Below are 114560 nucleotides of genomic sequence, written 5' to 3' on the forward strand. Positions count from 1 at the left end.
CGGTCCGGCGCCCCGGTAAATCCGCTCCTACAAAAATTCTTTCAGAAACTCACAGAAGCCGACACCCGCGCAGTCCTCGGCGCGCCCTGGAACAGATAGCCATCGCCCAGGTACTCCCCGGCATCCCGCCAGTAGCGCTTGTCGAAGACGTTATCGACCATCAGCCGCAGCGTCGTGTCGTAGCCAGCAATCCTGGTGCTGTAACGGCTGCCCACATCGAACACCGCGTAGCTGCCGACCTCCACCGTCCCTGCTTGATTGGCGTACTTGCTGGCGCTGTAGCGTGCCCCGCCAAGCAGCGCCAGGCCGGGGATCGGCAGGCTGTAATCGGCCTGCACCGCCGCGCGGAAGTTCGGCACGTTGAGCGCCTGATGATCTTCATAATCGGCGGTGCCGCTGTGCTTCACCCGGGCACGGATGGCAGCGGCGCTGGCGTTGATCTGCAGACGTTCGGTCAACCAGCCGCTGGCGCCCAGCTCCAGGCCGATGTTCTTCTGCTGGCCTTGCTGCACGTAGGTGAAGTTACCGGCGCCGTCCGGCCGGGAATACTGGTAGGCCTGGCGCAGCTGGAACAACGCTGCGCTCAGGCTCAGGCGCTGCCAGTCGCGCTTGATGCCGACTTCCAGTTGGTGCGACAGCGTCGGGGCGAGGATTTCGGCGTTGTTGCTGGCGAACCACGGCGCGGTACCACCGGAGGAGATGCCCTTGCTGTAGCTGGTGTACAGGGAGATGTCCGCACGCGGCTTGTAGATCAGGGCAGCGTTGGGCAGCAGTTGATAGTCGCGGGTATGACGACCAGGGTTGCCATCCTCGTCGAAGGTCTTTTCGTCCAGGCGCACCAGGCGTGCGCCCAGCACCGTCTGCCACTGCTCGTTGAAACTGATCCGGTCACTGGCAAACAGCCCGTACTGACGGCTGTCCAGGCGGCGGGTGCTGGAGCCGACGGTTTTGTCGGAGGGTGGCAATGCCGGCGTTTGCTGGTAAATGTTGCCGCTGCCGATCCATTCGTTGAAATAGGGGCGCTGGTCCAGCGTGCGGCGCTGAGCACTGGTGCCGAGCGTCAGCTCGTGACCCACACCCAGGGCATCGAAGTGGCCGTTGAGCGCCGCTTGGGCTTCGTCGGTACGACGGGTGTCGTCGGGGCTGCGATAGTCATAGATGTCATAGTCGCCTGCACTGCTGAAATAGGCCCCCTCGCTCGAGCCCCAGGCAAACGAGCTGTAATCGTCGATCACCACCTTGCTGCGCGAAGCACTGACAGTGCCGGTCCAGTTATCGCTGAAGCGGTATTCGAAGCGCCCGCCCAGGTTCAGGGAGTCGATGGTGACCGGATTGGCCCATTGCTGATAGGCCAGGCGGTCGTGCGGGTCGATGTCGTGGGGCAGGCGGGTGCCGCCCAGCAGTTGATAACCCGGCACCGAACGCTGTTCGCGCTGCTGGTATTCAGCATCCAGTTGCAACAGTGCATCGGGGTTGATCTGCCAGTCGAACGCCAGAGCGGCGAAATCGCGCTTGCCGTCGGCGTGGTCAACGTAGGAGCGGATGTCTTCATGGGCGAGGTTGGCGCGCACGCCGAACTGGCGCTCACTGCCGAACCAGCCGCCAAGGTCGGTGGCGATGTAGCGTTCACCCTGCTCGTTGCTCGACACCGTCACCGAGCGCACATCCTCCGGGCGTTTGGTGACGTAATTGATCAGCCCGCCGGGTTCGGCAACGCCGCTCTGCAACCCGGACAGACCCTTGAGCAACTCGACCTGCTGTTTGTTCTCCAGCGCCACATTCTGCTCGCCGGCAATGGTCTGGCCGTTGATCTTGTAGCTGCTGGCGGCGTTGAGCTCGAAACCGCGCACGTTGAAGTTTTCGTAGTAGCCGATCGGCGCATAGCTTTCGCCCACCGAGGCATCGCTTTGCAATACTTCGCTGAGCTTGCGCACCTGTCGATCGGCCAGCAGTTGCTCGCTGAACACCGCCACCGACGCCGGCGTATCGAGCAGTGGTGCCGGGGCAAAACCGGCTACCGACGCCTCCTGTACCTGATAGCCCTCGCTATAGGCTTCGGACACCTTTACCGGTGCCAGAATGATGCTGTCCTCGGCCAGGCTGTGGCAGGCGGGCAGGGCCAGGCTCAAGCCGAGCAGGCTCAACGGCAGGCGAGGGCGGGGCAGGGTCATGCAAAAAGCTCCTTGGGGCATGCAGCAGACGCGCCGTCAGGGTTCGGTCGCGGTCCGGAGGGGCGTAAGTCCAGTGAATTGCAGAGGGCCTGCCGGCATTGCGCCGGGCAGACGGGCGCGCATCTTAGCAGGGGCGACCGGATCCCGGTGCCCCTGTTTCATGCAGGGTGGCAAACGATAGAACGAACGAGCCGAGCGTCGATTCAGCGATTGGCGGCCGGTTGTGTATGGCGGCGCCAATGGCCGTTGAGCTTCGACCAGGTCTTTTTGTCGGTGATCGCCATCAGCTTGCGGCCATCCTTGAAGGTGGCCAGGAAAGTGATTTCTTCCTCCTTGCCACCCAGCCACAGGCCGGCAATCAGGCCGACCGGTCCTGCCACCAGGGCCCCGGCCATGCCCCATCCCAAGGCGCTGCCCAGGCTGCGGTTGGACTCCTGATTGGCAACGATCAGTTCGCTGATGCGGGTAAGGGCGATTTTTTCCCCGGGAGAAGGGCTGCGGCAGGTCTTGAGTGTGAGCGATCCATTGCGGTACTCGCCTTCACCTTGCAAGAAATCGCCGGACTGAACCGTGAGTCTTGTCATCGTGGCATCCAAATAGAAGGGGCTGTTGAGCAATCCCTACTCAAGACCCGGGACCGCGACAAGTCAATTGGCAGGCGACGGAGGGTCGCCTGGCGCGTGCTCACAGTTATGTAATTTTTTTGCGGATCAGATTGGAATAGATATAACGGGTTGTCGCGTTCTTATAATAAAAGTTCGATTTTGCAACTAAAACTGTTAGGTCAGTTTTCGTTTAATGCCCCGAATTTTGTCGTTGGCGATATATCGCAATTTGCGCAAACTGCTGCGACCCCGTTAAACCGGGCTTCTTCGCGGGATAATCGTTAGTTAAATAACGATATAGAAAAAATGACGTCAAAAAAGCTGGACAGTTCATTTGCGAGTGTGTCAGTTTTTCTCCGCCTCATAAAAGGCGAGTGATAGGACGATCTCGCCGCGGGAGCGTCCTGTCGGACAACAACTGCTTTTTTGTAAACAAGGAAGTGTCTGTATGTCGAAAGTCAAAGAAAGCGCTATTGTTTCTGCCGGCTCCGTATTGCAACCCCATGGTGTAAGTACGGCGTTCGGGCTGATCAATAGCTTCGGCCATCAGTATGATCGCGGCGGCAGTGCGACAGTCAATGGCAAACCTTCGTTCTCGGTCGATCAGGCCGCTACCCAGTTGCTGCGCGATGGCGCCGCCTGGAAAGACCTGAACAAGGACGGCACCATCAACCTGACCTATACCTTCCTGACCAAGGCCCCGTCCGATTTCTACGGTCAGGGCCTGGGCGCGTTCAGCGCCTTCTCGGCGCAGCAGAAGGCACAGGCCAAGCTGTCCATGCAGTCCTGGGCAGATGTGGCGAAAGTGACCTTCAAGGAATCGGCCTCAGGTGGCGACGGTCACATGACCTTCGGCAACTACAGCGATGGCAGTACCGGTGGCGCGGCGTTTGCCTACCTGCCGTTCTACGGTCCCGGTTCGAACATGGGCGAGTCCTGGTATCTGATCAACAACCAGTACCAGGCCAACATCAATCCGGAAAACGGCAACTACGGGCGTCAGACCCTGACCCATGAAATCGGCCACGTGCTGGGCCTGTCTCACCCGGGCGACTACAACGCCGGGGAAGGCTACCCGACCTACGCCGATGCCTCCTATGGCCAGGATACCCGTGGCTACAGCGTCATGAGCTACTGGAGCGAGAGCAACACCAGCCAGAACTTCACCAAGGGCGGTGTACAGGTTTACGCTTCGGCACCGCTGATGGACGATATCGCCGCCATCCAGAAGCTCTACGGCGCCAACACCGCCACCCGTTCCACTGATACCGTGTATGGCTTTAACGCCACCGCCGATCGCGATTTCTACTCGGCCACTTCGGCTTCGTCGAAAGTCGTTTTTGCCGTGTGGGACGGTGGCGGCAACGACACCCTGGACTTCTCCGGTTTTACCCAGAACCAGAAGATCAACCTCAATGAAGCATCGTTCTCCGACGTCGGCGGCATGATCGGCAATATTTCCATTGCCAAGGGTGTCACCGTGGAGAATGCCATCGGCGGTTCGGGCAACGACCTGCTGATCGGCAATGCGCTGGCCAACGCGCTCAAGGGCGGTGCCGGCAACGACATCATCTACGGCGCCGGTGGTGGCGACCAGCTCTGGGGTGGTGCCGGTTCCGACACCTTTGTCTTCGCTGCCAGCAGCGATTCGGCCCCGGGCGCGTCCGACCGGATCATGGATTTTGTCAGTGGTCAGGACAAGATCGACCTGTCGGCAATCTCCGCCTTCGCGGTCAACAAGTTGCCGCTGCAGTTCGTCGATGCCTTCAGCGGGCATGCTGGCGAAGCGGTGCTGAGCTTCGACCAGGCCAGCAATCTGGGCAGCCTGTCCATCGACTTCACCGGTAACAGCCTGTCTGATTTCCTGGTGACCACCGTCGGTCAGGCTGTCGCCACGGATATCGTGGTCTGATTGCCAACCCTTGGGGAGCAGCGCTTCGGCGCTGCTCTTTGGCCCTGAGCAAGGTAGGTGGATGATGCTACGCAAACCCATGGTCGCGCTTGGCGCGGTATCAATGATGTTGATCACAGAGGTCGGTATGGCAAGCAGCCTGTTACTGCCCAATCCCGCGCAATTGGCCGGTGACTGGGAGCTTTATGCTGAACATGAAAAAGCTGCGGCTTGCCAGCTGCAGCTGCGTGCGCCGGAAACCCTCCTGGAGGGCGATCTTCAATGCCTGCAGCAACTGATCGGCCAGCCCGCCAGCGGCTGGTTGGTGACCCCGGATACTCTTGCGCTGATGGGCGCTGATGGCAGCGCGCTGGTGCACTTCAATCGATACAAGCCCGGCCTGTACAAATGGACAACGCCGGCAGGGAAAACTCTTTTTCTGGAGCGTAAGAGTAAAGAATAAGAAGGTGTAAGTAAGTGCCGATTTTTCAGGGATAGAAAGGCGGACAATGAACAGGTCGAATACTAAGGCCAGTGCCCCGTTGTGGATGGCGCTGGCTCGCTACAAGTCAATATTGATCAGTGTTGGTTGTTTTACCGCACTGATCAATATCCTCATGCTGGTACCCTCGATTTATATGTTGCAAGTCTATGATCGGGTGCTGTCATCGCAAAACGAAACGACCTTGTGGATGCTGACGCTGATGGTCGTCGGCTTCTTCATATTTATCGGTGTGCTGGAAGCCATTCGAAGTTTCATTGTTATCCGCGTCGGCAATCAGTTGGAGCAAGGGTTCAACCTGAAAGTGTATCGCGCGGCCTTTGCACGTAACTTGCGTCAAGCGGATGGCCAGGCGGCGCAATCCCTCAATGACCTGACCCAGGTGAGGCAATTTGTCACCGGCCCGGCGCTGTTCGCCTTTTTCGATGCGCCCTGGTTTCCGATCTATCTGGCGGTGATTTTTCTCTTCAACGTCTGGCTCGGGGTCATGGCCTGTGCGGGAGCGCTGTTGCTGATCGCCCTGGCCGTGCTCAACGAGCGCCTGACCCACAAACCGCTGGTTCAGGCCAGTGGCTTTCAACAGCAATCCACTCACCTGGCCGACAGTCACCTGCATAACGCCCAGAGCATCCAGGCCATGGGCATGCTGAGTACCTTGCGCAATCGCTGGTTCGCCTTGCACCGGCGTTTCCTCGAGCTGCAAAACCAGGCCAGCGACACCTCGGCAGTGATCACCGCGATCAGCAAGTCGTTGCGCCTGTGCCTGCAATCGCTGGTACTCGGCCTGGGTGCCTTGCTGGTGATCGAGGGGCAGATGACCCCGGGGATGATGATCGCCGGCTCCATCCTCATGGGCCGGGTGCTGAGCCCCATCGACCAGTTGATTGCGGTGTGGAAGCAGTGGAGCGGGGCGCAAATGGCTTATCAACGTCTTGATGGTCTGCTGCGGGAGTTTCCCGAGCCGCCGGTGCCGATGGCGCTGCCAGTGCCGACCGGGCGCCTGAGTTTCGAGCAGGTCAGCGCCGGTCCGCCGGGCAAGCGGGTCGCGACCTTGCAGCAGATCAGTTTCAACCTGGCGGCCGGTGAGGTGCTGGGAGTGCTGGGCACCTCCGGTTCCGGCAAGTCGACCCTGGCCAAGGTGCTGGTCGGCATCTGGCCGACGCTGGCCGGTACTGTGCGTTTGGATGACGCTGACCTACACCGCTGGGATCGCGAGGCGCTTGGCCCGCACATTGGCTACCTGCCACAGAACATCGAATTGCTGCGCGGCAGCATTGCCGAGAACATCGCCCGTTTCACCGAGCTGGAAGGCCACAAGGTGGTCGAGGCCGCGCGCCAGGCCGGTGTGCACGAACTGATCCTGCGTTTGCCACAAGGCTACGACACCCGGCTCGGTGAGGAGGGCGGCGACCTGTCGGGCGGCCAGAAGCAACGTATCGCCCTGGCGCGCGCGCTTTACGGTGGTCCAAGCCTGATTGTCCTCGATGAGCCGAATTCCAACCTCGACAGCAGTGGAGAAGCCGCCCTGGCCGCAGCCATTGCGCAAATGAAAGCCCAAGGCCGCACCGTGGTACTGGTGACTCATCGCAGCGCCGCCCTGGCCCAGGCCGACAAGTTGCTGGTGCTCAGTGAGGGGCGTCTGCAGGCCTTCGGCCCGGCCCAGGAAGTGATGCAGGTACTGAACCGCGCGCAGGAGCAGGCCCAGCGCCAGGCCCCCGCGGCCAATGCGGCAATCGGCGCAGGAGGTGGTGTATGAGTCAGATCAGTGGCGAGACGCTCGGCACAAGTCGTGACGCACGCTTCTACGTTCGACTGGGCTGGCTGCTGACGCTGGTCGGCTTCGGCGGCTTTGTTGCCTGGGCCACGCTGGCGCCGCTGGACCAGGGCATTGCCGTACAAGGTACGGTGGTGGTTTCGGGCAAACGCAAGGCGGTGCAATCGCTGACCGGTGGGGTGGTCAGCCGTATCCTGGTCAGAGAAGGGCAGAGCGTCAGGCAGGGACAGCCGTTATTCCGCCTCGACCAGACCCGGGTCCAGGCCGATGTGCAGTCACTGCAGGCTCAGTACCGGTTGGCCTGGGCCAGCCTGGCGCGCTGGCAGAGTGAGCGCGATAACCGCAAGGACATCGAGTTTCCCGCGCAGTTGAGTGCCGATTCCGATCCGCAATTGAGCCTGGTGCTGGAAAGCCAGCGGCAACTGTTCAGCAGCCGCCGCGAGGCTCAGGCGCGGGAGCAGGCCGGGCTGACCGCCAGCATCGACGGGGCCGTGGCCCAACTTGCCGGCATGCGCAGGGCCAGGGGCGACCTGCAGGCCCAGGCCGATTCCCTGCGTGAGCAATTGGCCAACCTCAAACCCTTGGCCAGCGAGGGCTACATCCCGCGCAACCGCCTGCTGGACTACCAGCGCCAGTTGTCGCAGGTGCAGCGCGACCTGGCGCAGAACAGTGGCGATAGCGCGCGGCTGGAGCAGGACATTGTCGAATCGCGCCTGAACCTGCAGCAACGCCGTGAGGAATACCAGAAAGAAGTGCGCAGCCAGCTGGCCGAAGCCCAGCTCAAGAGCGTCACCCTGGAGCAGCAACTGACCTCTGCCGGCTTTGACCTGCAGCACAGTGAAATCCTCGCCCCGGCCGACGGTATTGCCGTCAACCTCGCGGTGCACACCGAAGGCGCGGTGGTGCGTGCCGGCGACACGCTGCTGGAAGTGGTGCCCCAGGGCACAGCGCTGGAAGTGGAGGGCCGGCTGCCGGTCAACCTTGTGGATAAAGTCGCGGTGCAGTTGCCTGTGGATATCCTTTTCACCGCCTTCAACCAGAGCAGTACGCCGCGGGTGGCCGGTGAAGTTGCGTTGATATCCGCCGACCAGTTGCTCGACGACAAGACCGGCCAGCCGTACTACGTGTTGCGCAGTACGGTCAGCGAGCAGGCCCTGGCGCGCCTTGACGGCCTGGTGATCAGGCCAGGCATGCCGGCGGAACTGTTCGTGCGCACGGGTGAGCGCTCGCTGCTCAACTACCTGTTCAAACCCCTGCTCGACCGGGCAGGCACCGCCTTGACCGAACAATAGGAAGCCCGCGAATGAAAAGCTTGATGACCGGGCTGATGGCGGCGTTCGCCCTGACAACTGCGGGCGCTGTACAGGCCACTGCTGCACAGGCGATCGGACCGTTTCAGGTCTATGAGCTGGCCCTGCGCAAGGATCCAGTGTTCCTCGGTGCGCTTAAAGCTCGCGATGCGGGGCAGGAGTACCGCGCCATCGGTCGCGCCGGGCTGTTGCCCAACCTGTCGTACAACTACAACAAAGGCCGCAACGATTCGAAGGCCAGTTATCTGGGCGACTCGCGGCGTGAAACTGAGGACCGTCATTACGACAGCTATGGCTCCAGCTTCATCCTGCAGCAGCCACTGCTCGACTACGAAGCCTACGCCAGTTACCGCAAGGGCGTGGCCCAGGCACTGTTTGCCGACGAGGCGTTCCGCGACAAGAGCCAGGAGTTGCTGGTGCGGGTGATGACCAGTTATACACAGGCGCTGTTCGCCGAAGACCAGATCGGCATCAGTGTCGCCAGCAAGCAGGCCTACCAGCAACAGTTCCGGCAGAACCAGCAACTGTTCCAGCAAGGGGAGGGGACTCGCACCGATATCCTGGAAGCCCAGGCCCGTTATGAACTTGCCGATGCCGAGGAAATCCAGGCGCGCAACGATCAGGATGCGGCCCTGCGCGAACTGGGTGCGCTGATCGGTGAGCCGTCGGCGCGGATCGATGAGTTGGCACCGCTCAATGACGGTTTCGCGTTGCTGACTTTGCAGCCGGGAAGCTACGAAGCCTGGCATGAACTGGCCCTGGCCAACAATCCGCAGCTGGCTTCCCAGCGTCAGGCCCTGGAAGTGGCTCAGTACGAAGTCGAACGCAATCGTGCGGGGCATTTCCCCAAAGTAACGGCCTACGCCACCTCGCGGCGCATGGAGTCGGACAGTGGTAACACCTATAACCAGCGTTACACCACCAACACCATCGGCCTGGAAGTCAGCCTGCCATTGTTCGCCGGTGGTGGCGTGTCGGCGTCGACCCGCCAGGCCAGTCGCAACCTGGAGCGGGCCGAGTATGAACTCGATGGCAATACCCGCAGTACCTTGATCGAGCTGCGGCGGCAGTACAATGCCTGCCAGTCAGGCGTCAGCCGTCTGCGTGCCTATGAACGGGCGCTGACGTCAGCCCGGGCCCTGGTGGTATCGACCCGTCAGAGCGTGCTGGGTGGGGAGCGGGTCAATCTGGATGTGCTCAATGCCGAGCAACAGCTTGCGACCACCCGCCGTGATCTGGCCCAGGCCCGCTACGACTATCTGCTGGCCTGGATCAAACTGCATTACTACGCCGGCACCTTGCGCGAAGAGCACCTGGCCAGGGTCGATGAAGCGTTCGTGCGACGCTAGGCCGTGCGCGCCCGCAGGCTGCGCTGACGTTCGGCCAGGGCCCAGACCAGCAAGGCCAGGCTGCCGATCGTCAGGCCGGCGAAAACGATGCCGTGCCAGCCGTAGGTCTGGAACAGCTGGGTGCCGAGCAGCGAGCCCAGCGCGCCACCGATGAAGTAGCAGGTGATGTAGCCAGCGTTGAGGCGGTTGCGTGCTTCCGGGCGCAAGGCAATCACCGCATTCTGGTTGCTCACATGTACCAGTTGCACGGCCAGATCCAGCAGCAGCACGCCGATCAACAGCGCCACCAGCGAGGTTTGCGCGAAGCCCAAGGGTACCCAGGACAGCAGCAGGGCCAGCAAGCCGACCGTGGTACCTAGCGGGCCCTTGCCGCGGTCGGCCAGGCGGCCGGCCCAGTTGGCCGACAGTGCGCCAGCGGCGCCAGCCAGGCCGAACAGGCCGATCACGGCATCTGAATAGTGGTAGGGCTCGGCCGCCAGGAGAAACGCCAGCGGGGTCCAGAACAGCGCGAACAGGCTGAAGGCCAGCAAGCCGAGCAATGAGCGCAGGCGCAATACCGGTTCATCGACAAACAGGCGAAACACCGAGCCGATCAAGGCCGGATAGCTGAGCCCGGCGTGCTGGTGGCGTTCCGGCAGGGCGCGCGCCAGGGCAATGGCGCAGACCGCCATCAGCCCCGCAGCGAGCAGGTAGATGCTGCGCCAGCCACCCAGTTCGGCCATGAAACCGGCAGCGGTGCGGGCCAGCAGGATACCCAGCAGCAGCCCGCTCATCAGTGTCCCGACCACCCGCCCGCGCTGGCCCGGATCGCTCAGGCCCGCGGCCATCGGCACCAGCACCTGGGCCACCACCGAGAACAGTCCGGTCAGCGTGGTACCCAGCAACAGCCAGACCAGGCTCGGCGAAAAGGCACTTATCAACAGACCCAGGGTGCTGATGCCGATCATGCTGACGATCAGCCGGCGCTGTTCGAACAGGTCACCCAGCGGCGCCAGCAGCAACAGCCCTGCGCCATAACTCAGCTGCGCGGCAATGACGATGGCCCCGGCGCTGGCGGTGCTCAGGCCGAAATGCTCGGCGATGCTGTGCAGCAGCGGTTGCGCGTAGTAGTTGCTGGCGACGGCAAGGCCGGTGGCGGTGGCCATCAGCAGGATCAGGCCGCGGCTCAATGGGGTAGCAGAGGTGGTCATGGACCGTCTCGATCAGTGGCAGTAAAGGTGTGACAGTATCGGAAATGCGCGGGTATGACGCCAATGTATCGTTTTCATCTCGTCCATCATGAAAACAGATCGTTGCATACACCTGAAACAGCCTCCCCCGGCTGCCTGGGCTACGGTCGACAGGATCGAGCGCAGCCTGGCGGACCGGGGCAGGGCCCGAAGGCATCAGGCGGCGAAGCCACCATCGATGGTCAGGCTGGCACCGGTGATGTAGGCCGCCTCTGGGCTGGCCAGGTAGGCAACGAAACCGGCGATTTCCTCGACTTCGCCGTAACGACCGACAGCCATGTAACCCATCAGGCTTTCGGCGAACTCGCCATGGGCCGGGTTCATATCAGTGTCCACCGGGCCTGGCTGGACGTTGTTGATGGTGATGCCAAGGGGCCCGAGGTCCCGGGCCAGGCCACGGGTCAGGCCGACCAGGGCCGACTTGCTCATGGCATAGGGGCCGCCACCGGCAAACGGCATGCGTTCGGCATTGGTGCTGCCGATATTGATGATGCGCCCGCCTTGACCCATATGCCGGGCTGCAGCCTGAGTGGCAACGAAGACGCTGCGCACGTTGACGGCCAGGGTGCGGTCGAAGTCGTCGAGGTCGAATTCCAGCAGCGGCGCGACAGCCAGCACTCCGGCGTTGTTGACCAGGATGTCCAGCCGGCCGAACGCCGCCACGGTGTTTTCCACCGCGGACTGCACGGCACTGGCATCAGCGCTGTCAGCCTGGATGGCCAGGGCCTTGCCACCGCTGGCGACGATGCTTTCCTGCAGGGCTTGGGCCTGGGCCGTGGCGCTGACGTAGGTGAAGGCGACACTGGCACCTTCAGCGGCCAGGCGTTTGACGATGGCTGCGCCGATACCGCGCGATCCGCCCTGGACCAGAGCTACTTTGCCGTTGAGGCGAGTTTGAGTCGACATGCTGTGCTCCCGAAAGAACAAGGCCGGATGCCTTGGATGGGGCTCAGTATCGGCGCTGGATTACCCACTGAGTAGCCGGTAATCGCTATAGTCTGTGTAAACCAGAAGTATGGAATCGCGCCTGTGGAAACCTTCAGCAGCATCGAGTGCTTCGTGCGTAGCGCAGAAGTCGGCAGTTTCGCCGAGGCGGCCCGGCGCCTGAGCCTGACGCCTGCGGCGGTGGGCAAGAACGTTGCCCGGCTGGAGGCGCGTCTGGGGGTGCGCTTGTTTCAGCGCAGCACCCGGCGATTGACGCTGACCGAAGCGGGTCAGCGTTTTCTCGGCGAAGTGGCCAGCAGCTTCCAGACCATCCAGCATGCCGTGGCCAACCTCGCCAGCGCCGAAGGGCAGCCGGCCGGCACCTTGAAGGTGAGCATGGGCACCGTTTTCGGGCGCTTGTACATCGTGCCGTTGCTGGCCGAGTTCCTGCAGCGCTATCCGGCCATCAGTCCGGACTGGCATTTTGATAATCGTCAGGTCGACCTGATTGGTCAGGGGTTCGATGCGGCGATCGGCGGTGGTTTTGATCTGCCCCAGGGCGTTGTCGCTCGCAAACTGACCCCGGCGCACCGGATTCTGGTGGCAGCCCCGGCGTTTCTTGAACGTCACCCACTGATCCAGCAGCCGGCCGATCTGCAGACGCTGGACGGTATTTTGATTCGTTCACCGCAAACCGGACGGGTGCGCAACTGGCCGTTGACCAATCGCCAGCAAGAACAGACACCGCTGAACATTCGCCTGCGCATGACCATGAGCGACTCGGAAGCCGCCTGTGCGGTGGCGCAGCAGGGGCTGGGGGTGGCGCTGGTGAGCATGCCGTTTGCCGTGCCTTACCTGCAGGCGGGAAGTCTGCTGCGGGTGTTGCCGGACTGGTATGTGGATGATGGCAACATTTCTTTGTACTACGCCGAGCACAAACTGTTGCCGGGCAAGACGCGGGCGTTTGTCGATTTCATCATCGAGCAGTTTGCCGCTCAGGGCTTGGCGCAGCGGTTCAGTGCGGTGCTTTGATTTGATTGGAAGTATCGCGGGGCAAGCCCGCTCCCACAGGGGAAACCAAAGCCGGTGGGAGCGGGCTTGCCCCGCGATGCTTTCAGCTGACTTCAATCACCACAAAGCTCTGGTGCTTGGCACCCAGGTCCAGGCTGACTTCATCATCTTCCCCTTTACCCAGCAAACGCTGGCCCAACGGTGAGCGCGGGGTAATCACCGTCACCAGCTGTTCCCCCTGGCCAATCTTCAATCCCGCGCCTTCAGGCCCGAGAAACAGGCGCTGGCAGCTGCCGTTCTCTGCTTCCAGGGTCACCAGGTTGCTGATTTGAATGCCGCGGGCCGGGTCGTAATCGCGAAGTAGCAGTTGCTGGAACGCCGCCCGTGCCTGGCGGATTTCTTCCATGCGCCGGGCTTGCCCGGTTGCCAGATAGGAGGCCTCCAGCCCCAGCGTGTCGTACTTGTTTTCGGCGATGTTCTCTTCGGCGGTAGCCGCTTCATAAGCGGTTTGCGCTGCGCGCTGGGCCACGTCGAGGTCGAAGCTCAAGGTATCGATGATGCGTTGCAGCAGGTCGGCTTTGTTCATGGCGTCAGTTACAGAATTCCAGGACGAGGGCGCGGCTCTTCTCGGTCGGCGCGGTGCGGTTCTGTTGCAACCAGAACTGACACTTGGGGTTGGACAGATTTCGCACGCTGCCTTCGGCCTGCTCCTCGGCCTGCTGCAGTTCCTGTTTGTGCAGGATCTGTTTGTACTGCTCGAACATCTGACTCTGTTGTTCCGCTGCGGCGCCAGGGCCTGGCGTAGCGGCTGACGGAATCACCACCTGGCTCACGGGCTGCACTGTTTCGGGTAACAGGCGCCAAGCCAGCCACAGGCTCAAGGCAATGGCAACGGCACCCAGCCACAAGCCCAGGGCGATGCACAGGGTCAATTGCACAGGCTTGAAGGTGATGCTCGGTTCGTCAGGGCGGGGCATGATGGCCTCCTGGCCAGGTCAGGGACGTTCATTGTCGCACGGTGCAACGGGTTTTTTTCGCGACACGCTTTTGTCTGCGATGATTTACCCGGACAATCGGCGCTTTTTCCAAGGGGCCAGCGATGAAAGCGGACTGGGACATCTTCTGTTGCGTCGTCGATAACTACGGCGATATCGGCGTGACCTGGCGTCTGGCCCGGCAACTGGTCGCCGAGCAGGGGCTGGCGGTGCGCCTGTGGGTGGATGACCTCAGCGCCTTCGCCCGCATCTGCCCCGAGGCTGACGCCCAGGCCCCGCGCCAATGGCAGCAGGGCGTGGAAGTCTGTCATTGGCTGGCAGACTGGCAGCCAACGCCAGTCGCCGACGTGGTCATCGGCGCGTTTGCCTGTCAGTTGCCAGCGGCTTATGTGCAGGCAATGCTCGATTGCCCGCGTCCGCCATTGTGGCTGAACCTGGAATACCTCAGCGCCGAAGGCTGGGTCGAAGGTTGCCATGGTTTGCCTTCACCGCAACCCAATGGCCTGCGCAAAGTGTTTTTCTTTCCGGGCTTTACCGCTAAAACCGGTGGTCTGCTGCGCGAGGGCACACTGCTGGCGCGGCGCGCGGCGTTCGAACAAGACCCGGCTGCCCGTCAGGCATTTCTTCAACGCCTGGGCGTGACTCCGGCCAGCGGCGCCCGCCTGATCTCACTGTTCGCCTACGAGAACGCGAGCCTGGCCAGCTGGCTGGATGCGCTGGCCGCCGACAGCCGTGACAACCATCTGCTGGTGCCCGAGGGGCGGATTCTGGGGAATGTGCAGGCCTGGCTGGGCGACGGCGACTCGCAGGCCGGCAAGCTGGCCAGGCGTGGCGCGCTGACCGTGCAGATCCTGCCTTTTGTTAGCCAGGATGACTACGATCAGCTGCTGTGGAGTTGCGACTTCAATGCCGTGCGCGGTGAAGACTCGTTCGTTCGCGCGCAATGGGCAGGGCGCCCGTTGCTCTGGCATATCTATGTCCAGGAGGAGTACGCCCACTGGGAAAAACTTGAAGCGTTCCTCGACCACTACGTCGAGGGATTGTCGCCGTCGGCCAAGGCGGCGCTGGTCGATTTGTGGCGTGCCTGGAACATGGATCGCGACATGGCGCAGGCCTGGCAACAGGTGCTCGAACACTGGAGCGAACTCGATCGGCACGCCCGCCGCTGGAGCGCCGTGCAGGCCGCTCAGCCGGACCTTGCCACGGCGCTGGTGAAGTTTTACCTAAATTGGCTATGATATGCGGCCTCGATTTTTGTAAATCCATCCAAATTCGGATATCTCGCAATGAAAACTGGTAAAGAACTGAAACCCGGTACCGTACTGCGGATCGACAACGACCCGTGGCTGGTTCAGAAAGCTGAATTCACCAAGTCGGGCCGTAACAGCGCGATCATGAAGACCAAGCTGAAGAACCTGCTGACCGGCTACAAGACCGAAACCGTTTACTCGGCTGACGACAAGCTGGACGACGTGATCCTGGATCGCAAAGAAGCGACCCTGTCGTTCATCAACGGTGACACCTACACCTTCATGGACACCAGCGACTACACCATGTACGAGCTGAACGCCGAAGACATCGAGGCCGTTCTGCCGTTCATCGAAGAAGGCATGGAAGACGTCTGCGAAGCTGTGTTCTTCGAAGAGCGCCTGGTTTCGGTTGAGCTGCCAACCACCATCGTGCGTCAGGTTGACTACACCGAAGGCTCCGCGCGCGGCGACACTTCGGGCAAGGTCATGAAGCCTGCCAAACTGAAGAACGGCACCGAGCTGAGCGTTGCTGACTTCATCGAGATCGGTGACTGGATCGAGATCGATACCCGCGAAGGTGGCTCCTACAAGGGCCGCGCCAAGGTTTAAACCTGGCGTTTGCGCGTATACGAAAAACCCGGCCTTGGCCGGGTTTTTTTATGCCTGGGATTTACCCTCAGACGCTGACGTGCAGGCGCACATCAACGTTGCCGCGGGTAGCGTTGGAGTAAGGGCAGACCTGGTGGGCTGCGTCTACCAGCGCTTGCGCCTCGGCTTGTTGCAGGCCCGGCAGGTCGATATTCAGGTCGATATCCAGACCAAAACCACCAGGGATCTGGCCGATGCCGACTTTGGCGGTGATCGAGCTGTCGGCAGGCAGCGCTTTTTTCTGCTGGCCGGCAACGAACTTCAGGGCGCCGATGAAGCAGGCCGAGTAGCCGGCGGCGAACATTTGCTCAGGGTTGGTGCCGTCACCACCCGCGCCACCCAGTTCCTTGGGAGTGCTCAGCTTGACTTCGAGTTTGCCATCGCTGGAACGCGAGCTGCCGTCGCGACCGCCGGTGGATTTGGCTTCGGCAATGTACAGAGGAGTGACCTTTTGCATCTTGAGCCTCGCTTGTGAATTGCGCCGCGGCGCTGAGTGGGTACGGGAATTAACTTATCGCGCAATTATTTTGCGCGCAAGATAAATTTCGACCTGTCTACAAACGGTCATTCACAGCATAGCCGTCAGAGGTTTTTTTGCAGGTTGGCGCGCAATTCCAGGAGGTCGGCCTGCAGCTGTTGCAGGCGCTCAAGGTTTTCGCCGCTGGCGGCCAGGATGCACTGAGGGATATCTTTGGCCCGCAGTTGCAGGGCGCGGCCCTGTTCGCTCAAGTGCACCAGGACCACCCGTTCGTCTTCTCGGCTGCGGGTGCGCTTGAGCAGGCCTTCAGCTTCCAGGCGCTTGAGCAACGGGGTGAGAGAACCCGGATCGGTCAGCAGATGCTGACTGATTTCACCGACGGTCAGGCCATCCTGTTCCCACAGCACCAACATCGCCAGGTACTGTGGATAAGTCAGCCCGAGCTGCTGCAGCAGCGGTTTGTAGACTTTGGTCATCAGCAGCGAAGTTGAATACAGGGCGAAGCACACCTGGTTATCCAGGAGCAGTTCGTCGCAAGGAGCAGGCGCTTTCGAGTTGGCGTTCATGCTCATCCTTTATTGGTTAAGTCGTATGAATTTAGCACGCTGTTGATTAGCGCGCTGATTACCAGCGTAGCTCGCTTTGCAGGGCCAGATCCCAGGGCGGCACGGGGCTGAAGCGGCTCTTGAGGAATTCGAGCAGCAAACGGCTGCGAGAGTTCGTTTCATGTTCCAGGCGCAAGGCATAAATGCCGCTGGATTCGGCAGCCGGCAGACCGTTTTCGCAGAACAGCGGCAACAGTTCACCGCGCAGCAGGTATTCGCTGATCAGCCAGGTCGGCAAGTGGGCGATGCCCAGGCCCGCCAGTGCACCGAACAACAGGGTCTCGGCATTGTTGGCGCTCATGCGCATGCGTGTAGGACGATACAGGCGCAATTGGCCGTCGACGGCAAAGCGCCAGGCGAACGGCGGGGCCAGGCCGTCCCAGTCCAGGCCGTCGTGCTCGGGCAGTTCCACGGGGCTGGCGGGAACCCCGCGAGCCGCCAGGTAAGCCGGGCTGGCGCAGGCAATACGCACCATGTAGGCCAAGGGCGTGGCCACCAGACGGGTATCGGCCAAGGGACCTGCGCGCAGCACCAGATCGACTTCGCCCAGATGCGAGCCGTGCAGGTCGACAAAGCTGTCGATCAGGCGCAGTTGCACATCGAGCCCGGGGTAGGCCACCAGAAAGTCGGCGATGGCCGGAGCCAGATGGCGGCGGCCGAACGCTGCCGGCGCGTCGATGCGGATCAGGCCCTCCGGGGCATTGCTCAACGACACCGCCTCGGCGCGCGCCAGGCGCAGTTCTTCGACAATGCGCCGGGCCCGTTCGGCAAAGGCGTTGCCTGCCGGTGTCGGGCGCACGGCGTGGGTGCTGCGCACGAACAGACGGCTGCCGACAGCACTTTCCAGGGTATCGATGCGCCGAGCGACGGCGGATGGGGTCAGTGGGTGGCGTCGGGCGGTGGCGGAAAAGCTACCGGTCTCCAGCACATCCAGAAACAGACTGAGTTGTTCGGTGAGGGTGTCCGGGTTCATTTTGCAGGGCCTGCTTTTGCGTAATCAGCAAAGCCATTGTGCGTTGCTATGCGTTTCCCCGCTAGCATCGGCTCGGTAGCATGCAGCGATTGGAATTCTTGAGAGACGGCAATGATCGAGTGGGCAATGTACATAGCGCTGGGCGCTGCACTGGGGACGGTCGGTGGGCTGTTCGGCATTGGCGGCGGGCTGATCGCGATTCCGGCGCTCGGTGTGCTGTTCGGTCTTGACCAGCAACTGGCGCAGGGCACCGCTCTGGTGATGGTGGTACCCAACGTATTGCTGGCACTGTGGCGCTATCACCAACGCAACCGCATCGAGCTGCAGCATGCTGTGCCGCTGGCGGCCGCCAGTTTTGTCTTTGCCTGGCTTGGTTCGATCTGGGCCGTGGGAATCGATGCGCAGTCCATGCGTTTTGGCTTTGTCGTGTTTCTGGTGGCGTTGGCGGCCTGGAACCTGGCGCGCATGTTCATGCGTAAGGCCGAGCCAAGCAGTGAGCTACGTCATCCCTGGCCATGGCTCGGAGTGCTGGGCGGCGGTGCTGGTGTGCTTGGCGGTTTGTTTGGGGTTGGCGGCGCGGTGGTGGCCACGCCAGTGCTGACCAGTGTCTTCGGCACCACCCAGGTGGTTGCCCAAGGGCTGTCGCTGGCCTTGGCTGCACCTAGTACCGCAGTGACATTGCTGACCTACGGCATTCACCAGCATGTGCAGTGGAGCATGGGCATTCCGCTGGCAGTGGGTGGCCTGCTAAGTATCAGTTGGGGCGTGAAACTGGCTCACGCCTTGCCGGAAAAAGTCCTGCGCTCGCTGTTCTGTGGCTTTCTCGTAGTCTGTGCGGTAATGCTCGCCTTCAAGATCTGAAGCCTTCGCTGATGTAGTCGGCCATGCAGTCAGTCATTTGTGACTGGCTGCTGTTATTGCGTAGCAGCATGATGCTGGCGGTCGGTAATTCGGGCAGGCCTTCGGCTGCGCCGATCACCCTCAGATCGCTGGTGATCAGGCTCTGCAACTGGGCGGTGACCGCCAGACCGGCACTGACCACCGCCATGATCGCCGGGGTGCTGGCACTGGTGTAGGCGATCCGGTATTCCTTGTCGATCGCATCCAGGGCATTGCAAGCCCAGGTCCGGCAACAGCAATCGGTGTTGAACACGGCCAGCGGCAGTGGATTGTGTTCGTGTGGGCAGAACCCCTGGGCCTGCACCCAGACGGCGCGCTCGCGGCGCAGCAACTGGCCGACTTCATGGCCGGGCTCGCAGGTGATGATGGTCATGTCCAGATCCTGGCGTTGCATCAGCTGACGCGAACTTTCGCAGTGCACTTCGACCTGAATCAGCGGGTAGGCCTGGGCAAAGCTGGAGAGAATGCCGGGCAGAAAGCGCATGGCGTAGTCATCCGGGGTGCCGATCCGCACCATGCCGACCATGTGCGGCATGCGCAGGGTGTTGAACACCTCGCCATGCAATTTGAGAATGCGCTTGGCGTAGCCGAGCAAAACCTGGCCTTCGGCGGTCAGGCGCACCTGACGGCCGTCACGCTCGAACAGCTGGCGCTGGATGATGTCCTCTTCCAGGCGTTTCATCTGCATGCTCACCGCCGACTGGGTACGGTTGACCACTTCACCGGCACGGGTGAAACCGCCGTACTCGGCGATGGCGACGAAGGTGCGCAAGACGTCTGAGTCGATACTCTGGTACTGGGACATGGCATCAATCCCCTAGATGTATGACATAAGAAACATTCGTTGGATTGATCTTAGGCCCGCGCTGACACTGTCGTCATCCCACACGGAGGGCAAGACGATGAAAGGTCAGAAATCGCTGGACCTGATGTATCCCCAGCCGCACCACGGCGGGTTCTCCCATCTGCTCCACAACGCTATCGGGCAATTGGCGCGCTGGCGGCAACTGCATCATCAGCGCATGGAACTGGCGCGCTTGAGTGATGCGGCGCTGCACGACATCGGTATGAGTCGTGTCGATGTCTTGCAGGAAGTGGAGCGGCCATTCTGGGATGACCCACTGAAAAAATGAGTCGCGCCATGACGGTGTCGCTACTACCTTAAGTGGGCTTGTTCTGCAGGAGCCGGGCATGCCCACCACTCAATCCTTTTCCATGCTGCAGGCGCGCCGCCTGGTACTGTCAGCCCAGGGGTTCGCCGCGCGGGCGCCTCGCTCGCCAGTGACTGCCGCCCATCTGCAACGGGTGTTCGAGCGCCTTGGCGTGGTGCAGATCGATTCGGTCAATGCCCTGGTGCGCTCGCACTACCTGCCGTTGTTTTCCCGCCTGGGCAGTTATCCACAAGCGCTGCTCGACCAGATCGCCTGGGGCCGCAGCCGTCAGCGCAAACTTTTCGAATACTGGGGGCATGAGGCCTCGTTGCTGCCGCTGGAGCTCTATCCCTTGTTGCGTTGGCGCATGGACCGTGCGCGGCAGGGGCAGGGGATCTATCAACAACTGGCGCGGTTTGGCCGCGAACAGCAGCCGACCATTGCCCGCGTACTTGCCGCCGTCACCGCCCAGGGCGCTCTGGGCGCGGGCAGCCTGTCGACTCGCGAAGTGCGCGCCGGCCCCTGGTGGGACTGGAGCGCGGAAAAACATGCGCTGGAATGGCTGTTTGCTGCAGGTTTGGTAACAGTGGCCGGGCGACGTGGCTTCGAGCGTTTGTACGATTTGTCTGAACGGGTTTTGCCGGCTGCAGTGTTGCAACAGCCGTTGCTCGACGAAGCCCAGGCGCAGCGCGGGCTTGTGTTGCAGGCAGCTTCTGCCTTGGGCGTGGCCACCGAGAAGGACCTGCGCGATTACTGGCGGTTGAGTCCGGCCGACAGCCGTGCGCGGCTGGCCGAGTTGCTCGAAGAGGGGCAGTTGCAAGCCTGTACGGTGCAAGGCTGCTCGCAACCGGCCTATTGCCTGGGCAGTGTGCGGCTGCCGCGCAAGGTCGCCGCCAGTGCGTTGCTGTCGCCCTTTGATTCGCTGGTCTGGGAGCGCGAGCGTACGGAGCGCTTGTTTGATTTCCGCTATCGCCTAGAGATTTACACCCCGGCGCACAAACGCGTCTACGGCTATTACGTACTGCCGTTCCTGTACAACGAGCGGATTGCCGCGCGGGTCGATCTGCGTGCCGAGCGGGCCAGTGATCGTCTCGCGGTGCATGCCGTGCATGAACAGGCCCTGGGCCTGGATGAGGCCGGGATGCAGGCCTTGGCCGACAGTCTGTGGCGCATGGCCGGCTGGCTCGGCTTGAGTCAGGTGCAGCTCAACTGTCCACGGGCCAGCGCTGCGCGATTGCGCCCGGCGCTGGCCCGCAGCGTTGTCAGCGGCGGACTTGCTTGAGGGTTTCGGCGATCAGGAAGGCCAGCTCCAGCGACTGGTCGGCGTTCATCCGCGGGTCACAGTGGGTGTGGTAGCGGTCGGACAGGGCGTCTTCGGTGATCGGCCGGGCGCCGCCGATGCATTCGGTGACATTCTGTCCGGTCATTTCGATGTGAATACCGCCGGCATGGCTGCCTTCGGCCTGGTGCACCTGGAAGAACTGTTTGACCTCGCTGAGGATCTGCGCGAAGTCGCGGGTCTTGTAGCCGCTGCTGGCCTTGATGGTGTTGCCGTGCATCGGGTCGGAACTCCACAGCACCTTGCGGCCTTCGCGTTCGACGCTACGGATCAGCGCGGGCAGGTGCTCGCCGACCTTGTTGGCGCCCATGCGCACGATCAGGTTGAGGCGGCCGGGATCGTTATCCGGGTTGAGCACATCGATCAGGCGGATCAGTTCTTCGGTGTTCATACTCGGGCCGACCTTGACCCCGATCGGGTTGTTCACCCCGCGCAGGAATTCCACATGCGCACCGTCGAGCTGACGGGTGCGGTCGCCGATCCAGAGCATATGGGCCGAACAGTCGTAGTAGTCGTTGGTCAGGCTGTCGCGGCGCACGAAGGCTTCTTCGTAGTTCAGCAGCAACGCTTCGTGCGCGGTGAAGAAGCTGGTTTCACGCAATTGCGGTGAGCTGTCCATGCCACAGGCACGCATGAAGGCCAGGGTTTCGTCGATGCGGTCGGCCAGCTGGCTGTACTTTTCCGCCAGCGCCGAGTTGGCGATGAAGTCCAGGTTCCACTTGTGCACCTGGTGCAGGTCGGCAAAACCACCCTGGGCGAAGGCGCGCAGCAGGTTGAGGCTGGCGGTGGACTGGTGATAGGCCTGGAGCAGGCGCTCGGGGTCGGGTACCCGGCTCTTTTCGTCGAAGCCGATGCCGTTGACGATGTCGCCGCGGTAAGCCGGCAGGGTTACTCCGTCGATGGTTTCGTCACCCGCCGAGCGCGGCTTGGCAAACTGCCCGGCCATGCGCCCGACCTTGACCACCGGACAGCCGGCGGCAAAGGTCATGACGATCGCCATCTGCAGCAGTACCTTGAAGGTGTCGCGAATCTTCGCCGCGGAAAACTCGGCGAAACTTTCCGCGCAGTCGCCACCTTGCAGGAGAAATGCCCGGCCCTGGGTGACTTCGGCGAACTGCCGGCGCAGCTCGCGGGCTTCGCCGGCAAAGACTAGCGGCGGGTAGCTGGCCAGGGTCTGTTCGACCTTGAGCAGGTGCGCCGCATCGGGGTAGGTCGGTTGTTGCTGGATCGGCAAGGCGCGCCAGCTGTCAGGACTCCAGGGTTGGTTCATCACGGGCTCGGTCAGGTCGGAAATGGGCTGTCTGCCATGTTAACAGTTGCCGCACGCCTTGTTGCACTGGCGCCATTGACGGACAATGGCGGTTTTTGCTTGGGGCAGCGGCGTAAGCCGGGAGACAGCATGACAGTGGAACGGGTAGAGCGGGTGCTGGCCCAGGTGCAGGACCAATACGGCACCATCAGCGTGCTGGAAGTCGAAGACTATCGCTTTCTCGAGTTCGGCGAGGCGATCGAGCAGAGCTGTGTGTTCACTGCCGATCCGAGCTGGCTGGAGTATGACTATACCCGCGCCATGCTGGTGGCTGCACTGTGCCACGCGGAGCCCGAGAGTGCCTTGTTCCTCGGTCTGGGGGCCGGAACCCTGACCCAGGCCTGCCTGAAGTTCCTGCCGCTGGAAGACGTCGAAGCCATCGAGCTGCGCCCGGATGTGCCGCGTCTGGCCATCGAATACCTGGGGCTGGATGACGATCCGCGTCTGTATATCCGCATCGGCGATGCGATGGAGTTGCTCGACAGCGCCGAACCCGCCGACCTGATCTTCGTCGATCTGTACACCGATCACGGTCCGGGTGTTGCCCACCTGGCCTGGCGTTTTCTCGAAGACTGCCAGAAGCGCCTCAACCCCGGTGGCTGGCTGGTGATCAACCAGTGGGCCGGCGATGACGGCAAGCCGTTGGGCGCGGCGTTGTTGCGCGGCCTGTACCATCGCCACTACTGGGAACTGCCGGTCAAGGAGGGCAATGTGATCATCATGGTGCCGGCCGACCTTGACCAGGAACTGGATATGGACGGGCTCAATGCCCGGGCAGAGGCGCTGGCGCCGCGTTTGGGTTACTCTTTGCAGCCGTTGATCGGAGCCATTCGCCCGGCCACCTGAGCCGCGCGCTAGAGCGGGCGCAAGAAAAACGATTCAGCCGCCTGCAACTTGCCTGTACCAGACCCGTCGTCACGTGGCCTGGCGCAGGCGTGTTGGAATAAAAAAATCTCCCGTGATTGGCTAAATCAGGTATAGTACGCGCCGGTCTTTTACCGGACCTCGTTTAGGTAGTGCAATTCCCCGAAGCCAGCTTCGGCTGCGCGTCCGCCCCGCGGACTCTCCTTGACGTTCCTATTTTTCTTCAATCGTTTTCGCAAATCCCCGCCGACAAAGCTGCCAGGGTGACCTTCGGGTCTTACAAGGCATGCGCAGCTTTGGAGCATGGGTCTTTGCGGATGCACTTAGAGGCAGACCCATGACCCAGGAAACCGGCGGCTTCGCCGCTCTCGATCTTCATCCGAGCATTGTTGCTGCAGTATTGGCTACCGGCTACGAAGAGCCATCCGCCATTCAGCAGCAATCGATCCCGATTATTCTCGCCGGTCACGACATGATCGGTCAGGCGCAGACAGGTACCGGTAAAACCGCTGCCTTCGCACTGCCTATCCTGAACCGCATCGACCCGAGCAAGCGCGAGCCGCAAGCCCTGATCCTGGCGCCAACCCGTGAGTTGGCGCTGCAAGTAGCTACCGCTTTTGAAACCTACGCCAAGCAGATGCCGGGCGTTACCGTGGTGGCCGTATATGGTGGTGCCCCAATGGGCCCACAATTGAAAGCAATCCGCAACGGCGCGCAAATCGTCGTCGCTACCCCTGGCCGTCTGTGCGACCACCTGCGCCGCGACGAGAAAGTCCTGGCAACCGTCAACCACCTGGTGCTCGACGAAGCCGACGAAATGCTCAAGCTGGGCTTCATGGACGACCTCGAAGTGATCTTCAAGGCCATGCCGGAAAGCCGTCAGACCGTGCTGTTCTCGGCGACCCTGCCAGCTTCGATCCGCGCCATTGCCGAACGTCACCTGCGTGACCCGAAGCACGTCAAGATCCAGAGCAAGACCCAGACTGTAACCGCGATCGAACAAGCTCACCTGATGGTCCACGCCGACCAGAAGGTTTCCGCTGTCCTGCGTTTGCTGGAAGTGGAAGAGTTCGACGCACTGATCGCTTTCGTGCGTACCAAGCAAGCTACCCTGGACCTGGCCAGCGCCCTGGAAGCCAAAGGCTACAAAGCCGCTGCGCTGAACGGTGACATTGCCCAGAACCAGCGTGAGCGCGTCATCGACTCGCTCAAGGATGGCCGTCTGGACATCGTCGTCGCTACCGACGTCGCTGCCCGTGGTCTGGACGTGCCGCGCATCACTCACGTGTTCAACGTTGACATGCCGTACGACCCGGAGTCCTACGTTCACCGTATCGGCCGTACCGGCCGTGCCGGTCGCGAAGGTCGTGCGCTGCTGCTGGTTACCCCGCGTGAGCGTCGCATGCTGCAGGTGATCGAGCGTGTTACCGGTCAGAAGGTTGCCGAAGTTCGTCTGCCTAACGCCCAGGCCGTTCTCGATGCGCGCATCAAGAAGCTGACCAACAGCCTGGCGCCGCTGGTTGCTGATGCCGAATCGACCCACGGCGATCTGCTCGATCGTCTGACCGCCGACATCGGTTGCAGCCCGCGTGCCCTGGCCGCAGCCCTGCTGCGCAAGGCTACCAACGCTCAGGCGCTGACTCTGGAAGCTGTCGAGAAAGAGCAGCCGCTGGTTCCGACCTACACCCCGCGTGAGCGCACTGGCGAGCGTCCAGAGCGTGGCGAGCGTGAGCGTCGTGCGCCAATGCCGCTGGGCGAAGGTCGTGCCCGCTGCCGTACCGCGCTGGGTGCGCGTGACGGTATCGCTGCCAAGAACCTGCTCGGCGCCATCCTTAACGAAGGCGGCCTGGCCCGCGAAGCAATCGGCCGCATCCAGGTGCGCGACAGCTTCAGCCTGGTCGAGCTGCCGGAAGAAGGTCTGGAGCGTCTGCTGGCCAAGCTCAAGGACACCCGCGTTGCCGGTAAGCAGCTGAAGCTGCGCCGCTACCGCGAAGACTGATCCGCGAGCAATAAAAAAAATCCCCGACTGAGTCGGGGATTTTTTTTGTCCGTAGGAGCGGATTCATCCGCGATGGCCTGCACAGCAGGCCTATTTAGGGCCGCGCTGCGCCCCTTCGCGGATAAATCCGCTCCTACAGGCCTAGTCGAACCGGTAGATGTCCATGCCCAAGGCCCCCAGGGTGAAGCCCTGATGGACGATCCCGAACCGCTCACCGGCACCGCGGGCAAAATACAACGGCAACAGATGCTCATCGCTCGGATGGCTGCGCACGGCAAACGGCGCCTGGTGCCGGTAATCATGCAGGGCCGGCGTATCATCTGCCTGCAGTTTCTCGATCATCCAGTTACGAAACGCCAAAGCCCAGGGTTCGATGCTTTCCGGGCCGGCGCGCCAGTCCAGTTCGCCGAGGTTGTGGGTGATGCTTCCCGAGCCGATCAACAGGATGTTTTGTTCACGCAAGCTGGCAAGCGCAGCGCCTACCAATTCCTGTAGTTTCGGGCCGAGCTGGGTCGGCAGGGAAACCTGTACCACCGGAATATCCGCTTTGGGGTACATCAGCGACAGTGGCACCCAGGTGCCGTGGTCAAAGGGCCGCTGTGAGTCGAGGCGGGCCGGCATACCGGCGGCGCAAAGCAATTCACTCACGTGCTGAGCCAGGGCGGGATCGCCCGGAGCGGGGTACTGCACGGCATACAGCGCAGCGGGGAAGCCGCCGAAGTCATGCCAGGTGTCTGGCTGAGGGCTACTGGATACCAGCAGTTCACGGCTTTCCCAGTGCGCTGATACCACCACAATGGCTTTCGGTCGCTCCAGCTCTGCGGCCAGGCGCTTCAATGCCGGGCCACTGGCGCCCGGTTCCAGGGCGAGCATGGGAGAGCCGTGAGAAATAAACAGGCTGGGCAGCATAAGGGCGTTCCTGACGTTTAAGATGGGCCCATCTTCAGGCAGAACATTGATCTAAATCTAATATAAGTTTTCGCAGTATTTGATCGAAATTATCGAGGTGAGCCATGCAGGCAGAGTTTTGGCATTCACGCTGGAATAGCAATCAGATCGGCTTTCATCAGTCCCGGGTCAACGCCTACCTCCAGCAGCACTGGCCGGCGCTGGGTGTGCCGGCGGGCACGCGGGTGCTTGTGCCGTTGTGCGGCAAGAGCCTGGACATGCTCTGGTTGGCAGGGCAGGGGCTGCAGGTGCTGGGTGTCGAGTTGTCGGAGCGGGCTGTGGAGGACTTCTTCACTGAACATCAGTTGCAGCCGCAAGTGACACAGGACGGTGTATTCAAGGTTTTCCGCTGCGAGGATGTCGAGATCCGCTGTGGTGATTTCTTCGCCTTGATGGCTGCGGATGTCAGCGGTTGCAGCGCATTGTATGACCGCGCTGCAGTCATCGCTTTGCCTGAGGAGATGCGCAAGCGCTATGTCGCGCATCTGCAGACGATATTGCCTGCTTCGGCCAAAGGCTTGTTGATCACCCTGGATTACGATCAATCGCAAATCGACGGGCCGCCGTTTGCCGTTACTGATGAGGAAGTGCAAGCACTATTCGCCGCCTGGCACCCGCTTGAGCTGGCAGCGCACGATGTGCTGGAGGACAGTCCGAAGTTTCAGCAGGCCGGTGCCAGTCATCTGCTGGAGCGGGTCTATCGGCTGTCGCGCTGAAATGAAAAGGGCGACCCTGAGGTCGCCCTTTTTTCTTGCATCGTCCCTTAGCCGCGACGGCGCAGGGCTTCGATACGATCTTCCAGCGGTGGGTGGCTCATCAGCAGGCCAGCCAGGCCCTGCTTGAGGCCGCCGTTGATGCCGAAGGCGTTCAGGGTGTCAGGCATGTGCACTGGCACGCCTTGTTCCGAACGCAGGCGCTGCAGGGCGCCGATCATCGCACTGGTACCGGCCAGGCGGGCACCGGCTTCGTCGGCGCGGTACTCGCGTTTACGCGAGAACCACATGACGATCATGCTGGCCAGGATGCCCAGCACCAGTTCGGCAACGATGGTCGCGATGTAGTAGGCGATGCCCTGGCCTTCTTCGTTCTTGAAAATCACCTTGTCGACAAAGTTGCCGATGATACGGGCGAAGAACATCACGAAGGTGTTGACCACACCCTGGACCAGGGCGAGGGTAACCATGTCGCCGTTGGCGACGTGGCCGATCTCGTGGGCCAGTACTGCACGTACTTCATCAGGCGAGAAACGCTCCAGCAGGCCCTGGCTTACCGCAACCAGTGCATCGTTGCGGTTCCAGCCGGTGGCGAAGGCGTTGGCCTCGTAGGCCGGGAAGATGCCCACTTCCGGCATCTTGATGCCGGCTTCGCGGGACAGCTCTTCAACGGTCTGCAGCAGCCACTGCTCGTGGCGGGTGCGCGGCTGGCTGATGATCTGCGTGCCGGTGCTCATTTTCGCCATCCACTTGGAGATGAACAGCGAAATCAGCGAACCGGCAAAGCCGAACACGGCGCAGAAAACCAGCAGCTGGTCGAGCTTGAGGTCAACCCCGTTTGCCGCCATGAACCCATTGAAGCCGAACAGGCTCAGGGTAATGCTGGCAATCAGCACAACCGCAAGGTTGGTGGCTACAAACAGTAAGATGCGCATCATGGTTGTTACGTTCTCCTGACGGATAAAAATGTCACGTATGCGGGGGTATATAAGGTGCAGGCTCCAGCGATTCAACCGGGCGACTATTTCAAACTGTGTACTTCTCTGTATTACAGCCGAATTCCATCATCCCGCACGCCAGAGCGCCAAGGCTTACAGAGAGGGAAATTATTCTGTAGGGCCTGCGCCGGGAGTGGCGCAGGTCTTGGCAAACGCCTGTAGGTTACTGCTGATAGGTCTTCAGGAAGTTTCCGATACGGCCGATGGCCTGTTCCAGGTCGTCGACCCGTGGCAGGGTCACCACGCGGAAGTGATCCGGCCACGGCCAGTTGAAGGCGGTGCCCTGAACGATCAGCAGTTTTTCCGAGAGCAGCAGGTCGAGCACGAACTTCTCATCGTTGAGGATCGGGCAGACCTTCGGGTCGATCCGCGGGAAGGCGTAAAGCGCGCCCATGGGTTTGACGCAGCTGACACCGGGAATGTCGTTGAGCAGCTCCCAGGTACGGTTGCGCTGTTCAAGCAGGCGCCCGGGTGGCAGGACCAGGTCATTGATGCTCTGGTAGCCGCCCAGGGCGGTCTGGATGGCATGCTGGCTCGGTACGTTGGCGCACAGGCGCATGTTGGCCAGCATGTCGATGCCTTCGATGTAACTCTGGGCATGGTGCTTGGGCCCGGAAATGATCAGCCAGCCGGAGCGGAAACCCGCCACCCGGTAGGACTTGGACAAACCGTTGAAGGTCAGGCAGAGCAGGTCCGGGGCCAGCGATGCGGTGCTGATGTGCACGGCTTCGTCGTAGAGGATCTTGTCGTAGATCTCGTCGGAGAACACCACCAGGTTGTGCTGGCGCGCCAGCTCCAGCATGCCCAGCAGCAATTCGCGCGAGTACACCGCACCGGTCGGGTTGTTCGGGTTGATGATCACCAGCGCTTTGGTGTTGGGGGTGATCTTGGCCTTGATGTCGTCAAGGTCAGGGAACCAGTCGGCCTGCTCGTCGCACAGGTAGTGCACCGGGTTGCCGCCGGCCAGGCTCACTGCGGCGGTCCACAGCGGGTAGTCCGGGGCCGGAATCAGCACTTCGTCGCCGTTGTTGAGCAGTGCCTGCATCGACATCACGATCAGCTCGGAGACGCCGTTGCCCAAATAGATGTCTTCGATGCCGACACCTTCGATCTGCTTCTGCTGGCAGTACTGCATGACCGCTTTACGCGCGCTGAACAGGCCTTTGGAGTCACTGTAGCCCTGGGCGGTCGGCAGGTTGCGGATCACGTCCTGGAGGATTTCGTCCGGCGCCTCGAAACCAAAGGGCGCCGGGTTGCCGATGTTCAGCTTGAGGATGCGATGGCCTTCCTCTTCCAGACGTTTGGCGTGCTTGAGCACCGGGCCGCGAATGTCATAGCAGACATTGGCGAGCTTGTTCGATTTGCTGACCTGCATGATGTGATCCCGATTAGAAAAGATCGCCGCGCACTGCGCTGTGAAATCGTTTGAAAAGCGTGTAACGCGGGTGCCAGACTGATGCCTGATGAGGCGCAATAATATACGTGCCGACCGCGTTGTGGAAAAGACGCAGCGCGGGGTTTTTAGTCTGCCGAGGCCTGCACATGGAAAAGATAGAGAAAACCCTGGAAGAATGGCGCGCCATGCTCGACCCCGAACAGTACAACGTCTGCCGCCTGAAGGGTACCGAGCGGCCGTTCAGCGGCAAGTACAACAGTACCAGGACCGACGGTGTCTATCACTGTATCTGCTGCAATGCGCCGTTGTTCGATTCGAAGGCCAAGTTCGACTCCGGCTGCGGCTGGCCGAGCTTCTACGAGCCGATCGAAGACAGCGCGATGGTCGAGATTCGCGACACCTCCCACGGCATGATCCGCACCGAAGTCACCTGCGCCCACTGCGATGCCCATCTGGGGCATGTGTTCCCTGACGGTCCGCCGCCGACCGGACTACGCTATTGCATCAACTCGGTCTGCCTGGACCTGGTTCCACGCTAACAGAGGAGAAAAGGTCATGGCCGACGCGCTGCTGAACATTCCCTGCGTCACCCTGGGCGGTGAGCAGAAGGTCCTGGGTGATTTCCAGGGCAAGGTGCTGTTGGTGGTCAATACCGCCAGTCAGTGCGGTTTTACCCCGCAATACAAGGGCCTTGAGCAGCTTTGGCAGCGTTACCGCGAGCGCGGCCTGGTGGTGGTGGGCTTTCCGTGCAACCAGTTCGGCAAGCAGGAGCCGGGTGATGCACGGGAAATCGCCCAGTTCTGTGAAACCAACTTCGGCGTCAGCTTTCCGCTGTTTCGCAAGATCGACGTCAATGGCGACGGCGCCCATCCCTTGTTCGTCGAACTGAAAAAGCGCGCCCCCGGCCTGCTCGGTTCGCAAAAGATCAAATGGAATTTCACCAAATTCCTCGTCGACCCGGCCAGCGGCAAGGTCACCCGCTATGCGCCGAGCACCAAGCCCGAAGCGCTGGCCGCTTCGATCGAGAAGCTGCTCAGGTAGTCGTCAGCGGCACCCAGTGATCGATCAGGCCCAATAGTTCCTCGCGACGGAAGGGCTTGGCCAGGTAGTCGTTCATGCCCGCCGCCCGGCAGCGTTCGCGCTCTTCGGGCATGGCGTTGGCGGTCAGGGCGACGATGGGCAGGTTCGGCCAGTGTCCGCTCTGACGGATTCTGCGGCTGGCCTCGTAGCCGTCCATGACCGGCATGTTGCAATCCATCAGTACCAGATCGAAGGGCGTGCGTTCGAGCTGATCCAGCGCTTCTGCGCCATGCGCGGCGATGCTGACGTCGCAACCGAGCTTGGCCAGCATGCCCTTGGCCACCAACTGGTTCACCGGGTTGTCCTCGACCAGCAGGATATGTGCACGGCGCTGGCTGTGAAGGGCGCCCTGATGTGCGTTGGAATTGATGCTGTCGGAACCGTGCAGCGTGCGCCGCAGGGTCTGGTACAGGGCGTTGCGCGCCAGTGGCCGGGCCTGCTGCTGCAAGGGCGCCAGATGCACGGCCTGTTCACCCGGAAGAAAGTTGCCGTAGGCGGTCACCAGCAGGATCGGCGCCTGTATCTGCGGCCGAAGCGCAAACAGGTTGTCCAGGTCGTCGGTAATCAGCAGGTCTGGGTGGGCGTCACGCAGCTCGTCAGGGTGGTCGTAGCGCCGGTAATCCAGGCCCCAGCCAGGTAGCAGGGTGTGCAAGAGCTCAGCCAGGCCGCTGCCGGCATTGCTCAGCGCGGCGACGCTGCCGTGCAGGCGTTCTGCGGGGACGGCCGGGGAGTGACAGGGCAGGGGCAGCTCGGCGCTGAACTGGCTGCCGAAGCCGGCTTGCGAACTGATACTCAGGTGCCCGTGCATGGCCTCGCAGAGATTGTTGGTCAACGCCAGGCCCAGGCCGGTACCGCCGTATTGGCGGGTAATGCCGGCGCCGGCCTGGATGAACGGCTGGAAGATCCGCACCTGGGCCTCATGGGGGATGCCGATGCCGGTGTCGCAGACATCCAGGCGCACGCCACCGCTGTAGGCACGCAGGCGCACATCGACGCGGCCGAAGCGGGTGAACTTGAGGGCGTTGGACAGCAGGTTGCTGACAATCTGGCGTACGCGAGTAGGGTCGCCAAGGACCATGGCGGGAAACTGCGGGTCGATCAGGCAGGTCAGTTCGACACTCGGCGCGGCGTTCTGTGACAGCAGGTTGGCGGTGTCTTCGACCAAGGCGCCAAGGTCGAACGGGATACGTTCCAGCTCCAGTTGACCGGCGTCGAACTTGGACAGGTCGAGGATATCGTTGAGCAACTCCACCAGCACCTTGCCGGAGTCGTGGGCAATCGACAGCTGCTGGCGCTGCTCGGCATTGAGCGGGCTGTCCAGAGACAGGGCGATCATCCCCAGCAAGCCATTGAGTGGGGTACGGATTTCATGGCTCATGTTGGCCAGAAAGGCTGCCCGTGCCTGGGCCATGTCCAGGGCGCGTCTGCGTGCATCTTCCAGCTCCTGGTTGGATTGGCTCAGGCGCGTGTTGCTGGCCTTGAGCTCAAGGGTGCGAGCCGAGACGACGTCTTCGAGTTCGTTGAGGTATTCGGTCAGGCGGTTTTCGGCATTGCGCCGTTGCTGGATTTCGGTGGCCATGCTGACGAACTGCTGGTTGGCGACTTTCACCAGAACGCCGATCTCATCGTGCTCATGACCGGGCGGGAACGACAGCTTCGACTGCTCCGGTTGGCGCGAGTCGCGATTGGCCAGGGCGCTGATCACCCGCACCAGCGGCTTGGTCAGCATGAAATAGAACAGCGCCAGAAGGATGCCGGTAAGGATCAGGCTGCGCATGAAACCGTTGAGCAGGGTGACTTCGGCACGCTTGAGAAAGCGGCTGCCGAAGGCGAAGGTGTCGACCTCCAGGTACAGGGTGCCGAGGTACTCGTCGGGCATGTGGCCGAGAAACAGCGGGTCCTTGAATTGGCGGCTTTCACCGAACAGGAAGTCGCTGATCAAGCGATAACTGCTTTCTTCCCGGGGTCGCTGCACGTCCGCCAGCACCGTATCGTTGTTGTCGATCAACCATGCGCGGGTGATTGCCGGTGATTGCAGCAAGCCGCCGGTGAGCTCTTGCGCCAGTTCCGAGTCGATGTTGTAAGCGATCCGGGCGGCGGGGTTGTGACTGATTTGCAGCAGTGCCTGCATCTCGCGGTTGATGGAGGCGTCTTCACTGGCATAATCGATACCGATCTGGATGAGACTGAGCAATGTACCCAGGATGAAGCCGACCAGGACCGTCAGCCGGGCTTGCTTGTAGGACAGGCGATTGGTGAACTTGATATCCATGAGTCCCGGGCCAGTTTCACATTCCGTGCGCTGCGCAAGCATAGCCGATCAGCCCCGGCTGCTGGCACGCCCTGTCACACATTCAGCAGTGCCGTTGTCCTTGAATCTATCTTGAGGAACCATTGTGGACTCTCGTTTAAATGCTTTTCTGGAGCGTGCCGAAAGCGTGCTCGCCCGCCTTGAACCATTATTGCCCGCACCACGCTCGCAGATCGACTGGAACCATTGCCTGGCCGCGCGCTGGCAGCGTGATGGCCGCAGCGGCTATCTGCTGCCGCTGCAAGTCAGCCTCGACATGCGTCTGTCGGACCTGATCGGGGTTGACCTGCAGCGCGAGCAACTGGGGCGCAACACGCGCCAGTTCCTCGATGGCATGCCCGCCAACCACGCGCTGCTGTGGGGCTCGCGCGGCACTGGCAAGTCTTCACTGGTGCGCGCGCTGCTGGCCGAGTATGCCAAGGCCGGGCTGCGCCTGATTGAAATCGAGCGCGATCACCTCGCCGACCTGCCACGGGTGGTGGAGCAACTGAGCAAATTGCCCCAGCGCTTCGTGCTGTTTTGCGACGACCTCTCGTTCGAAGCCGGGGAGGGTGACTACCGGGTGCTCAAGAGTGTGCTCGATGGCTCGCTGGAGCAGGCGCCGGACAACGTGCTGTTGTACGCCACCTCGAACCGCCGGCACCTGGTGCCGGAAAAGCAGAGCGACAATGAAAACTGGAAAATGGTCGACGGCGAACTGCACCCCAACGAGGCGGTCGAGGACAAGATCGCCTTGTCCGATCGTTTCGGCCTGTGGCTGTCGTTTTATCCCTTCACCCAGGATCACTTCCTCAATGTGGTCGAGCACTGGATCGGCCAGCTGGCCAGCGCCGCCGGGCTGACCTGGCAGCGCGATGAGACGCTGGACATACTCGCCGTGCGCTGGGCCACTGGCCGCGGCAACCGTAACGGCCGTTGTGCCTATCAGTTCGCCCGGTACTGGGTCGGACTGCAACTGTTGGAGCAAAAACATGATTGACCTGAACGCCTCCGGTGTCGGCCTTGAGGGCTACGGCTTGCTGGCTGCACAGCTGGAAGCGCTGTTTGCCGATGAGCGCGACTTCATTGCCAATGCCGCGCAATTCTCGGCGTTTCTTTACAGCCAGGTTGAAGACCTGAACTGGGCGGGTTTTTACCTGAACCGTAATGAAGAACTGGTGTTGGGCCCGTTCCAGGGCCAGGTCGCCTGTGTGCGGATTCCGTTCGGTCGTGGTGTGTGTGGTGCTGCAGCGGCCAGTCGCGAAACCCAGCGGGTTGAAGACGTGCATGCGTTCCCGGGGCATATCGCTTGCGATAGCGCCTCGAACAGCGAGCTGGTGATTCCGCTGGTCAAGGAAGGGCGGCTGATAGGTGTGCTGGATCTGGACAGTCCGAAGCTGGCGCGCTTCAGTGCGGCGGATCAGGAGGGGTTGGAGCGTCTGGCGGCGATCTTTCTGCGCTTGACCGACTGCTGAGGTGACAGTCACTGCTTGATTATTGTGGGAACAACTGTCTGTCACCTGCTCATTTGTGGGAGCCGGCCTTGCCGGCGATGGGGCGCGTAGCGGCCCTGGCCCGGCTGCGCCGGGCATCGCCAGCAAGGCTGGCTCCCACAGGTTTGGGGCAGATCAGTCGTAAATAACTTTCTTCTTCCAGTCTTCTGTCGTATCGGTCTTCAGGCCTTCCGTCAGCTCGTTCACTTCGTCCTCGGCAGGTTCGAGCTGGCTCAGCACCTGGGCATTGGCCCGGGCCAGCAGCTTTTCCATGTACTCAAGCTGCTCGCGGTACACCGCAGGGTCCGGCTGCTTGCGCAGGTACTGGACGCCGCGCTCGAAGGCCAGGCGTGCATGCCCTGGCTGATTCTGCTGCAGCGCCTGCTGGCCGAGGTTGTTGAAAAATTCGATGTGCAGCAAGACCAGGATGTGGCGGATTTCCTTGACCCAGTACTTGGCCTCGTTGGTCGGCAGGAAGCCTTCTTGGGCTGCGCGGGTGATCTGGTTGTGCATGCCTTCAAGCAGAAAACGTACATCCTTGGCCCGGGCTTCGGTCTGGATCGGCGCGGGCGGGTTATTCACCGGCAGCGCTTCGCCCTGGGCAATCAGGCCTTCAAGTTCGGCAATGCGCGCGCGGATTGTGCGGCTGTGCTTGTCCAGGGCCAGCTGGCGCTGGTTGAGGTTGAGTTCGAGGCGGGTCAACAGCAGCTTCAAGGCCGGGGTCATCAATTGACCCGGGAAGGTTTCGGTGATCTCGCCACAACGGCGCAAGCGTTCAGCCAGCTCGATCTTCAGCCGGGCGCGCTCGAGCTTGTTGTTCTCGACCACATTGTTGAGGTAGCCGATCACGATCAATAACGCGATCCCCGCCACGATAAGCAGGGTGATCATAAGTGGTGTCACCGTTAACGCCTCATACAGGATGATTTACCAATTGAGTGTAGTGGCTAAGCTTTTGGCCGGATAGAGCTGTTTGGCGTTTGTCAGGGACTCCCTGATGGCATTTTGCTTTTTAGATTGCCTCGCAAAGCACCGGGAAGTCATTGATTTAAATAAATTTATACAGAGGGGTTGACGACTTTCCAAAGCATCCCTAGAATGCGCGCCACTTGCAGCGTAAAGCACACAGCGAAACGCGGCAGGGAGTGAAGTTGTAGCGTGTCCCCTTCGTCTAGTGGCCTAGGACACCGCCCTTTCACGGCGGTAACAGGGGTTCGAGTCCCCTAGGGGACGCCATTTTTGCGGGAATAGCTCAGTTGGTAGAGCACGACCTTGCCAAGGTCGGGGTCGCGAGTTCGAGTCTCGTTTCCCGCTCCAGATTCAATCGGCGCAAGCCGGTCAAGAAAGAGGCCCAAGGGCCTCTTTTTTTGTGCCTGAAATTCCTCTCCCCCTCCATTGCACGTACTTGCGTAGCCTATTTCCTGGTTCGACGCACCTGTCATTTCTATCAGTTTTCAAGTGGTCCAAATGCGGATTCAATGATCACCAGCGGCTGCTAAGCCTTGCTCATGATTCTGCATCGCGAAGGGATCACTGATGAATCAGTCAGCAACACTGCACCTTGCTTTGCGCACCGGTGATTACTTTCCAGTGCCAATTGTTCCGGCGGTCGTCAAGGATGGATCGGGGAACGACAACCCTGAGGGGGTGGTCGCGCGCACTGCACTCGATCTGCCGCTGGAGGTAGTAGTACCTGCATGGGACTTCTCGGATCGCCCAGGGGTTTCCGATCGGCTGGAGCTTGGGTGGAGCCCGGATGGTGCGTCATTTACCCCGGTTGATCATCAGGAACTTCAGCCGCCAATAGCGCCGGGGGATAAAACCTTGCATGTCCCAGCAGACTTGTTGCTGCAGGGTATTTATTCGCTTTCATACCGTGTTACCCGCCTGGGAAACATCACCGATTCCTTGATCAAGCGCATCACCATCGACCGCTTGCCACCCAACGAGAACCAAAGACCTTCGGCCGCGCAATTTCCAGACGACTTGATGGGGGTTATCACCGATGAGTATCTTTCTGAACGTCACGAGGTAATTGCCAGGGTTCCTAGCTATCTCGGCATGCGGGCATTGGATCGAGCGGTGTTCTATTGGTCCGAATTTGATCCGTTGCCCGATGACACACCTGCGCTGGGAATGCGGGAGTTCACTCAGGAGGACATCGACGCCAGGTATCTGCCGTTGAATATAACGGAGCTGGCTGTGCGTGGCAGTGGCGCGGGCAGGCGGTTTCTCTCCTATCGCTTGTATGACCTGGCCGGGAATGAGAGCCCACTTTCCTACGTATCGCCTATTCAGGTCGATCTGGTTCCTGCGCCAGCCAACTTGCCTCCACCACGGATTCCGCTATCTACGCGTGGGTTCATCGACCGCCAGCATGCGCGTGAGGGGGCTGAAGGCCAAGGTGGCGTGACGGTAGAGATCGACCGCTATGACAACGCGCAGACAACCCACTTCATCAGTCTGGAATGGGCTGGACGCGAGCTCCAGGAGATCTCGGTCGACCCGGACAATTTTCCTTTGGTCGCCTATGTACCGTGGCGGGATCTGGTTGCCAGCGGCCTGGGGCCTGATGTGGCGCAGGTTACCTATCGGATTCGCACTGGCGGCTCGTACTCGCGGCCGTCTCCCCCCGTTGTTGTGCGGTTCGACTTCACCCTCGCCGGTCAGGACCACGCCAATGCTCCGGCACTACTGAACACCACGCTGGCCAATGTTGAAGTGCGTGGGGCTGTTTCAGACCTGCCCAACCAGCTCACTGCTCAGGATGAGGGGCGCGATGCACGGGTGCTGGTGGCATTGTTCGAGGATCCGCAGCCAGGCGAATACCTGGAAGTCTTTTGGGGGGTGGTGCCCGAACCCGCTGCGCGCTATGACGTACAGCCCGGCGACGCAGCAGGCAAACCTCTGGAGTTGTTCGTGCCGTGGCGCATCGTCGAACAGGACAAGAACAATGTCGCGTTACCGGTCTCCTATATCACCAATAACGGGATCAACCAGCAACAGGCGTCGGACACCGCCGTTTCGGTGGTTATTGTTCCGATCAAGGACCTGCTAGCGCCTAAGTTTCCACATGCCGATAGAGAAGGCTATTTAAATTGTTGCGCGACGCCACGTTTATGGGATGGGGTCACCCTGCGTGTGGCCGGCAATTCGAGATTCGCGCAAGGCGATACGGTTGAGGTGGTGTGGCAAGGCTATGAAGGCCTGGGGGCCATATGGCCCATCCCGAGCACGCAACTGGTGATTTCCAAGGTATTGAGTGCGAGCGAAGCGGCTGATGGTTTCGAGGTGGTGGTCCTGCCTTACAGCACGCACATCGAGCCCATGATCGATAACGATTCCGCCGTCGCCAGTTACACCTTGACCAAGACCGATGGTGGTTTCGGTCGGTCACCGCGCGAGCTGGTTTATATCACCCGAACACTGCCCAGCAGCCAGGTCTGTGGGCCCGACAATGATCTGTGTAATCAAACCTGAAGTTGTGTAGTTAGCAAGTCCACGTAATTAAAGCCGGTAACAACACGACGTCACTTGCGATTTCGTGGCGTCTTTCTTCGGCCCGTAAAAGGCCGTTTTACTCCAGCGTAGAGGTTCAAGATATGGGTATCAAAGAGGAAATAACCGCCACGCAGGCCCGTGTGGCCGCTCGTGCATCAAAAATGGGTATATTGGCAAATCTGGCCGATCCGGTATTCAATGCGGCCAATCCTTTACTACCTGATACTGCTGATGATGAACCCAATCAGGTTCACCGGGATCATCAGGGAAAAGACCTGAAACTCGATATTCCAGTGTTTGAACAGGGGGAGGATAGAAGGAGAGGGCGCATTACTTTGTATTGGGACGGTAGTCCTATAGGCGAGGCCTTTTCGTTCACTACGCCCATTCCACCCCAGCAATTCCCTGTTTCTGTGACACTTCCTGCTGTCGCGACACGGGGGGAGGGCAGCTTTAAGCTTCATTACGTAGTCAATATTTCGGGGAACCTCAGTCAGTCACTTCCAATGCCTGTCAACATTGATCGGACGCCCCCTAATCGAAACAGGCCAGGTGTGGAGGTGACATTGCCTGCGGACGTCGAGCGGGACGGGATTACCCGCAAGTACCTCGACGCCAATGGCGGTAAAGTACTGGTGACAGTGGCGGGTGACTATGATGGCGCCCGAATCGGTGACGTTGTCGAGGTGTGGTACGGCATCTCCATTCCGTTGGCAGCCAAGGTCGGTGAGGTCACGCGAGAATTGCTGTCTATCCCTATTACCTTTGAGCTTCTCGAATCGATGCTTGGAGAGGAGGGCGAGAAATCGATCTTTTATATACTGAGGGATCGGAAAGGAAACATTGGAGTACATTCGCAATACAAGCGAGTCAATGTTGAGCTTACTTCCCCGCCCGCCGGGCTGCGTCCGCCTACGGTGCCGCTGGCGGCTGACGGACTGATTGATTATGCAGATGTGCTGGCGGGCGTGAGGGTTCTTATCGACCCCTATACCAACTACTTTTCCAGAGATACGGTGGTCGTCACCTTCGATGGCACTGATCACGCACCGCAGCAGGTGTCAGAGAATGGCGCCAGTGTTCTTTTGCCCTATGCGCTGGTGTTTGGGGGAAATCTTGGTAGAAAAAAATCAACCGTCACGTACCGCATCGTTCGAGGCTCCACCCCCTACCCCGGACCGTCTGGCGTGGAATTTGACGTCGACTTGCGCACGCCAGGCCCGGACCCGATAGACCCTCCTGGGGTGGTGCATCCGGGGATTCATGCGCCGGTGGTCAAAGGGGCCTCATCCCCGGAAAACCAGTTGCGCGCCGCGGACCGGAACCAGCCCGTCAACGCTACAGCGCTCATCTTCAGTGGTCGTCGTATGAAAGGCCAGTATGTTGAGCTTTACTGGAATGGCATAGCGGTGCCAGGTGCCCGTTACGATGTTCTGGGTAGCGAGCGGGATGACTTTCGGATGCCCTTTGTCATTCCCTGGGAGGTTTTCGATGCAGCCGGAAACGGTGATATTCCCTGCCACTGCGTCGTCAGGCATGACCTCAATGATAACGAACTGAGTTCCGCGGCGACAATTGTCAACGTCCAGGGCGTGCCCATTGTCGTCCCGAAACCTGCGTTCCAGAATCTTGACCTGTCATTCCCGCCTGATGAGATTCTCAACTGTCCGGCTTTGCAGGTCAAAGACGGGGCTCTGGTGGCCGAAATCCAGGTGCCAGGCGGTGATGCGCGCCTGGCAAATAATTTGCTGACATTCGTTTATCAAGGCTGGTCAGATGAAGCCGGTACAGTGCCCATTGAAGGTACAAGCGACTCTTTTGAATACACGCCTGACAAGAATCAGGCCGAGAATGGCTTCACGGTCTACCTTCCTTATGAAACGGCCTTGAAAGCAACCCGCCAGGCCTTCGGAAGCATTCATTACAAAGTGAAGGTTGACGGAGTAGACGTTGACTCTCCTCGGCACCTGGTCATTGTGGAGCTGTTTCGTGCTGGTGGCTTCTTCTGTGAAATACCGTCTACGCCGCCGGCCCGTCGGTAGGTGTTAAAGAAAGGGAAGCGCTCTAGCGCTTCCCTTTTTATCAGCTGTGGCTGTTCGTGGATGAGTGTCTCGATCTGAATTGACATGAAGTGGTAGGGTCACTTTCAGGGCGGGTCAGTTAAAAGCTGTAGCGCAACCCCAGGTTTGCTCCATACGGCTGCTCGATATGCTCGCCATTGGCGTACTCCAGGTCGAGATGCACCTGCAGTCCGTTCTTCAGCCCCAAAGCCAGACCGGTTCCGAGCTCACCCCGAGAGCCGGACAGGTCATTGTTGAAGCGGTTGTTGTTGACCTTGACTGCATTGCCCTTGGCGAATTCATGGGCCCATGCACCGCGCAGGTAAGGTTGAAGCTTGCCACCGTTTGACAACTCGAAGGTCCGGCCTGCGGTCATGCCGGCCTTACCGAGCAGCGAATGGGTGCGCTCGCCATCGGCCTCCAGGCCGTTGTCGAGGCTGAAGTCCTTGGCCTGGATGACCACGGCCGACCACTGGGTGAAGGGTTCGATGAAGTAGCCGTCGGACAACGGGATATGGCGCCCGAACTCGGCGGACACACCCGTCCCGACGTTGTCATATTCGCCTTTGCTGTGGCTGCCATCATTGATAGCCACCTTGGCGCGGTTCTGGAAGCGGTTGAGCTTGGCCAGGCCGTCGAAGTAGTAGCCCGATTCAGCATCGAGCCAGGTGGTGTAGGCGCCGATGTAGTAGCTGTCGATGCTACCGGAGGTGCCTTCATTGAGATCCAGATCCGACTTGCTGTAGCCCACCAGGCCGCCGGCCAGCCACTGCCCGTCACCCCAGGGCAGGCGCCCGTCCGCACCGATCGACAAGCCATGCTGGTTCTGCTGGTAACCGGTGCCGCTGGCATCGGCGACGTTGTATTTGTTGCCGTAGCTGCGCATCCACAGGCCCGGCTGCCCGCCGTTGAAGCGCAGTTCGCCCATGCGGCTGCGCAGTGAGGTCGACTCGCCATACCAGATCGTAGCTGCGGTGTTGAACAAGGCCATTACCGTACGAGTGGCTGGGCTGACAGTGCGCGTTTGCGGGTCGAGGTACCAGTCGCTGCCGCCAGTGCCATTGAGCGCCGAAGACAGCTCGTATGACCAGGCACCCACCGCTACGGCCTTGCCATTGTACAGGCTGAAACTGGCATCGCCGGCCGCGGTGCGGACCACGCTCAATTGCTCTGGGGAGGCTGGGTCTACGCCGGAGTCGGTGATCAGCAACTGGTGATTGCCGGTGGCGGTCTGAGTGACATTCAACACATCGTGCTGATTGGTGCTGAAGTCGACATTCATCGCAAACACGCCGGTACCGCTCAGATTGGCGACATTCAGGGTGTAGAAATTGTTACCCGAGCCCATGTCAACCCGCCCGCCGTTCATCACCAGGCTGCCGAGCCGGGTATCTTCGCTCATGCTGTAACTTGACTGGTTGCCGATGCTCAGCTGTTCGACGTTCACCAGTCGGCCGCTGAAGGAGGACTGATTGTCAAGGGATAGCGAGCCTGTACCTCCGGCCTCTACTTCGAAGTCGCCGTTCCACCGTGCCTGATCCAGCGCGAGATTGGCGCTGCTGTCGGCGCTGACCTGCACATCGCCTTTGAGCTCAGTGCGGTTCAGGGATACCGTGGCGGTCGAGGCTTCGTGTACCAGCAGTGCAACGCCGTCCTGGCCGATGAGCGTGGCATTGTTGCGCACATCTATTGTGGCGCTGGCGCCATCTTCGATCAGCAGTGCAGGGCCTGTACGGCTTGTAACCTCGGTATTGTCCAGGGCCAGCTTGGGGGCGCTTAGGTTTTCCGGATCGCTTGCGAGCAGTATGCCACTGGTATCCCCGCTGATCCGGCTGTCGGTGGCGATGAGTTCCCCGCCAAGGATATTGATACCGCTACTGCCCGTGTCGCGACCCGTGACAGAGGTGTTGTTGAGCTGCAGGCTGCTCCCCCCCGTAATCTGTGCGCCGACTTCGCCACCAACGATTCGGCTGTTGGCGACCGTTACCTGCGAGCCTGAGGTGGAGCCGATTTGACGATTCACCGACAAGCCCCAGAAATCGGCGGTGATATCCGCGTCATTCACGGTGGCAGTGCTGTTGCTCACAGTCAGTCCGTCGAATCCGCCACCGGCTATGGTCCCGCCATTGATGACCAGGTGGGAGCCGGAGTTGATGTTCATGCTCTGGGTAGTCGCACCATTGACAGTCAGGGTACTGCCGTTGCGTACGGTGTAACCATCCGGGGGCGTCGAAGCATCGATGACCAGGCTTGCGCCGTTGTCGACAACGGCGGCGTTGACTTGCGGGGTGACGAGTAACAAAGGTAGGAAGAAAGGAGCGACGGACTTTATTGGGAAGGGGGGACTTGTATGGTCATTAATTGACATGGTGGCGATCCTGATGGCTGCAATTGGAGACGGGGTGGTATGGAACTATTGAATCGAATCTCGTCAGAAGGGTCTGTAGGAAAAATCGGCAACTAGCGTGCTCGAAACCCATCCACGAAGTGCTCTCCTTATGCAGGGGTTCGAGCATGCCCTATTAATAAGTGTCGAAGTTTCCCATCGCTTTGCCTACCTGTCAGTTTTGTCAGTAGACAAGAGTTTGCATATATGAATTGCGTTCTAGTGCTACTGAGGTTTTTCGAACACCTGATAAAAATGCTAGTTGGAAACATTGCTTGTCAGGTATTCAATGCTTGTCACTTATCCGCTGAACCAAGAGGGTGGCCAGCATGTCTTCAGAGGAATCGTTACCAGAAGAAGTTTCGACACAAGAAGTGCCGCCGGAAGAGGGCGAACAAGCAGGCGCAGTACAAGGATTGTTTTCCTCATCAGGTATCCTGCAACTGGTTGAGCTGGAGATTCCCGGCAAAACCGGGCCGGTGCCCAGTGGCGAATGGGGTATCAACTTTGCGGCGGCCATCGACAACTACCCTCTTCTGGGCTTGCAGCTGTTCGTTCCGGCCTGGCCGAGAATGGGGCAGGGTGACAGCCTCGCGGCGTTGCTGGGGGGCACTGAGGTCACCCGCAAACCGATTGCTGCCGATGAGGTCGACACGCGCCAGACTCTGTTCATTGCGCCCAATCGATTGCGCAGTGGCCCCAACACCATCAGCTACAGGGTCACCCGGGTGGGGCAGGTGCCCGAGGACTCTGCAGATACCAATGTACTGGTCAAGCTTGAGCGTCCTGGCGGCCAGGATACGGATCCAGGCCCGGGGCATTCCGAACTGACGCAGAGTTTGCCGCAGGACATCATCAACGACGGTGTGGACAAGGCCGCTGCCGCCAAAGGTGTGCCCGTCACCATCAAGCCGTACCCGTTTATGGCCGAGCACGACGAGATCTGGCTGTCCTGGGGGGGCGTGTTCGTCATTCACACCGTGACCCAGGCCGAGGTCGGCAAAGATATTGTCATCATTGTGGACGAGGCGACTATCCTGGAAGCCGGGGACTCGGAGCGGGTCATAAAGCAGAAGAGCAGAACCGGGCAGGACGTCAATAACGGCGGCCTGGCAATCGCTTTCAAAGTCTACGATCTGGTTGCCAACCAGTCCGAGGACTGGAGTCCGGAAACTCGCGTGGTGGTGGATACCGGCGGCTCACGGCTGGCTGCCGGGATCGTCAAGGAAGCGCGAAACAACATTCTGGATCTGAATACGTTGGGCAGTGCGCCAGCGACGCTGCAGATTATTGCCTTGCCTGACAATTTTGCCGAAGGCGATGAAATTATCCCCAGCCTCATGGGCACCAGCGCCGATGGCAAGCCGATTGATTTCAGCTATGCCCCGCGGCCCGTTGACAACGTTCCCAGTGTCATTGAAATACCTGTGCCTAACGCCGATGTCCGGCGCCTGGCCAAGTCCCAGGCGGGCTTTCGCTACCAGTTGAAAAAGGCGGACGGCACGCTGCTGCAAGCCAGGGGACGGTTCGTCAGTATCGTCGGTGAGCCTGCGCAATTGGTCGCGCCAGTGGCCAAGGATGCCGTAGGTGGCGGCCTGGATCCGCAATTGCCGACGACCACCATCGAAGTGGCCTGGGATGAGACCATGGCCGCAGGCTACGCGGTAACGCTTATATGGTGGGGCACAAAGCCCGACCTGTCGCCGTACTTCCCAGACATCGAGACTTACTACATCTCCCGCAATGACGAAGTCCTCAAGCAGCCAATTGTGTTTCACGTCGACGGCGAGCACCTCAGGAACATCGAGGGCGGGACCGTGGTGCTTTCCTATGAGCTGTTTGATGACCAAGGCGTTGGGCGCAAATCGTTTGCCACACCGTCATACAACGTGGGCCAGCGCAGGGACAAAGGTTACGCTCAATGCCTGGTTGAGGATGGAGCCTGGGGATGTGGCCTATCTGGAGTGGACCGACAACCGGGGCAATACCTATAAACCGGAGGGAAGAACCATCAGTGGCAGTATGGTCGGCAAGCCTGTGGTGTTCACCGTGCCTTATGCCGAACTCGAGAAGAACGAGAACAATACGGTCACGGTGATCTGTCGAGTCGAACCGTTTGAAGGCACCGAACTGCGGACACGGGCGCTGTCTTTCGCGGTAACCGAAAGTGCGGCACCGGCTCTGCCTGCTCCGACGGTTGCCGAAGCGAACGCTGAAGGCGTGATCGATCCCAATACGGTAACGGCGGGGGCCACGGTGGTGATTGGCAGCGAGGCTGGATTGCTGCCGGGCGACAAGGTCCGGGTTGTGCTTTCCGGGAAAGCAGGCGACGACCAGACCCACACGGTGATGACGGCTGGCGTGCAGCGTTTCAAGGTGGGTTACGCGGTTATCCTGGCCAACAAAAACAGCAGCATCGAACTGCAGTACCACGTGCAGCGTGGTGGCAGCGGGCCGGCGGAGCCTTCGCCACCCGCTGAGTATGATGTGCGGGTGATCATCGGTGGCGGGCGATTGAGAATTCTCGGCGCCCGATTCAACCGCAGCACCTATCGTTCTTCGGGATCGCCGCGCTATCTGCAGGCCTTTCACGCAGTCAGCGGTCAGCCGCTGGTGGCGGAGTGGAAATACTCCACTGACCCGCAATGGGCGGTTGCCAGCCGTTGGCCGGATGTTCAGCCGCATTTGCCGCTGCAGGTACGCACCAACGATGATCAGGTGACGCTCAACCCGGCCAATATCATCGGCAGTGGCGCCGATACCACACTGACCGGCACCGCAGCGTTTATCGCCCACCGTGATGACGGACGGGTGCGTGGCTGGGGCAATGCCGCCTTCGGTGCCAGCATTGATCCGACGATCCGCACCCTCAATGACATCGTCGAGGTCAGTTGCACCACCAGTGCCTATGCGATACGTCGGGTCGGCGGGATTGTCACGGTCTGGGGCAATGCTGCCAATGGCGGCAACATGGGCGCCGTCTCGCCAAACAGCTTCACCACGGTGGTGGCCAATGGTGTCGCATTTGCCGGCATCAAGACCAGCGGGCAGGTGGTAGCGTGGGGCGTTGCCGCATCCGGTGGTACGGTGCCTGCTCCCATCAGCGCCTACACCGACATCGTCAAGGTCGTGGGGGCGAGTACCGCGTTCGCAGCCTTGCGGGCTACCGGTCATGTGGTGGCTTGGGGCGCTGCGACCCTGGGCGGCAAAGTCCCGGGGCCAATCGCAGCACTGGCTGATATTGATGATATCAAGGGCAACTTCAAGGCCTTTGCCGCCCGGCGCCGCAACGGAACTGTCGTGGCCTGGGGCGATCCCGCATACGGCGGTAATGCCACTCCTGTCGCCGATTACACCGATATCGTTGAAATCTGCAGCGCCAATGCGGGTGCCTTTGTGGTCAAGCGGGCGAGCGGCCATATCGTGGCGTGGGGCAGCCCAACCCATGGTGGAACCCTGCCAGTGGGTATTGCAGGTCTGACCGACATCATCGATGTGGCGTCCAACTGGCATGTGTTCGCTGCGGTACGCGCCAATGGTTCCGTGGTGGCCTGGGGCGGCACGGCAGCGGAAGGAGGCGTGGTCCCGGATGCCATCGCCGACCTGACCAATGTGGTCCAGGTGACAGGTTCTTCCAAAGCGTTCGCCGTATTGTGCCGCGATGGCACGGTAAAAGCCTGGGGCGACAAGACCGTCGGCGGCGACATTACCCCGGTGCTTGCTGATCTGGTCGATGTCCAGGCCGTTTATAGCAATACCCATGGTTTTGTCGCCCTCCGGCGTGATGGCCGGGTGGTGACTTGGGGGCATGCGCTGGGCGGGGGTGACAGCTCGGCGGTCCGTGGTCAGCTGGATGGGTTCGTTACCTACCGTGCTTCTTCGGCGACCCGTGGGCGGGCGCTTTCCGCTCAGCGCACGATCAGCGCGGCAGGCGTTGTCGGTTGACGCGGCGGTCTTCATGGCCCTGTGCATCAAGGGATGCACCGGACACCTCAAACGCTTCGAGGGTAAACAGGCATGACACAGTCCGATTACCAACAGCCCTACATTGAGGGGTACAGCGGCGATCAGCTCGATCCGGGGACGCTCCCTGCCGAGGGGGTCAAGCTGGTTGCGCCGCCGGCCAATCTTTCGCCCAGGGATTATCTGTACTTCTGCATGGATGAAGACCTTCTGGACTGGACCCGCGTTCCGGTTAGCGGGGCTGGCGCCGGGGTGAAGATATCCGTCGCCAAGGAGGTTTTTACCGCTCGACAAGGCAAGGAGGTCACACTGTACTTCCAGGTTTCGACTTCACCGGATGGGGCACGCACTGACTCGGCGAAATGGCACCTGATCCTGGGTAACGCATTCGAAGGAGACGTGCTACTGGATTTGAGCTCCCACGATTACGTCGTTAGCGCCGACAAACCGCCCAAGCGGATCCCTGACTTCGCCCGGCTCATGCGTGAAGCCAGCGGCGGCGTTGCGCCGTACCGCTACGCCAGCAGCGCACCGAAGGTCGCGACTGTCGATGACAGCGGCCAGGTTACCGGCCTCGCCAATGGCGTTTGCGAGATCACGGCTACCGACAGGCAGGAAAAGGTCGTGCGCTACAAGCTGACGGTCAAGGGAATTCGCCGGGTGCATTTTGTTAGCCCCGGATCGGACTGGGCAGGTATCAAGAAGGCTTGTGAAGCGGCCGGGCTGGTACCTGTTTCGTTGAACCGGATCAATCGCCTGTGGAACCTCTACAAGTCCAGCTCCGATGAGCCCAAGCCCCACTGTGTCGGCGAGTACCTGGGGTATATGGGGTACGACTTCTGGACAGCGGACGATCTTGGTGCCGGTACGGCCCGGACTTACGACCTCAATGGCTCCAATGAGAGCAGCAATGCGGGTGCGGTGGATAAGAGTGAATACCGGCAAGTAATGGGGATGGACCCCGGCTGAGGCGCCAGTTTCGCTAGCGGTCATGCTCGTTCACGCGGCACCACCATCAATGCCTTGTATTCCCTAAGGCGCGGTGACCAGCTCAGGATATCGCGAGTTCTGGAACTCTACATCGGTACACCGATTCCGGTGGCCATCAGCACCGTTGTCGACAGCTGGGGCCAGGTTGCCGACGGCGGCATCAGCGTCGACACCGCTGTTACAGTTATCGGCACCGCACGGGCGGCAATGGGCGTCGAGCTTTTTGACGGTGCGACCCTCCTCGGGCGAGCCGGGGCGAACGAGCAAGGCAGGTGGCGATTCCCGCTGATGGGTTTGATGCCGCGGCGCTACGACCTCAAGGCCAAAGCCCTGTATGGCAGTGGTACGGAATCGCAGGTCTGGAGCTTTACCGTGGTCACCCAGGTGATCCCGAGCATCACTCGCGTGGAAGACTCGCGGGGTGATGTCGCCGATGGCGGTTCAACGGTAGATACAGCGGTCACCCTTTCGGGCAGGGCCAGTGCCGGGCTGGAGGTCGAGATTTTCGAGGGCACGCAGTCCTGGGGAGTGGTACCTGTGGATGGCGGGGGTAACTGGCGTCTGCCAAGAACCGGGCTGGCGGTCAGAGGCTATAGCCTGAGGGCCAAGGCCAGGTACGGGGACGAGTGGGTGTCCGAGGTGCGGAGCTTCCAGGTGGTGGCCGAGGTACGCCCGAGCATCACCAGCGTGACAGACTCCAGGGGCGAACTGGCCGAGGGGCAGACGACGGTCGATACCCGGATCATCGTGTCGGGCAAGGCCAGCATCGACCAGTCTCTAGAGGTGCTCGATGGGCTGGTTGTGCTGGATACCGTGCGTACCGATGCCCAGGGCAACTGGACGCTGACCCTCAGCGACCTGGCGGTCAAAGCCTACGTGATCAAGGCCAGGGCGCTGTATGGCAGTGGCGCGGAATCGGCCGCGCGCAGCTTTCGCGTGGTCGACTATGTGTTCCCGACCCTCGACAGCGTCACGGATTCGAGAGGCGAGGTCGCCGATGGCGGCGCCACGGTCGATACCTCGCTCACCTTGGGCGGCAAGGCCAGTGCGAACGAGCAGGTGGAGATATTCGAAGGGGCGGTATCCAGGGGCGTTGTCCGGGTCAGTGCCAGCGGTGACTGGACCCTGCGGCTGAACGGCTTGGTGGCCAGGACCTATAGCGTCAAGGCCAGGGCGCTGTATGGCAATGGTGAGGAGTCGGCGCTGCGGACGTTCACGGTTTATGTCGATATCAAGCCGAGTATCACCAGTGTCAGAGATTTGTGGGGTGAGGTGGCTGAGGCGGGGGCTACGGTGGACACCTCGGTGACCCTTGCCGGTAAGGCTAGCATCAGCCAGCAGGTGGAGCTGTTCGACGGTACGACGTCGCTGGGCCGGGTAACGGCGAACGCCAGTGGCGATTGGACTCACCGGCTGCAGGGGCTCGCGGTTCGAACCTACGGACTCAAGGCCAAGGCGCTGTATGGCAGTGGCCAGGAGTCGGATATCCGTTCGTTCAGGGTAGTGGCAGAGGTGGCACCGACCATTGTGAGTGTGAGGGACTCCAACGGGGTGGTGAACGAAGGCGGTTTCACCTTCGATTCTCGCGTCACTTTGTCGGGCAAGGCGAGCATTGACCAACGGATTGAAGTCTTCGATGGGGGAACGTCGGTCGGCACGACAGCGGCAAACGGTTCGGGCGACTGGACCCTGGTCATGACCGGTCTGACGGTCAGGCACTACAGCGTCAAGGCCAAGGCGCTGTATGGCAGTGGTCGGGAATCGGCGCCGCGGACCTTCGAAGTTCGCCAGGGTGCTACACCAGTTATCACCCGAGTCGTTGACAGCAACGGCGCTGCGATCGGCAACGGAGATCGTACCTATTCGACGGCGGTGACGTTGCATGGTACTGCGCAAGGAAGTTTGCAGGTGCAGATCCTGGACAACGGGGTGGCGAGACAAACGTTAACGGTTCCTGGCAACGGTAATTGGCAGGCAGCGCTCTCCAGTTTGTCAATCGGGCAGCATGCTTTCACGATCAAGGGGCTCTACGGCAGTCAACCGGTGTCTGCGCCTTGGCGGGTGATTGTCGAAGCGCGGCCGCCGTTGGTAATCGACACCAGCCCCATGCTCCTCAATGGCGTGATATATGTGCGGGCCGATAACGGCCAGGGCCCCAGCCGCCGCCCGGTCAATACCTCCCGGCAACGACTGGCGTCGGGTGGCACGCCGCCGCTTCGCTACAGTTCGAGCAACGCCAATGTGGCCAGTGTGGATGGCAGCGGGACGGTGATGTCGCGAGGTAATGGTTCGGCAACCATTACCGTGAGTGACAGTGCAGGGCAGTCCAGGAGTTACAGCGTGACCGTGCAGAATGTCCGCAGGATGAACTTGATGGGCGCGTCACAATACATTGTCGGCTGGGATCAGCGTCTGTTTTTGTCGGAGTTGCGGGAAATCTATAACCAGTATGGGGGCGGTGGGCTGGCCCAGATCGGTTGGCCTGGCGGCAGGTACTGGTCGAGGGATCAGCGATTGATTTTCAATCCGTTCCCCAGATCGCAGGCCGCCTTCAAGGATATGAATGGCGGCGGGGAGGGTTGGGAAGCGCAAATCGGGCCGCTCTACTACGGCATTCGCTTGAGTTGAGAGGGCGCGAGGAAAAAGCCCTTGCCGAGCCTGATAAGGGCCGGCAAGGGCCCCGGGCAGTTGCTTTTGCTACTGCGGAAGTCATTGATTTAAATAAATTTATACAAAGGAGTTGACGAGCTTTCATCGCATCCCTAGAATGCGCGCCACTTGCAGCGTAAAGCACACAGCAAAACGCGGCAGGGAGTGAAGTTGTAGTGTGTCCCCTTCGTCTAGTGGCCTAGGACACCGCCCTTTCACGGCGGTAACAGGGGTTCGAGTCCCCTAGGGGACGCCAATGCGGGAATAGCTCAGTTGGTAGAGCACGACCTTGCCAAGGTCGGGGTCGCGAGTTCGAGTCTCGTTTCCCGCTCCAAATTTGGCGTCGCAGTATTCAGGTACTGCATGCATTGGAAACAAGGTCGTTGGCCGTGTTTCTGTCCGGTATAACCGGTTGCTGTATTTTGCGGGAATAGCTCAGTTGGTAGAGCACGACCTTGCCAAGGTCGGGGTCGCGAGTTCGAGTCTCGTTTCCCGCTCCAAATAAAGAAACGCCGTTCAATCGAACGGCGTTTTTTTTTTCGTCCTGATTTTATTGGGGCTTCTTTGCGGCAGGGCATCTTTCAGCCCTGCACACCTTTACAACTCAGTGCTTGCTGTCGTCGTCCGACATGCTCAGCAGTTGTTTTTCCTGGTTCCAGTCAAACGGTTCGTCGTTCTGCTCCGCTTCGTAGCGGCGCTCTTCCAGGGTCTGGTACATCTGCTGCTCTTCGTCGGGCATGTAATGCAGGCAGTCGCCGCCGAAGAACCACAGCAGGTCACGTGGCACCAGGTGGGCGATTTGCGGGTAGCGCTGGATGACCTGGCACATCAGGTCTTGACCCAGGTAGACGCTCTCGGGATCGACGGGCATCTGCAGCATCAGGTCGTCGAAGCGCTCCAGGAACAGCGCGTGGCTTTCTTCCGGCACCTGCTCGGCCTCACCCAGGGCAACCAGAATGGTGCGCAGGTGGGTAAGCAGGGCGAGATGGTATTCCAGGCGATCGGTAGCCATGCTGGCAGTCCTCATGAGCAAAAACGGGCGCGGGAGTATACGGCTCCCGGCGCCCGATGTCCCGGTCGTTAACGAATTTTGCCGGGGCTGGGCAGCAGTTCTTCTTTGCTGAAGGCATCGACATCAATGACGCGGCGCCGGGCTGATTCGGCAGCCTCCAGGCTTTGTGCTTCTGTGACCTGAAGGACGCCAGCGCGCAGGGCGGCATTGATTGTCGATTCACCGGGCGTCGGGCTGACCTGGCCAGTCTTGAGGGCCTGACGCAGCTTCTCATGCAGCGGTGCGCACTGGTCGAGCAAGGTGCAGGCCTGCTGCAGGGCGCCCACCGGGTCGTCGGCATCCTGCGGGCGATAGCAGCCCGTAAGCAATTCTTCCAGTGCCGGGTCGCCTTTGGCGCGACCAATCAACGCGGCCACTTCGGCATCCAGTGCGTCGCTCGGGCCGGTGTGTCGACGGCCGAACGGGAACACCACCAGGCGCAGGGCGCAGCCAAGGAAGCGGTTGGGGAAGTTGTCGAGCAGACGGTCCAGCGCTTTTTCGGCCTGGCCGAGGCTTTCTTCCAGGGCCCAGCTCAACAGTGGTTGCAAGTGCTCCGGTGAGCCAAGGTCGTGATAACGCTTGAGTGCCGCCGAACTCAGGTAGAGGTGGCTCAGTACATCGCCCAGGCGTGCGGACAGGCGTTCGCGACGTTTGAGTTCGCCACCGAGGAGCATCATGCACAAGTCGGCGAGCAGGGCGAAGGCTGCGGCCTGGCGATTGAGCGCGCGGAAGTAGCCCTGGCTCAAGGCATCACCCGGGACCCTCTCGAAGTGACCCAGGCCCAGACCGAGGATCAAGGTGCTGGCGGCGTTGCCGACGGCGAAGCCGATGTGCTGCATCAGCAGTTGGTCGAACTCGTTGAGCGCCTGGTCGTGGTCTTCGCGCCCGGCCAGGGCCATTTCCCTGAGCACGAACGGATGGCAGCGGATGGCGCCCTGGCCGAAGATCATCAGGTTGCGCGAGAGGATGTTGGCGCCCTCGACGGTGATGAAGATCGGTGCGCCCTGCCAGTTGCGTCCCAGGTAATTGTTCGGGCCCATGATGATGGCCTTGCCGCCGTGCACATCCATGGCGTGCTGGATGCACTCGCGGCCACGCTCGGTCAGGTGGTACTTGAGAATCGCCGAGAGCACCGAGGGCTTTTCTCCCAGGTCCACCGCCTTGGCGGTGAGCAGGCGGGCGCTGTCCATCAGGAAGGCATTGCCGCCGATCCGTGCCAGGGATTCCTGGATGCCCTCGAAAGCGGCCAATGGCACGTTGAACTGTTCGCGTATCCGCGCATATTGGCCGGTGACCAGGCTGGTGTACTTGGCCGCGCCGGTGCCCACCGCCGGCAGGGAGATCGAGCGGCCGACCGACAGGCAGTTCATCAGCATCATCCAGCCTTTGCCGAGCATGTCCTGGCCGCCGATGAGGAAGTCCAGCGGCACGAACACATCCTTGCCGCTGTTGGGCCCGTTCATGAACGCGGCGCCCAGCGGCAAGTGGCGTTGGCCGATCTCGACACCGGGGGTGTCGGTCGGAACTAGCGCCAGGCTAATGCCCAGTTCCTCTTCTTCACCCAGCAGGTGCTCCGGGTCGTAGGCCTTGAATGCCAGGCCCAGCAAGGTCGCTACCGGGCCGAGGGTGATGTAGCGTTTTTCCCAGTTCAGGCGCAGGCCGATGACTTCTTCGCCCTGCCACTGGCCTTTACAGATGATCCCGGTGTCGGGCATGGCGCCGGCATCGGAACCTGCCAGCGGGCCGGTGAGGGCGAAGCAGGGAATTTCCTCGCCACGTGCCAGGCGTGGCAGGTAATGCTGGCGTTGCTCGTCGGTGCCGTAATGCAGCAACAGTTCAGCCGGGCCGAGGGAGTTGGGGACCATGACCGTCGAGGCCAGGTCGCCACTGCGGGTCGCCAGCTTCATCGCCACCTGCGAGTGCGCATAGGCCGAGAAACCTTTACCGCCATATTCCTTGGGGATGATCAGGGCAAAGAAGCCGTGCGACTTGATGTGTTCCCAGGCTGCGGGTGGCAGGTCCAGGTCCTGGCCGATCTGCCAGTCACTGACCATGGCGCAGAGGGCTTCGGTGGGGCCGTCGATGAAGGCTTGTTCTTCTTCGCTCAGCTCGGCTTTGGAGTAGCCGAGCAGGGTGTTCCAGTTCGGGCGGCCGCTGAACAGTTCGCCATCCCACCATACGGTACCGGCATCGATGGCCTCGCGCTCGGTTTGCGACATCGGTGGCAGGGTGCGCTTGAACCAGCCAAACAGCGGGCCGCTGAAGATTTTGCGACGCAGCTCTGGCAGCAGTACCAGTGCAGCCTTGGTCGCCAGCACCAGCCAGAGGAGCGCCAGCAGCCAGCCGGGGGCGTGGCTGAAGATGCCCATCAGCACCACATACCCCGCCAGCACGGCCAACGCCGGCACGGCGGCAATGCGCCGGTGGGCAAGATAGGCCGCACCGATCACCAGAACCACTAACCACAACAGCAACATAGTCTTTCCTCCGTGAAACCTAAGGGCCTTCTGCGATCCATCAGAGCTTAGACGGCATCCGGCAATCGGCTTGTCAGAACAGTGACAGGCTGTGGCCGCAGGAGTTCGCCTTGAGGCGTGGGCGATTGTCAGGGTGAACGCCTGGGGTAGACTGAGAGACCGCACATCCATCAGGACGACGTTATGCTCAAGATCTGGGGCCGGAAGAATTCGACCAATGTCAGGAAGGCGCTGTGGTGCGCGCAAGAGTTGGGGCTGGAGTATGAATCGATCGATGCCGGTGGTGCCTTTGGCCTGGTCAACGAGCCTCAGTACCGCGCGCTGAATCCCAATGGCCTGGTGCCGATGATCGAAGATGACGGCCTGGTGCTCTGGGAGTCCAATGCCATCGTGCGTTACCTGTCGGCGCAGTATGGCAGTGAGTCGGGCTGGTACGAGGCTGATGTGCGCAAGCGTGCCGAGGCGGACAAGTGGATGGACTGGGTGACATCTTCCCTGGCTACACCGTTTCGCCCGTTGTTCTGGGGCATCCTGCGCACGCCTGCAGATCAGCAGGACTGGGTCGCGATCAATGCCGCGCACAAGACCTGCGCGCAGCTGCTGTCGATCGCTGACCAGGCCTTGGCGCACAGGCCTTACCTGTCCGGCGAAGAGCTGGGCATGGGCGATATTCCGCTGGGCTGCTTTGCCTATGCCTGGTTCGAGATGCCTATCGAGCGTCCCGAAATGCGCCACCTGCGTGCCTGGTATGAGCGTTTGCAGGAGCGCCCGGCCTATCAGGCAGCGGTCATGACCGCGCTGACCTGATCACTACGGTTAACCTGATAGTTATTATCGATACACATGACTGTACTTGTATGGCCTGGACAAGCACCATGGTCATATTCACTGCGGCCGGCCTGTCCGGTCGCGTCTTGAACCTTTCAAACTGGTACGCGACCCGCTATGAGTTCTGCTCTGTCCATAAGGCAGCTAACCAAAACCTACGGCAACGGTTTCCAGGCCCTCAAGGGCATCGACCTGGATGTCGCCGAGGGTGATTTCTTTGCCTTGCTCGGTCCTAATGGTGCTGGCAAGTCCACCACCATTGGCATTCTCTCGACCCTGGTCAACAAGACCAGCGGCACGGTGAGTATTTTTGGCAACGACCTCGATCGCCGGCCTGCTGCGCTCAAGCGCTGCATCGGCGTGGTGCCGCAGGAGTTCAACTTCAATCAGTTCGAAAAGACTTTCGATATCGTCGTGACCCAGGCCGGTTACTACGGCATCCCGGCCAAGGTGGCCAAGGAACGTGCCGAGAAGTACCTGACCCAGCTCGGCCTGTGGGACAAGCGCGATGTGCCGTCACGTTCGCTGTCAGGCGGCATGAAGCGTCGCCTGATGATCGCCCGGGCGCTGATCCATGAACCGCGCTTGCTGATTCTCGATGAGCCGACTGCGGGTGTGGATATCGAACTGCGCCGCTCGATGTGGAGTTTTCTCACCGAGCTGAACCAGCAGGGCATTACCATCATCCTGACCACCCATTATCTGGAAGAAGCCGAGCAGCTGTGCCGGCACATCGGCATCATCGACCACGGCACGATTGTCGAGAACACCAGCATGCGTGAGCTGCTGGGCAAGCTGCATGTGGAGACCTTCCTGCTCGATCTCAAGGATGATCTGCTTCAGGCGCCGCAACTGATCGGCTACCCGTGCCGCCTGCTCACCCCGAACACCCTGGAAGTCCAGGTGGACAAGGGTGTGGATAACGAAGCGGGGATCACCGGGTTGTTCAGCCAGCTGGCGCTGCAGAACATCGAAGTACAGAGCTTGCGCAACAAGACCAACCGCCTTGAGGAGCTGTTCGTGTCATTGGTCGAGAAAAACCTGGCGAAGGTGGCGGTATGAGTTCGGAGCTGAGCGCCAATCTGGTCGCCCTCAACACCATCGTCCACCGCGAAGTACGTCGTTTCACCCGGATCTGGCCACAGACCCTGCTCCCTCCGGCAATCACCATGGTCCTGTACTTCGTGATCTTCGGTAACCTGATTGGCCGGCAGATTGGCGACATGGGTGGTTTCACCTACATGGAGTACATCGTGCCCGGGTTGATCATGATGTCGGTGATCACCAACTCCTACGGCAACGTGGTCTCGAGCTTTTTCGGCAGCAAATTCCAGCGCTCGATCGAAGAGCTGATGGTGTCGCCGGTTTCGCCGCACACCATCCTGATCGGCTACACCCTCGGCGGGGTGCTGCGTGGTCTGGCGGTGGGGGTGATTGTCACAGCGCTGTCGCTGTTTTTCACTGACCTGCAGGTGCATCACCTGGGCGTGACCATCCTGGTGGTGTTGTTGACCGCGACGATCTTTTCGCTGCTCGGCTTTATCAACGCGGTGTTTGCACGCAACTTCGACGATATCTCGATCATTCCGACCTTCGTCCTGACGCCATTGACCTACCTGGGCGGGGTGTTCTACTCGATCAACCTGCTGCCGCCATTCTGGCAGACGGTGTCGTTGGCCAACCCGGTGCTGCACATGGTCAACTCGTTCCGTTACGGCATCCTCGGTGTCTCCGACATTCGCATAGGCGTGGCTATCAGCTTCATGCTGATTGCCACGGCTGTGCTGTATTTCGGTTGCGTGCGCCTACTGGTCAGTGGGCGAGGAATGCGTAGCTGAGATTTTTTGCTTGCGCCGGTGCCACTGCCGGCCTACCCACCAGCGCCAATAGAGCATGGTCAGGCAGTAGGCCAGGGCACCGAGCAGCAGGCCGCAGACCACCGAACCAAGCAGAAACGGCTGCCACAGGGTCGACAGTTCGCCGGTGATCCATTCGAAGGTCAGTTCCTCCGGCAAGGTTCTGGCCGGGACCTGCATCAGCCAGGCGCCCATCTGGTAGGTGCAGTAGAACACCGGTGGCATGGTGAACGGGTTGGTCAGCCAGACCAGACTCACGGCAATCGGCATGTTGCCGCGCACCAGAATCGCCAGGCTGGCGGCCAGGAGCATTTGCATCGGCACCGGAATGAAGGCCGCGAACAGGCCGACAGCCATTGCCCGCGCCACCGAATGACGGTTCAGGTGCCAGAGGTTCGGGTCATGCAACAGCCGGCCGAGAAAGCGTAAGGATTTGTGTTCCCTGATGCTGGTCGGGTCGGGCATGTAGCGTTTGAAGAGACGACGCGGCATGTAGGCTCTCGACTAGGTGAAGGGGGCAAGTATGCACCGATTCTAAAAAGCCCCCATTACAGACTTTGTGACAATTATTGAGTGAGCTGTCGGCCTCACTGAACTAAGCCTCACAGGGTGGATTTGTTCTGGAGCTGTAAACCATGCGCACAGGGATGTTAGCGCTGGCACTGGGCCTGCTGTGCCTGCGTGTCTTACCGGTTTTGCCATCGGTCGGGATCATCGTTCTGATGGCCCTGATCGGGCTGGGTTGCCTGCCTTGGCGGTCCCGTCCGTTCGGTTTGTTCCTGCTCGGCCTGTGTTGGGCCTGTCTGTCGGCACAGCAGGCGCTGGATGATCGCCTGACGCCTGCGCTCGATGGTCGTACGTTGTGGCTGGAGGGCAGGGTGGTCGGCTTGCCCGCGCACAATGGCCGCTCAATTCGATTCGAACTCGATGCCGCTCAATCTCGCCGTGCGCAGTTGCCGCAGCGCATGCAACTGAGCTGGTTTGACGGGCCGCAAGTGAACAGTGGCGAGCGCTGGCGGCTGGCGGTCACCCTCAAGCGTCCCCATGGCTTGCTCAATCCTCATGGCCCGGATCGCGAGGCCGCCTTGCTGGCCCGGCGTATCGGCGCCACTGGTAACATCAAGGCCGGGGAACGGCTGACGCCAGCCGAGGGTGCCTGGCGCGACGGGGTGCGCCAGCGCTTGTCGGGTGTGGATGCCCAGGGCCGCGAGGCAGAGCTGGTTGCCCTGGTGCTGGGTGATGGCGCGGGCCTGGCCCGGGACAGCTGGCAAGCGCTGCAGGCGACCGGCACCGTGCACTTGTTGGTGATCTCCGGGCAGCATATCGGCCTGCTGGCCGGACTGGTCTATGGCCTGATTGCCGGTTTGGCGCGGTTTGGACTTTGGCCGCAGGCCTTGCCTTGGCTGCCCTGGGCCTGCGGTGCAGCCTTTTCCGCCGCATTGGGTTATGGCTTGCTGGCCGGTTTTCAGGTGCCGGTCCAGCGCGCCTGCATGATGCTGGCGGTGGTGCTGCTCTGGCGTTTGCGCTATCGCCACCTGGGGGTGGGCTTGCCGTTGTTGCTGGCACTCAATGCCGTGTTGCTGTGGGAGCCATTGGCCAGTCTTCTGCCAGGGTTCTGGCTGTCTTTCGCCGCGGTTGCGGTGCTGCTCTTCACGTTCAGTGGCCGGCTTGGCGCCTGGAGTCCCTGGCGCGCGTGGGGGCGGGCGCAGTGGTTGATCGCTCTGGGATTGCTGCCAGTGTTGATCGCATTGGGGTTGCCGGTCAGTCTCAGCGCGCCGCTGGCCAACCTGTTCGCAGTGCCCTGGATCAGCCTGGCGGTGCTGCCATTGGCATTGCCGGGAACCCTGCTGCTGCCCGTGCCGTTTGTGGGGCAGGGGTTGCTCTGGCTGGCAGGTGGGCTGCTTGACGTGCTGTTCGGGCTGCTTGGGCAACTGGCCGAATGGCAGCCGCCCTGGACACCGGAGTCGTTGTTATGGCCACTCTGGGCATTGCTCTGGTTGGGGACAGTGTTGCTGTTGCTACCCCGTGGCTTGCCAATGCGTGTGCTCGGCTGGCCATTGCTCCTGCTGGCTGTCTTTGCGCCGCGAGAGCGGATACCGCACGGCCAGGTGGAGGTCTGGCAGCTGGATGTCGGTCAGGGCCTGGCGTTCGTGCTGCGCACCCGGCAGCACACGATGCTGTACGACGCCGGGCCTGCACTGGGTGAGCATGACCTGGGCGAGCGGATCGTGTTGCCGACCTTGCGCAAGTTGGGGGTGCAAGCGCTGGACCTGATGTTGCTCAGTCATGCCGATGCCGATCATGCGGGCGGCGCCCTGGCGATCAAGCGCGGCCTGCAAGTGCATCAGGTGCGCGGCGGAGAAACAGCGCGCCTGGCGCCAGCTTTGCAGGCGCAGCCCTGTGTCAGCGGCGAGCGCTGGCAGTGGGACGGCGTGAACTTTTCGGTCTGGCAATGGCAGGGCGGTCGCGACAGCAACCAGGACTCCTGCGTATTGCTGGTCGAGGCGGGTGGTGAGCGGTTGTTGCTGGCCGGCGATCTCGATGCCGCTGGCGAGCGGGCCTGGCTCGGTGACTGGCAAGCCACCCGGCTCGACTGGTTGCAGGCGCCGCACCATGGCAGTCGTACCTCGTCCAGCCAGGCGTTGCTGGCCGCCACGGCGCCGCGTGGCGTATTGATTTCCAGAGGTCGTTACAACGCATTCGGCCATCCTCATGCCGAGGTCATGGAACGCTACCGGATAAATGGCATCGAAGCCTTCGACAGTGCCGTGCACGGTGCGCTGCGCTTGCGTCTTGGGACTTTCGGCGAGCCTCTGGGGCTGCGCAGCCAGCGGCGCTTCTGGCGAGACCCGAGTTGACGACCTTCGGCAGATGAGCGTCCAAGGGTCCTATGGTAAAGTGGCGGACTTTTTCAAGGGGATGCTAACTGTGTGGGAATTGGTCAAGTCCGGTGGTTGGATGATGCTGCCGATCATTCTGAGTTCCATCGCCGCCATGGCTATCGTCGCCGAGCGTCTCTGGACCCTGCGCGCCAGCCGGGTCACTCCACCGCACCTGCTGGGTCAGGTATGGCTGTGGATCAAAGACAAGCAGCTGACCAGTGACAAGCTCAAGGCCCTGCGCGCCGATTCGCCGTTGGGCGAGATCCTCGCCGCGGGCCTGGCTAACTCCCGGCATGGTCGCGAGATCATGAAGGAGTGCATTGAAGAAGCCGCAGCCCGGGTAATCCACGAGCTGGAGCGCTATATCAATGCCCTGGGCACCATTGCCGCGATGGCACCGTTGCTTGGTCTGCTCGGCACTGTGCTGGGCATGATCGATATCTTCAGTGCGTTCATGGGTACCGGCATGACCACCAATGCCGCGGTGTTGGCCGGCGGTATCTCGAAAGCATTGATCACCACCGCAGCCGGTCTGATGGTCGGTATTCCGTCAGTGTTCTTCCACCGTTTCCTGCAGCGCCGAATCGACGAACTGGTGGTCGGCATGGAGCAAGAGGCGATCAAGCTGGTCGAAGTGGTGCAGGGCGACCGTGATGTCGACCTGGCCGAGGGCAAGGCGTGAAATTCCGGCGCAAGGCACGGGAAACCGTGGACATCAACTTGGCGTCATTGATCGACGTCGTGTTCATCCTGCTGCTGTTTTTCGTGGTGACCACCACCTTTACCCGCGAAACCCAGCTGCGGGTCGAACTGCCGGAGTCGGTCAGCGGTGCGCCGGCACCCGACAGCGAGCTCAAGCAACTGGAAATCACCATCAGCGCCGATGGCGTCTATTCGCTGAACAACAACCTGTTGCCCAAGAGCGATCTGGCGACGCTGACCGAAGCCCTGCAGAAAGAATCTGCCGGTGACACCAAACTGCCGTTGTCGATCAGTGCCGACGGCAAGACCCCGCACCAGGCGGTGGTCACTGCCATGGATGCGGCCGGCAAGCTCGGTTTCAGCCAGTTGCGCATGACCACGGTCGAGGCTGCCCAAGGAACACCTTGATGGCCTTTGCTGATCGCCTGCTCAATGCCTGGTACGCCGGGCATCCAGCCCTGGGTTTGCTGCGCCCGCTCGAAGCGCTCTATCGCCGGGTAGTGCTGCGCAAGCGCGCGCGCTTTCTCAGTGGCGAAAGTCAAAGTTACCGCGCTCCGGTGCCGGTAATCGTGGTGGGCAATATCACCGTTGGTGGCACCGGCAAGACTCCGATGATCCTCTGGTTGATCGAGCATTGCCGGCGGCAAGGCCTGCGCGTCGGTGTGGTTAGTCGTGGCTATGGCGCCAAACCGCCGCAGTTGCCCTGGCGGGTACGCGCTGAACAAAGCGCGGCCGAGGCCGGGGATGAGCCACTGTTGATCGTCCAGCGCAGCGGCGTTCCGCTGATGATCGATCCGGACCGTTCGCGCGCCGTGCAGGCGTTGCTGGCCAGCGAGCCAGTGGACCTGATCCTGTGCGACGACGGCATGCAGCATTACCGCCTGGCCCGTGACCTGGAGCTGGTGCTGATCGATGCAGCCCGGGGCCTGGGTAATCGCCGCTGTCTGCCCGCAGGTCCTCTGCGCGAGCCGGTGGAGCGTCTACAGGAGGTGGATGCACTGCTCTACAACGGCGCCACAGCGGATCGTGACGATGGCTATGCATTTGCCCTCAAGCCAACCGCGTTGGTCAACCTGCGTAGCGGCGAGCGCGTAAGCGTCGAGCACTTCCCGGCGGGTCAGGCGGTCCACGCGGTTGCCGGCATTGGCAATCCGCAACGTTTCTTCAATACCCTGCAGGGGCTAAACTGGCAGCCTGTGCCGCACCCGTTTGCCGATCATGCCGAGTACAGCGCCCAGGCCCTGAGCTTCAGCCCAGCGCTGCCGCTGGTCATGACCGAGAAAGACGCAGTCAAATGCCGTGCCTTTGCAGCGGACGACTGGTGGTACCTGGCGGTCGATGCTGTGCCTTCACCGGCCTTTGTGGCCTGGTTCGACGGCCAGCTTGAGCGATTGTTGCAGGCGCCACCGCAGCCCTGATTCTTTTCTTTTTCCGGCCACTGGCCTGAGGAATATCCATGGACACCAAATTGCTCGACATCCTGGCCTGCCCGATCACCAAAGGCCCGCTCAAACTCAGCGCCGACAAGACCGAGCTGATCAGCAAGGGCGCCGGCCTGGCCTATCCGATCCGCGACGGTATTCCGGTGATGCTCGAAAGCGAAGCCCGTACCCTGACCGATGACGAGCGTCTGGATAAATGAGCCTGACTTTCACTGTGGTGATTCCGGCACGCCTGGCTTCCACCCGCCTGCCGGGCAAGCCGTTGCTGCCGATTGCCGGCAAGCCGATGATCCAGCATGTCTGGGAGCAGGCACGCAAGAGCAGCGCCAGTCGCGTGGTGATTGCCACCGATGATGCCGGTATCTACCAGGTCTGCGAGTCCTTTGGCGCTGAAGTGCTGATGACCCGTGAAGACCACGATTCGGGCACTGATCGCCTGGCCGAAGTGGCCGCCAGGCTCGGGCTGGCTGCGGATGCCATTGTCGTCAATGTCCAGGGCGACGAGCCGCTGATTCCACCGATCATCATTGATCAGGTGGCGGCCAACCTCGCAGCGCATCCTGAAGCAGGCATTGCGACCCTGGCTGAACCGATCAGTGACGTCACCGCCGTGTTCAATCCCAATGCCGTCAAAGTGGTCAGCGACTGCAACGGTCTGGCCTTGACCTTCAGCCGGGCGCCATTGCCCTGGGCGCGGGATGTGTTTGCCCAGAGCCGCGATACGCTGCCGGAAGGCGTGCCTTATCGTCGGCATATCGGCATGTACGCTTACCGCGCGGGTTTCCTGCAGGACTTCGTCGCCTGGGGGCCTTGCTGGCTGGAGCGCACCGAATCGCTTGAGCAGCTACGTGCGCTCTGGCATGGCGTGCGTATTCACGTTGCCGATGCCATCGAAGCGCCACCGGTTGGCGTCGATACCCCTGAAGACCTGGAGCGCGTACGGCGCATTCTGGAGGCCTGATGCGGGTTCTGTTTGTTTGCCTCGGCAATATCTGCCGCTCGCCTACTGCTGAAGGCGTGTTGCGCCATCAGCTTCAGGCCGAAGGCCTGGGTGAGCTGATCGAAGTGGCCTCGGCGGGTACCGGTGACTGGCATGTCGGCAAGCAGCCGGACAGCCGTACCCGCCGCGCCGCGCAATTGCGCGGCTATGACCTGTCGCAGCAGCGCGCACAGCAGGTCAAGGCCGGGCACTTCAATGACTACGACCTGATCCTGGCGATGGACAAGAGCAACCTGGGTCATCTGCGGGCCATGCAACCCGTCGGGGCAAAAGCCGAGCTGGACCTGTTCCTGCGTCGCTATGAGGGGGCGCTGGATGAAGTGCCGGATCCTTACTACGGCGGTGAGCAAGGTTTCGAGCAGGTGCTTGACCTGATCGAGGCTGCCTGTCGCCAATTGGTCATCGAACTCAAGGGTCGTCTATGAGCGGTCAGTGGCAGGAGCAGGTATCGCTCAAGCCGTACAACACCTTCGGTATTGATGTCAGGGCGCGGTATTTCACCGAAGTCCACAATGATGCCGAGGTTCGCCAGGCCCTGGCCGACGCCAGGCAGTATGACGTTCCGGTGCTGGTCATTGGCGGCGGCAGCAACTTGCTGTTGACTGCGGATGTGCAGGCGCTGGTGTTGCGTATGGCCAGTCGTGGCCTGCGCATTCTGGCCGATGATGGTCAGCGGGTGATTGTTGAAGCCGAGGCAGGGGAGTCCTGGCATCCTTTCGTGCGGTGGAGTCTGGCCCAGGGCTTGGCGGGGCTGGAGAATCTCAGTCTGATTCCCGGTACCGTCGGCGCTGCGCCGATGCAGAACATCGGTGCCTACGGGGTCGAGATCAAGGATGTCTTCGTCGGGCTGACCGCGCTGGACCGCCAGACCGGTGAGTTGCACGACTTTGATCTGGATGAGTGCCAGTTTGCCTACCGCGACAGCCTGTTCAAGCAGCATCCAGGGCGCTGGCTGATTCTGCGGGTACGTTTTGCCTTGAGTCGTGTCATGCATGCGCATCTGGACTACGGTCCGGTGCGTCAGCGCCTGAGCGAGCAGGGCATCAGTCAGCCGACCGCACAGAATGTCAGTGATGCAATTTGCAGTATTCGCCGGGAGAAGCTGCCAGATCCGGTAGAGCTCGGCAATGCCGGGAGCTTTTTCAAAAACCCGGTGGTCGCCGCTGTGCTGGCCGACAAGATTCGTCTGCAGTATCCGGGGCTGGTGGCTTATCAACAGGCCGACGGGCAGATGAAGCTGGCGGCGGGCTGGCTGATCGAGCAGGCGGGCTGGAAGGGGCACCGTGAAGGCGATGCCGGGGTGCACCGTTTGCAGTCGTTGGTACTGGTCAACTATGGCCAGGCCACTGGCCTGCAGTTGCATCAGTTGGCGCAGAAAATCCAGGCTGACATTCTTGAGCGCTTCGGCGTCAGGCTTGAGATGGAGCCGAATCTGTACTGAGGTGGTGTGGGAGCTGGCCTTGCCAGTGATGGAGCCTGCACCGGCCTCATCGCCGGCAAGGCCGGCTCCCACAGCATAAAAAAAGCCCCGCCAGTTACCTGGCGGGGCTTTTTACTGCCTGGATGATCAGACGAGCGGTTTGTGCTCTTCTGCGGTTTCCAGGGCTTCAGGTTGTTGCTCTACCGGTGCGGCTTGGGCGGCAGCAGCAGCTGCTTCGGCCTCACGCTTGCGGCGACGCACTTCACGCGGGTCGTTTGGTGCGCGGCCGTTCGCCAGCATCACTACCGGGGCTTCGACCACTGCTGGCTCGGCAGCAGGAGCCTGTTCCGCGACAACTGGCGCTGGCTCGGCAACAGCCGGCTTGGCAGTTTCAGCTTCAGCTTCAACCACAGGGGCCTGAACAACTTCTGGCTCGCGTGCTGCTTCAACAACAGGCTCAGCGGCGACAGCTACTTCAACCGGTGCTTCTACAACTGGCTGAGGGGCAACTTCGACAACCGGCTCAATGCTCGCTTCAACCGCAGCCACAGGCTCGCTGAACGGCTGCTCGACCACTGGGGCGATTGCCACTTCTTCAGCAACGACAGGCTGTTGCGCTTCAACCACAGCAGGCTCGATCGCAGTCGGCTCGGTTGCTTCAACGGTCTCTGCAGCGACAACTTCAGCAGCTACCGGGGCAGCTTCTTCAATGGCGGCAGTGGCGCGTTCAGCTTGAACGTTGGCTTGAGCTTCGGCTTCAGCACTGATGTTGCTGGTCGCAACGGCGGCGGTGACAGCCAGGCCGGCTGCCAGTTCGGCGCCCGACGGCTCGTTGCCTTCTTCGCTACCGTCTTCGCTGCCTTCAACGACGTTGCCGTTGGCATCACGCTGACGCTCGCGACGGTTGCTGCGGCGACGCTGGCCACGGGAGCGGCGACGTGGGCGTTCGCCTTCGGTGCCTTCCTGGTTGTCGTCCTGCAGCAGCTCTTCGTTTGGCAGTTGCTCTTCAGCGGCTTCCGCAGCCTGTTCGGCTGGACGAGGCTGACGCTCTTCGCGTGGAGGGCGTGGTTGACGCTCTTCACGTGGCGCGCGTTCTTCACGTGGCGCTCGCTCTTCGCGCGGTGCGCGTTCTTCGCGTGGGCTGCGCTCTTCGCGCGGTGCACGCTCTTCACGAGGCTGGCGCTCTTCACGCGGGGCGCGCTCAGGGCGCTCTTCACGTACGGCCGGGGTGGCAGCATCCAGCGGCTCGCGCAGTTCGCGGACCGGACGGTCTTCGCGGGAGCGGCGCTCTTCACGCGGGGCGCGAGGTTGACGCTCTTCGCGTGGCTGACGTGGTGCGCGCTCTTCGCGGGCCTGGGTTTCTTCACGGGCTTCGCGTGGTTGACGCTCTTCACGCGGTGCGCGCTCTTCGCGAGGCTTGCGATCTTCATCGCGACGGCCATTGCGGTTGCGGCTCTGCTGACGACCGTTGCGGCGCTCTTCGTTACGCTGCGGGCGCTCGGTGGCGGGCTTTTCGGCGACCACTGGGGCGGCGGCAGGCTCTTCCTTACCGGCGAACAGGCTGACCAGCGACTTCACCAGGCCTTTGAACAGGCTTGGCTCTGGCGCGACATGTACCGGCGCGGCTGCAGGTTGTTCCGGAGCGGTTGGAACCGGAGCGTTGGCGCGAGCCGGTGCGGTCTTGACCGCGGCTTCCTGGCGAACCAGGGTGCGGGTGGCGGCAGTCGGCTGGACTTCTTCGGTCTCGGCAGCGGCGATTTCGTAGCTGGACTGGCTGCTCAGCGCTTCCGGGCTGTCGTCGCGCAGACGCTGGACTTCGAAGTGCGGGGTTTCCAGGTGGTCGTTCGGCAGAATGACGATACGTGCCCGGGTGCGCAGTTCGATCTTGGTGATCGAGTTGCGTTTTTCATTGAGCAGGAAGGCTGCAACCGGAATCGGCACTTGGGCGCGAACTTCAGCGGTGCGGTCTTTCAGCGCTTCTTCTTCGATCAGGCGCAGGATTGCCAGCGACAGGGATTCGACGTCACGGATGATGCCGGTACCGCTGCAACGCGGGCAGACGATGCCGCTGCTTTCGCCCAGGGATGGACGCAGGCGCTGACGGGACATTTCCAGCAGGCCGAAGCGCGAGATGCGGCCGACCTGTACGCGGGCACGGTCGGCTTCCAGGCACTCGCGTACCTTTTCTTCGACGGCGCGCTGGTTCTTGGCCGGGGTCATGTCGATGAAGTCGATGACGATCAGGCCGCCGATGTCACGCAGACGCAGCTGGCGGGCGATTTCTTCAGCCGCTTCCAGGTTGGTCTGCAGGGCGGTTTCCTCGATGTCGCTGCCTTTGGTGGCGCGCGCCGAGTTGATGTCGATGGACACCAGGGCTTCGGTCGGATCGATGACGATCGAGCCGCCGGACGGCAGGTCGACCACACGCTGGAAAGCGGTTTCGATCTGGCTTTCGATCTGGAAGCGGTTGAACAGCGGAACGCTGTCTTCATACAGCTTGATCTTGCTGGCGTACTGCGGCATTACCTGGCGGATGAAGGTCAGGGCTTCTTCCTGGGCATCGATGCTGTCGATCAGCACTTCGCCGATGTCCTGGCGCAGGTAGTCGCGGATGGCGCGGATGATGACGTTACTTTCCTGGTAGATCAGGAAAGGCGCAGCGCGGTCCTGCGAGGCTTCTTTGATGGCGGTCCACAGCTGCAGCAGGTAATCCAGGTCCCACTGCATTTCTTCGCTGCTGCGGCCAAGGCCGGCAGTGCGCACGATCAGGCCCATGTCGGCAGGGGCAACCAGGCCGTTCAGGGCTTCGCGCAGTTCATTGCGCTCTTCGCCTTCGATGCGGCGGGAGATGCCACCGGCACGCGGGTTGTTCGGCATCAGCACCAGATAGCGGCCAGCCAGGCTGATAAAGGTGGTCAGGGCTGCGCCCTTGTTGCCGCGCTCTTCTTTCTCGACCTGGACGATGACTTCCTGGCCTTCGCTGAGCACTTCCTTGATGTTCACCCGGCCTTCCGGGGACTTCTTGAAGTATTCGCGGGAGATTTCTTTCAGCGGCAGAAAGCCGTGGCGTTCGGAGCCGAAGTCGACGAAAGCGGCTTCCAGGCTGGGTTCGATCCGGGTGATCCGGCCTTTGTAGATGTTGGCCTTCTTCTGCTCGCGCGCACCGGACTCGATGTCCAGGTCGTAGAGACGTTGGCCGTCTACCAGAGCTACACGCAACTCTTCGGGTTGAGTCGCGTTAATCAGCATTCTTTTCATGTAATACCGTCGGTTTCCGGGCTGCCGGAAACGGCGTTCGGCACACACGACTTCTCACGGTCGGTGTCAGGTGCGCAAGGGGTGGCGGGCCACCCCCGTGTCCAGCGACTGTCGAGCCAGACTGGTAACCCAGTACTGCCGAAGTCGCGACGACGCGTCCTGCTTGCTGTGGTGTCAAATGCACTCAGTCAGGAGGAGGAATCAGCCTTCGGCCGTGGACGCCCTGGGGGCATCTTGATCAAGACCGGGTCCGGTCGCCTGGCCAGAAGGCCTGTGGACTGGACGCGGTGCTACACGGTCCGACGGTTGTGCATCTCCACCCTACACGTATCCCTGATAATTCGGGTGCTGCCGCGCGCTGAATCCGCAACGGGTTGCATTTATCGCCAGCTCCAATACGGGAGCCCGCGCCTTTTATGTCCAAGGCTGGTATTTCCGAAGCTTTCACCATGACTGCGTGAAATTGACGGCACTGACAGAGTGGCTTCGAAAAAAACATCGGGGGAGGGCAAAACACCGCTCTTGTCGTTTTTTATCGGTCTTCTCTGCACGGCGCTGGTGGCGATTCCAGGCAATTCTGTAAACTGGCAAAAGCCCCGTCGGACGGCCTCGCGTCCTCGAGATTTTGCGTCGGTCAGGGCCGGCTAGAAGCCGTGAGTCCGCTGGCCAGCCGCTTTTGGCGGCGTTCGCGACTATAGCAGCAATCATTAAGTGCTTCAAATCCATAAAAAATTGTTATGATTGGCAAATGACGACTAATGCCCCTCCGACCTCCGGCGTCCAGCTGATCGAGGTCGCGCCGGAACTTGCCGGCCAACGAATCGATAATTTCCTTATCACTGCGCTCAAGGGTGTTCCCAAGACCTTGATTTACCGCATTTTGCGCAAAGGCGAAGTGCGTGTGAACAAGGGTCGGATCAAGCCCGAGTACAAGTTGCAGGCCGGTGACATCGTGCGCGTACCGCCCGTTCGTCTGCCCGAACGCGACGAGCCTGTGCCGGTGGCCCAGGGTTTGCTTCAGCGTCTTGAGGCCGCCATCGTCTACGAAGACAAGGCCTTGATTGTGCTGAACAAACCGGCAGGTATCGCCGTGCACGGCGGTAGCGGCCTGAATTTCGGCGTGATCGAAGCCTTTCGTCAGATGCGTCCGGATGCCAAGGAACTGGAACTGGTCCACCGCCTGGATCGCGACACCTCCGGGCTGCTGATGATCGCCAAGAAGCGCAGCATGCTGCGCCACCTGCATGCCGCGCTGCGCGGTGATGGTGTCGACAAGCGCTACATGGCTCTGGTCCGTGGTCACTGGGCGACGGCGAAAAAGCAGGTCAACGCCCCATTGCTCAAGAGCAATCTGCGTTCCGGTGAGCGCATGGTCGAAGTCAACGACGAAGGCAAGGAGGCGCTGACCATTTTCCGCGTCCTGCGTCGTTTTGGTGAATTTGCCACCATCGTCGAGGCGCGTCCGATTACCGGGCGTACTCACCAGATCCGCGTGCACGCCTTGCATGCCGGGCATTGCATTGCCGGTGACAGCAAGTACGGCGATGAAGATTTCACCCGTGAGATTCGTGACCTGGGCGGCAAGCGTCTGTTCCTGCATGCCTATGCCTTGACCGTGCCCCTGCCTGACGGTGGCGAGCTCAAGCTTGAGGCGCCAGTGGACGAGATGTGGGCGAAAACCGTGGAGCGCTTGAGTGCGGCGTGATTACGATCTGCTGATCTTCGATTGGGATGGCACGCTGGCCGACTCAATCGGGCGCATTGTCCAAGCCATGCATCAGGCCGCTGGTCGCGCCGGTCATGCCGCCTGCGATGATGAGGCGGTCAAGGGTATAATTGGCCTGGCGCTGTCCGAGGCGATCGCCACGCTGTATCCGCACCTGGATGCCGAGCAGGTGGCGGTGTTTCGTCAGCACTACGCCGATGTGTACATGGCGCTGGATGAGCAGCCGTCGCCCCTGTTCGAGGGGGTGGTAGAGTCGCTGGAAGCGTTTCGTGCGCAGGGCTATCGTCTGGCGGTGGCTACCGGCAAGGCGCGGCGCGGCCTGGATCGGGTGCTGCGGGCCAATGGCTGGCAGGATTACTTCGATATCACCCGGGCTGCCGACGAGAGTCGTGGCAAGCCTCATCCGCAAATGCTTGAAGAGATTCTGGCGCATTGCCGGGTCGAGCCGGGCAGGGCGTTGATGGTTGGGGATTCGTCGTTCGATCTGTTGATGGCCAGTAACGCCGGCATGCATTCGGTGGCTGTCGCCTACGGGGCCATGTCGCCGCAAGCATTGAGCGCTTTCGGGCCGCAGGTCTGTATCGAGCACTTTTCACATTTGCAGGCCTGGCTGAGCCGGTCGCCTGTCGCGGTAATTCCAGGGTAGGTGAGCATGGCTGACGAGTGGAAGGCGCCTAGCGCCGAAGGCAACGAAGAGCAGAAAAGCTGGAAACTTTTGGAGAAAACCCTCTTGGCAGGTGTGCAGGAGCAGCGTCGTGCGCGGCGCTGGGGGATCTTCTTCAAGCTGCTGACCTTCGCCTATCTGTTTGGCATTCTCGCGCTGTTCAGTCCCTTGATGAATGTCGACAAGGCCGCTTCTCGAAGCGTCAGTCACACTGCGCTGGTTGAAGTGCGCGGGGTGATTGCCGATCAGGAGCCTGCCAGTGCCGATAACATCGTCGGTGGTTTGCGCGAGGCGTTCAAGGATTCGAAGACCAAGGCGGTGATCCTGCGAATCAACAGTCCGGGTGGTAGCCCGGTGCAGTCGGGTTACATCTACGACGAGATACGTCGCCTGCGCGCCGAGTACCCGCAAATCAAGTTGTACGCGGTGATCAGCGATCTGGGCGCCTCCGGCGCTTACTACATTGCCAGTGCTGCGGATCAGATCTACGCCGACAAGGCCAGTCTGGTCGGCTCCATCGGTGTTACGGCTGCCGGTTACGGCTTTGTCGGCACCATGGAGAAACTCGGTGTCGAGCGCCGTACCTACACGGCAGGTGAGCACAAGGCCTTCCTCGATCCGTTCCAGCCGCAGAAGCCTGAAGAGACGGCGTTCTGGCAGGGCGTGCTGGAAACGACCCACAAGCAGTTCATTGCTAGCGTCAAGCAGGGGCGTGGCGAGCGCCTGAAGGACAAGGAGCACCCTGAGCTGTTCAGTGGCCTGATCTGGTCGGGCGAGCAGGCCCTGGACCTTGGGTTGGTGGATGGCCTGGGCAGCGCCGGTTACGTGGCGCGCGAAGTGGTGGGGGAGAAAGAGCTGGTTGACTTCACCATCGAGGAGTCGCCGTTCGATCGTTTCTCCAAGCGCCTGGGTACCAGCATTGCCGAGCGCCTGGCGATGTGGATGGGCTTTCAGGGGCCGTCGTTGCGCTGAGTGTACTGTCTGATGAAATGGCCGGCCCTTCGAGGCCGGCTTTTTTGTTTCAGGAGGGGTCAGGGCAGGCTGGTGCCTTCGGCCAGGAGCATGTCCACCAATCGAATCAGGGGCAGGCCGACCAGGCTGGTGGCATCGACGCCATGGGTGCTCTGGAACAGGCTGACTCCAAGCCCTTCGGCCTTGAAGCTGCCGGCGCAGTCATAAGGTTCTTCAGCGCGCAGGTAGCGCTCGATGCGCTCCAGGTCCAGTTCACGCATGTTGACCGTGAACGGCACGCAGTCGACCTGGCAGTGGCCGGTAGCGCTATTGAGCAGGGCGAGGCCGGTGAGAAAGGTGACATGGTTGCCGCTGGCGGCGAGCAATTGCTCGCAAGCGCGCTCGAAGGTGTGCGGCTTGCCAAGAATCTGTTCTCCGAGCACGGCGACCTGGTCGGAGCCGATGATCAGGTGCTCGGGGTGGCTGGCGGCCAGGGCCTGGGCTTTCTCCCGGGCCAGGCGCTTGACCAGGTCAACGGCAGGCTCTTCGGGCAGGCGCTGTTCGTCAATATCGGGGGAGGCCCAGCTGAAGGGCAGGCGCAAGCGTTCAAGCAATTCGCGCCGGTAGGGCGAGCTGGAAGCCAGTAATAAAGGCAGCATGATAAACTCCTGGGCAGGTGAAACGATTCTAACATGCTGAACGGAGCCGAATTTCCTTTGACAGGGGCGGGGGTCATCCCTAGAATGCTGCGCCTATGTTGAATGACCCGATTCCACCTCACGTTGACCCGCGCAAATTGGCCGATCGTGGTGTTTCCCTCGAAGGAACACTGCAGCTCGCCGATTTGGAGAGACTCTGCGACCCGCTTTCCGACAATGTCGGTACGGTGCAGGCTAAATTCGATTTTGAGCGAGACGAGCAGAAGGCTGTGGTTATCCACACCGAGCTGAGCGTCGAGGTCAAAATGGTTTGCCAGCGTTGTCTTGAGCTGGTCACCCTGCCGATCCACAGCGAAAGTACTTACGCCGTGGTGAAGGAGGGTGCGAATACCCAGTCGTTGCCGAAAGGTTATGACGTGCTGGAACTGGGCGAAGATCCTTTGGATCTGCAGGCTTTGGTCGAGGAGGAGCTTTTGCTCGCCCTGCCCATCGTGCCTGCTCATCATCCGGAAGAATGCCAGCAGCCGGCGGGCGCCGATGAGCCCGAACCGAGCAAGGACGAGGTAACACGGTCCAACCCGTTCAGTGTATTGGCGCAGTTAAAGCGTGACCCAAACGTTTAGGAGTTAATCAATTATGGCTGTTCAGCAGAACAAAAAATCCCGCTCTGCCCGTGACATGCGCCGTTCGCACGACGCTCTCTCGGAAAACGCTCTGTCCGTAGAGAAAACCACTGGTGAAGTACACCTGCGTCACCACGTATCGCCAGAAGGCGTATACCGTGGTCGTAAAGTGATCGACAAGGGCGCTGACGAGTAATCCTTGTCCGCTCAGATCATCGCGATTGACGCAATGGGCGGGGACTTCGGTCCCCGCAGCATTGTTCAGGCGAGTATTGCTTGCCTGTCGGCTACCCCCTCGCTGCACCTGACCCTTGTCGGTCAACCCTCCCTCCTAGAAGACCTTATCGCTGGCCAGTCGGCAGCGGATCGCGCGCGCCTGCAGATTGTTGCAGCCAGCGAAGTGATCGGCATGGATGAGCGGCCCTCGCAAGCGTTGCGTGGCAAGCCTGATTCGTCCATGCGCGTGGCCCTGGAATTATTGCGTGATGGCAAGGTTCAGGCCTGCGTGAGTGCCGGTAATACCGGTGCGCTGATGGCGCTGTCGCGCTATGTGCTGAAAACCCTGCCCGGCATCGATCGCCCGGCCATGGTGGCAGCCATTCCCACCCAGACCGGTTATTGCCAGTTGCTCGACCTGGGTGCCAATGTCGATTGCAGTGCCGACAATCTCTTCCAGTTTGCCGTGATGGGCTCTGTGGCTGCGCAAGCCCTGGGTATCTCGCGTCCGCGTGTGGCGTTGTTGAATGTCGGCACCGAAGACATCAAGGGCAACCAGCAGGTCAAGCTCGCCGCCAGCATGCTGCAGAATGCCCGTGGGCTTAACTACATCGGTTTCGTCGAAGGCGACGGGTTGTACCGTGGAGAAGCGGATGTGGTGGTCTGTGACGGCTTCGTCGGCAACATCTTGCTCAAGTCCAGCGAAGGCCTGGCGACCATGATCGGTTCACGTATCGAGGCGCTGTTCAAAGGCGGGCTCGGTGCGCGCCTGGCCGGTGCGGTAGCCATGCCGCTGCTCAAGCGTCTGCAGGCCGACCTGGCACCGGCGCGGCATAATGGCGCAAGCTTTCTGGGTTTGCAGGGTATCGTTATCAAGAGTCATGGTTCTGCCGGTGTTCAGGGCTTTCAGAGTGCTATTCAGCGTGCCTTGATTGAAATCCAGGAGAATCTGCCGCAGCGCCTGCACGGGCGTCTGGAAGATCTGTTGCTTTAGGCATATACCTCAGGAAGTGGTTAAATGTGACCGCTTGGTCCTCATTACCATCCAAGTCTTCAGTTTCTTGTGCTCAGCCTGGTGCTGGGCGCTTCATTTCCGACGACAAGATCATTAGGGGCTTGTTCAATGTCTGCATCCCTCGCATTCGTCTTTCCCGGTCAAGGTTCGCAGTCCCTCGGCATGCTTGCCGAGCTGGGCGCCCAGTATCCGCTGGTCATTGATACCTTCCGCGAGGCCTCCGAGGCTCTGGGCTATGACCTCTGGGCGCTGACCCAGGAGGGTCCGGAAGAGCAACTCAATCAAACCGACAAAACCCAACCGGCCATTCTTACCGCCTCGATTGCCCTGTGGCGTCTGTGGTTGGCTGAAGGCGGTGCGCGTCCGGCTTTCGTTTCCGGCCACAGCCTGGGTGAGTACAGCGCGCTGGTTGCCGCTGGCAGCCTGAGCCTGGGCGACGCGGTCAAGCTGGTCAAACGTCGTGGCGAGCTCATGCAGGAGGCTGTACCGGCCGGGCAGGGCGCCATGGCGGCAATCCTCGGTCTGGACGACGCTGTTGTCGTGGGGATCTGCGCTGAAGCAGCCCAGGGCGAAGTGGTCAGTGCGGTAAACTTCAACTCGCCAGGTCAGGTCGTGATCGCTGGTGCCAAGGCCGCTGTCGAGCGCGCCATGGAAGCCTGCAAGGCTGCCGGTGCCAAGCGCGCACTGCCGCTGCCGGTCAGCGTGCCTTCGCACTGCGAGCTGATGCGTCCGGCTGCCGAGCGCTTTGCCGAGTCGGTCAATGCCATCGACTGGCAAGCCCCGCAAATTCCGCTGGTGCAGAACGTCAGCGCTGCCGTTGCCGCAGACCTCGACACCCTCAAGCGCGATCTGCTCGAGCAGCTGTACAAGCCGGTTCGCTGGGTCGAATGCGTACAGACCCTGGCCGCCAATGGCGCGGTACAGCTGGTCGAGTGCGGTCCAGGCAAGGTTCTGGCCGGCCTGAACAAGCGCTGCGCCGATGGCGTGAACACCTCTAACCTCAATACCCCGGATGCTTTCGCCGCCACCCGCGCGGCGCTGGCCTGATTTAGGAGAAGCTTGCATGAGCCTGCAAGGTAAAGTTGCACTGGTGACCGGCGCCAGCCGTGGTATCGGCCAGGCTATCGCCCTCGAGCTGGGCCGTCTGGGCGCTACCGTGATCGGTACCGCGACCTCCGCCTCGGGTGCCGAGCGTATCGCCGCTACCCTCAAGGAACACGGTATCACCGGCACTGGCCTGGAGCTGAACGTGACCAGCGACGAGTCGGTCGCTGCCACTCTGGCCAAGATCCAGGAGCAGTTCGGTGCGCCGACCATTCTGGTCAACAACGCCGGCATCACCCGTGACAACCTGATGATGCGCATGAAAGACGACGAGTGGTTCGACGTCATCGACACCAACCTGAACAGCCTCTACCGTCTGTCCAAGGGCGTGCTGCGCGGCATGACCAAGGCGCGCTGGGGTCGTATCATCAGCATCGGTTCGGTAGTCGGCGCCATGGGTAATGCCGGGCAGGTCAACTACGCTGCAGCCAAGGCCGGTCTGGAAGGTTTCAGTCGTGCATTGGCCCGTGAAGTCGGCTCGCGCGCGATCACCGTCAACTCGGTGACCCCGGGCTTCATCGACACCGACATGACCCGTGAATTGCCTGAAGCCCAGCGTGAAGCGCTGCAGACCCAGATCCCGCTGGGGCGTCTGGGCCAGGCCCAGGAAATCGCCAATGTGGTCGCTTTCCTGGCCTCTGAAGGCGCAGGTTACGTGACTGGCGCGACCATTCCGGTCAACGGCGGCATGTACATGTAAATCTAATGTGACGGATTGCTTCAAAAAAATGTCATACGAGCTGTCTAAAATCCGTTATAAAGCTGCAACCAGATTCTAGTCGGTTGGCAGGTGTGGTCTGGCGAGGCGTGTTGCGCTTGAAAAGCGGACGTCTTTCTATACACTTACACACCGGCCAGCTGCCTGACATATGTCCATTAGGAGTGAAAACAAGGTATGAGCACCATCGAAGAACGCGTCAAGAAAATCGTCGCCGAGCAACTGGGCGTTAAAGAAGAAGAAGTAGTGAACACTGCTTCCTTCGTCGAAGATCTGGGTGCCGATTCCCTTGACACCGTTGAGCTGGTGATGGCTCTGGAAGAGGAATTCGAGACCGAAATCCCTGACGAAGAAGCCGAGAAGATCACTACTGTTCAAGCTGCTATCGACTACGTCACCAGCCACCAGGCCTAAGACGTTGTAGTCGTCGCTTCTTGTCATGGAAAAACCGCACTGCCTTCGCCGGCGTGCGGTTTTTTCTTTACAAGAGATGTAGTCAATTGAATAAGGAGAGTGCTGTGTCGCGTAGACGCGTCGTGGTCACCGGTATGGGTATGCTGTCGCCACTGGGTACGGATGTGCCGAGCAGTTGGCAGGGCATTCTGGCTGGCCGCAGTGGCATAGGTCTGATTGAACATACGGACCTGTCTGCCTACTCCACCCGTTTTGGCGGCTCGGTAAAGGGCTTCGAGGTTGAGCAGTACCTGTCGGTCAAGGAAGCCCGCAAGCTCGATCTGTTCATTCAGTACGGCCTGGCAGCCGGTTTTCAGGCAGTGCGTAACGCTGGCCTGGAAGTGACCGATGCCAACCGCGAGCGCATTGGCGTGGCCATGGGCTCGGGTATCGGTGGCCTGACCAATATCGAAGAAACCAGCCGGACTTTGCATGAGCAGGGCCCGCGGCGCATTTCGCCGTTCTTCGTGCCGGGTTCGATCATCAACATGATTTCCGGTTTCCTGTCGATCCACCTGGGTGTACAGGGACCTAACTACGCCATTGCCACGGCCTGCACGACCGGTACCCACTGTATCGGTATGGCGGCGCGCAACATCGCCTTCGGTGAAGCCGACGTGATGATTGCCGGCGGTGCGGAAATGGCCGCCTGCGGTCTGGGCATGGGCGGCTTCGGTGCCTCGCGGGCGCTGTCGACCCGCAATGACGACCCGACCCGTGCCAGCCGTCCGTGGGACAAGGGCCGTGATGGCTTCGTGCTTGCCGATGGTGCCGGTGCGCTGGTGCTCGAAGAGCTCGAACACGCCAAGGCCCGTGGTGCGACCATCTATGCCGAGCTGGTTGGTTTTGGCATGAGTGGCGACGCCTACCACATGACCTCGCCGCCAGAAGATGGCAGCGGCGCAGCGCGCTGCATGGTCAACGCCTTGCGCGATGCCGGCCTGAACGCTGATCAGGTGAACTACATCAACGCCCATGGCACCTCGACCCCGGCCGGTGACCTGGCTGAAGCGTCGGCGATCAAGTCGGTGTTCGGCGACCACGCCTACAAGCTGGCGGTCAGCTCGACCAAGTCGATGACCGGTCACCTGTTGGGCGCCGCCGGTGCAGTGGAAGCGATTTTCAGCGTGCTGTCGATCAACAGCCAGGTAGCCCCGCCGACCATCAACCTCGATGAGCCAAGCGAAGGTTGCGATCTGGATTTTGTGCCGCATGAGGCGCGCAACATGCCGATCGATGTCGTGCTGTCCAACTCCTTCGGGTTTGGTGGTACCAACGGCTCGCTGGTGTTCCGCCGGTTCGCCGAGTAATGCACAGCTGGATCGATGGCCAGCCGGCACAGGCAGTCAACCTGCAAAGCCGTGCGCTGGCCTACGGCGATGGTCTGTTCGAGACCATCGCGGTCAGGGCCGGTCGGCCATCGTTGCTCGAGTATCATCTCGAGCGCCTGGCGCTGGGTTGCCAGCGCTTGGCGATCAGCGCCGATCACGGCCTGATTCGCGACGAGCTATGCCGTTACGCCAGCCTGCTGGGTGACGGCGTGCTCAAACTGATTCTCGTCCGTGGTGACAGCCAGCGCGGCTATGCGCCTGCCGCTGGCGTGGCACCACGGCGTATCCTGCAGGGCAGTCCCTTGCCTGCTTATCCAGCCCAGCATGCCGAGCACGGGATTCGTCTTTTTCCCTGTAGCACTCGTCTGGCGGAACAACCGCTACTGGCCGGGCTCAAACACCTCAATCGACTCGAACAGGTGCTGGCGCGTGCCGAATGGCAGGATGCCGAGCATGCCGAAGGATTGATGCGCGATGTTTCCGGTCGCATCATCGAAGGGGTCTACAGCAATCTGTTCCTGGTGCACGGCGCTGAGCTGCTGACGGCTGATCTGAGCCGCTGCGGCGTGGCCGGGGTCATGCGTGCGGCCCTGATCGAGCACGCAGCAAAGTCCGGGATTGCGCTGCACATTACCGATCTGTCCCTGCAGGACCTGGAGCAGGCTGACGAAGTCTTCGTCTGCAACAGCGTCTATGGTGTCTGGCCAGTGCGTGCTTTTGCATCGCTGAACTGGTCGCCGGGTCCGCTCACCCGTAAACTGCAGGCCATTGCCCGTACGTTACTGGATACCTGATTTGTGAGACGTAAATTCTTGGTGCTGCTGGAAACCGGATTGATTCTGGCAGGCCTGATCCTGGGTTTTTCAGCCTGGAAAGTGAATTCGGCGCTGGAGCAGACTCTGCACGTTAGCCAGGAGCAATTGCTCGACGTGCCCACGGGTACCAACCCCAACCGCATGTTCTACCGCATGGAGAGTCAGGGCCTGCTGGACGATGCCTTCTGGCTGCGTCTGTACTGGCGCTTCAACATGGCGGGGGTGCCGCTGCACACCGGCGAGTACCGCATGACCCCGGGTATGACCGTACGCGACCTGTTTGAGGTCTGGCGTCGTGGCGATGTCGTGCAGTACAGCCTGACCCTGGTCGAAGGCTGGAACTTCCGCCAGGTGCGCTCGGCGTTGGCCAGGCACGAAAAAATCAAGCAGACCCTCGATGGCCTCAGCGATGCCGAGGTGATGGACAAGCTCGGTCACCCGGGAGTGTTCCCTGAAGGGCGTTTCTTCCCCGATACCTATCGCTTCGTGCGCGGCATGACCGATGTCGAGTTCCTTCAGCAAGCCTATGCGCGCCTGGATGAAGTGCTGGCCAAGGAGTGGGCGGAGCGTCCGGCCGACCTGCCGTATCGTGACCCGTACCAGGCGCTGATCATGGCCTCGCTGGTGGAGAAGGAAACCGGTGTGCCGCAGGAGCGCGGTCAGATCGCCGGGGTGTTCGTGCGTCGCATGCGCATCGGCATGTTGCTGCAGACCGACCCGACAGTGATCTACGGCATGGGAGAGCGTTACAACGGCAAGATCACCCGCGCCGATCTGCGCGAACCGACGCCGTACAACACCTATACCAATGCTGGCCTGCCGCCGACTCCGATCGCCATGGTCGGACGTGAAGCCATTCACGCGGCCTTGAATCCGACACCGGGCAGCAGCTTGTACTTTGTCGCTCGCGGCGATGGTAGTCATATCTTCTCTGACGACCTGGATGCGCACAATTCGGCGGTCCGCGAGTACCAGATCAAGCGCCGTGCCGATTACCGTTCGAGCCCGGCACCGGTGACTGAATCCGAGCCTGAGCCTGAGGCCGAGCCGCAGTCATCGGAACCCACTGAGGCTAACCCTGAGCCGGTGCCTGAAGCGTCGGCGCCAGCCACTGAAACCTCTTCGCAATGATCAACTGTAAGGACTCCCTGTGAGCGGCTTGTTTATCACCCTGGAAGGTCCCGAAGGCGCGGGCAAGAGCACCAATCGCGAGTACCTGGCCGAGCACCTGCGTGCCCAGGGTGTGGATGTGGTGCTGACCCGTGAGCCTGGCGGTACGCCGCTGGCCGAGCGGATCCGCGAACTGCTGTTGGCCCCTAGCGACGAAAAGATGGATGCCGACACCGAGCTGTTGCTGGTGTTCGCTGCCCGTGCCCAGCACCTGGCCGAAGTGATTCGTCCGGCCCTGGCCCGTGGTGCAGTGGTGCTCTGTGATCGATTCACCGATGCTACCTATGCCTATCAAGGTGGTGGCCGTGGCCTGTCGCTGGAGCGCATTGCCACACTGGAAAATTTTGTTCAGGGCACGCTGCGCCCGGACCTGACTCTGGTCTTCGATCTGCCGGTGGAAATCGGCCTGTCCCGCGCCGCGGCCCGTGGACGCCTGGATCGTTTCGAGCAGGAAGGCCAGGCCTTTTTCGAGGCCGTGCGTCAGGCCTACCTGGCACGCGCCAAGGCGGCCCCGCAGCAGTACAAACTGATCGACGCTTCGCAAACGCTGGCACAGGTGCAGCAAGCACTGGATGCCTTGCTGCCGCAGATCCTGGACCGCTGTCGTGGCTGAGGCCTTCCCCTGGCAGCAGGCGTTGTGGCAACAACTGGCCGGACGCACCCAGCACGCTCACGCCTATCTGCTGCATGGGCCGCAAGGCATCGGCAAGCGCGCGCTGGCCGAGCGGCTGATGGCCTTGTTGCTGTGTCAGCGCCCGGCCAATCTGCAAGCGTGCGGGCAGTGCAAATCGTGCCTGTTGCTGGCCGCCGGCAGTCATCCGGACAACTATGTGCTGGAGCCGGAGGAGGCCGACAAGCCGATCAAGGTCGACCAGGTGCGTGACCTGGTGTCCTTTGTGGTCCAGACCGCACAGTTGGGCGGGCGCAAGGTGGTGCTGATCGAGCCGGTCGAGGCGATGAACATCAATGCGGCCAACGCCTTGCTCAAAAGCCTGGAAGAGCCGTCCGGCAATACCGTGTTGCTGCTGGTCAGCCATCAGCCAAGCCGATTGTTGCCGACCATCAAGAGCCGTTGTGTGCAGCAGGCGTGTCCTTTGCCCAGCGCCACGCAAAGCCTGGCCTGGTTGAGTACAGCCTTGCCAGAGTGCGATGAGCATGAACGTCTGGAGCTGCTCAGCCTTGCTGCCGGCTCGCCCCTGGCCGCGGTCAGCCTGCAGGCGCAGGGTGTGCGCGAGCAGCGCGCACTGGTGGTCGACGGGGTGAAAAAGCTGCTCAAGCAGCAGCAATCCCCGAGCCAGCTGGCCGAAGCCTGGAATGCAATTCCCTTGCTGTTGCTGTTCGACTGGTTCTGTGACTGGTCGAATCTCGTCCTGCGCTACCAGTTGACCGAGGATGAGGAAGGTTTAGGCTTGAACGATATGCGCAAGGTCGTGCAGTACCTGGCGCAGAAGAGCGGTCAAGGCAAGGTTCTGCAGATCCAGGACTGGATTCTCGCCCAGCGCCAGAAAGTTCTGGCCAAGGCCAACCTCAATCGCGTGCTGTTGCTCGAAGCGCTGCTGGCCTCCTGGGCAATGTTGCCTGGCCAGCGTTGAGCCGGGCTGCCCCTTTATTTCATTTCAGTGTTGTCATCTGCCCATGCTTGTAGATTCCCATTGCCATCTCGATCGTCTCGACCTCACCGCTCACCAGGGTTCTCTGGATGCGGCCCTTGATGCTGCCCGCGCCCGTGGTGTCGGCCACTTCCTGTGCATCGGCGTCAGTGCCGACAACGCCAAGGCGGTCAAAGACCTGAGCGAGCGTTACAGCGATGTTGACTGCTCGGTAGGCATCCATCCGCTGGACCTGACTCCCGACGGTGCGCCGCCGCTGGAGTGGCTGCTCAAGGAGCTTGAGCACCCGCATGTGGTGGCCATCGGTGAAACCGGGCTGGATTATCACTACGAGCCGGAAGCGGCCGAGGTGCAGCAGGAGTCCTTCCGCCTGCACCTGCAGGCTGCGCAGGCTACCGGCAAACCGGTGATCATTCACACTCGTGCGGCGCGTGCCGACACCCTGAACCTGCTGCGCGAAGCGGACCTGAGTCAGGCCGGTGTACTGCATTGCTTCACTGAAGACTGGGACATGGCCAAGGCAGCGCTGGATCTGGGCTACTACATCTCGTTGTCCGGCATCGTGACCTTTCGCAATGCCGATGCCTTGCGCGACGTCGCCCGACAAGTGCCGGCCGATCGCCTGCTGGTCGAAACCGACTCGCCTTACCTGGCACCGATTCCGTATCGCGGTAAACCGAACCTGCCGCAGTATGTGCGGGAAGTCGCGGAGTTCGTGGCGATGGTGCGAGGTGAAAGCTATGAACAATTGGCCGGGCAGACCACTGCCAACTTCAAGCGCCTGTTCCCGCTGGCCCGGGTGAGCTGAACGACAGGCAAAAAAAACCCGGGTTCTGGGGGGTGAATCCGGGTTAAGACCATTAGGAGTAAAACAAAGGTACGCGGTCCCTGAGCACCTTTATCGGCGCGCCACTTGGGGGGATGCGCCACGCCAACACCTGAAGTATTGGTCAGGATTGGCGGGCTGCCAGCGGCTATTGCTCGTTTTTTAAACAGATTTGGAATACGGCCACGGCTGCTGAGCACTCATCGCTCTGCAATCTGCCGCACAATTGCCAGAGTTTCGTCGATTACCTGCCTGGGCGTGTAGAAATGCGGGGAAAAGCGCACGCCAGGCCCGCGAGTAATGCATACGACCTGTTCCTGCTTCAGGCGATGATAGGCGTCGGCGTTATCCACCCCGGCGATGCTGAACGAAACGATGCCGGAGCGGCGCTGCGGATCTTCCGGGCTGTGCAGTTGAACCCCGGGAATGGCCGCCAGCCCTTCATAGAGCCACTGCACCCGTTCTGCAAGCAGCGTCGATACCTGTTCTATCCCCACCTCTTCCAGCAGCGACAGGCTGGCGTCCAGCGCCGCCGCGCCGAGCATGTTCGGACTGCCGCATTCAAAGCGCCGGGCACTGCGGGCCGGCTCCCACTCGGTGCGGGTGTAGTCGCCCATGTGCTCGAGCATGTGCCAGCCGTATTCGCTGAGCTTCAGTTGTGGGCGAACCTCGGCGCGGCAATAGAAAACGCCGAGGCCTTCCGGGCCAAGCATCCACTTGTGGCCATCGGCCATGGCGAAATCGCACTGATAGGCTTGCACGTCGAAGGGCAGGGCGCCCAGTTGCTGAATGGCATCGATGCAGAACAGCACATTGCGCTCACGACAACCCTGGCCAAGCCGCACCAGGTCCAGGCGCAGGCCGCTGGCGAACTGCACGGCACTGATCGCCAGCAGGCGCACGCGCGGACCACAGGCGCCCAGCAGATCGGCTTCCGGATCCTGCCCCTTGAGGCTCACCTGGATCACTTCCACGCCCCGGTCGGCCAAGGCTTCCCAGGCGATGCGGTTGGAGGGGAACTCTTCATCGCTGATGACGATCCGGTCACCAGCCTGCCAATCAATACCGAAAGCAACGAACGAAAGGGCCTCTGAGGTGTTCTTGACCAGGGCGATGTCATCGGTCGATGGTGCGTTGGTCAGACGCATCAGGCGTTCGCGCAGGCGTTGCTCCATCGCCATCCAGTGCGGATAGTCCCTGGCGCCGAGCCAAACGTTTTCGTTGGCAAAGCGCGCAACTGCCTGGCTGGCCCTTGCTGGCCAGGGAGCGACGGCTGCGTGGTTCAGGTAGCGAAGGCCTGGAGCCTGTTCAAACTCATCAAGAAACATAGACATGGTCGGATGATCCGTGCATTTTGGCGCAAGTTAGGCATAATAACCGGCTTCGATTTTGATCCAGTCCTTCTTATGCAGAAAGAACCTCGTAAGGTCCGTGAGTTTCGTCGCCGTGAGCAAGAAATTCTCGATACCGCGCTCAAGCTGTTTCTCGAACAGGGTGAAGACAGTGTCACCGTCGAGATGATTGCTGATGCAGTCGGTATCGGCAAAGGCACGATCTACAAGCATTTCAAATCCAAGGCGGAGATCTACCTGCGCCTGATGCTCGACTACGAGCGCGATTTGAACGAACTGTTGCACTCTGCCGATGTTGATCGCGACAAGGAAGCCCTGTCGCGTGCCTACTTCGAATTCCGCATGCGCGATCCGCAGCGTTACCGCTTGTTCGACCGCCTCGAAGAGAAGGTGGTCAAGGGCAACCAGGTACCGGAGATGGTCGAGGAGCTGCACAAGATTCGTGCCTCCAATTTCGACCGCCTGACCCTGCTGATCAAAGGTCGCATCAGCGAAGGCAAGCTCGAAGACGTGCCGCCGTACTTCCACTACTGCGCCGCCTGGGCGCTGGTGCATGGCGCGGTGGCGCTGTATCACTCGCCGTTCTGGAGCAACGTGCTGGAAGACCAGGAAGGTTTTTTCCAGTTTCTGATGGATATCGGCGTGCGCATGGGCAACAAGCGCAAGCGTGACCCGGACGCCACCGGCAGCTGACCTGTTCAGCAGTCGAACGAAACTACTGGCGTGGCCCCCGCAGGAATATACTCAGGTATGAGGCTTGCAAAAACCTGATTTTTGAGTCAGGTTTTGCAGGCCCGATTCATCCATGCCGGAGTCATCCATGATCGTCGACCGCCAAGGCAGGCGTTTTCGCAATTTGCGTGTCAGCCTGACCGCTGCCTGCAACTACGCCTGCACCTATTGCGTGCCGGACGGCAAGCGTCTGGTGGCGGCCCAGGATGAGCTGTCTGCCGAGGCCATGGCCCGCGCTGTGGCCTACCTGATCGAAGCCGCCGGCATCGAGCGTTTGCGCATTACCGGTGGCGAGCCGCTGGTCAGCCCCAAGCTTGAAACCTTTCTGACTTCGGTCGCAGGCCTTGGCCTGGATGAAATCAGCCTGACCACCAATGGCCAGTTGCTGTCGCGCAAGCTGCCATTGTTGCGTGCGGCCGGTATCCGCCGACTCAACGTTTCCCTCGATACCCTTGATCCTGATGCTTTCCGGCGTATTGCCCGTGGTGGCGACCTGGCCACTGTGCTCGATGGCATGGAACAGGCCACAGCGGCCGGGATGAAAATCAAGGTCAACATGGTGCCCTTGCGCGGACAGAACTTCGATCAAGTGGTGCCGCTGCTTGAGTACTGCCTGGCCCGCGGCTACGAGCTGCGTTTTATCGAATTGATGCGCATGGGCCACCTGGCCCGTGACAGCAATGCCTTCCTGCAGCAGTTCGTCAGCCTCGAACACTTGCTGCAGTTGATCGGCGAGCGTTACGAATACTTGCAGGCCAATGCACCGGTGGATGCCACCGCGCTGCGTTATCAGATCCCCGGCCAGGGCTACTTTGGCGTGATCGCCAACGAAAGCGTACCGTTTTGCCGGACCTGTTCACGCCTGCGCCTGTCGTCCACCGGCTGGCTGCATGGCTGCCTGTCGTCGAGCAACCGTCACTATATCGGCGACTTGCTCGACAAACCGCGCCACCAGGCCTTGCCGGCGCTGCAGGGGTTGCTGGTCAAGGCCCTTGGCGACAAGCAGCCGGTGGCATTTTCCGGTGGAGCAACGGTGATGAAAATCATCGGTGGCTAAGACTGGCGCAAAAGCTGCATCTGTCAGCTGTTCGCCGGTTTTCCGTCACCGGCCACTGGAGGATAGATGCGTAGCCTGGTTTTGCTGCTGGCGCTGATGGCGCTGGGCGGCTGTATGAATGTCAGCGATATGGGCGAGGGTGTCCGTTATCACATGAGTGATGCCGGTCTGCTCGATCACAGTGATACCCGCCGTTCGCTGTCGGTGCGCCTGCAGCCTGATTCATTCATTTACATTGGTCAGGGTGCCTTCGTCCCTCCTGGCAAGGGGCCTTATCCACGGCCCAACGTGGTGGCCGAAGAAGCCTTCAAGGGCTTTGTCGAATACTTCCCCATGGTCCGTCGCGCTCAGGGGCCGTTGGGGCTGGAGCAGGCGCTGGTCGAGGCGCGTGGAGTGGGGGCGCATTACTTGCTCTATGCGCGCTTTGCCCGTACCGATGACCGTATCGGCAATGGCGATGAATGGTATGACGAGCAGGCCGTCGACCGTCTGGGTATCGATACCGGTGTGATCCAGTTGATGCTCATCGAAACCAATACCCGCTACCTGATCGATACCACACGGATCAACAGCCGTGGCGGATTGCTGACGTTTCACGACAACACGCCGGAAGATTTGCTAGGGCCGCCGCTTGAGGATTACGCTCGTAGCCTTTTGGGCATGAGTCGTTGAGGAGAGGGTGATGACCGATACCGGCAAGGCTATAGATCTGCTGACGCAGATTCCCAAGTCCGAAAAGGGGCTGCCACCGGTGCATCTGTGGAACCCGGACTTCTGTGGCGATATCGACATGCGTATCGCCCGTGACGGTACCTGGTACTACCTGGGCACGCCGATCGGGCGCAAGCCGATGGTGCGGTTGTTCTCCACCATCATTCGCCGCGACGGCGACGATTACTTCCTGGTGACGCCGGTGGAGAAGGTCGGCATCAAGGTCGATGATGCGCCATTTGTTGCCGTCAGCCTTGAAGTCGAAGGTGAGGGGGAGCAGCAGGTACTGCGCTTCACCAGCAATGTCGAGGATCAGGTCGAAGCAGGCCCCGAGCACCCTTTGCGTTTCGAAATCGATGCGCAGACCCAGGAGCCATCGCCCTATGTGCATATGCGCAGCAACCTTGAGGCGCTGATCCATCGCAATGTGTTTTATCAGCTGGTGGAGCTGGCCGTACCGCAGCAGATTGCCGGGGAGCAATGGCTGGGGGTCTGGAGCAGCGGCACCTTCTATCCTATTGGTCGCAGCTGATTAGCCTCCGCGTTTTTCCCCGAATTGGCGCTTTTTACCTCGTGGTGGCCGGCATAACCTGCCGCTATCCCCCATCACGAGGCAGTGCCAATGAAACCGCGTCTGTTACCTGTCAGCACCCTGATCGTCGCTAGCCTGTTTACCCTGCCGGGCGCTTGGGCCCATGGTCCGGAGCCGGGCCAGGAGGCGGTCAAGATCCTGCAAGAGCAATTGCCGAGCAATGCCGCTGGCAAGAAAGCCATCATGCTCACGGTCAGTTATGCACCAGGACAGAAGTCCGTGGCGCATCAGCATCCGGGGGCAGTCATGGCTTATGTGCTCGAAGGCACGGTGGTGTCCCAGCTCAAGGGCGAGCCCAAGCCGGTGACTTACAAGGCGGGTGAGTTCTGGTACGAAGCGCCGGGGTCGGTGCACCTGGTGTCTTACAACGCCAGTGAGACAAAGCCGGCAAAATTGCTGGTCTGGTCGCTGGTGGATGAGCCGCTGCCAGTGACCGAGCCTTATCAGCCGTAGGGCAGGGTAAATACCGAGAGGCTGAAACGAAAAAACCTCCAGTGCTCAGCGCAACTGGAGGTTTTTCAAGTGTTTGGCTCCGCGACCAGGACTCGAACCTGGGACCCAATGATTAACAGTCATTTGCTCTACCGACTGAGCTATCGCGGAATCTGTGGCGTATCTTACTGATTGCTAAGGGGAAGTCAAGCCTCCCCCTGGCAAAAAGTCAGTTACAGGACCTCGACGATAGCCTTGGTCACCACATCGATGTTGCTCTGATTCAGGGTGGCCACGCAGATACGACCGGTATCCAGCGCGTAGATGCCGAACTCGTTCTTCAGGCGTGCGACCTGATCGACGCTCAGGCCCGAGTACGAGAACATGCCGCGCTGACGGGCGACGAAGCTGAAGTCGTGCTCAGGTGCCTGGGCAGCCAGCAGCTCAACCATCTGCTTGCGCATGCCGTGGATGCGCTGGCGCATCTCACCCAGTTCCTCTTCCCACATTGCACGCAGTTCCGGGCTGTTGAGCACGGTGGCGACGATGGTGGCGCCGTGGGTCGGCGGGTTGGAGTAGTTGGTGCGGATCACGCGCTTGACCTGCGACAGCACGCGCGCGCTCTCTTCCTTGGACTCGGTGATGATCGACAGCGCACCCACGCGCTCGCCGTACAGCGAGAAGGATTTGGAGAACGAGCTGGAGACGAAGAAGTTCAGGCCCGACTCGGCGAACAGGCGCACGGCGAAGGCGTCTTCGTAGATGCCGTCGCCAAAGCCCTGGTAGGCCATGTCGAGGAATGGCACGTGGCCCTTGGCCTTGACCACTTCCAGGACATTTTTCCAGTCGTCCAGGCTCAGGTCGACGCCCGTCGGGTTATGGCAGCAGGCGTGCAGCACGATGATCGAGCCGGACGGCAGGGCGTTGAGGTCTTCGAGCATGCCGCTGCGGTTGACGTCGTGAGTAGCGGCGTCGTAGTAGCGGTAGTTCTGCACCGGGAAACCAGCGGTTTCAAACAGGGCACGGTGGTTTTCCCAGCTCGGGTCGCTGATCGCCACTACGGCGTTTGGCGAAACCTGCTTGAGGAAGTCGGCACCGATCTTCAGCGCGCCGGTACCGCCAACGGCCTGAGTGGTGATAACCCGGCCAGCAGCCAGCAGTGGCGACTCGGCACCGAACAGCAGCTTCTGTACGGCCTGGTCGTAGGCGGCGATGCCGTCGATCGGCAGGTAACCGCGGGAAGCGTGCTGGGCAGCGCGCTGGGTTTCGGCTTCGATCACTGCACGCAGCAGTGGGATACGCCCTTCTTCGTTGCAGTAAACACCTACACCCAGGTTGACCTTGTTGCTACGGGTATCGGCGTTGAAAGCTTCGTTGAGGCCCAGAATGGGGTCGCGTGGTGCCAGCTCGACAGCGGAAAACAGGCTCATTATTACCTTGGCTCTGAATGGAGAGTGGAAGAGGTCGCACGCTCCAGTCGAATGCACTAGAGCGGTGCACAAACGGGGAGTCAGTATAGTGATACCCATCGGTCACGGCGACAGTCTGACGCAGCTTTTCCTGTTGTTTCGCCGATTATTTTTCGACCGTTAGTCGAATTGACCGGTCCATACTCACATCATTGCGTTGAAACTGGCGTTCGAGAGCCCTAATTCGGTATAAGTACTGTCTATAAATACAGTTGCCAGCGTCTGCGATAAAAACGTCGCGATTACACAGAGGTTTGTCATGTCCGAGTTTCAGCTCGTCACCCGTTTCCAGCCGGCCGGCGACCAGCCCGAAGCCATTCGCCTGATGGTCGAAGGCATTGAAGCGGGCCTGGCGCATCAGACCCTGCTCGGGGTGACTGGCTCGGGCAAGACCTTCAGTATCGCCAACGTGATCGCCCAGGTGCAGCGGCCGACCCTGGTGCTGGCGCCGAACAAGACCCTGGCAGCGCAGCTGTACGGCGAGTTCAAGGCATTTTTCCCCAACAATGCCGTGGAGTACTTCGTTTCCTACTACGACTACTACCAGCCCGAAGCCTATGTGCCGTCGTCCGATACCTTCATCGAGAAGGATGCCTCGATCAATGACCACATCGAGCAGATGCGCCTGTCGGCAACCAAGGCGCTGCTGGAGCGTCGCGATGCGATCATCGTTACCACGGTGTCCTGCATCTACGGTCTGGGCAGTCCGGAAACCTACCTGAAGATGGTCCTGCACGTGGACCGTGGCGACAAGCTCGACCAGCGCGCCTTGTTGCGCCGCCTGGCCGACTTGCAGTACACCCGCAACGAAATGGACTTTGCCCGCGCCACCTTCCGTGTGCGTGGCGATGTGATTGATATCTTCCCGGCCGAATCGGACCTTGAAGCCATCCGCATCGAGCTGTTCGATGACGAAGTGGAGAACATTGCCGCCTTCGATCCGCTGACCGGCGAAGTGATCCGCAAGTTGCCGCGTTTCACCTTCTACCCCAAGAGCCACTACGTGACCCCGCGTGAAACCTTGCTTGAGGCGGTGGAGGGCATCAAGGAGGAGCTGCAGCAGCGGCTGGAGTACCTGCACAAGGCCAACAAGCTGGTCGAGGCCCAGCGCCTGGAGCAGCGCACCCGTTTCGATCTGGAAATGATCCTCGAGCTGGGTTACTGCAACGGCATCGAGAACTACTCGCGCTACCTCTCCGGTCGTCCGGCCGGAGCGCCGCCACCGACCCTCTACGATTATCTGCCGGCTGATTCATTGCTGGTGATCGACGAGTCCCACGTCAGCGTTCCGCAGGTCGGGGCGATGTACAAGGGCGACCGCTCACGCAAGGAAACCCTGGTCGAGTACGGCTTCCGCCTGCCTTCGGCGCTGGACAACCGGCCGATGCGTTTCGATGAGTGGGAAAGCGTCAGTCCGCAGACGATCTTCGTTTCCGCCACGCCCGGGAACTATGAAGCTGAGCATGCCGGCCGGGTTGTGGAGCAGGTGGTGCGGCCGACCGGTCTGGTCGACCCTCAGGTTGAAGTGCGCCCGGCCACCACCCAGGTCGACGACCTGCTCTCGGAAATCCGCAAGCGTGTTGCCGTGGAAGAGCGTGTGCTGGTCACCACCCTGACCAAGCGCATGGCCGAAGACCTCACCGATTACCTCGCCGATCACGACGTGCGGGTGCGCTATCTGCATTCGGATATCGACACCGTGGAGCGCGTCGAGATCATCCGCGACTTGCGCCTGGGGACCTTCGATGTACTGGTGGGGATCAACCTGTTGCGCGAAGGTCTGGACATGCCCGAGGTGTCGCTGGTGGCAATCCTCGATGCCGACAAGGAAGGCTTCCTGCGTTCCGAGCGTTCACTGATCCAGACCATCGGCCGTGCAGCGCGCAACCTCAATGGCCGGGCGATCCTCTATGCCGACAGAATTACCGGCTCGATGGAGCGGGCTATCGGCGAAACCGAGCGTCGTCGTGACAAGCAGATTGCCTTCAACGAAGCCAACGGCATCGTGCCCAAGGGCGTGGTCAAAGACATCACCGACATCATGGAAGGCGCCAATGTGCCCGGCTCGCGCAGCAAGAAGCGCAAGGGTATGGCCAAGGCCGCCGAAGAAAGCGCACGCTACGAAGCCGAGTTGCGCTCACCTGGCGAGATTGCCAAGCGGATCAAGCTGCTGGAAGAGAAGATGTACCAGTTGGCGCGGGACCTGGAGTTCGAGGCGGCGGCGCAGATGCGCGACGAAATTACCGCGTTGCGCGAGCGTTTACTTACGGTTTGAGGTCCTCATCGCGGGACAAGCCCGCTCCCACAGTGGGAGCGGGCTTGCCCCGCGATGCGATCAATGAGCTTCGCCTGCCTTCAACCCCAGCGGCAACTTGCGCGTCATCATCACCGCCAGCATGCTGATCGCCAGGCCGATACCGACAAAATGGAAGGCATCGTTGTAAGCCATGATCATCGCCTGCTGATGGGTGATTTCACTCAGCTTGCCCAGCGCTGCGCTATCGCTTCCCAGGCGTTCCGAAAGCTGCGCCAGACGCTCTGCTACCTGAGGGTTGCTCGGCACGACGGACTCACGCAAGTAATCGAAGTACACCTTGGTTCGTGCATCCAGCAGCGTCGCCAGCAAGGCAATGCCGATGGCACCGCCAAGGTTGCGCAGGATGTTGAACAGGCTCGACGCCGAGCCTGCATCCTGAGGCAGGATGTAGCTGGTGGCGATCAACGAGATGGTCACCATGATCATTGGCTGGCCAAGGGCGCGGATGATCTGGATATGGTTGAACTGTTCGCCGGCAAAGTCCGGATTGAGTACCCCGGAACCGAAGCTGGCCAGGCCGAACAGGCCGAAACCCAGGGTGCAGAGAATCTTTGGTGAAATCACCTTCATCAGCTGCGGCACCAGCGGAATCAGAAACAGCTGCGGAATACCCATCCACATGATCACTTCGCCGATCTGCAAAGCGTTGTAGTTCTGGATTTGTGCCAGGTACAGCGGCAGCAGGTAGATCGAGCCATACAAACCCACCCCCATTCCCAGGCTGGCGATACTCGACAGGCCGAAATTGCGGTTACCGAGAATGCGCAGGTTGATCAGCGGATTGGGTTTGGAAAACTGCAGGATCACAAAGGTGATCAGGCTCAGCAGGGCGATGCTACCGAGGCTGACGATCAGGCTCGACTCCAGCCAGTCCTTGCGATGGCCTTCTTCCAGGAACACCTGCAGGCAGCCCAGGCCGACACCAAGCGTAACAATGCCGGCGTAATCGGTGCTTTTCAGCAGTTCCCAGTGCGATTCTTTCTTTTCCAGGCCATACAGCAGGCCGCCGATCATGATCAGGCCGGGCGGGATGTTGATGTAGAAGATGTACTCCCAGCCCCAGTTTTCGGTCAGCCAGCCGCCCAGGGTAGGGCCGATGGAGGGGGCAAAGGTGGCGGTCATGGCAAACATCGCCATGCCTTTGGCGCGATGGTGTTCGGGCAGTTTGATCAGGGTCAGGGTGAACGCCAGGGGAATCAGCGCGCCGCCGGTAAAGCCCTGCATGGCGCGGAAGATGATCATGCTCTCCAGGTTCCAGGCCATGGAGCACAGCAACGACGACACCAGAAAGCCCAGCGACACCCACACCGCCAGGCGCCGCGCCGACAGCAACTGCACCAGCCAGGCGGTCAGCGGAATCATGATGATCTCGGCCACCAGGTACGAGGTGGAGATCCACGAGCCTTCTTCCAGGGTGGCCGAAAGGGCGCCCTGGATGTCCTTGAGCGAGGAGTTGGTGATCTGGATGTCGAGCACCGCCATGAAGGCGCCGAGCATCACGCTCATCACCGCGATCCAGTCGCGTCGGCTGGGTTCGCCGACAGGACGGATCAGCGAATCACCGGCCATTGTCGGTAGTGTCCCGGATGTCCACAGTGGCGGTGACCGACATGCCCGGACGGATCCTGCCGCTCAGCGGGTTGTCGGCGGCGAAGGTCAGCTTCACCGGAATACGCTGCACCACCTTGGTGAAGTTGCCGGTGGCGTTGTCGGGTGGCAACAGGCTGAATTGGGCGCCGGAGGCGGCGAACAGGCTGTCGACCCGGGCTGCGATCGGCGTGTCGGGATAGCTGTCGAACACCAGTTCGGCGGTCTGCCCCGGCAGCATGCGGCCAATCTGGGTTTCCTTGAAGTTGGCCTGGATCCAGATGTCCTGGTCCGGAACAATCGACAGCAGGTAGGCGCCAGCCTGCACCACCTGACCATTACGGGCGGCACGCTGGCCGATCATGCCGCTGATCGGCGCGTGGATTTCGCTACGGGTCAGGTTCAGCTCGGCCTGGGCCAGTTCGGCACGGGCGTTGACGATCTGCGCGTCCAGGCGCTTGATTTCAGCGCTCAGGGCGTTGATCTGCTGGCGCTGGCCTTGCAGGTCGGCCTGCGCCTTGCTCACTTGGGAGCGGGCGACGTGGTTCTCTGCCGACAGGGTGGTCACCCGTTCTTCGGAGACGTAGCCCGGTTTGCGCAGGGCCTGAGCACGGTTGAGGTCCAGCTCGGCGCGCCCCAGGGTGGCCTGGTTGGCGGCGACCTGGGCCTGGCCGGCGGCAATCAGGCTGGATTGTTGGGTCAGGCGGCTTTCGGCTTGCAGGCGCTCGGCTTCACGGGTGGCGAGGGCGGCGCGGGCACGTTCCACGGCCAGGCGGAAATCGTCCGGCTCAAGGCGCACCAGCAGATCGCCCTTGGCCACATGCTGGTTGTCCTGAACCAGTACTTCATCGATGCGCGCGCTGAGCTGGCTGGAAACCCGGGTGATTTCACCCTGTACATAAGCGTTGTCGGTGCTCTCGTAGAAGCGTCCTTTGACATACCAGTGGGCGAAAAAGGCGAGGGCGATGAACAGAACCAGGGTCAGGAAAACCAGCAGGCGGCGTTTGAGTTGAGCGGGCATGGGGTACTATCGTTCCAAAAATGTAAGCAAATTTAACCGTGTTTGGATCCGCCACCACAAGTGCTGATCGCGCCCATTGCTGGAGCCCGGTGCCTGCTCCCTGTTAACATCCAGCCTTTGATTCATCTCTAGTTCGAGACTCTCATGACCACCGTTCGCACGCGTATCGCGCCTTCGCCTACTGGCGATCCCCACGTCGGCACCGCCTACATCGCCCTGTTCAACTACTGCTTTGCCAAGCAGCACGGCGGCGAGTTCATCTTGCGTATTGAAGATACCGACCAGCTGCGTTCGACCCGCGAGTCCGAACAGCAGATCTTCGACGCCCTGCGCTGGCTCGGTATCGAGTGGAGCGAAGGTCCGGACGTCGGCGGCCCGCATGGCCCGTACCGGCAGAGCGAGCGCGGCGACATCTACAAGCAGTACGCCCAGCAACTGGTCGACATGGGTCACGCCTTCCCGTGCTTCTGCACCGCCGAAGAGCTGGACCAGATGCGTGCCGAGCAGATGGCCCGTGGCGAGACCCCGCGCTACGACGGTCGCGCCTTGCTGCTGTCGGCCGAAGAAGTGCAGCGCCGCCTGGCTGCTGGCGAGCCGCATGTGATCCGCATGAAGGTCCCGAGTGAAGGCGTCTGCGTGGTACCGGACATGCTCCGTGGCGATGTCGAGATCCCATGGGACCGCATGGACATGCAGGTACTGATGAAGACCGACGGCCTGCCGACCTACTTCCTGGCCAACGTCGTCGATGACCACCTGATGGGCATCACCCACGTGTTGCGGGGCGAGGAATGGCTGCCGTCGGCGCCCAAGCTGATCAAGCTGTACGAGTACTTCGGTTGGGAGCAGCCAACCCTGTGCTACATGCCGCTGCTGCGTAACCCGGACAAGAGCAAGCTGTCCAAGCGCAAGAACCCGACCTCGGTGACTTTCTACGAGCGCATGGGTTTCATGCCGGAAGCGATGCTCAACTACCTGGGGCGCATGGGCTGGTCGATGCCGGACGAGCGTGAAAAGTTCTCCCTGGCCGAGATGGTCGAGCACTTCGATCTGTCGCGGGTTTCCCTGGGCGGGCCGATTTTCGACATCGAGAAGCTGTCCTGGCTCAACGGCCAGTGGCTGCGCGACCTGCCGGTGGAAGAGTTCGCCGCGCGGGTGCAGAAGTGGGCGTTCAACAGCGACTACATGATGAAGATCGCGCCACATGTGCAGGGCAGGGTAGAGACCTTCAGCCAGATTGCCCCGCTGGGCGGCTTCTTCTTTGAAGGCGCGCTCAAGCTCGATGCCAAGCTGTTCGAACACAAAAAACTCTCGGCCGACCAGGTGCGTCAGGTTATCCAGTTGATCCTGTGGAAGCTGGAAAGCCTGCGTCAGTGGGAAAAAGACCGCATTACCGGTTGCATCCAGGCCGTGGTCGAGGCCCTGGAACTGAAGCTGCGTGATGCCATGCCGCTGATGTTCGCCGCGATCAGCGGCCAGGCCAGCTCGGTGTCGGTACTCGACGCCATGGAAATCCTCGGCCCGGACCTGACCCGCTATCGCCTGCGCCAGGCCCTGGACCTGCTCGGTGGTGTGTCGAAGAAAGAAAACAAAGAGTGGGAGAAGCTGTTGGGCACGATTGCCTGATAGCTATCGCGGGGCAAGCCCGCTCCCACCGGTGGGAGCGGGCTTGCCCCGCGAAGAGGCCTCAAACCCCAGCAAAACCGGGGTGAATCACCAAGCTGGACGGTAAGTGTTTGTTATCTCGGAAAAAATTTTCAGAATTTGTTGAAAATTTATTTGACAGGTCTGCAATCCGATCTTAATATGCGCCCCGTCCACAGCGATGAACGAAACGAAGCGCGAAGCACCCAGCCAAGCGATTCAGTTCAAAGCGACATTGTGGGGCTATAGCTCAGCTGGGAGAGCGCCTGCATGGCATGCAGGAGGTCAGCGGTTCGATCCCGCTTAGCTCCACCAAATTCCGATTCGTAGTCATCTACACTGACTGCGGAGTCAACCGGGTTCCAGCGGCCGGGTTGTTAAGGTAAGAAGGTTCGTCCCCTTCGTCTAGTGGCCTAGGACACCGCCCTTTCACGGCGGTAACAGGGGTTCGAGTCCCCTAGGGGACGCCAGTTTTACACAAGTGATGTCGAAAGAGATCGCTGGGCCGCGAGGCTAGAAATCTGGGGCTATAGCTCAGCTGGGAGAGCGCCTGCATGGCATGCAGGAGGTCAGCGGTTCGATCCCGCTTAGCTCCACCAATTTTGCCAGGATTCGTGAAAACGGATCTGTACGAAGGTTACAAGTCCCCTTCGTCTAGTGGCCTAGGACACCGCCCTTTCACGGCGGTAACAGGGGTTCGAGTCCCCTAGGGGACGCCATTTTACCCACTTTGTGGGATTTCAAGGCTCATTCGATTATTGAATGAGCCTTTTGTTTTTGTCTCGAAAAAAGTTCTCCTCTCCCTTCTTCTTCCTCTGTGCGACAAGCGGCAGGGGAAAGTGCTTGCAGAAAAATATTATGAGAATAATATTCTACTCATAATATTCGGAGGCAAGTCATGAACGACAAAAAAGCGAAAACCCGTGAACGGATTCTTGATGCCGCCTGCAGCGCACTGATCCAGCACGGTCCGGCCGAACCCAGCGTCAACCAGGTCATGGGCGCTGCCGGGCTTACGGTAGGGGGCTTCTACGCGCACTTCGACAGCAAGGATGCTCTGATGCTCGAAGCCTTCAGCCAGCTGCTTGCAGAGCGTCGGGCGCTGCTTGCCGAGGTTGACCCGAACATGAGCGGCGAAGAGCGTCGTGCCCTGGTTGCCGCTTTCTACTTGTCGCGCAAACACCGTGATGCCACCGAGCGCGCCTGCCCGCTGCCCAACTCCCTGGGTGAGATGGCGCGGCTGCCGGATACCTTCCGTCAGGTGCTGGGCGAACACATTGAATTGATGATGGCCAATCTTGCTGACAGCCCTGAAGAGGCCGACAAGGTCCTCGCCGACCTGGCGTTGATGGTCGGTGGTCTGGCCTTGGCCCGTGCTCTGGGCACAGACGAGCTGTCTGACCGTATCCTGCGTGCCGCCAAATCGGCGGTGGTCTGATCGAGCGACACCCACCGGAGCGAAGCGATGAATACCTTGAGCTGGATTCGTAGCGTCAACGGCACCCTCGGACGGCTGGCGCCTGAACATGTTGCGGGCAAGATGCGCCGCGCCTTCATGACCCCGCGCAACCTGCCGCCGCGTGAGTGGGAGTTGCCACTGCTGGCCCGCGCCGAGCGCATAACGTTGCGCTTCGGTTTGTCGGCGCTGCGCTGGGGGCAGGGGCCGACGGTCTTGTTGATGCACGGTTGGGAAGGGCGCCCGACCCAGTTCGCGCACCTGATCGATACCCTGGTGCAATCCGGTTACACCGCTGTGGCCCTGGAAGGGCCGGCCCACGGTCATTCACCGGGCAATCAGGCGCATGTCGTGTTGTTCGCCCGGGCGCTGCTGGAAGCCGCTGCCGAGTTGCCGCCGTTGCATGCGGTCATCGGCCATTCCATGGGGGGCTCCAGTGTCATGCTCGCCCTGCAGTGGGGGCTGCGTGCTGAAGCGGCGGTGAGTGTTGCCGCGCCGGCGCAGTTGCTGGGGGTGTTGCGTCGTTTCGCCAATCACCTGGGTATGCCGACCCGTGCGCGGGCGGCTTTTGTGCGTCAGATTGAACGGGATGTCGGTATTCCGATCGGACGCCTGGATGTCGGCGGCTATCAACTGGAAATCCCGGCACTGATCGCCCACGCTGAAGACGATATTCTGGTGCCAGCCAGTGAGGCTCAGGCGATTCACCGGGCCTGGTTCGACAGTCGACTGTTGATGCTGCCCGATGGCGGTCATCAGCGCGTACTGTCCGATCCAAAATTGATCGACGGCGTCATGGCACTGCTGGCGCGTCGTCTTGTACCGGCGCGGCAATCGGCCTGAGCATCCGTTACACTCTGCCCGTTCATCACAGACCTGGAGCGGGCATGAGTTGGGATCTGGCAACACCGTTCACGATTGATCTGCGCGTCGCTGCCGACGATATCGATGGCCTCGGCCACGCCAATAATGCGGTCTACGTCACCTGGCTGGAGCGCTGTGCCTGGCGCCATTCCCAGCGTCTGGGGCTGGACCTGGCCGAGTACCGGCGCCTGGACCGGGCGATGGCCGTGGTGCGTCATGAGATCGACTACCTGGCGGCCGCCTATGAAGACGACGAGTTGCAGTTGGCGACCTGGATCGTCGACTGGGATCAGCGCCTGAAGATGACCCGACGCTTCCAGTTGGTGCGGCCCAGTGATGGCACTACGTTGCTGCGTGCGCAAACCACCTTCGTCTGCATCGAGTTATCCACAGGGCGGCCCAAGCGCATGCCGAGCGAATTTATCGACGGCTATGGGCCGGCGCTGATGGCCGGAACACTGTAGTCCGCGGATTTTGCTAGACTGCCGGCCTTTTTCGCTCGAGATGCAACCCATGCAAATTGCCCTGGCCCCGATGGAGGGGCTGGTCGACAACATCCTTCGTGACGTACTGACCCAGGTGGGCGGCATCGACTGGTGTGTCACCGAGTTCATTCGCGTCTGCGACCGGCTATTGCCTGCGGCTACCTTCGACAAGCTGGCACCTGAGTTGAGCCAGGGCGCGCAAACTGCGGCTGGGGTGCCTTTGCGCGTGCAACTGCTCGGTTCCGATCCCGTGTGCCTGGCAGAAAACGCAGTGCTGGCCTGCGAGCTGGGCGCGCCGGTGATCGACCTGAACTTCGGTTGCCCGGCCAAGACCGTGAACAAGTCCCGAGGCGGGGCAGTGCTGCTCAAGGAGCCGGAACTGCTTCACGCCATCCTTCGTGAGGTGCGCCGCGCCGTGCCTGCGCATATTCCGGTGACCGCCAAGATGCGCCTGGGCTTCGACAGCCCCGACGGTGCCCTGGACTGTGCTTTGGCCTTGGCCGAGGGTGGTGCCGAGCAGTTGGTGGTACATGCGCGGACCAAGGTTGATGGCTACAAGCCGCCGGCCCATTGGGAGTGGGTGGCGAAGGTGCAGGATGTGGTCAAGGTACCGGTTTACGCCAACGGCGAGGTCTGGACCCTGGATGACTGGCGGCGCTGCCGTGAAGTCAGTGGTGTCGAGGACATCATGCTTGGCCGAGGGCTGGTATCACGTCCGGATCTGGCCCGGCAGATTGCCGCGGAGCGCGATGGCGTAGCGTTCGTGCCGATGGACTGGCAGAGCCTGCTGCCGCTGATCCAGGACTTCTGGGGCCAGGCCCGAGCGCAGATGACTCCGCGTCAGGCGCCGGGACGCTTGAAGCAATGGGTGGCGATGCTGACCCGCACTTATCCTGAGGCCGTGGCATTGTTCACCGAGCTGCGCCGGGAAACCGACTGCGATCGCGTCGGCCAGTTGATCGGCATACCGATCAGTGCGGCGGCCTGAAAAAATTTTCGCAGGGTTGCTTGAAAAGCAGGCGAGGGTCCTTATCTAAGGAGTACGCGATGCCGAAGTCGGGTCGCGCTACTACACAACCTCGCTGATTTTCAGGAGATGTATCATGACTACTGCTTTTTCTCTGGCTCCACTGTTCCGTCATTCCGTAGGCTTCGACCGTTTCAATGACCTGTTCGAATCTGCGGCGCGTAATGAGGCGGGTAGCAGCTACCCTCCCTACAACGTTGAAAAACATGGCGAAGACCACTATCGAATCGTCGTTGCTGCAGCCGGTTTCCAGGAGCAGGATCTTGATCTGCAAGTGGAAAAAGGTGTGTTGACCGTCACTGGCGGCAAGCGTGACAGCAACGCCGAAAGCGTTACCTATCTGCATCAGGGCATTGCCCAGCGGGCGTTCAAGCTGTCGTTCCGCCTGGCTGACCATATCGAGGTCAAGGCTGCCGGGTTGGCCAACGGCCTGCTCAGCATCGACTTGCTGCGGATTGTGCCGGAAGAAGCCAAGGCCAAGCGCATCCCGATCAATGGGGATAGCAAGCCTGCGCTGAACTGAGTGTGGTGATGCTGTGAAAGAGGGCACCTTCGGGTGCCCTTTTTTGTTGGGCTCTGGCTCTGGCTCTGGGATTGGGGGCATATCCATTGGCGGTGGTGGCGCTGAGTCACCTTTCCGCCCTTACGGCGGGTTACTTTGGCAAACGCCCCAAAGTAACGCAAAGGGCTCGCCCCACCAGGGGCCCTACGCTACGCTTCGGGTCCCTTCGTTCCGGTGCCGCTGCGGGGCATTGCGAGCTACGAGTTGCAAGCAACTCTACGCTTCGCAACTTCGGCTACGCCGAAGGCGCTGCGCGCTAGCCCCTCCACGACACCTCCGCTCAGCCCTACTGGTTAACGGGGCGGGTGGATCAAGATCAAGATCAAAAGCAGATCAAGAGCACAATTCGCTGCGCTCTTGCTTTTTGGGGAGGGCTACGTTTTGTATTGAGCCAGCTGTCTTTCTCGGGGCGGTAGCTACCAAGCTGGTCGGTACAACCCGATCAAGCAAGAGCGAAGCGAATTGTGCTCTTGATCTTGATCTACTGCCCCGTTAACCAGAAGGGCCGAGCGGAGGCGTTGCGAAGGGGTGAGTGCGTAGCACCTTCGGCGTAGCCGAAGTCGCGAAGCGTAGAGTTGCTTGCAACTCGTAGCTCGCGATACCCCGTAGCGACGCCGCAGCGAGGGGACCCGGAGCGCAGCGTAGGGCCCCTGGTGGGGCAAGCCCTTTGTGTTCCTTTGGGGCGTTTGCCAAAGGGACCCGCCGTAAGGGCGGAAAGGTGACTTAGCGCCACCGCCGCAAACGGATATGCCCACAACTCGTAAAGCCATTGAATGGGGCATCAACCCCAACCCCTACAACGCCGGCGTTTCCAGCAACAACCGCCGAAACTCCCCCAGCGGCAACGGCCGACTGTGCAAATACCCCTGATACAAATAACACCCCAGCCGCTCCAGAAACTCCAGCTGCTCAGACAGCTCCACCCCTTCGGCAATCACCGCCAGATCCAGACTCCGGGCCATGGCCACAATGGCCCGGACGATCTCCGCATCGTTGGGATCCTCTGGCGCATCGCGCACAAACGACTGGTCGATCTTCAGCGCATCCACCGGCAGGCGCTTGAGGTAGGTCAGCGACGAATACCCGGTACCGAAATCGTCCATGGCAAAGCTCACCCCATAACGCTTGAGCTCACGCATCTTGTTGATGGTGTCTTCCAGATTCTGGATGACGATACCTTCGGTGATCTCCAGCTTGAGCATCTTGTAGGGCAGGCGAAAGTCATCAAGGCTACGCAATACCCGCTCGACAAAGTCGTTCTGGCGGAACTGTCGCGGGCTGATGTTTACGCACAGGCTGAAGTCATCGGCGTCGATCAAATGGTCGCGCAACATGCCGGCACAGGCATCGCAGGCTTCGTCGAGTATCCAGCTGCCAACTTCGAGAATCAGCCCGCTTTCTTCCAGCACCTGGATGAACTGCGCTGGCGGCTGCTGACCCAGCTGCGGGTGGTGCCAGCGCAACAGCACTTCGGCGCCGATAATGCGATTGTCACGGGCATCGACCTGGGGCTGGAAGTGCAGGGCCAGTTCGCCGCGAGCAAGAGCCATGCGCAGGTCGCTTTCCATGCGCAAGCGTTCGCTGGCGGCTTTTTGCATGGTGGTGTGGAACAGCTGGGTGGTGTTGCGTCCGGAGTCTTTGGCCCGATACAGGGCAATGTCGGCGCGTTTGAGCAGGTCGGCCGGGGTCGAGCCGTGATCGGGAATCAAGGCCACGCCGATGCTGGGCGTAACCTGCAGGCGCTGACCATCGAGGGACATCGGTTCAGCCAGTAATTGGCGCAAGGTATCGGCCAGCTCGCGGACTTTTTCCGTGACTTCGTCGCGGCTGCCTTCCAGGCCGCTGATCAGTACCACGAATTCATCGCCACCCAGGCGTGCCACGGTGTCTTCCAGGCGCACGCTGGCTTCCAGGCGTGCGGTGATGATTTTCAGCACCGTGTCGCCGACCGGATGGCCGAGGGAGTCATTGATGTGCTTGAAGTGGTCGAGGTCGAGAAACAGCAGGGCGCCGCGCAAGTTGTGGCGTTTGAGCAACGCGATCTGCTGACTCAGACGGTCCATCAACAGCGCGCGGTTGGGCAGGTTGGTCAACGGGTCGTGATAGGCCAGGTGGCGGATCTGCGCCTGGGCGTTCTTCAGCTGGCTGACATCACGGGCCGTGAGCAGCAGGCATTGCGACTCGTTGAGGACAATCGGTTCGATCGACACCTCGACGGTGAGGATTTCCCCGCGTTTGTTGCGCCCGAGCATCTCCCGGTGGTGCACCCGGCCCTTTTCCTGTAGTTCCGAGGTCAGGATTGCGCGCTGTTTGTCGTCGGCCCAGATGCCGATTTCGTTCGCGGTGCGGCCGATCACTTCGCTGGCGCTGTAGCCCGTCAACCGGCAGAAGCCATCGTTGATCTCCAGGTAGCGACCGCTGTCGAGTTCAGTAATGGTGATGGCGTCGGGGCTGGAGTGGAAAGCTTTGGCGAACTTCTCTTCGCTGGATTTGAGCGCAGCTTCGGCCCGTTGTTGTTGAGTGATGTCGCGCAGGGTGGTGACGCTGCAAGGCTGGTCGTCGACGGTGATCAGGCGACTGGAGATCACGCAGGTCAGGGGCTGGCCGTCTTTGTGGTTGATCGCCACGGCGACATTGTTCAGGGCTTCGTCGCGAATCACCTGTTCGATGCGCCGGGCGCGTTCGGCGGACTCGGCCCACAAGCCGATTTCTTCGGCGGTGTGGCCGATCACGTGCTGGGCGTCCCAGCCGAAGGTCTGGGTGAATGCCGGATTGATCTCGATGAACTGACCACTGTCCTGGCGTGTCACGCAGATCGGATCGGGGCTGGCCTGGAACAGGCTGGCGAATTTTTCTTCCGAGCTGGTCAGACGTTGCTCACGTTCAACCTGGTCGGTGATGTCGAGCAGGGTGCCAGCCATGCGCAGCGGTTTGCCCTGTTCGTCGCGGTACAGCCGGGCACGGCTTTCAATGTAGCGCGAGGTGCCGCTTTCCAGCTGGATCTGGTAGGTGATCTGGTAGTTGCCGGCCGGACCCTCGCGCAGGCTGCGATAGGCCTTGTGCATGTTGCGGCGTTCGAGCTCCGGCACACCCTCGAAAAACGCCTCGAAAGATTCGTGGAAAGGCACCGGTTCCAGACCGTGCAGTTCGGCGGCGCGTGCCGATCCATAGAGCATGCCGCTGGGGATATGCCAGTCCCAGGTGCCCATCTGGGCGGAGTCCAGGGCCAGGTCCAGGCGCTCCTGGCTGTCCTTGAGGGCCTGTTCGGCGCGTTTGCGCTCACTGGTGTCGACAAAAGTACTGAGCAGGTAGACCGTGCCTTCGAGCTCGATATTCTGGGTGCTGAGGATGCCGTCATGGACCTTGCCATTGCTGGCGCAAAACTGCACTTCGAGGGTGACCGGGCCGCTGTTGCCACGCGTGGCTTCAAGCACCAGGTTACGCTGTTGTGGATTGGCCCACAGACCAATCTCGATGGTGGTTTTGTTGATCACCTGGTGGCCGGGCCAGCCGAGCGTCTGTTCGAAGTGCTGATTGACCTCATGGATCAGGCCATCGGAGCGGCGGGTCAGCAGCACCACATTGGGGCTCAGATGAAACAGCGTGGCAAAGCGTTTTTCCGAATTGATCAGCGCGGTTTCGCGCTCCCGCTGACGGGTGATTTCGCGGATCACTCCGATCATCTGGGGGCGGCCGTGCTTGTCCTTGGCCAGGCTGCCATTAATTTCCAGCCAGTGCAGACTACCGTCGGGCCAGCGGATACGGTGGCGCAAGGCTTGTTCCACCGGCTCGCCGTTGAGGACTGCATTAAAGGCCTGCAAGGTGCGCGCGCGGTCTTCGGCTGGCAGCAGGTCGAGGTAATCCAGGTCGTTGGGTAACGGTTGCTCGGGGTCAAAGCCGAACAGCGCCTGGGTCCCCCTGGACCAGCCGATCTGGCCGGTCTCGACATCCCAGAACCAGGCGCCCAGGCGCGCGCCATTCAACGCCGCCAGCAGTTGCGGTGCATTTTCCCAGGTCTGCTCCAATGCCTGGGGGTCTGCCGCATGGATACGCGGCAGACGCGGAAAGCGATTTGCTGATTTGGGCATCGATACCAGACCTTTGGCAGGTGACGCGTCCTTGAGAGTTGTTCTGGCCGGGATTTACCTCATTGGCTCGTGGCCACCTGCGTGGCTGTCGAGCAGTGCCATAAAGGCTTTGGCCGCGTTCGATAACGTCCGTTCGGTGTGCAGAATGTAGCCTAGCTGGCGCGACAGCTGTATGCCCGGCAAAGCGATAGGCGCAACCTGCTCATCGAGCATAGTTCGCGGCAGCACACTCCAGGCCAGGCCGATGGAAACCATCATCTTGATGGTTTCCAGGTAGTTGGTGCTCATGGCGATGTTCGGTGTCAGCCCCTGGGCTTCGAACAGGCGCTGGACAATATGGTGTGTAAAAGTATTGCCGCCAGGGAAAACCGCCGGGTGATGGGCGATATCGGCAAGGCTTACCGGGCCATTGCACGCCAGTGGATGCTCCGGGGACGCGACGAAATCCAGCGGGTCGTTCCACACCGGCACGGCCTGAACCAGAGGGTGCGGTTCGGGTGCCAGGGTGATTACCGCAATTTCGGCGCGGCCATGGAGTATCTCGTCGTAGGCAGCTTCTGAATCCAGGAACTGAATATCCAATGCCACTGCCGGATACTGGCGGGTAAAAGCCCGTAAAACCGGAGGCAAGCGATGCAAGCCGATGTGGTGGCTGGTGGCAAGGGTCAGGCGACCGGTCACTTCACCGGTGAGATTGCTCAAGGCGCGGCGGGTATCATCCAGTACGTTGACGATCTGATAAGCGCGCGGCAGCAAGGCGCGGCCAGCCTCGGTGAGATTGATGTCGCGGCCCAGGCGGTCGAACAGGCGCACATCCAGTTGCTGTTCCAGTCCGGCAATCCGTTTACTGATGGCTGGCTGGGTGAGGTGCAGGCGCTCACCCGCGCCGGAAAAGCTGCCGGTTTCAGCCACGGCGATAAAGGCATTGAGGTTGGCGAAGTCCACTGCTTAGCTATTCCTCTGAGTTATCCAAAGCATAAAAATTATGAATTTGAGTTATTCAATCTACCGTCATAGCATCGTCCGTACAAGCCAAGTGGTTATTGGCATAGAAAGACGCTGATGAGGAAAGTCTGATGGCCGGCAAAACGCTCTACGACAAGCTCTGGGATTCGCATTTGGTCAAGCAGCGCGACGATGGTTCGGCGCTGATCTATATCGACCGTCACATCATTCACGAAGTGACGTCACCGCAAGCCTTCGAAGGCCTGCGCCTGGCCAACCGCAAACCCTGGCGCATCGATGCCAACATCGCCACGCCTGACCACAACGTGCCGACCACCCCGGAACGCAAGGGCGGTATCGACGCCATTGTCGACCAGGTGTCGCGTTTGCAGGTGCAGACCCTCGATGAAAACTGCGACGAGTATGGCATCACCGAATTCAAGATGAATGACGTGCGTCAGGGCATCGTCCACGTCATCGGCCCGGAGCAGGGCGCGACCTTGCCGGGCATGACCGTGGTGTGCGGTGACTCGCACACCTCCACCCATGGTGCCTTTGGCGCCCTGGCCCATGGCATCGGTACCTCGGAAGTCGAGCACGTGCTCGCGACCCAGTGCCTGGTGGCCAAGAAAATGAAAAACATGCTGGTGCGCGTCGAAGGTCAGTTGCCGTTCGGCGTCACGGCCAAGGACATCGTCCTGGCGGTGATTGGCAAGATCGGCACTGCCGGTGGCAACGGCCACGCGATGGAGTTCGCCGGTAGCGCGATTCGCGAGCTGTCGGTCGAAGGCCGCATGACCATCTGCAACATGTCCATCGAAGCCGGTGCCCGCGTGGGCCTGGTGGCGACCGATGAAAAAACCGTGGCCTACGTCAAGGGTCGTCCATATGCGCCTAAAGGCGAGCAGTGGGATCAGGCGGTAGAAGCCTGGAAAGACCTGGTATCCGACGCCGATGCGGTGTTCGACACAGTGATCGAGCTGGACGCCGCACAGATCAAGCCACAGGTCAGTTGGGGCACCTCGCCGGAAATGGTCCTGGCAGTTGATCAGCGCGTGCCGGATCCGGCTGCCGAAGCCGATCTGGTCAAGCGCGGTTCCATTGAGCGTGCCTTGAAGTACATGGGTTTGAGCGCCAACCAGGCGATCACCGATATCCAGCTCGACCGGGTCTTCATCGGTTCGTGCACCAACTCGCGGATCGAAGACTTGCGCGCCGCTGCCGAGATCGCCAAGGGCCGCAAGGTGGCTGCGACCATCAAGCAGGCCATCGTCGTGCCGGGCTCGGGTCTGGTCAAAGCCCAGGCCGAGAAAGAGGGCCTGGACAAGATCTTCCTCGAAGCCGGTTTCGAATGGCGCGAGCCGGGCTGCTCGATGTGCCTGGCGATGAACCCGGACCGCCTGGAGAGTGGCGAGCATTGCGCCTCGACCTCCAACCGTAACTTCGAAGGCCGTCAGGGTGCTGGCGGTCGTACCCACCTGGTGAGCCCGGCCATGGCCGCCGCCGCCGCTGTAACCGGTCGTTTTGTCGACGTACGTGAGTTGATCCAAGGGAGCGCAGCATGAAAGCCTTTACCCAGCACACCGGCCTGGTTGCGCCTTTGGACCGCGCCAACGTCGACACCGACCAGATCATTCCCAAGCAGTTCCTCAAGTCGATCAAGCGCACCGGCTTTGGCCCCAACCTGTTCGATGAGTGGCGTTACCTGGATGTCGGCCAGCCGTACCAGGACAACAGCAAGCGCCCGAAGAACCCGGACTTCGTCTTGAACCACGACCGTTATCAGGGCGCCAGCGTGTTGCTCGCCCGCGAGAACTTCGGTTGCGGTTCGAGCCGTGAGCATGCGCCATGGGCCCTCGAAGAGTACGGTTTCCGCAGTATCATCGCGCCGAGCTACGCCGACATCTTCTTCAACAACAGCTTCAAGAACGGCTTGCTGCCGATCATCCTCAGCGATGAGGAAGTCGAAGAACTGTTCAAGCAGGTCGAAGCTGACCCTGGCTACCAGTTGACCATCGACTTGCAGGCGCAGACAGTGACCCGCCCAGATGGCAAAGTATTGAGTTTCGAAATCGATGCGTTTCGTAAACACTGCTTGCTCAACGGTCTGGATGATATCGGTCTGACCTTGCAGGACAGTGACGCGATTGCCACGTTCGAAGCCAAGCATCGGGCTAGTCAGCCTTGGTTGTTTCGTGATGTTTGATTGAAAACATCGCGGGGCAAGCCCACTCCCACCGGTAGTGGAAACTCTGTGGGAGCGGGCTTGCCCCGCGATGATGCTGATTACTTTTCGCTTGATTTGAACACGAGGAACCCATGAGCAAGCAGATTCTGATTCTTCCAGGTGATGGCATCGGTCCGGAAATCATGGCCGAGGCGGTCAAGGTGCTGGAGCTGGCCAACGACAAGTTTCAGCTCGGCTTCAGCCTGTCCCATGATGTGATCGGTGGCGCGGCCATCGACAAGCACGGCGTGCCGCTGGCTGATGAGACCCTGGAGCGTGCACGTCAGGCCGACGCTGTATTGCTGGGCGCCGTGGGAGGCCCCAAGTGGGACAAGATCGAGCGTGACATCCGTCCTGAGCGCGGCCTGCTGAAGATCCGTTCGCAACTGGGCCTGTTCGCTAACCTGCGTCCGGCCATCCTTTATCCGCAACTGGCCGACGCCTCCTCGCTGAAGCCGGAAATCGTTTCCGGTCTGGACATCCTCATCGTTCGCGAATTGACCGGTGGCATCTACTTCGGCGCCCCGCGCGGTACCCGCGAGCTGGAAGGTGGCGAGCGTCAGTCCTACGACACCTTGCCGTACAGCGAGAGCGAAATCCGCCGTATCGCTCGTGTCGGTTTCGACATGGCCCGGGTTCGCGGCAAGAAACTCTGTTCGGTGGACAAGGCCAACGTCCTGGCATCCAGCCAGCTGTGGCGTGAAATTGTCGAAGAAGTGGCCAAGGACTATCCGGATGTGGAACTCAGCCACATGTACGTCGACAACGCCGCCATGCAACTGGTCCGTGCACCGAAGCAGTTCGATGTGATGGTCACCGATAACATGTTTGGTGACATCCTGTCGGATGAAGCTTCCATGCTCACCGGCTCCATTGGCATGCTGCCTTCAGCGTCCCTGGATGCCAACAACAAGGGCATGTACGAACCGTGCCACGGCTCGGCGCCAGACATCGCCGGGCAGGGCATTGCCAACCCGCTGGCAACCATTTTGTCGGTGTCGATGATGCTGCGTTACAGCTTCAATCAGCACGCGGCAGCCGAAGCTATTGAAAAAGCTGTCAGCCTGGTGCTGGATAAGGGGCTGCGCACGGGTGACATCTGGTCGGCCGGTTGCAGCAAGGTAGGTACGCAGGAAATGGGCGACGCAGTAGTCGCAGCGCTGCGGAATCTGTAATCTCTCGGGCCCGCTGCTGTTTTTCCTTGTGAAGCAGCGGCCCACTTTTTAGCAAAGGTGTAGTTGCGATGAAACGTGTAGGTCTGATCGGTTGGCGCGGTATGGTCGGTTCCGTGCTCATGCAGCGGATGCTGGAAGAGCAGGATTTCGATCTCATCGAGCCGGTGTTCTTCACCACTTCCAACGTAGGTGGCCAGGGTCCGGCTGTGGGCAAGGATATTGCTCCGCTCAAGGACGCGTACAGCATTGAAGAACTCAAGACCCTCGATGTGATCCTGACCTGTCAGGGTGGCGACTACACCAACGAAGTGTTCCCCAAGCTGCGCGAAGCCGGCTGGCAGGGTTACTGGATCGACGCCGCCTCCAGCCTGCGTATGCAGGATGACGCGGTCATCGTCCTCGACCCGGTCAACCGCAAGGTCATCGACCAGCAGCTCGACGCGGGCACCAAGAACTACATCGGTGGCAACTGCACTGTCAGCCTGATGCTGATGGGCCTGGGTGGCCTGTTCGAGGCTGGCCTGGTCGAGTGGATGAGCGCCATGACCTATCAGGCGGCTTCCGGTGCCGGCGCGCAGAACATGCGTGAGCTGATCCGCCAGATGGGCGCGACCCACGCCGCTGTGGCGGACGACCTGGCCAACCCGGCCAGCGCCATCCTCGACATCGACCGCAAGGTTGCCGAGGCCATGCGCAGCGAAGCCTACCCGACCGAAAACTTCGGCGTGCCGCTGGCCGGCAGCCTGATCCCGTGGATCGACAAGGAACTGCCTAACGGCCAGAGCCGTGAAGAGTGGAAAGCCCAGGCCGAGACCAACAAGATCCTCGGTCGCTTCAAGAGCCCGATCCCGGTCGACGGCATCTGCGTGCGCATCGGTGCGATGCGTTGCCACAGCCAGGCGCTGACCATCAAGCTGAACAAAGATGTGCCGATCGCCGATATCGAAGGCATGATCAGCCAGCACAACCCATGGGTGAAGCTGGTACCGAACCAGCGCGAAATCAGCATGCAGGAGCTGAGCCCGACCAATGTCACCGGTACCTTGAACATTCCGGTGGGTCGCCTGCGCAAGCTGAACATGGGTTCGCAATACCTGGGCGCCTTCACCGTTGGCGACCAGCTGCTGTGGGGCGCGGCCGAACCGCTGCGCCGCATGCTGCGGATTTTGCTGGAGCGTTGATCTGACGCTGATTGGATCGAAAGCCCGTGCTGGAGACAGCACGGGCTTTTTTGTTGGCGACTAACCGCGAAAAACGGTGGGAGCGGGCTTGCCCCGCGATTGTGGTGTAAAGTGCCGCTCCCGCCGTTCCAGCAGAGGATTTCCCCATGAGCCAGCCTATTGATATTGCCGTGATCGGTGCCACCGGTACTGTCGGTGAAACCCTCGTGCAGATTCTCGAAGAGCAGGATTTTCCGGTGGGCACCCTGCACCTGCTGGCCAGCAACGAGTCAGCCGGCAGCGGTGTGATGTTCCGCAACAAGAGCGTGCGCGTGCGCGAGGTCGACAGCTTCGATTTCAGCAAGGTCAAACTGGCCTTTTTCGCTGCCGGCCCTTCTGTCACCCGCAGTTTTGCCCCGCGGGCCCAGGCGGCCGGTTGCGCTGTTATCGATCTGTCTGGCGGCCTGTCTGCCGAGCAGGCGCCAGCGCTGGTACCAGAAGCCAACGCTGCACGGCTCGAAAACCTGTCCAAGCCGCTGCAGATCAGCAGCCCAAGTGCCGCCGCAGTGGCATTGGCCGTTGCCCTGGCTCCGCTCAAGGGTCTGCTCGACATCGAGCGGGTCAATGTCACCGCCTGCCTGGCAGTCTCGGCCCAAGGCCGCGAAGCGGTCAATGAGCTGGCGCGGCAGACCGCCGAACTGCTCAATGCACGTCCTCTGGAGCCGCGCTTCTTTGACCGGCAAATGGCCTTCAATCTGCTGGCCCAGGTGGGCGCCAACGATGCTGATGGTCATGGCGCGCTGGAGCGTCGTCTGGTTAGCGAATTGCGCGAGGTGCTGGACTTGCCAGCGCTGAAGATTTCCGTCAGCTGCATTCAAGTCCCGGTGTTTTTCGGCGATAGCTACAGTGTATCGGTGCAAAGTCGTGAACCGATCGACCTCAAGGCAGTCAATGCTGCGTTGGAAGCGGCTGACAGCATCGAACTGGTCGAAGAGGGCGATTACCCGACCCCGGTCGGTGACGCAGTCGGCCAGGACGTGGTCTATGTTGGACGGGTGCGCGGTGGAATCGACGAAGCCGAGCAGCTCAACCTCTGGTTGACCACCGACAACGTGCGCAAAGGCGCGGCCTTGAACGCCGTGCAGTTGGCGCAATTGTTGATAAAACATGTTGTGTAAAAGATACTTGCAGCTAATTTTTACCGAGATTTTGCTCGGTCGCCGGGGACGGTTCTTTCAAAGGAAGAGGTCATGCTTCGAATTCGCAAACTGGTCTTAGCAATAGCCGCGGCGTCGGCGCTGTCGTCCGGTATGGCGCATGCCCTCGGCTTGGGCGAACTGACCCTCAAGTCGGCGCAGAACCAGCCGCTGGATGCCGAAATCGAACTGCTCGATGTACGCGATCTCACCGCCGCTGAAATGGCTCCGAGCCTGGCGCCAGCCGAAGAGTTCGCCAAGGCCGGGATCGAGCGTCCAGCCTACCTCAACGACTTGACCTTCACGCCGGTGATCAATCCCAACGGCAAGAGCGTATTGCGGGTGACCTCCAGCCAGGCGCTGCCAGCGCCGATGGTCAAGTTCCTGGTTCAGGTGATGTGGCCGAGCGGGCGCCTGCTGCGCGATTACAGCGTGCTGGTCAACCAGGCTGCATTGCCGGGGGCCAAGCCTGAGTCGACGATCAGCCCGGCGGTCAGCGCACCGGCCAACTACACCACGGTGCGGCGTGACACGCTGTGGGAGATCGCCTCGAAAGCCCGTCAGGGCGGCTCGGTGCAGCAGACCATGCTGGCCATCCAGGCGTTGAACCCCGATGCCTTTATCAACGGCAATATCAACCTGCTGAAAACCGGTCAGGTCCTGCGCATGCCCGATCAGCAGCAGGTCATGAGCATTCCTCAGGGCGAGGCTGTTGCTGAGGTTGCCGCACAGTACGCCGCCTGGCGTGAAGGTCGGCGCCTGGGCCCACGTGCCCGGCAGCTGGACGCCACTCGCCGCACCGGCACCGAGGCGGCGCCGGCGCGGATTGCCAATCAGGACAACCTGCGCCTGGTAGCACCTCGCAGCAAAACGGCTGCCGGAGATGGCAAAGCCGTCAGCGATAAACTCGCCGTTGCTGAGGAGCGCCTCGATACCACGCGGCGTGACAACGCCGAATTGAAAAGTCGCATGAGCGATCTGCAGAGCCAGCTGGACAAGATGGAGCGCCTGATCGCACTGAAAAGCGATCAGTTGGCCAGGCTCGAAGCCCAGGGGGCTGCCGGTCAGGAGCCTGCGCCTGAAGCAGCTCAGCAGCCGGCCATTTCCGCCGAGCTGCAGCCAGCGCCAGGCGAGCCGGTCGCTACTCCGGCACCTGCAGCGGTAGATACTGCGCCGCTCGACAGCCCGGCACCTGCAGCCGAAGAGGCGAATGCCGGCAGTTCCAGCAAGATGCTCGACGACCTGCTCGGCAATCCTGTGTTGCTGGCGCTGATCGGTGCTTCCGCGTTGTTGGTGCTGCTCCTGTTGCTGTTGCTGCTGGCGCGCAAGCGCAAAGCCGATCAGGAAGCGGAAAAACACCTGCGCATGGCCCGGGCACTGGCTGAAGAGGGTGAGCGCGGTCCAGACCTGGACCTGCCGCCAAGCAGCTTCGAAGGACTGGAAGTGCCGGCGCCAAGCGTGACGCTGGCACCGGCGGTGGTGGCCGCCTCGGCTGCGGCGGCCAGTGCTGCTGAAGCGCCTGCCGTGGAAGCCCGGAAGGCTGAGGTCAAGCCGCTTGAGCAAGCGCCTGCCCAGCCGCAACCAATGGCTGCGCCGCTGGTTGCTCCGGCCGCCGATGCAGCGCCAGCGCCAAGTGGTGATGCGCTGCTCGACGAAGTGGAAGCGAGCATTGCCCGTGGTCGCCTGAACCATGCTGCTGATCTGCTGGAGCCTGCAGTGGCTGCGGCGCCGGAGCGTAGTGACCTGCGCTTGAAGCTGATGGAAGTCTATGCACGTCAGGGCGACCGTGACGCTTTTGTCGGTCATGAACGCCAGTTGATCGCTACCGGTCAGAATCATGCTGACGTCGAAGCCCTCAAGAGCCGTTTCCCGGCCATGGCGGCATTGGCTGCAGCCGGTGGACTTGGAGCAGCAGCCCTGGCTGCCGAGCTGGACGCCCAGTACGTCCAGGCACTGTTGCAGGATGAGCCGCAGGCACAACCAGAACCAGAACCAGAACCAGAACCAGAGCCTGCTCCGGTCACCGAGTTGGAGCCTGAGCTGGAGTCGGCTCTGGAGCCGCTGGCCGAGGATGACCTGGACAGCGCCTTCGACCTGAGTCTGGACGATGACCTGCAAGGTCTGGATCTGAACGAGCCGCTGCAGCTTGGCGAGTCTGCGCCAGAAATTGAGGTGGCGGACCTGGCTCCTGAGCCTGTACTCGAAGCGCCGGTTGCCGAGCCGGAACTTGAAGTGCCGGCCGAGCAGGCGCCTGTCACGCTCGACGACTTGTCTGATTTCGATCTCGATGTTGCGGGCGATCACGCTGCCGTGCCGGCACTTGATGAGCCCGTCGATATCGCTGCCGAACTGGCTGCCTTCGACGAGACCATGCCGGAATTCGACCCATTGAGCGAGCTGGAGCTGCCGGAAGATTTCGACTTGTCGCTGTCGCTGGATGACGAGTCCGATGCCGCCAAGAGCTTTGCTTCCGAGCTCGATGACGTCAATGCCGAGCTCGACAAGTTGTCGCAAAGCCTGGAGCAACCCTCGATCGAGCCGCACTTCACCGCGGAAGACGCCTTGAGCGACGATCTCGGTGATGACCTGGAGTTCGACTACCTGGGCGGCGCCGATGAGGCTGCAACCAAGCTCGACCTGGCGCGCGCCTACATCGACATGGGCGACCATGACGGTGCCCGCGACATTCTCGACGAAGTGTGCAAAGAGGGTAGCGATGCCCAGAAGCAGGAAGCCGAAGAGATGCTTTCGCGTCTGGTCTGAGTCCTGCCCTTGTACGTCCGACGGCAGCCCTGGTGGCTGCCGTTGTCGTTATAATTCCCGCCATCTGCTAAATCGACAGGCTGTATCTTCTTGGAAATCATTGATAACACGGTTGCCGAATCGGCGGCCGAAGGCTTCTTCCGCATCGCCCTGGGCGTCGAATACAAAGGCTCGCGCTACCGCGGATGGCAGCGTCAGGCCGATGGCGTGCCGAGTGTCCAGCAGACGCTCGAAGAGGCATTGTCCAAAGTTGCCGACTCGCCCGTTACACTGCTCTGCGCCGGGCGTACCGACGCGGGCGTCCACGCCTGCGGTCAAGTGGTGCATTTCGATACCCAAGTGGTGCGCAGCATGAAGGCCTGGACTATGGGCGCCAATATCAACCTGCCTCATGACATCAGCGTGGCCTGGGCCAAGGAAATGCCGGCGCATTTTCATGCCCGCTTCAAAGCCATTGCCCGGCGCTACCGCTATGTGATCTACAACGATCAGATCCGCCCGGCGCACATGGGCCAGGAAGTCACCTGGAACCACCGGCCGCTGGATGTCGAACGCATGGCCCTGGCTGCCGAGTACTTGGTCGGCACTCATGATTTCAGCGCCTTCCGTGCCGGTCAGTGCCAGGCCAAGTCGCCAATCAAGAACATCCATCACCTGCGCGTGACCCGTCACGGCAAGATGATTGTCCTGGATATCCGCGCCAGCGCCTTCCTGCACCATATGGTGCGTAACATCGCCGGGGTATTGATGACCATCGGTGCCGGCGAGCGTCCGGTGGAGTGGGCCCGGGAAGTGCTGGAGAGTCGTGAGCGGCGCACAGGTGGCGTCACCGCCCATCCGTTCGGCTTGTACCTGGTGCAGGTGGAGTACCACGACGAGTTCGCCTTGCCCGAGCGTTACATCGGCCCACACTTTCTCAGCGGTTACGAGTCACTGGCGGCTGACGACCCACACGCCATTTGCTAACATCCGGGACTTTCAAGATCAGCCGAGGTTCACAGCTCATGAGCGCCGTTCGCAGCAAAATCTGTGGGATTACCCGCATTGAGGACGCGTTGGCTGCGGCAGAGGCGGGCGCTGATGCCATTGGTCTGGTGTTCTATGCCAAGAGTCCGCGTGCGGTCGATGTGCAGCAGGCGCGGGCGATCATTGCCGCGTTGCCGCCGTTCGTGACCACCGTGGGGCTGTTCGTCAATGCCAGCCGTTGCGAGCTGGGCGAGATCCTCGACGCGGTACCGCTGGATCTGCTGCAGTTCCACGGCGATGAAACCCCGGCCGATTGCGCCGGTCATAACAGGCCATGGATCAAGGCCTTGCGGGTGCGTCCGGGGGATGATCTGGAGGCGGCGTGCAAGCTGTACAGCGAGGCCAGCGGAATTCTTCTCGACACTTATGTCGCCGGCGTGCCGGGAGGTACCGGTGAGGCATTCGACTGGTCGCTGGTGCCGGAAAAACTGAGCAAGCCGATCATTCTGGCCGGCGGTCTGTCGCCGGGTAACGTTGCACGAGCCATCGCTCAGGTGCGGCCTTATGCCGTGGATGTCAGCGGTGGTGTCGAACAAGCCAAGGGCATCAAGGATGCCGCGCTGATCGAGGCCTTTATCAAGGCGGTCAAACAGGCGTGATGACGTCTGTTGTCGTGGATGTGACGGCTGGCCGCGCGCCATCGTCCATAGCTTTCGCAGCCCGTTGCTGCCGGATCGCGCCCATGGGGCGGTCGAAATTACCGGGTGACGCCACAGGCGTCGCTTTTACAGGTTGACGATGGAGCGGTATCGGGGCACCTCGCTGTACGCGGGGCGCCGGAGCCGATCCATCATCGCGTCATACATGAATTGAGCTCAAGGGCATACGCGCGAACCTGGCAGCCAAAGCCTGCTGGTCGTCGTTACTGGAGAAAGAAAGCATGAGCAACTGGTTAGTAGACAAACTGATCCCTTCGATCATGCGTTCCGAGGTGAAGAAGAGTTCGGTGCCCGAAGGGCTGTGGCACAAATGCCCGTCCTGCGAAGCCGTGCTGTATCGTCCGGAGCTGGAAAAAACCCTGGATGTCTGCCCCAAGTGCAACCACCACATGCGCATTGGCGCACGTGCGCGCATTGACATCTTCCTGGATGCCGAAGGCCGCGCCGAGCTGGGGGCCGACCTGGAACCGGTCGACCGTCTGAAGTTCCGTGATGGCAAGAAGTACAAGGACCGCCTGACCGCTGCCCAGAAGCAGACCGGCGAAAAAGACGCCCTGATTTCCATGAGCGGCACCCTGCTGGGCATGCCGGTCGTGGTCAGCGCCTTCGAATTCTCGTTCATGGGCGGCTCGATGGGCGCCATCGTCGGTGAGCGCTTCGTTCGCGCCGCCAACTACGCCCTGGAAAACCGCTGCCCGATGGTCTGCTTCTCCGCCTCCGGCGGTGCCCGCATGCAGGAAGCGCTGATTTCGCTGATGCAGATGGCCAAGACCTCGGCGGTACTGGCGCGTCTGCGCGAAGAAGGCATTCCGTTCATCTCGGTGCTGACCGACCCGGTCTACGGCGGTGTCTCCGCGAGTCTGGCAATGCTCGGCGACGTGATCGTCGGTGAACCAAAGGCCCTGATCGGCTTCGCAGGTCCTCGGGTGATCGAGCAAACCGTGCGTGAGAAGCTGCCAGAAGGCTTCCAGCGCAGCGAGTTCCTCCTGGAGCACGGTGCCATCGACATGATCATTCCGCGTCAGGAACTGCGTCATCGCCTGGGCAACCTGCTGGCACAGATGATGGGCCTGCCGACGCCGAAGTTCGTCGAGCCGGTAGTTGAGCCGATCGTCGTACCGCCGGCGCCTGCCACCGTATGACCCAACGTACCCTTGGCGACTGGCTCGCCTATCTCGAGCAGTTGCATCCCTCGGCCATCGACATGGGCCTGGCGCGTTCGCAACAGGTTGCGGCCAGGCTCGGGCTGGACAAGCCGGCGCCACGGGTGATTACCGTGACCGGCACCAATGGCAAGGGCTCGACCTGTGCCTTCGTGGCCGCCCTGTTGCGTGCCCAGGGGCTCAAGGTCGGGGTCTACAGTTCGCCGCACCTGCTGCGTTACAACGAGCGTGTGCAGATTGACGGCAAAGAAGCCGCCGATCAGCAACTGTGCGAGGCGTTTGCCGCCGTTGAAGCCGCTCGCGGTGAAA

At 61.0% G+C, this 114560-nt stretch carries 99 protein-coding genes, 10 tRNA genes and 1 pseudogene (1 of these 110 cut by a window edge); 81 read left to right on the forward strand and 29 right to left on the reverse strand.

What is annotated here, in order from left to right; genetic code table 11:
* Nucleotides 1-41: 41 nt before the first annotated feature.
* Nucleotides 42-2171 (reverse strand): TonB-dependent siderophore receptor, encoded by a 2130-nt coding sequence (locus ACVI9W_RS19485; protein ID WP_461530885.1) that lies wholly within the window; start codon nt 2169-2171, stop codon nt 42-44.
* Nucleotides 2172-2374: 203 nt separating this feature from the next.
* Nucleotides 2375-2755 carry a hypothetical protein gene (locus tag ACVI9W_RS19490; protein WP_038616306.1) on the reverse strand — a complete coding sequence of 127 codons (381 nt, stop codon included), beginning with the start codon at nt 2753-2755 and terminating at the stop codon, nt 2375-2377.
* A gap of 469 nt (nt 2756-3224) precedes the next feature.
* On the opposite strand from ACVI9W_RS19490, the gene ACVI9W_RS19495 reads away from it, so the two are divergent.
* The 5 genes from ACVI9W_RS19495 (at nt 3225) to ACVI9W_RS19515 (ending at nt 9602) form a co-directional block, all read left to right on the forward strand.
* Nucleotides 3225-4688 (forward strand): serralysin family metalloprotease, encoded by a 1464-nt coding sequence (locus ACVI9W_RS19495; RefSeq protein ID WP_461530886.1) that lies wholly within the window; start codon nt 3225-3227, stop codon nt 4686-4688.
* A 61-nt stretch (nt 4689-4749) separates the two neighbouring features.
* On the forward strand, nt 4750-5130 hold the full coding sequence (locus tag ACVI9W_RS19500; protein WP_461530887.1) for an AprI/Inh family metalloprotease inhibitor: 381 nt from the start codon (nt 4750-4752) through the stop codon (nt 5128-5130).
* A 46-nt stretch (nt 5131-5176) separates the two neighbouring features.
* Nucleotides 5177-6925: a type I secretion system permease/ATPase gene (locus tag ACVI9W_RS19505; RefSeq protein ID WP_461530888.1), complete on the forward strand. Its 1749-nt coding sequence runs from the start codon at nt 5177-5179 to the stop codon at nt 6923-6925.
* Nucleotides 6922-8235, forward strand: a complete 1314-nt coding sequence (locus tag ACVI9W_RS19510) for an HlyD family type I secretion periplasmic adaptor subunit (RefSeq protein WP_461530889.1) — start codon at nt 6922-6924, stop codon at nt 8233-8235. The genes ACVI9W_RS19505 and ACVI9W_RS19510 overlap by 4 nt, the downstream gene beginning before the upstream one ends.
* Nucleotides 8236-8270: 35 nt before the next feature.
* Nucleotides 8271-9602 carry a TolC family outer membrane protein gene (locus ACVI9W_RS19515; RefSeq protein WP_461531848.1) on the forward strand — a complete coding sequence of 444 codons (1332 nt, stop codon included), beginning with the start codon at nt 8271-8273 and terminating at the stop codon, nt 9600-9602.
* On the opposite strand, the gene ACVI9W_RS19520 is transcribed toward ACVI9W_RS19515, so the two are convergent.
* Together ACVI9W_RS19520 and ACVI9W_RS19525 are read right to left on the reverse strand one after the other, a co-directional pair.
* Nucleotides 9599-10792, reverse strand: coding sequence for an MFS transporter (locus tag ACVI9W_RS19520; protein ID WP_461530890.1), 1194 nt, complete (start codon nt 10790-10792; stop codon nt 9599-9601). The two genes, ACVI9W_RS19515 and ACVI9W_RS19520, sit on opposite strands and share 4 nt — an antisense overlap.
* A gap of 195 nt (nt 10793-10987) precedes the next feature.
* Nucleotides 10988-11737: a 3-oxoacyl-ACP reductase family protein gene (locus tag ACVI9W_RS19525; protein WP_461530891.1), complete on the reverse strand. Its 750-nt coding sequence runs from the start codon at nt 11735-11737 to the stop codon at nt 10988-10990.
* Between the two features lie 123 nt (nt 11738-11860).
* Here ACVI9W_RS19525 and ACVI9W_RS19530 point away from each other — a divergent pair, with 123 nt between their 5' ends.
* Complete coding sequence (locus tag ACVI9W_RS19530; RefSeq protein WP_461530892.1) at nt 11861-12787, forward strand: LysR family transcriptional regulator; 927 nt, start codon at nt 11861-11863, stop codon at nt 12785-12787.
* Between the two features lie 82 nt (nt 12788-12869).
* Here the strand turns inward: ACVI9W_RS19530 and ACVI9W_RS19535 are convergent, their stop codons facing one another.
* Both ACVI9W_RS19535 and ACVI9W_RS19540 read right to left on the reverse strand, forming a co-directional pair.
* Complete coding sequence (locus ACVI9W_RS19535) at nt 12870-13352, reverse strand: GreA/GreB family elongation factor (RefSeq protein WP_461530893.1); 483 nt, start codon at nt 13350-13352, stop codon at nt 12870-12872.
* Between the two features lie 4 nt (nt 13353-13356).
* Nucleotides 13357-13743: a hypothetical protein gene (locus ACVI9W_RS19540; protein ID WP_461530894.1), complete on the reverse strand. Its 387-nt coding sequence runs from the start codon at nt 13741-13743 to the stop codon at nt 13357-13359.
* A 122-nt stretch (nt 13744-13865) separates the two neighbouring features.
* On the opposite strand from ACVI9W_RS19540, the gene earP reads away from it, so the two are divergent.
* Nucleotides 13866-14999: an elongation factor P maturation arginine rhamnosyltransferase EarP gene (earP, locus tag ACVI9W_RS19545; RefSeq protein ID WP_461530895.1), complete on the forward strand. Its 1134-nt coding sequence runs from the start codon at nt 13866-13868 to the stop codon at nt 14997-14999.
* Nucleotides 15000-15047: 48 nt separating this feature from the next.
* Complete coding sequence (locus tag ACVI9W_RS19550; RefSeq protein ID WP_038608472.1) at nt 15048-15620, forward strand: elongation factor P; 573 nt, start codon at nt 15048-15050, stop codon at nt 15618-15620.
* A gap of 67 nt (nt 15621-15687) precedes the next feature.
* On the opposite strand, the gene ACVI9W_RS19555 is transcribed toward ACVI9W_RS19550, so the two are convergent.
* The 3 genes from ACVI9W_RS19555 to ACVI9W_RS19565 all read right to left on the reverse strand — a co-directional run bounded on the left by ACVI9W_RS19555 (nt 15688) and on the right by ACVI9W_RS19565 (nt 17715).
* A complete protein-coding gene (locus ACVI9W_RS19555) occupies nt 15688-16116 on the reverse strand; it encodes an organic hydroperoxide resistance protein (RefSeq protein WP_038608475.1) in 429 nt (142 codons plus the stop codon).
* A 125-nt stretch (nt 16117-16241) separates the two neighbouring features.
* Nucleotides 16242-16703: a MarR family winged helix-turn-helix transcriptional regulator gene (locus ACVI9W_RS19560; protein ID WP_461530896.1), complete on the reverse strand. Its 462-nt coding sequence runs from the start codon at nt 16701-16703 to the stop codon at nt 16242-16244.
* 58 nt (nt 16704-16761) lie between these two features.
* Nucleotides 16762-17715 carry a LysR family transcriptional regulator gene (locus ACVI9W_RS19565; RefSeq protein ID WP_461530897.1) on the reverse strand — a complete coding sequence of 318 codons (954 nt, stop codon included), beginning with the start codon at nt 17713-17715 and terminating at the stop codon, nt 16762-16764.
* Between the two features lie 111 nt (nt 17716-17826).
* Between ACVI9W_RS19565 and ACVI9W_RS19570 the strand changes: the two genes are divergently transcribed.
* Complete coding sequence (locus ACVI9W_RS19570; protein ID WP_461530898.1) at nt 17827-18576, forward strand: sulfite exporter TauE/SafE family protein; 750 nt, start codon at nt 17827-17829, stop codon at nt 18574-18576.
* Here the strand turns inward: ACVI9W_RS19570 and ACVI9W_RS19575 are convergent.
* Nucleotides 18566-19420: a LysR family transcriptional regulator gene (locus tag ACVI9W_RS19575; RefSeq protein ID WP_038608488.1), complete on the reverse strand. Its 855-nt coding sequence runs from the start codon at nt 19418-19420 to the stop codon at nt 18566-18568. The genes ACVI9W_RS19570 and ACVI9W_RS19575 overlap by 11 nt on opposite strands.
* A gap of 97 nt (nt 19421-19517) precedes the next feature.
* Here ACVI9W_RS19575 and ACVI9W_RS19580 point away from each other — a divergent pair, with 97 nt between their 5' ends.
* Nucleotides 19518-19748 carry a DUF1127 domain-containing protein gene (locus tag ACVI9W_RS19580; RefSeq protein ID WP_038608491.1) on the forward strand — a complete coding sequence of 77 codons (231 nt, stop codon included), beginning with the start codon at nt 19518-19520 and terminating at the stop codon, nt 19746-19748.
* Between the two features lie 58 nt (nt 19749-19806).
* Complete coding sequence (locus ACVI9W_RS19585; RefSeq protein WP_461530899.1) at nt 19807-21048, forward strand: winged helix-turn-helix domain-containing protein; 1242 nt, start codon at nt 19807-19809, stop codon at nt 21046-21048.
* On the opposite strand, the gene ACVI9W_RS19590 is transcribed toward ACVI9W_RS19585, so the two are convergent.
* Nucleotides 21029-22375: a class II 3-deoxy-7-phosphoheptulonate synthase gene (locus ACVI9W_RS19590; protein WP_461530900.1), complete on the reverse strand. Its 1347-nt coding sequence runs from the start codon at nt 22373-22375 to the stop codon at nt 21029-21031. The genes ACVI9W_RS19585 and ACVI9W_RS19590 overlap by 20 nt on opposite strands.
* A gap of 129 nt (nt 22376-22504) precedes the next feature.
* Between ACVI9W_RS19590 and ACVI9W_RS19595 the strand changes: the two genes are divergently transcribed.
* Complete coding sequence (locus ACVI9W_RS19595) at nt 22505-23260, forward strand: spermidine synthase (RefSeq protein WP_038608500.1); 756 nt, start codon at nt 22505-22507, stop codon at nt 23258-23260.
* Between the two features lie 321 nt (nt 23261-23581).
* Nucleotides 23582-25277: pseudogene (locus ACVI9W_RS19600) on the forward strand (DEAD/DEAH box helicase).
* Between the two features lie 141 nt (nt 25278-25418).
* Here ACVI9W_RS19600 and ACVI9W_RS19605 read toward each other — a convergent pair.
* Nucleotides 25419-26186, reverse strand: a complete 768-nt coding sequence (locus ACVI9W_RS19605; protein WP_461530901.1) for a DODA-type extradiol aromatic ring-opening family dioxygenase — start codon at nt 26184-26186, stop codon at nt 25419-25421.
* A 104-nt stretch (nt 26187-26290) separates the two neighbouring features.
* Here ACVI9W_RS19605 and ACVI9W_RS19610 point away from each other — a divergent pair, with 104 nt between their 5' ends.
* Entirely contained in the window at nt 26291-26941 is a 651-nt protein-coding gene (locus ACVI9W_RS19610) for a thiopurine S-methyltransferase (protein WP_461530902.1), read from the forward strand.
* Nucleotides 26942-26988: 47 nt separating this feature from the next.
* Here ACVI9W_RS19610 and htpX read toward each other — a convergent pair whose 3' ends face one another.
* Together htpX and ACVI9W_RS19620 are read right to left on the reverse strand one after the other, a co-directional pair.
* Nucleotides 26989-27876: a protease HtpX gene (gene htpX / locus ACVI9W_RS19615; RefSeq protein ID WP_038608512.1), complete on the reverse strand. Its 888-nt coding sequence runs from the start codon at nt 27874-27876 to the stop codon at nt 26989-26991.
* A 223-nt stretch (nt 27877-28099) separates the two neighbouring features.
* Nucleotides 28100-29311, reverse strand: a complete 1212-nt coding sequence (locus tag ACVI9W_RS19620; protein ID WP_274293669.1) for a pyridoxal phosphate-dependent aminotransferase — start codon at nt 29309-29311, stop codon at nt 28100-28102.
* A 167-nt stretch (nt 29312-29478) separates the two neighbouring features.
* Between ACVI9W_RS19620 and msrB the strand changes: the two genes are divergently transcribed.
* Together msrB and ACVI9W_RS19630 are read left to right on the forward strand one after the other, a co-directional pair.
* Entirely contained in the window at nt 29479-29871 is a 393-nt protein-coding gene (gene msrB / locus ACVI9W_RS19625; RefSeq protein WP_038608517.1) for a peptide-methionine (R)-S-oxide reductase MsrB, read from the forward strand.
* Nucleotides 29872-29887: 16 nt separating this feature from the next.
* Nucleotides 29888-30373, forward strand: coding sequence for a glutathione peroxidase (locus ACVI9W_RS19630; RefSeq protein WP_461530903.1), 486 nt, complete (start codon nt 29888-29890; stop codon nt 30371-30373).
* On the opposite strand, the gene ACVI9W_RS19635 is transcribed toward ACVI9W_RS19630, so the two are convergent.
* A complete protein-coding gene (locus tag ACVI9W_RS19635) occupies nt 30366-32726 on the reverse strand; it encodes a response regulator (RefSeq protein ID WP_461530904.1) in 2361 nt (786 codons plus the stop codon). The two genes, ACVI9W_RS19630 and ACVI9W_RS19635, sit on opposite strands and share 8 nt — an antisense overlap.
* An 82-nt stretch (nt 32727-32808) precedes the next feature.
* Here ACVI9W_RS19635 and ACVI9W_RS19640 point away from each other — a divergent pair, with 82 nt between their 5' ends.
* Together ACVI9W_RS19640 and ACVI9W_RS19645 are read left to right on the forward strand one after the other, a co-directional pair.
* Nucleotides 32809-33702: an ATP-binding protein gene (locus ACVI9W_RS19640; protein ID WP_461530905.1), complete on the forward strand. Its 894-nt coding sequence runs from the start codon at nt 32809-32811 to the stop codon at nt 33700-33702.
* The gene (locus ACVI9W_RS19645; RefSeq protein WP_461530906.1) at nt 33695-34177 is read left to right on the forward strand and encodes a GAF domain-containing protein; all 483 of its coding nucleotides are present in this window, start codon (nt 33695-33697) and stop codon (nt 34175-34177) included. Before ACVI9W_RS19640 ends, ACVI9W_RS19645 begins: the two co-directional genes overlap by 8 nt.
* Nucleotides 34178-34330: 153 nt before the next feature.
* On the opposite strand, the gene ACVI9W_RS19650 is transcribed toward ACVI9W_RS19645, so the two are convergent.
* Nucleotides 34331-35098 carry a hypothetical protein gene (locus ACVI9W_RS19650; RefSeq protein ID WP_461530907.1) on the reverse strand — a complete coding sequence of 256 codons (768 nt, stop codon included), beginning with the start codon at nt 35096-35098 and terminating at the stop codon, nt 34331-34333.
* Nucleotides 35099-35355: 257 nt separating this feature from the next.
* Between ACVI9W_RS19650 and ACVI9W_RS19655 the strand changes: the two genes are divergently transcribed.
* The 4 genes from ACVI9W_RS19655 (at nt 35356) to ACVI9W_RS19670 (ending at nt 39738) form a co-directional block, all read left to right on the forward strand.
* Nucleotides 35356-35431 (forward strand) — tRNA-Glu (locus ACVI9W_RS19655).
* A gap of 5 nt (nt 35432-35436) precedes the next feature.
* Nucleotides 35437-35512 (forward strand) — tRNA-Gly (locus ACVI9W_RS19660).
* Nucleotides 35513-35731: 219 nt separating this feature from the next.
* Nucleotides 35732-37675, forward strand: coding sequence for a hypothetical protein (locus tag ACVI9W_RS19665; protein WP_461530908.1), 1944 nt, complete (start codon nt 35732-35734; stop codon nt 37673-37675).
* Nucleotides 37676-37797: 122 nt separating this feature from the next.
* Complete coding sequence (locus ACVI9W_RS19670) at nt 37798-39738, forward strand: hypothetical protein (protein WP_461530909.1); 1941 nt, start codon at nt 37798-37800, stop codon at nt 39736-39738.
* Between the two features lie 118 nt (nt 39739-39856).
* On the opposite strand, the gene ACVI9W_RS19675 is transcribed toward ACVI9W_RS19670, so the two are convergent.
* Nucleotides 39857-42058: an autotransporter outer membrane beta-barrel domain-containing protein gene (locus ACVI9W_RS19675; RefSeq protein WP_461530910.1), complete on the reverse strand. Its 2202-nt coding sequence runs from the start codon at nt 42056-42058 to the stop codon at nt 39857-39859.
* 413 nt (nt 42059-42471) lie between these two features.
* Here ACVI9W_RS19675 and ACVI9W_RS19680 point away from each other — a divergent pair, with 413 nt between their 5' ends.
* The 7 genes from ACVI9W_RS19680 to ACVI9W_RS19710 all read left to right on the forward strand — a co-directional run bounded on the left by ACVI9W_RS19680 (nt 42472) and on the right by ACVI9W_RS19710 (nt 50244).
* A complete protein-coding gene (locus tag ACVI9W_RS19680; RefSeq protein WP_461530911.1) occupies nt 42472-44136 on the forward strand; it encodes a hypothetical protein in 1665 nt (554 codons plus the stop codon).
* Nucleotides 44093-46087: an RCC1 domain-containing protein gene (locus tag ACVI9W_RS19685; RefSeq protein WP_461530912.1), complete on the forward strand. Its 1995-nt coding sequence runs from the start codon at nt 44093-44095 to the stop codon at nt 46085-46087. Before ACVI9W_RS19680 ends, ACVI9W_RS19685 begins: the two co-directional genes overlap by 44 nt.
* Nucleotides 46088-46159: 72 nt before the next feature.
* Complete coding sequence (locus ACVI9W_RS19690; protein ID WP_461530913.1) at nt 46160-47074, forward strand: Ig-like domain-containing protein; 915 nt, start codon at nt 46160-46162, stop codon at nt 47072-47074.
* A 129-nt stretch (nt 47075-47203) separates the two neighbouring features.
* Entirely contained in the window at nt 47204-49723 is a 2520-nt protein-coding gene (locus tag ACVI9W_RS19695; protein ID WP_461530914.1) for a hypothetical protein, read from the forward strand.
* Nucleotides 49724-49924: 201 nt separating this feature from the next.
* Nucleotides 49925-50000 (forward strand) — tRNA-Glu (locus tag ACVI9W_RS19700).
* A 2-nt stretch (nt 50001-50002) separates the two neighbouring features.
* Nucleotides 50003-50078: transfer RNA gene (locus ACVI9W_RS19705), tRNA-Gly, on the forward strand.
* Between the two features lie 90 nt (nt 50079-50168).
* A tRNA-Gly gene (locus tag ACVI9W_RS19710) sits at nt 50169-50244 on the forward strand.
* Nucleotides 50245-50348: 104 nt separating this feature from the next.
* Here the strand turns inward: ACVI9W_RS19710 and ACVI9W_RS19715 are convergent.
* Complete coding sequence (locus ACVI9W_RS19715; protein ID WP_038608535.1) at nt 50349-50756, reverse strand: PA2817 family protein; 408 nt, start codon at nt 50754-50756, stop codon at nt 50349-50351.
* Between the two features lie 68 nt (nt 50757-50824).
* The gene (locus ACVI9W_RS19720; RefSeq protein WP_461530915.1) at nt 50825-53272 is read right to left on the reverse strand and encodes an acyl-CoA dehydrogenase; all 2448 of its coding nucleotides are present in this window, start codon (nt 53270-53272) and stop codon (nt 50825-50827) included.
* 183 nt (nt 53273-53455) lie between these two features.
* On the opposite strand from ACVI9W_RS19720, the gene ACVI9W_RS19725 reads away from it, so the two are divergent.
* From ACVI9W_RS19725 to ACVI9W_RS19735, 3 genes are all read left to right on the forward strand, one after another.
* Nucleotides 53456-54079, forward strand: a complete 624-nt coding sequence (locus ACVI9W_RS19725) for a glutathione S-transferase family protein (RefSeq protein ID WP_461530916.1) — start codon at nt 53456-53458, stop codon at nt 54077-54079.
* Nucleotides 54080-54217: 138 nt separating this feature from the next.
* A complete protein-coding gene (locus tag ACVI9W_RS19730) occupies nt 54218-55162 on the forward strand; it encodes an ABC transporter ATP-binding protein (RefSeq protein ID WP_422418331.1) in 945 nt (314 codons plus the stop codon).
* The gene (locus ACVI9W_RS19735; RefSeq protein WP_038608546.1) at nt 55159-55938 is read left to right on the forward strand and encodes an ABC transporter permease; all 780 of its coding nucleotides are present in this window, start codon (nt 55159-55161) and stop codon (nt 55936-55938) included. The genes ACVI9W_RS19730 and ACVI9W_RS19735 overlap by 4 nt, the downstream gene beginning before the upstream one ends.
* Here the strand turns inward: ACVI9W_RS19735 and ACVI9W_RS19740 are convergent.
* Nucleotides 55906-56448, reverse strand: coding sequence for a DUF2062 domain-containing protein (locus tag ACVI9W_RS19740; protein ID WP_461530917.1), 543 nt, complete (start codon nt 56446-56448; stop codon nt 55906-55908). The two genes, ACVI9W_RS19735 and ACVI9W_RS19740, sit on opposite strands and share 33 nt — an antisense overlap.
* A gap of 143 nt (nt 56449-56591) precedes the next feature.
* Here ACVI9W_RS19740 and ACVI9W_RS19745 point away from each other — a divergent pair, with 143 nt between their 5' ends.
* From ACVI9W_RS19745 to murB, 8 genes are all read left to right on the forward strand, one after another.
* A complete protein-coding gene (locus ACVI9W_RS19745; protein ID WP_461530918.1) occupies nt 56592-58814 on the forward strand; it encodes a DNA internalization-related competence protein ComEC/Rec2 in 2223 nt (740 codons plus the stop codon).
* A gap of 70 nt (nt 58815-58884) precedes the next feature.
* On the forward strand, nt 58885-59520 hold the full coding sequence (locus tag ACVI9W_RS19750; protein ID WP_038608555.1) for a MotA/TolQ/ExbB proton channel family protein: 636 nt from the start codon (nt 58885-58887) through the stop codon (nt 59518-59520).
* Nucleotides 59517-59948, forward strand: a complete 432-nt coding sequence (locus ACVI9W_RS19755; RefSeq protein WP_157191723.1) for an ExbD/TolR family protein — start codon at nt 59517-59519, stop codon at nt 59946-59948. Before ACVI9W_RS19750 ends, ACVI9W_RS19755 begins: the two co-directional genes overlap by 4 nt.
* On the forward strand, nt 59948-60958 hold the full coding sequence (gene lpxK / locus ACVI9W_RS19760) for a tetraacyldisaccharide 4'-kinase (RefSeq protein WP_461530919.1): 1011 nt from the start codon (nt 59948-59950) through the stop codon (nt 60956-60958). Before ACVI9W_RS19755 ends, lpxK begins: the two co-directional genes overlap by 1 nt.
* A 38-nt stretch (nt 60959-60996) precedes the next feature.
* Nucleotides 60997-61182, forward strand: coding sequence for a Trm112 family protein (locus tag ACVI9W_RS19765; RefSeq protein ID WP_003247142.1), 186 nt, complete (start codon nt 60997-60999; stop codon nt 61180-61182).
* Nucleotides 61179-61943: a 3-deoxy-manno-octulosonate cytidylyltransferase gene (gene kdsB / locus ACVI9W_RS19770; RefSeq protein ID WP_342624731.1), complete on the forward strand. Its 765-nt coding sequence runs from the start codon at nt 61179-61181 to the stop codon at nt 61941-61943. The genes ACVI9W_RS19765 and kdsB overlap by 4 nt, the downstream gene beginning before the upstream one ends.
* A complete protein-coding gene (locus ACVI9W_RS19775) occupies nt 61943-62407 on the forward strand; it encodes a low molecular weight protein-tyrosine-phosphatase (protein ID WP_461530920.1) in 465 nt (154 codons plus the stop codon). Before kdsB ends, ACVI9W_RS19775 begins: the two co-directional genes overlap by 1 nt.
* Complete coding sequence (gene murB, locus ACVI9W_RS19780) at nt 62404-63423, forward strand: UDP-N-acetylmuramate dehydrogenase (protein WP_461530921.1); 1020 nt, start codon at nt 62404-62406, stop codon at nt 63421-63423. Before ACVI9W_RS19775 ends, murB begins: the two co-directional genes overlap by 4 nt.
* 126 nt (nt 63424-63549) lie before the next feature.
* Here the strand turns inward: murB and rne are convergent, their stop codons facing one another.
* Nucleotides 63550-66660 (reverse strand): ribonuclease E, encoded by a 3111-nt coding sequence (gene rne / locus ACVI9W_RS19785; protein WP_461530922.1) that lies wholly within the window; start codon nt 66658-66660, stop codon nt 63550-63552.
* Between the two features lie 748 nt (nt 66661-67408).
* On the opposite strand from rne, the gene rluC reads away from it, so the two are divergent.
* The 3 genes from rluC to ACVI9W_RS19800 are packed head-to-tail and all read left to right on the forward strand — an operon-like array spanning nt 67409 to nt 70022.
* A complete protein-coding gene (gene rluC, locus ACVI9W_RS19790; RefSeq protein WP_010223216.1) occupies nt 67409-68365 on the forward strand; it encodes a 23S rRNA pseudouridine(955/2504/2580) synthase RluC in 957 nt (318 codons plus the stop codon).
* Entirely contained in the window at nt 68355-69032 is a 678-nt protein-coding gene (locus tag ACVI9W_RS19795; RefSeq protein ID WP_461530923.1) for an HAD family hydrolase, read from the forward strand. Before rluC ends, ACVI9W_RS19795 begins: the two co-directional genes overlap by 11 nt.
* Before the next feature lie 6 nt (nt 69033-69038).
* Entirely contained in the window at nt 69039-70022 is a 984-nt protein-coding gene (locus ACVI9W_RS19800; protein WP_038608582.1) for a S49 family peptidase, read from the forward strand.
* 59 nt (nt 70023-70081) lie between these two features.
* Here the strand turns inward: ACVI9W_RS19800 and ACVI9W_RS19805 are convergent, their stop codons facing one another.
* On the reverse strand, nt 70082-70660 hold the full coding sequence (locus tag ACVI9W_RS19805) for a Maf family protein (RefSeq protein WP_461530924.1): 579 nt from the start codon (nt 70658-70660) through the stop codon (nt 70082-70084).
* A 95-nt stretch (nt 70661-70755) separates the two neighbouring features.
* Here ACVI9W_RS19805 and ACVI9W_RS19810 point away from each other — a divergent pair, with 95 nt between their 5' ends.
* From ACVI9W_RS19810 to ACVI9W_RS19865, 12 genes are all read left to right on the forward strand, one after another.
* Entirely contained in the window at nt 70756-71283 is a 528-nt protein-coding gene (locus ACVI9W_RS19810) for a YceD family protein (protein ID WP_136475178.1), read from the forward strand.
* Nucleotides 71284-71296: 13 nt separating this feature from the next.
* Complete coding sequence (rpmF, locus tag ACVI9W_RS19815) at nt 71297-71479, forward strand: 50S ribosomal protein L32 (RefSeq protein WP_010223221.1); 183 nt, start codon at nt 71297-71299, stop codon at nt 71477-71479.
* Between the two features lie 3 nt (nt 71480-71482).
* Complete coding sequence (gene plsX / locus ACVI9W_RS19820) at nt 71483-72493, forward strand: phosphate acyltransferase PlsX (RefSeq protein ID WP_075226459.1); 1011 nt, start codon at nt 71483-71485, stop codon at nt 72491-72493.
* 129 nt (nt 72494-72622) lie between these two features.
* Entirely contained in the window at nt 72623-73561 is a 939-nt protein-coding gene (gene fabD, locus ACVI9W_RS19825) for an ACP S-malonyltransferase (protein WP_157191732.1), read from the forward strand.
* Nucleotides 73562-73577: 16 nt separating this feature from the next.
* Nucleotides 73578-74318, forward strand: a complete 741-nt coding sequence (gene fabG / locus ACVI9W_RS19830) for a 3-oxoacyl-ACP reductase FabG (RefSeq protein ID WP_038608595.1) — start codon at nt 73578-73580, stop codon at nt 74316-74318.
* A gap of 195 nt (nt 74319-74513) precedes the next feature.
* Nucleotides 74514-74750, forward strand: a complete 237-nt coding sequence (gene acpP, locus ACVI9W_RS19835) for an acyl carrier protein (protein WP_003175607.1) — start codon at nt 74514-74516, stop codon at nt 74748-74750.
* A gap of 104 nt (nt 74751-74854) precedes the next feature.
* Nucleotides 74855-76099 carry a beta-ketoacyl-ACP synthase II gene (fabF, locus tag ACVI9W_RS19840; RefSeq protein WP_038608596.1) on the forward strand — a complete coding sequence of 415 codons (1245 nt, stop codon included), beginning with the start codon at nt 74855-74857 and terminating at the stop codon, nt 76097-76099.
* Entirely contained in the window at nt 76099-76914 is an 816-nt protein-coding gene (gene pabC, locus ACVI9W_RS19845; RefSeq protein ID WP_461530925.1) for an aminodeoxychorismate lyase, read from the forward strand. Before fabF ends, pabC begins: the two co-directional genes overlap by 1 nt.
* 3 nt (nt 76915-76917) lie before the next feature.
* Nucleotides 76918-78066, forward strand: coding sequence for an endolytic transglycosylase MltG (gene mltG, locus ACVI9W_RS19850; RefSeq protein WP_461530926.1), 1149 nt, complete (start codon nt 76918-76920; stop codon nt 78064-78066).
* Between the two features lie 19 nt (nt 78067-78085).
* Nucleotides 78086-78718, forward strand: a complete 633-nt coding sequence (tmk, locus tag ACVI9W_RS19855) for a dTMP kinase (RefSeq protein WP_461530927.1) — start codon at nt 78086-78088, stop codon at nt 78716-78718.
* Entirely contained in the window at nt 78711-79697 is a 987-nt protein-coding gene (locus tag ACVI9W_RS19860) for a DNA polymerase III subunit delta' (RefSeq protein ID WP_461530928.1), read from the forward strand. Before tmk ends, ACVI9W_RS19860 begins: the two co-directional genes overlap by 8 nt.
* A 43-nt stretch (nt 79698-79740) precedes the next feature.
* The gene (locus ACVI9W_RS19865; protein WP_461530929.1) at nt 79741-80523 is read left to right on the forward strand and encodes a TatD family hydrolase; all 783 of its coding nucleotides are present in this window, start codon (nt 79741-79743) and stop codon (nt 80521-80523) included.
* Nucleotides 80524-80741: 218 nt separating this feature from the next.
* On the opposite strand, the gene ACVI9W_RS19870 is transcribed toward ACVI9W_RS19865, so the two are convergent.
* The gene (locus tag ACVI9W_RS19870; protein ID WP_461530930.1) at nt 80742-81875 is read right to left on the reverse strand and encodes an aminotransferase class V-fold PLP-dependent enzyme; all 1134 of its coding nucleotides are present in this window, start codon (nt 81873-81875) and stop codon (nt 80742-80744) included.
* Nucleotides 81876-81947: 72 nt separating this feature from the next.
* Here ACVI9W_RS19870 and ACVI9W_RS19875 point away from each other — a divergent pair, with 72 nt between their 5' ends.
* From ACVI9W_RS19875 to ACVI9W_RS19895, 5 genes are all read left to right on the forward strand, one after another.
* Nucleotides 81948-82586, forward strand: coding sequence for a TetR/AcrR family transcriptional regulator (locus tag ACVI9W_RS19875; RefSeq protein ID WP_038608617.1), 639 nt, complete (start codon nt 81948-81950; stop codon nt 82584-82586).
* A gap of 127 nt (nt 82587-82713) precedes the next feature.
* Complete coding sequence (locus tag ACVI9W_RS19880; RefSeq protein ID WP_461530931.1) at nt 82714-83682, forward strand: GTP 3',8-cyclase MoaA; 969 nt, start codon at nt 82714-82716, stop codon at nt 83680-83682.
* Nucleotides 83683-83748: 66 nt separating this feature from the next.
* On the forward strand, nt 83749-84354 hold the full coding sequence (locus tag ACVI9W_RS19885) for a DUF4823 domain-containing protein (RefSeq protein WP_157191740.1): 606 nt from the start codon (nt 83749-83751) through the stop codon (nt 84352-84354).
* Nucleotides 84355-84364: 10 nt separating this feature from the next.
* On the forward strand, nt 84365-84925 hold the full coding sequence (locus ACVI9W_RS19890; protein WP_461530932.1) for a DUF1285 domain-containing protein: 561 nt from the start codon (nt 84365-84367) through the stop codon (nt 84923-84925).
* 90 nt (nt 84926-85015) lie between these two features.
* Nucleotides 85016-85438: a cupin domain-containing protein gene (locus ACVI9W_RS19895; protein WP_461530933.1), complete on the forward strand. Its 423-nt coding sequence runs from the start codon at nt 85016-85018 to the stop codon at nt 85436-85438.
* 74 nt (nt 85439-85512) lie between these two features.
* Here ACVI9W_RS19895 and ACVI9W_RS19900 read toward each other — a convergent pair.
* Together ACVI9W_RS19900 and ACVI9W_RS19905 are read right to left on the reverse strand one after the other, a co-directional pair.
* Nucleotides 85513-85588, reverse strand: a tRNA-Asn gene (locus tag ACVI9W_RS19900).
* A 62-nt stretch (nt 85589-85650) separates the two neighbouring features.
* On the reverse strand, nt 85651-86847 hold the full coding sequence (locus ACVI9W_RS19905) for an amino acid aminotransferase (protein WP_191833386.1): 1197 nt from the start codon (nt 86845-86847) through the stop codon (nt 85651-85653).
* Between the two features lie 298 nt (nt 86848-87145).
* Here ACVI9W_RS19905 and uvrB point away from each other — a divergent pair, with 298 nt between their 5' ends.
* The gene (gene uvrB, locus ACVI9W_RS19910) at nt 87146-89161 is read left to right on the forward strand and encodes an excinuclease ABC subunit UvrB (RefSeq protein WP_157191744.1); all 2016 of its coding nucleotides are present in this window, start codon (nt 87146-87148) and stop codon (nt 89159-89161) included.
* 60 nt (nt 89162-89221) lie between these two features.
* Here uvrB and ACVI9W_RS19915 read toward each other — a convergent pair whose 3' ends face one another.
* Both ACVI9W_RS19915 and ACVI9W_RS19920 read right to left on the reverse strand, forming a co-directional pair.
* Nucleotides 89222-90772, reverse strand: a complete 1551-nt coding sequence (locus tag ACVI9W_RS19915; protein ID WP_461530934.1) for an MDR family MFS transporter — start codon at nt 90770-90772, stop codon at nt 89222-89224.
* Nucleotides 90762-91811, reverse strand: coding sequence for an HlyD family secretion protein (locus tag ACVI9W_RS19920; RefSeq protein ID WP_461530935.1), 1050 nt, complete (start codon nt 91809-91811; stop codon nt 90762-90764). The genes ACVI9W_RS19915 and ACVI9W_RS19920 overlap by 11 nt, the downstream gene beginning before the upstream one ends.
* 144 nt (nt 91812-91955) lie before the next feature.
* On the opposite strand from ACVI9W_RS19920, the gene gltX reads away from it, so the two are divergent.
* The 10 genes from gltX to ACVI9W_RS19970 all read left to right on the forward strand — a co-directional run bounded on the left by gltX (nt 91956) and on the right by ACVI9W_RS19970 (nt 97810).
* The gene (gltX, locus tag ACVI9W_RS19925; RefSeq protein ID WP_038608639.1) at nt 91956-93437 is read left to right on the forward strand and encodes a glutamate--tRNA ligase; all 1482 of its coding nucleotides are present in this window, start codon (nt 91956-91958) and stop codon (nt 93435-93437) included.
* Nucleotides 93438-93694: 257 nt separating this feature from the next.
* Nucleotides 93695-93770: transfer RNA gene (locus ACVI9W_RS19930), tRNA-Ala, on the forward strand.
* 79 nt (nt 93771-93849) lie between these two features.
* Nucleotides 93850-93925: transfer RNA gene (locus ACVI9W_RS19935), tRNA-Glu, on the forward strand.
* Between the two features lie 53 nt (nt 93926-93978).
* Nucleotides 93979-94054: transfer RNA gene (locus ACVI9W_RS19940), tRNA-Ala, on the forward strand.
* 44 nt (nt 94055-94098) lie between these two features.
* Nucleotides 94099-94174: transfer RNA gene (locus ACVI9W_RS19945), tRNA-Glu, on the forward strand.
* 179 nt (nt 94175-94353) lie between these two features.
* Nucleotides 94354-94893 carry a TetR/AcrR family transcriptional regulator gene (locus ACVI9W_RS19950; RefSeq protein ID WP_038608642.1) on the forward strand — a complete coding sequence of 180 codons (540 nt, stop codon included), beginning with the start codon at nt 94354-94356 and terminating at the stop codon, nt 94891-94893.
* Between the two features lie 27 nt (nt 94894-94920).
* Nucleotides 94921-95754, forward strand: a complete 834-nt coding sequence (locus ACVI9W_RS19955) for an alpha/beta fold hydrolase (RefSeq protein ID WP_461530936.1) — start codon at nt 94921-94923, stop codon at nt 95752-95754.
* Nucleotides 95755-95798: 44 nt separating this feature from the next.
* The gene (locus ACVI9W_RS19960) at nt 95799-96239 is read left to right on the forward strand and encodes an acyl-CoA thioesterase (protein WP_191834022.1); all 441 of its coding nucleotides are present in this window, start codon (nt 95799-95801) and stop codon (nt 96237-96239) included.
* 49 nt (nt 96240-96288) lie between these two features.
* On the forward strand, nt 96289-97248 hold the full coding sequence (locus tag ACVI9W_RS19965; protein ID WP_461530937.1) for a tRNA dihydrouridine synthase: 960 nt from the start codon (nt 96289-96291) through the stop codon (nt 97246-97248).
* Nucleotides 97249-97363: 115 nt separating this feature from the next.
* Nucleotides 97364-97810 carry an Hsp20 family protein gene (locus tag ACVI9W_RS19970; RefSeq protein WP_038608656.1) on the forward strand — a complete coding sequence of 149 codons (447 nt, stop codon included), beginning with the start codon at nt 97364-97366 and terminating at the stop codon, nt 97808-97810.
* Nucleotides 97811-98643: 833 nt separating this feature from the next.
* Here the strand turns inward: ACVI9W_RS19970 and ACVI9W_RS19975 are convergent.
* Nucleotides 98644-101937, reverse strand: coding sequence for a sensor domain-containing protein (locus ACVI9W_RS19975; RefSeq protein ID WP_461530938.1), 3294 nt, complete (start codon nt 101935-101937; stop codon nt 98644-98646).
* Nucleotides 101938-101991: 54 nt separating this feature from the next.
* Nucleotides 101992-102882 (reverse strand): LysR family transcriptional regulator, encoded by an 891-nt coding sequence (locus ACVI9W_RS19980; protein WP_038608663.1) that lies wholly within the window; start codon nt 102880-102882, stop codon nt 101992-101994.
* A gap of 131 nt (nt 102883-103013) precedes the next feature.
* Here ACVI9W_RS19980 and leuC point away from each other — a divergent pair, with 131 nt between their 5' ends.
* The 10 genes from leuC to folC form a co-directional block, all read left to right on the forward strand.
* Complete coding sequence (gene leuC / locus ACVI9W_RS19985; RefSeq protein WP_157191752.1) at nt 103014-104447, forward strand: 3-isopropylmalate dehydratase large subunit; 1434 nt, start codon at nt 103014-103016, stop codon at nt 104445-104447.
* The gene (gene leuD, locus ACVI9W_RS19990; RefSeq protein ID WP_157191753.1) at nt 104444-105088 is read left to right on the forward strand and encodes a 3-isopropylmalate dehydratase small subunit; all 645 of its coding nucleotides are present in this window, start codon (nt 104444-104446) and stop codon (nt 105086-105088) included. The genes leuC and leuD overlap by 4 nt, the downstream gene beginning before the upstream one ends.
* Before the next feature lie 113 nt (nt 105089-105201).
* A complete protein-coding gene (gene leuB, locus ACVI9W_RS19995) occupies nt 105202-106284 on the forward strand; it encodes a 3-isopropylmalate dehydrogenase (RefSeq protein ID WP_342624763.1) in 1083 nt (360 codons plus the stop codon).
* 68 nt (nt 106285-106352) lie between these two features.
* The gene (gene asd, locus ACVI9W_RS20000) at nt 106353-107465 is read left to right on the forward strand and encodes an aspartate-semialdehyde dehydrogenase (RefSeq protein WP_010223256.1); all 1113 of its coding nucleotides are present in this window, start codon (nt 106353-106355) and stop codon (nt 107463-107465) included.
* Nucleotides 107466-107611: 146 nt separating this feature from the next.
* The gene (locus ACVI9W_RS20005) at nt 107612-108622 is read left to right on the forward strand and encodes an aspartate-semialdehyde dehydrogenase (protein WP_461530939.1); all 1011 of its coding nucleotides are present in this window, start codon (nt 107612-107614) and stop codon (nt 108620-108622) included.
* Between the two features lie 72 nt (nt 108623-108694).
* Nucleotides 108695-111403, forward strand: a complete 2709-nt coding sequence (locus ACVI9W_RS20010; RefSeq protein WP_461530940.1) for a FimV/HubP family polar landmark protein — start codon at nt 108695-108697, stop codon at nt 111401-111403.
* Nucleotides 111404-111493: 90 nt separating this feature from the next.
* Nucleotides 111494-112369 (forward strand): tRNA pseudouridine(38-40) synthase TruA, encoded by an 876-nt coding sequence (gene truA, locus ACVI9W_RS20015; protein ID WP_342624766.1) that lies wholly within the window; start codon nt 111494-111496, stop codon nt 112367-112369.
* Between the two features lie 38 nt (nt 112370-112407).
* Entirely contained in the window at nt 112408-113028 is a 621-nt protein-coding gene (locus ACVI9W_RS20020; RefSeq protein ID WP_422420602.1) for a phosphoribosylanthranilate isomerase, read from the forward strand.
* A gap of 281 nt (nt 113029-113309) precedes the next feature.
* Complete coding sequence (gene accD, locus ACVI9W_RS20025) at nt 113310-114230, forward strand: acetyl-CoA carboxylase, carboxyltransferase subunit beta (protein WP_038608679.1); 921 nt, start codon at nt 113310-113312, stop codon at nt 114228-114230.
* A protein-coding gene (gene folC / locus ACVI9W_RS20030; protein WP_461530941.1) for a bifunctional tetrahydrofolate synthase/dihydrofolate synthase crosses the window boundary here: on the forward strand, nt 114227-114560 show its 5' portion. 974 nt of this gene lie beyond the right edge of the window; the window shows 334 of its 1308 coding nt (coding positions 1-334); it begins with the start codon at nt 114227-114229; its stop codon lies off the right edge, out of view. Before accD ends, folC begins: the two co-directional genes overlap by 4 nt.

It is taken from the genome of Pseudomonas sp. 210_17 TE3656, assembly GCF_054821965.1.

Coding starts and splice junctions, on each gene's coding strand:
- ACVI9W_RS19595 (WP_038608500.1), top strand. CDS start 22,505: ATGACAGTGGAACGGGTAGAGCGGGTGCTGGCCCAGGTGCAGGACCAA.
- ACVI9W_RS19950 (WP_038608642.1), top strand. CDS start 94,354: ATGAACGACAAAAAAGCGAAAACCCGTGAACGGATTCTTGATGCCGCC.
- ACVI9W_RS19740 (WP_461530917.1), bottom strand. CDS start 56,448: ATGCCGCGTCGTCTCTTCAAACGCTACATGCCCGACCCGACCAGCATC.
- ACVI9W_RS19485 (WP_461530885.1), bottom strand. CDS start 2,171: ATGACCCTGCCCCGCCCTCGCCTGCCGTTGAGCCTGCTCGGCTTGAGC.
- ACVI9W_RS19865 (WP_461530929.1), top strand. CDS start 79,741: ATGCTTGTAGATTCCCATTGCCATCTCGATCGTCTCGACCTCACCGCT.
- ACVI9W_RS19585 (WP_461530899.1), top strand. CDS start 19,807: ATGCCCACCACTCAATCCTTTTCCATGCTGCAGGCGCGCCGCCTGGTA.
- ACVI9W_RS19555 (WP_038608475.1), bottom strand. CDS start 16,116: ATGCAAAAGGTCACTCCTCTGTACATTGCCGAAGCCAAATCCACCGGC.
- leuB (WP_342624763.1), top strand. CDS start 105,202: ATGAGCAAGCAGATTCTGATTCTTCCAGGTGATGGCATCGGTCCGGAA.
- ACVI9W_RS19495 (WP_461530886.1), top strand. CDS start 3,225: ATGTCGAAAGTCAAAGAAAGCGCTATTGTTTCTGCCGGCTCCGTATTG.
- ACVI9W_RS19765 (WP_003247142.1), top strand. CDS start 60,997: ATGGACACCAAATTGCTCGACATCCTGGCCTGCCCGATCACCAAAGGC.
- ACVI9W_RS19560 (WP_461530896.1), bottom strand. CDS start 16,703: ATGAACGCCAACTCGAAAGCGCCTGCTCCTTGCGACGAACTGCTCCTG.
- rluC (WP_010223216.1), top strand. CDS start 67,409: ATGACGACTAATGCCCCTCCGACCTCCGGCGTCCAGCTGATCGAGGTC.
- ACVI9W_RS19510 (WP_461530889.1), top strand. CDS start 6,922: ATGAGTCAGATCAGTGGCGAGACGCTCGGCACAAGTCGTGACGCACGC.
- ACVI9W_RS19690 (WP_461530913.1), top strand. CDS start 46,160: ATGACACAGTCCGATTACCAACAGCCCTACATTGAGGGGTACAGCGGC.
- ACVI9W_RS19975 (WP_461530938.1), bottom strand. CDS start 101,937: ATGCCCAAATCAGCAAATCGCTTTCCGCGTCTGCCGCGTATCCATGCG.
- ACVI9W_RS19805 (WP_461530924.1), bottom strand. CDS start 70,660: ATGCTGCCTTTATTACTGGCTTCCAGCTCGCCCTACCGGCGCGAATTG.
- ACVI9W_RS19905 (WP_191833386.1), bottom strand. CDS start 86,847: ATGAGCCTGTTTTCCGCTGTCGAGCTGGCACCACGCGACCCCATTCTG.
- ACVI9W_RS19960 (WP_191834022.1), top strand. CDS start 95,799: ATGAGTTGGGATCTGGCAACACCGTTCACGATTGATCTGCGCGTCGCT.
- msrB (WP_038608517.1), top strand. CDS start 29,479: ATGGAAAAGATAGAGAAAACCCTGGAAGAATGGCGCGCCATGCTCGAC.
- ACVI9W_RS19725 (WP_461530916.1), top strand. CDS start 53,456: ATGCTCAAGATCTGGGGCCGGAAGAATTCGACCAATGTCAGGAAGGCG.
- murB (WP_461530921.1), top strand. CDS start 62,404: ATGAGCGGTCAGTGGCAGGAGCAGGTATCGCTCAAGCCGTACAACACC.
- ACVI9W_RS19680 (WP_461530911.1), top strand. CDS start 42,472: ATGTCTTCAGAGGAATCGTTACCAGAAGAAGTTTCGACACAAGAAGTG.
- ACVI9W_RS19535 (WP_461530893.1), bottom strand. CDS start 13,352: ATGAACAAAGCCGACCTGCTGCAACGCATCATCGATACCTTGAGCTTC.
- ACVI9W_RS19715 (WP_038608535.1), bottom strand. CDS start 50,756: ATGGCTACCGATCGCCTGGAATACCATCTCGCCCTGCTTACCCACCTG.
- ACVI9W_RS19610 (WP_461530902.1), top strand. CDS start 26,291: ATGCAGGCAGAGTTTTGGCATTCACGCTGGAATAGCAATCAGATCGGC.
- ACVI9W_RS19870 (WP_461530930.1), bottom strand. CDS start 81,875: ATGTCTATGTTTCTTGATGAGTTTGAACAGGCTCCAGGCCTTCGCTAC.
- ACVI9W_RS19620 (WP_274293669.1), bottom strand. CDS start 29,311: ATGCAGGTCAGCAAATCGAACAAGCTCGCCAATGTCTGCTATGACATT.
- ACVI9W_RS19720 (WP_461530915.1), bottom strand. CDS start 53,272: ATGTTGCTGTTGTGGTTAGTGGTTCTGGTGATCGGTGCGGCCTATCTT.
- rne (WP_461530922.1), bottom strand. CDS start 66,660: ATGAAAAGAATGCTGATTAACGCGACTCAACCCGAAGAGTTGCGTGTA.
- ACVI9W_RS20005 (WP_461530939.1), top strand. CDS start 107,612: ATGAGCCAGCCTATTGATATTGCCGTGATCGGTGCCACCGGTACTGTC.
- ACVI9W_RS19965 (WP_461530937.1), top strand. CDS start 96,289: ATGCAAATTGCCCTGGCCCCGATGGAGGGGCTGGTCGACAACATCCTT.
- ACVI9W_RS19915 (WP_461530934.1), bottom strand. CDS start 90,772: ATGGCCGGTGATTCGCTGATCCGTCCTGTCGGCGAACCCAGCCGACGC.
- accD (WP_038608679.1), top strand. CDS start 113,310: ATGAGCAACTGGTTAGTAGACAAACTGATCCCTTCGATCATGCGTTCC.
- kdsB (WP_342624731.1), top strand. CDS start 61,179: ATGAGCCTGACTTTCACTGTGGTGATTCCGGCACGCCTGGCTTCCACC.
- rpmF (WP_010223221.1), top strand. CDS start 71,297: ATGGCTGTTCAGCAGAACAAAAAATCCCGCTCTGCCCGTGACATGCGC.
- ACVI9W_RS19875 (WP_038608617.1), top strand. CDS start 81,948: ATGCAGAAAGAACCTCGTAAGGTCCGTGAGTTTCGTCGCCGTGAGCAA.
- uvrB (WP_157191744.1), top strand. CDS start 87,146: ATGTCCGAGTTTCAGCTCGTCACCCGTTTCCAGCCGGCCGGCGACCAG.
- gltX (WP_038608639.1), top strand. CDS start 91,956: ATGACCACCGTTCGCACGCGTATCGCGCCTTCGCCTACTGGCGATCCC.
- ACVI9W_RS19670 (WP_461530909.1), top strand. CDS start 37,798: ATGGGTATCAAAGAGGAAATAACCGCCACGCAGGCCCGTGTGGCCGCT.
- ACVI9W_RS19920 (WP_461530935.1), bottom strand. CDS start 91,811: ATGCCCGCTCAACTCAAACGCCGCCTGCTGGTTTTCCTGACCCTGGTT.
- htpX (WP_038608512.1), bottom strand. CDS start 27,876: ATGATGCGCATCTTACTGTTTGTAGCCACCAACCTTGCGGTTGTGCTG.
- ACVI9W_RS19735 (WP_038608546.1), top strand. CDS start 55,159: ATGAGTTCGGAGCTGAGCGCCAATCTGGTCGCCCTCAACACCATCGTC.
- ACVI9W_RS19515 (WP_461531848.1), top strand. CDS start 8,271: ATGGCGGCGTTCGCCCTGACAACTGCGGGCGCTGTACAGGCCACTGCT.
- ACVI9W_RS19550 (WP_038608472.1), top strand. CDS start 15,048: ATGAAAACTGGTAAAGAACTGAAACCCGGTACCGTACTGCGGATCGAC.
- ACVI9W_RS19520 (WP_461530890.1), bottom strand. CDS start 10,792: ATGACCACCTCTGCTACCCCATTGAGCCGCGGCCTGATCCTGCTGATG.
- ACVI9W_RS20020 (WP_422420602.1), top strand. CDS start 112,408: ATGAGCGCCGTTCGCAGCAAAATCTGTGGGATTACCCGCATTGAGGAC.
- ACVI9W_RS19540 (WP_461530894.1), bottom strand. CDS start 13,743: ATGCCCCGCCCTGACGAACCGAGCATCACCTTCAAGCCTGTGCAATTG.
- ACVI9W_RS19800 (WP_038608582.1), top strand. CDS start 69,039: ATGGCTGACGAGTGGAAGGCGCCTAGCGCCGAAGGCAACGAAGAGCAG.
- acpP (WP_003175607.1), top strand. CDS start 74,514: ATGAGCACCATCGAAGAACGCGTCAAGAAAATCGTCGCCGAGCAACTG.
- ACVI9W_RS19970 (WP_038608656.1), top strand. CDS start 97,364: ATGACTACTGCTTTTTCTCTGGCTCCACTGTTCCGTCATTCCGTAGGC.
- lpxK (WP_461530919.1), top strand. CDS start 59,948: ATGGCCTTTGCTGATCGCCTGCTCAATGCCTGGTACGCCGGGCATCCA.
- ACVI9W_RS19885 (WP_157191740.1), top strand. CDS start 83,749: ATGCGTAGCCTGGTTTTGCTGCTGGCGCTGATGGCGCTGGGCGGCTGT.
- ACVI9W_RS19525 (WP_461530891.1), bottom strand. CDS start 11,737: ATGTCGACTCAAACTCGCCTCAACGGCAAAGTAGCTCTGGTCCAGGGC.
- fabG (WP_038608595.1), top strand. CDS start 73,578: ATGAGCCTGCAAGGTAAAGTTGCACTGGTGACCGGCGCCAGCCGTGGT.
- ACVI9W_RS19635 (WP_461530904.1), bottom strand. CDS start 32,726: ATGCTTGCGCAGCGCACGGAATGTGAAACTGGCCCGGGACTCATGGAT.
- ACVI9W_RS19590 (WP_461530900.1), bottom strand. CDS start 22,375: ATGAACCAACCCTGGAGTCCTGACAGCTGGCGCGCCTTGCCGATCCAG.
- ACVI9W_RS20010 (WP_461530940.1), top strand. CDS start 108,695: ATGCTTCGAATTCGCAAACTGGTCTTAGCAATAGCCGCGGCGTCGGCG.
- ACVI9W_RS19730 (WP_422418331.1), top strand. CDS start 54,218: ATGAGTTCTGCTCTGTCCATAAGGCAGCTAACCAAAACCTACGGCAAC.
- fabD (WP_157191732.1), top strand. CDS start 72,623: ATGTCTGCATCCCTCGCATTCGTCTTTCCCGGTCAAGGTTCGCAGTCC.
- ACVI9W_RS19955 (WP_461530936.1), top strand. CDS start 94,921: ATGAATACCTTGAGCTGGATTCGTAGCGTCAACGGCACCCTCGGACGG.
- ACVI9W_RS19605 (WP_461530901.1), bottom strand. CDS start 26,186: ATGCTGCCCAGCCTGTTTATTTCTCACGGCTCTCCCATGCTCGCCCTG.
- ACVI9W_RS19665 (WP_461530908.1), top strand. CDS start 35,732: ATGAATCAGTCAGCAACACTGCACCTTGCTTTGCGCACCGGTGATTAC.
- ACVI9W_RS19570 (WP_461530898.1), top strand. CDS start 17,827: ATGATCGAGTGGGCAATGTACATAGCGCTGGGCGCTGCACTGGGGACG.
- ACVI9W_RS19490 (WP_038616306.1), bottom strand. CDS start 2,755: ATGACAAGACTCACGGTTCAGTCCGGCGATTTCTTGCAAGGTGAAGGC.
- asd (WP_010223256.1), top strand. CDS start 106,353: ATGAAACGTGTAGGTCTGATCGGTTGGCGCGGTATGGTCGGTTCCGTG.
- ACVI9W_RS19575 (WP_038608488.1), bottom strand. CDS start 19,420: ATGTCCCAGTACCAGAGTATCGACTCAGACGTCTTGCGCACCTTCGTC.
- earP (WP_461530895.1), top strand. CDS start 13,866: ATGAAAGCGGACTGGGACATCTTCTGTTGCGTCGTCGATAACTACGGC.
- ACVI9W_RS19810 (WP_136475178.1), top strand. CDS start 70,756: ATGTTGAATGACCCGATTCCACCTCACGTTGACCCGCGCAAATTGGCC.
- ACVI9W_RS19630 (WP_461530903.1), top strand. CDS start 29,888: ATGGCCGACGCGCTGCTGAACATTCCCTGCGTCACCCTGGGCGGTGAG.
- ACVI9W_RS19775 (WP_461530920.1), top strand. CDS start 61,943: ATGCGGGTTCTGTTTGTTTGCCTCGGCAATATCTGCCGCTCGCCTACT.
- leuD (WP_157191753.1), top strand. CDS start 104,444: ATGAAAGCCTTTACCCAGCACACCGGCCTGGTTGCGCCTTTGGACCGC.
- pabC (WP_461530925.1), top strand. CDS start 76,099: ATGCACAGCTGGATCGATGGCCAGCCGGCACAGGCAGTCAACCTGCAA.
- ACVI9W_RS19645 (WP_461530906.1), top strand. CDS start 33,695: ATGATTGACCTGAACGCCTCCGGTGTCGGCCTTGAGGGCTACGGCTTG.
- ACVI9W_RS19565 (WP_461530897.1), bottom strand. CDS start 17,715: ATGAACCCGGACACCCTCACCGAACAACTCAGTCTGTTTCTGGATGTG.
- ACVI9W_RS19895 (WP_461530933.1), top strand. CDS start 85,016: ATGAAACCGCGTCTGTTACCTGTCAGCACCCTGATCGTCGCTAGCCTG.
- ACVI9W_RS19745 (WP_461530918.1), top strand. CDS start 56,592: ATGCGCACAGGGATGTTAGCGCTGGCACTGGGCCTGCTGTGCCTGCGT.
- leuC (WP_157191752.1), top strand. CDS start 103,014: ATGGCCGGCAAAACGCTCTACGACAAGCTCTGGGATTCGCATTTGGTC.
- ACVI9W_RS19500 (WP_461530887.1), top strand. CDS start 4,750: ATGATGCTACGCAAACCCATGGTCGCGCTTGGCGCGGTATCAATGATG.
- ACVI9W_RS19880 (WP_461530931.1), top strand. CDS start 82,714: ATGATCGTCGACCGCCAAGGCAGGCGTTTTCGCAATTTGCGTGTCAGC.
- ACVI9W_RS19580 (WP_038608491.1), top strand. CDS start 19,518: ATGAAAGGTCAGAAATCGCTGGACCTGATGTATCCCCAGCCGCACCAC.
- ACVI9W_RS19505 (WP_461530888.1), top strand. CDS start 5,177: ATGAACAGGTCGAATACTAAGGCCAGTGCCCCGTTGTGGATGGCGCTG.
- ACVI9W_RS19890 (WP_461530932.1), top strand. CDS start 84,365: ATGACCGATACCGGCAAGGCTATAGATCTGCTGACGCAGATTCCCAAG.